The organism is Dyadobacter luteus (genome assembly GCF_003383615.1).
GTDB classification, from domain to species: Bacteria; Bacteroidota; Bacteroidia; order Cytophagales; family Spirosomataceae; genus Dyadobacter; species Dyadobacter luteus.
This window is the reverse complement of the sequence record NZ_QNUL01000005.1, coordinates 173014-288356: the sequence shown is the minus strand read 5'-3', so window position 1 is coordinate 288356 and position 115343 is coordinate 173014. Positions and strand designations below refer to the sequence as shown.

The following is a 115343-nucleotide window of genomic DNA, read 5'->3' as shown; positions in this document are numbered from 1 at the left end:
CGTCCGGTGGACCAGATATTCCTATCAGGCCAAAAACCCGAACTAACGGATTCAACAGTTTCGGAGAATAAACTGATGGTATCAAATTCCTTAAACAAAATACTATTAGTGCTGGATTGGCTGTTTCCAAACCAGTCATTAAGTATATCACCATAAACCCGCCTGAAATCTATCTGCATTTTTACATTCTGATTTTTATCCCAAGGTACAATTGGCGGTAACAGGTCGCTGACAAGATTCGGATTCGTACCTACAACCTGTCTTTTAACTCCGGATCCAAATACAAACATGGGAGCAGCAACACCGTGATCTGTACCTTTGGAAGCATTTGAGTTAGCTCTTCTTCCGAACTCAGAGAATGTCATACCAATTACCTTATTCTCATTTCCTTGTAAAATTAAATCATTTTGAAATGCTGCTATTGAGTCAGACAGATTTTTAAGCAGTGTTGCGTGTACACCTTCCAATGAAGTTGTTCCCACCTGAGTCGCATGAGTATCAAAACCTCCCATTTCAACATAATAAATCTTAGTCTGCAATCCCCCATGAATCAAACGAGCTACGATCTTCAATTGCTGTGCAAGGGAAGCAGCCGGGTAAGCTCCTAAATTGGTTCCCTTATCAGCAGCAGACTTGATTTCATTTGAGTACCCGACAGAAAGAACCTGCTGCTGCCGGATAAAGCTAATCATATCTCCAGCGTCACAGCATGGCAGATTGGTTTCGGAAACTTCTCCGATATTACCCAGGAGAGAATAAAACCTTTGCGGATCCTGGATTGCCACATTCATAGGCTGATCATTTCCAAACAATGTGGGTGTATCAATATATCCTATCTGAATCGCTAAAGGATCTCTCATCTGATCATTAGGATACCCATCCGGATAGGTTTTGAATCTATCTTGCAAATATCTTCCAGCCCAGCCTGATCGAGAATACTGATTTGAATCCACACCAGTCATCAAAATTTCAGTTGACCTGGGGTGAGACAAATCCGGGTTAGGGTATGATACAGAATGCACTATTGCTAACTTCCCATCGTTGTAAAGGTTCCTCATGCCATCCATAGAAGGATGTAAACCCGTTTCCAAATTGCCTTCGAGCGGAAGGACCCTATTTTCGGGAATTGCAATATTGCTTCTTAGATTAAAATATTCAGAGTAATACTCAATGGGAATAACTGTATTAAGCCCGTCATTACCTCCATTTAGATAGATTATCACTAAAATTTTGTCTTGCTCTAACGAGTTAGTAGCCAGAGCAGATTGAACCAACTTTGAGTTCTCATTGTATGCCTTTAGGCCAAGCCCATTAACGGTAAGTGGAAGCACCATGGAAGATGCTGCAGCAAGAAAATCCCTCCTTTTCATAATTAAAGACTTAAAATACATGAAACTCTGCCATACGCAACATATACCTCATAAGCAGGAGGCATCTCCATTTCACCACGTCTTGGCGACTTACATTGGCAGGCGATAATCTATAACGTGTCCACTCATTGATCCAATTATTCCTGGGAAGTCGTTGCATCATAATTGTGTCTATTAAAAAATCGGTCTGCGATTGATTGAGCTCTATCGCAAAAAGGTTCTTTGACATTTGGCTAAATACATACTCACATGATATAGAGTCTGTACCCTCCACGTCATTAAAATTAGGCTGCATAGATGTTATCCATACAAGCATATCTCTACCGAGAAGTGTACCCGGCTTAATCTCAACATATGGATATATGAAATATTCCATAGCATTATTGCGAAAACCAATGGCAGTTCCATTTATCCAATTTTTAGAATAACCGGATTGATAGTATGGAACGGATCCGAACACCAAGGGCTGGTTTAAAAAATTCAGCTGCAGAGAATCCATGTAACCTATCACAAACTGCGTGTATTTTCTAAATGCTACAAAGTCTGTTTTAAAGTCTGGTACGGGCTGATCGAAGAATCTAAGTAAACCGATCAGAACTTCCGCTGGTGATTTTATAATAGCACCACGATTTCTTACATCATAGAAAATGTCACTTGTGAGCAATTTTTTAAGAAGATTACCAATATTATAGTTATTTTCAGAGCTGACAAAAAAATTAGCCAATGGAACAATCACATTATCTTCAATTTCAGCAGTTACATTATTGTTCACATACCAACGATAAAGCTTTCTGACTATAAATTTACTCGACTCTCCATGACTCAAAAGTATGTCTATCAGGTCTTCAATATCTCTCTCTCCGGAAGTAGCTCCTATACGAGCAGGAATACTCCTATTCGCATATTTTGAAGAAAACTTTTTTTCATCCGTATCATGTCTACCTTCATTAAATGACACTCCAAATGAAGTAGAACCTGCTGATAAATAATTACTCACCTGCCATCCCGTTAACGCCCTTGCAGCAGCCCTTACATCATCTTCAGTATAGTTTAAATTCCCGTAAAAATCCTTCTGTCCTACAACAAAGAGCTCCTGTAATTCTCTCGCATAGTTTTCATTTGGCCTGATTTTTTGGTTTTCATTACCATTTTGAAAAAGAAGCATAGCAGCATCTTTGGTCATCTCAATACAAAAAGTCCGAAAATTACCAGTTGACATCGATCTTATTAACTGCAGATACGAATAAGTCATCCTGTAATCTAAAACTGTGAGTTGAGATACTACGAAGTGATTCTGCCAAAACGTTGCTAGTTTTTCCAGAACCGAGGGACGACCATTCTGAACTGCCATTAGACCTACCCACCAATGTTTGATACATATGCTTAAATTATATGATCTTAAGTTGTTATAAGGGGCATTAATGAAAGGCTGCCCACCGGTTGGTTTGGTCTCATCCAAATCTACAGGAGTATCAGCATTTAGCGTATAGGGAATGTTCTCAAACAAAAGATCTACAGCCTGTGATGCAGTTAAGCCAGTAAAGGATGTAATTTCGCTTTGGGTGGGACCATAAGTAGCTCTTCTCAGTAAATGCGCAGCAGTCTGAGCAGTAAGTAGCGGTGTGTATGTATCAAGATAAGCCATAGCTATGATTGTATATCAGTTCACTTCTGCAGTGGGCGTGGGTAGTCAGTTATCTTATTGAAACTTTATGGGTACTCGAAGCCTGATCCTTATAGAAAACAACGAAAATATATTGCCCACGCGGAATGGTTTCAACATCTAATCCATCTGAAGGAAGTAGCCCACTGTAGTATAGGGTACCAGTTAAACTGAGGAGTTTGACACCAGAGATATCAGAGCTCCTTGACTTTACATAAATTTTGCTGGTCGCAGGATTAGGAAACAAAACCGTCCTCTCGCCATTACTTTCATCAAATCTCACCTGGATAATATTACTATATGCATAAGATTGATCCTGATCGACCATCTTTAAACGATATAGATTTTGTCCGTATAGTGGTTTTGTGTCCAAATAATAGTAAGAATGAGTAATATTAGAATTTCGAGCAGCAATAACTTTATCGAGCGTTACCCACCCCCCCTTATCTCCACTTCGTTGAATTTCAAAATAATCACTCCCTTTCTCAGCTGACGTCTCCCAGTTAAGCTGTACTTTACTTTCTATGGCCAGACCTTTGAAGTTAATAAGGTTTACAGGTAACGCTCCTCTTGCTACACCAAAGGTGTATACATTGTAACTACTAGGAACTATGGGAATTACAGAAGTTAATGAGCCGGAAGAAACAGAACTGCTATTTCCCAGAATAGATACAGGATCAATCACAGATTGAACTTTTATCCATTTACCGCCGTCCCAACCAACAATTAGAAGTTTTGACAAATCCTCACCCGCTAAAAGACCGGCAATATCGCTTTCGCTGTCCCAACTTAACGTAATCTTTGAGTTTGAATCTCCGTTTATATCCCAGTATTCCTGAGCACTCACTCGGGCAACCTCCATTCCCATGCTATTTATGTTGAATGGGGCTCCTGAAGGTAAAGGGATATAATCTCCCCCATTTGTATCACTCGTGACAGCAATACTGGGATTTGCAGCAAAATAGCTCCCTATCACACCCAAACCGTCAGCTGCAAATGGTCTGAGTTTACCATTATCTCCAACAGGAAAAATGAGTCTCCCCTCTCCCCGGTTTTTGACATATCCATCAACATACTCTGTAATAGGCTCATTGACAGATCCTGAAATATAACTTATGAAACCCACAGGCTCAATCCTACTGGTACTGAGTGTTTGGCCAGTTACCTTATTGACTGATGAGAAACACAAAATCACGAACAAAATTGTCTTATCAATTTTCATAACAATTCGCATTTGTAATACACATTCGCGAATGTATGTAGAATTATTTATAATCGAACAAAATTATAGAAAAATTATACTACATAACAATGACAAAAAATCGTAGCACTAGTATTACTCAATCTTCCACCACCCTACGCATGAATTAACTATTTTACCCACAGAGGGATTTTCCCCCTCCTCCTAATATGTTGGCACCTATATGGCCAATAAGCAAATTTGCCTGGTGGTCGCCATTAGGTGACATAATCAGATATTATTATTATTGACTTTAACTTTGACAACAAATATTCTTTCATTTTTAAAAGTTTATGCCTAAACTTGCGATGCTTTCGCACACATTTATTAATTCTTAATGCACACCTATGAGCCAGACCTCTGTTTCTGACCGTAAATATGTACACCGCGTTCTTAGCAAGACTGCTGCTACAGATGAAGTTTTGATTATCACCAGTTACGACTACTTTCTTCAAAAGTATGATCTCCGGCTTCTGAAATCTGTGTATAAGGAGATTATCCTAATCCCTCACTCCACTGATGATGACTATTTATTGAAGCATACAGTTAGCCCATTGCTCGAAAAGTATGAGAAAATACATCTTATTACCAATCCACAGTATGATAGTCGCTATAGGGTTATTTATGAACTTGTTGTCAGAAAAAATAAGTCAATACGAATAACAACAGTATTCGATTTTTGCGAAAAGAATCTGAAAAAAATCTACATTCCGGAATCCATTGGGGATACAAATCCTAACTTGTCTGAAATATCCTCTTTTGGAAAGCGAATAAAGTATCCAAAAAAAATTATAGATGTAACCGTCTCTATTTTATTATTCCTGGCTAGTTTTCCATTTTGGGTTTTGAGTTATATTAAGATTAAGATGCAATCTCCAGGACCCATATTCTTTCGCCAAGAACGAGTGGGCTTAGCAAACAAACTCTTCTACTGCATTAAGTTTCGTTCTATGGGACTCGACGCGGAAGCTAATGGCGCTACATTTTCTAAAAAGAAAGATTCCAGAGTATTTTCATATGGTGGGTTCATGAGACAAACCCGTATAGATGAGCTTCCTCAAATCATAAATATCTTTAACCGGGACATCTCCCTGATTGGTCCAAGGCCGGAAAGACCAGTTTTTACTGAAAGTTTTGACGAAATCATTCCTTACTACAATATGCGTCACAATATTAAACCCGGAATTACAGGTTATGCCCAAGTGATGTACTCTTACGGAGCGGGCGTATATGATGCTAGGCACAAATTAATGTATGATCTTTATTATATTAAAAACTGGACTCTCCTCTTAGAGTTTAAAATAATACTGATGACCATCATGGTTATTTTCGGGAAAAGGGGTCGATAGTATCTTACAAAATTACTAAGATTGTCACCCATCCAATGAAAGGTATCCCCTTAGTTATATTTTTTTGCTGGTTGCATGCAACAGTAGCATTCGGCCAGGACTCTACTATAACATACAACGTAAATCTGCAGGGGGCTATACCTCACGGAAACCTCCCGTTTTGGCTCCATTCTAATACTAATGGTAATATACCTTTGCAAGGTTCCTTTGCGTTGGGACAATTCTCACTTCACAAAAATTACCATGTACATAACCCACGTTTCTTCCAATGGTCTGCAGGAGTAGAGGCAGTTACATCAGTTGGAAAGATTAATGAAGCCTTCTTTTCTGACTTCTATATTGCAGGAAAAGCGGGACCTATAGAACTTATAATTGGCCAGCGCAAAGAATTTACCGGACTAGCAGACAGTCTTCTAACCTCTGGTTCAGTAGGTATGGGAAGCGATTTCCGACCATATCCAAAAATACAACTTTCAACTCCCAAATTTTTCAATATCATTCCAGGAAGTGATTTCCTAGCCTTTAAGTTCTCCTACTCTGATGCAATTCTTGGAGGTGCAAATGTTCAATATGGCAATATTTCCTACATACCAGATGTTTATTTACATCAAAAAACACTGTATGCCCGAATCGGTGGAATATATTCCAAATTAAGCTTATATGCCGGCTTTAACCATCAAGCTATGTGGGGCGGTGAGGATCAAATATTTTCAGGGGGGTTAAAAAGGATGACAGCTTACAATTATGTAATTTTTGGAAAACCCTGGGCTCGAAGCAGAGTTGGAAATCATTTCGGCACAATAGACCTTGCGGTCGAAATGAGAATCAATACCGGATCATTTTTGTTATATCGGCAAAGTATTTATGAAGACGGCTCACTGGCGCAACTATCTAACGTGACTGACGGATTAAATGGAATCAGGTTCAAAAGAAATAATCGCATATCTGATAAATCCCTGAGAGTAAATACGGCTTTGCTAGAGTTCATCTATACAAAAAACCAGGGTGGAGAAATATTCGATTTCCACGGAGGTATATTCGGTAATGATAATTACTACAATCACTATGTATATAGACAAGGGTGGTCATACCGTGGGCGATCTTTAGGAAACCCCTTATTGTCTGCACAGTCACTACTCCGAGACAATCTCCCAAAAGATCCTTCTTCATTTACAACTAACAACAGGATAGTTGGACTACATACTGGCTTGGACATTCTATGGCGTGATTACAAAATTGCCTTTAAAGGAACATTTACCCAAAATTCCGGAACATATAATACTCCATTTGATCCGCCGCTAAATCAATTTTCATTTTTATTGCGCATGGAGAGACCAATAGAATTTTTTAATGGAAGTGTTATGTATCTGAATATAGCTGCCGATAAGGGCAAAATATACCCATCAAGTACAGCGGTTAGCGTGGGTTGGCTGAAGCATGGCTTTCTTAGCAAGCAATAATCTCATAGCTTTGCACAAAAAACAGTGAACTTCGTATTAGAGTGTTGGTTATTAGGCATATTTTTACTTTAATTTTAATCCTTTCTTTGCTTCAGGGAGTCGAAGCACAAGATTCAACTGTACTTTATAGTGCTGCTATTTATGGAGCTGGAAGCACTTCCCAAAGATCATCATTTTGGTTACATTCTAATCAATACGGTACTGTATCAACCTCGGGTAATTTCGCACTCGCTAAATTTGCGATCAATAAACGTTACCATCCTGGTAATCCTCGCATTATTCAATGGGCGGCTGGGATTGAAGCCGTTGCGTCTTATGGCAAACAGGGAGACATATTTCTGTCTGATGCCTACATGGCAGCGAAGTTAGGCCCCGTTGAAGTTTTGGCAGGACAAAAAAAATCCATCACGGGTATTGTGGATACAGTTCTTACATCCGGTTCTCTCAGTATATCGGGGAATGCGCGTCCGATCCCGGTAATCCAGATTGCCATTCCCGAATTCTATCCTCTGAATTTTACCGGAGGATTTCTTTCTGTAAAGGCCTCCTATTCCGATGGCCTGCTTAACAGCTCTGATATCAATTATGGAGCAGCTCGTCATATTCCTAATACCTATTTCCATCAAAAATCCGTTTATTTCAGACTGGGGAACGAACAAATGAAGCTGAACGGTTATGCTGGAATGAATCATCAGGCTGTATGGGGAGGAGAAAGTGAAATTTATCCCATACAGGAAATATCGAATTCAAAAGCCTATTGGCACACTGTAACCGGAACACAGTATAACCATATGAGACTCGGTAATCATTTTGGCACAATAGATCTGGCATTAAAATGGAAGCAAGAAAACTGGACATACTTCGTCTACAGACAGAACGTTTATGATACAGGCTCACTTTTCAAAGTAGTCAATTTTCAGGATGGCCTTAATGGATTGAGCATCAAACGAACCAAACGGATAACCGAGCCATATTTTGTATTCAATTCTTTTTTATTGGAAATGGTTTATACAAAAAACCAACGGAATAACAATCCAATGTCGGGACTAGGAATTTATGAAACAGCCAATTATTACAATCACTTTATCTATAGAAACGGTTGGTCTTACTACGGAAGAAATATGGGAACTCCTCTGATTGCTAACGCTACAGACGATAGGCAGGACGTACGATCGACCGAGTTCACTCATAACAATCGTATAATGGCATTTAATCTGGGGGCAACTGCGGCGTGGTTAAACTCAAATTTGTTGTTTCGATGTACTTATTCACGTAACTTTGGAACATATGTAAACCCCTTACCCTACGGTAAGAACCAATTTTCTTTTATCATAAATGGAGAACATAACCTCAACGGCAGGCGGGGACTAGCCATTCAGCTAACTGCCGCTTCAGATATCGGACAACTCTACAGGAATTCAAACAGTATCATGCTCGGCGTAAAAAAAACTGGGTTTTTAAATTAATTCCAGATGTCTGTTAGAATAACAAAAAAATCTCTGGATTACATTAATTTAATTTTTTATAGTAATTTTCGAGCCTGACCACACATTATATGATCCTTTACAGATTGAAATCTCTAAAATTCTTATTCGTTATCATTTACACCTTTCCTTTAATCAGCTATTCGCAATCAGAATTACTGAACGAAGTAAGAGATTCTACAACCAACTATATAGAAGTATCCGCTTACGGAGCTTCTGCCTCTAATACCCCATTCTGGCTTCAGGCAAACCAATATGGAATTGTACCGAAAACATCACCCACAGGATCCTTACGCGGGCAACTTGAAAAGATAGGCCGCATTAATAGCAGTGGAACACTACGAATTGGAGCGGGCGTCGAGTTAGTTTCAAATTTCAACAAAGACAATAATAAACTTCTTTTACCACAGGCCTACGGAACGCTTCGATTTAAAAATTGGGAGCTATTTGTTGGTAGAAAAAAGCAAGTAATAGGACTGGCAGATTCTACAATAAGCTCCGGATCCTATTCCTGGTCTCAGAATGCTCTGCCTATTCCCAAAATTTCCATTGGTACCATGGGCTTTGTCAATGTACCGTTTACAAAGGGATGGATTTCCTTCAATGGCTTCTACTCCGATGGTTTTTTTGAAAATTCCCGACCAGTAACCAGTGAGCTAAAACTGCATCAAAAGCAATTATATATTCGTCTTGGGAAAGTTTCATCGCGGGTTAAACTTTACGGAGGCTTTAACCATCAGGTTCAATGGGGAGGTAAATCAGAGCATAATACAGAAGAAGGTGTGATGCCACGGGGTTTTTCTAACTATATCAACGTTATTACCGGAAAAGCACACAGTAAAAATCCAGGTATTAATGACGCAACGGGTAGAGTTGGAAATCACTTGGGTTCTATCGATTTGGGGATGGAAATTGAAACCTATTCCACAAGTATACTTTTTTACCGCCAAAGCCTTTATGAGGATGGATCATTATTCTGGTTAGCTAACATAGAGGATGGGCTGAATGGCTTTCGTATGAAGTTTAAAAATTCATACGGAGGCAATTTTGAAATCACCTCCATGGTTTTGGAATTCTTGTATACAAAAGACCAGGGTGGAGATACAGCGGATTGGGGTCAACCTAGTTGGGCAAGAGGAAAGGACGATTACTTTAACAACGGTCAGGTTAGAGATGGGTGGTCCTATTACGGAAGAACCATAGGAACTCCTTTTATTCCTCCCACCTCAGATACCGTATGGAATTATCCCCAATACGCTGATTTTATGACAAGTAACAATCGTGTTGCTGTTTTTCACCTGGGACTTCAAGGAACTCTTTTTCAAAAAATTGGATGGATAAGCAAATTATCTTATTCCAGTAACTCGGGTACCTATGATGCGCCTATCTACCCACATGCCAACCAATTCTCCGGCCTCCTCGCATTTCAGTCACACCTGAATTTTCTTGGAGGAGCAACCCTGAAAGGATCCTTGGCTGCTGATATAGGTAAACTCTATCCTACCACATACGGATTTTCATTGGGACTCAGAAAAGATTTTTCCTTCTAATTGATTACATGTTACTCCGGATTTTTTCGGCAAGCTCCGCAAGTTCTTCCTGAGTAATTTCTATTTTTTTTGTAAAATCAGCATCTGCCATACTATTCAGAGGTAGCAGGTGAACATGTGCATGCGGTACTTCCAAACCGATTACACTCACTCCTACCCGCTTACAAGGAACTGTCTTTTCCAAAGCAGGAACAATACTTCTTGCAAAAAGTAAAAGCCTTATGTATAAACTCTCATCCAGATCGAATATATAATCGACCTCTACCTTAGGAATGACCAGCACATGCCCTTTGGTGATAGGAAATGCATCCAGAAAAGCGAGAAACTCTTCCGTTTCCGCTACTTTAAAACTTGGAATTTCGCCACTCACGATCTTTGAGAATATTGATGCCATTGCTAATCTAATCAGGTTTGAACTTTACAGTGATAACTCAGGATAAAACTTCACTTTTATCAAAAATAAGTAGTTTGATGCATAAAAGTAATTAATATTGTGCTCTAAACTTTTAACAAAAGACTTATGAATTTTACAAAATGGCAGACAATCGGTAAGGCTGCCCTTATTGCGTTGTTCGCAATTTCAGTAGGCAACACAGAAGTACAGGCTCAGAAAAAAGGGAAATGGGTGACCCTCTTTGATGGCAAAAGCTTTAACGGATGGCATAGCTGGCAGCAGGACAAGGTACTTCCTCAATGGAAAATTGAAGACGGTGCAATGGTTCTTGCTGAGAAAGGCGGAAAAGACCTTGTTACCGATAAGGAATACGGTGATTTCGAGCTTGAACTGGAATGGAAAATCTCTGAAAAAGGAAACAGCGGAATTATCTATCACGTAATTGAAGACAAGAAGTACTGCTGCCCTTATTCAACTGGCCCTGAAATTCAGGTTCTTGATGATGAAAAACATCCTGATGCAAAAGCCGGAAAAGCAGGAAACCACAAATCGGGATCTTTGTACGACATCCTTCCTCCAAACGACTTCTCGGTTGTAAAACCTGCAGGAGAGTGGAACAAAGCGAAGGTAATCATCAAAGGCGGCAAAGGCGAAAGCTGGCTGAATGGCAAAAAAGTAGTTGAATTTCCTACGCAGGGAGCTGCATGGGATGAGCTGGTTGCTAACAGCAAGTTCAAAACCTGGGATGGTTTCGGTGCTTTCCAAAAAGGTAAAATTGCATTACAAGATCACGGCGATAAGGTTTCTTACCGCAATATCAGAATTAAAGAACTATAAAATCTGGTCAGGATTTTTGGCCCAGTAATCGCGGCTGTAGACCCGTTTGAAAGGCCAGTGTTTTTTTCTTAACAGAAGAGGCAGATAAGCGTGAGGTTCCTTTGACGATTCAGAACGGTGATACAACTCATCGTCCGTCAGAACCAATCCCTTGTATGCCTCTTCTTCTTTTACCGTGATGTCGGCAAAAGGTAATTCTCTAACGAAAGAAGAATTCATTTTTAACAATTTACTCTTCAGCAGCCATTCTGACCGGATACCATCTGTAGCATACGGCGACGGTTTATAACTCCCTTCCGACACTTCCATAGCATATTGCATATAAGATTTCAGAAGCCCTGGTCCTGCATGTGCGGCAGCATCAGTATTGAGTTGAGATGGCAATACACTGGTAACGAAATAAACTTTTTCTCTGGCTCTGGTTACTGCTACATTCAATCGATTTTCTCCTCCCTGCATATTAAGAGAACCAAACTGCATACTCAGTTTTCCTTTCTCATCCGGCGCATATCCCATAGAAAAGATGATGATATCCCGTTCATCTCCCTGAACATTCTCAATATTTTTCACAAACAGACTATCAATTGTGACACCTGCCCTTTCCACCGCCTCCTGAATAGCTTGTTGCTGAAAAAAATTAAATGTAACCACGCCAATAGTTTTCTGTTTCCCGGCAAGTTCAAGCAGCAATTCTACCACCCTATCCGCTTCAACCAGATTTGCATTATTTTTCCAAACACCTTCCACTTTTTCATATCTGATACCAGGCTCCGCTTTTTTCAAATTCTCAAAGTCGGGAAGCAGACGCAGACTATTTTTATAGAAATGATGGTTTGAGAAATCAATCAGATCAAGTGAAAGGCTCCGATAATGTCCTGAAAGCTGATACTGCTCCAAGGACTGAGCGCCCAGATCGAGTAACGACTCCACTTCCGTAGCAGGCTCATACTCTTCCTCTTCACCTTTTTCTTCGTATCTGACTTTGTATAAATCACTTGGAGAAAGTTGTTTACTATCTCCGGCAATTACGATCTGTTTGCCCCTGAATGCAGCCGGCAATCCATATTCAGCATAACATTGAGAAGCTTCATCGAAAATGACCAGGTCAAATAATTTATTTTCTAACGGGAAGATGGCAGAAACGCTTTCAGGAGAAGCCATCCAGCAGGGAACCAAAGAAAAAATCTCATCCCTATGCTGTTCTATTAATCTCCGTATTGGCCAGATCTTTCTCTTTTTTGTAACCTGATGCGCCAGCTCGCGATAGGTTACCCTATTCCCCAACCTGTTTTTCTCAATTCCCTGATAAGTATATTCTCTTAACCTGATGGCGGTAATCTGACTACTTAATTCCTGTTTACCAATAATACTTTGTTGAATCTGCTCCTCCCACTCTGACATTCTGAGGGATGATACCGCCCTGAGCTGCGGATATTTGGTTTCTATATGGCCAATCCAGGATAAACCCAAACTGTTTTCAAAATAAGAAACAATTTCGTCCGTCATAACTATCCCCTTCTTCGCAGATTCTGATAGTAGCAACTGACTTACCTGCTGCTCCGCTAGGGTCATTTCAGCCCACAGCGTGTCCATATCTACCAGCAAATCAAAATCCGATGCTAATGATTCAGATAACCTGTTTCCATAACTTTCAGGCTCAGTATATAGGTTTTCGATTTGGGTATTCAGGAGATACACCTGCATCGCTGTTTCCATCTTATTCCAGGTTTTGAACCAGTGGATCAACCTATCTAACTTTTCAGCATAATTTCCCCAAACATCACAGGAGACTGTCATGGCAAAAAGTATTGGTGCCCAATTCTGATAACTGGCTCTTCCGGCAGCATCTGCAGCGGCTTCAGCTTGTTGAAAAAAGTTTAGAAAATCATTTTCTCTTCTATCAACAGGATTGAAATATTGATCATTCAACTGAACTTCATCTCTGACTAACCACCCCTCAACCTGGATTCGATTCTGTATTTTCACATCCAGCTTCACCAAATCTTCAACAGAAACAGACAGTCCATTTAAGGTTGTAACTTCCTGAATCCACTCTTTTTGTTTTCCGAAAAAACTCCACCACAAGCCGGTTACAGAAGATTTTTTTGCTTCAATTACCTTTCTGATTTCCATTCTGAACGTATCGAGTTGATCTTTCCGCAAAGACATCTCAATACCCTCATCCTGGATAAACCCTTCCAGAGAATCCGTTACCTGACGGATAAAAGAAAGGCGTGCAAATGCATTCAAATCTGACTGCAGATACGATTTAAAAAGGCCGTATGCTACTTCACTATCAATCAGATTTCTGATATCATGCAACCTTTCAACTATTTCATTTCGGTCAGCAATAAATCTTAAATTGAACGACTCGTGTGTAATTTGCTCAAAAGCAGTTGTCTGACGGTGGAAGGCTTCCGGCCAGTCGGAAAGCATTTTGGTAATTGTTTGTAATTCTATAGATCCAAACCCCGCGAAACTCTTCCGATCATACCATATATGATCTTTGCCGATTCGCTGATGATACCTGGTAAAAGATCTCAGTTTCCTTTTATAATCTTCGACAGAATCCTGACGGAAGAGTTTATAAAATTCCAGCAGATCAACATGCGGTTGAGAAGGGTCAGTTGTAAGATAAAGCTCCTTCACAGATACACCGCACTCCTTCTCGTCAAACAGTGCCTCCCGAAATGAATCCAGATCCGCGAGGATCTTATCTATCTGCCGACTCTCCCTGTCGAACTGTCTTTCTGGAAATACGGCATCAAGACTATAATTTTGTTGTCTATACGCATCGACCTGCGCTATCTGTTCAGAAATCTGTTGATACAACTGTGGACGATCATTCTTAAAGTCGTGGATCAGAGCAGTAAACTTGCCCATTCCAATATCAGAAAGCCGTTTGTAGACGACATCCAGTGCTGCCCGCTTCTGGCATACGAGTAAAACACGCTTACCCCTTGCTGCGAAATCAGCCATCAGATTACAAATGAGCTGAGATTTTCCACTTCCCGGAGGACCCTGTACGACAACAGAATTGCCAGCCTTAACGGATAAAATAATCTTTTCCTGAGATGAATCCAGATCGAACGGAGTGAAGATACCCTCTTCCCTTATTCTCTCGGGTTGGAAGTAATCAGCATTGTCAGCCGATAACAGAGGGATTTCTGCGTCAGCTCTCAACGCCAGCAACCGTTCATAGTCAGGAACCAGATAAGAACCCGACTGCGGAAAAATACCGAGTACTGCTTCAGCAAAAAGCTTAATTTCTCCATTCAACTCAGATTGCTGCAATTCAGCTCCCTTTTTTGCATCAAATGGTATTAACTTATCGGTAAAAAGATCCGGATTGAAATTAATCCTGAAAGGCGTTTGCTTTAGCCATTCATAAAGTTGAGTACGAAATTCAAGAAAATCCGATGAAAAATCTTCGAACGATTTCTCCAGTACTTCATCTGTGAGTACTACCTCGTTGAAATGTGCATAAGCAAGCGCAAAGCTGCGGTTAAGTATAACTTCTGCTTCCTCTCTTTTGAAAATACACCACTCCTCCCGATCTGTTTTGAGAGTTACAGGAAAGAATAGCAAAGGTGCATGAATAGGAGTTCCGTCGCTCAGCTTACCTTTTACAAACGGGTATCCAAGGTAAAGATCCTGAGAACCTCGTTCTTCAAGAATAAACGCATTGGTTCTCGAAATCTTCCGGAGCTTTTTACTTACTTCGTTCACACGCTCCATGCGAGGATCCTGAACGTCGCATAAAGGAATACGCTTTGCTCCCTGAATCATCTGTACCACAACATCCAAAGCTGGCTTTCCCAGGAGAAAATCCAGCTCAGAGATATCAAGGAACTGCTCCGAAGGCAATCGGGGCAATAAAAGAGATTTGTTTCGTGTACTGAGGTTTGTAAGACGTTTTAGATACGCTTTGAGAATCCTGTTCATGATCACTAAAACGAATCCTGTATACTAAGTATTTGAAGGCAATGCTTCGGTTTCTTTCTTTTCAGGGAAAATAACCGATGCCAGGATACTAACTGCCAAAATACCTAGAATCACGTACAGAGAATAAACTGTTTTGAAGCCCAGCTCATCCAAATACACGTGAGCCAGCATTTTACCTCCTATAAACACCAGCAGAACTCCAAGACCATATTTCAGGAATCGGAACAGACCCATGATATTGCTCAGGAAGAAGAACATAGAACGCAATCCCATGATCGCGAATATATTGGAAAAGAACACTACGTACGGATCCTTGGTAACTGAGAAAACTGCCGGAACCGAATCAACTGCAAAAATAAGATCGGTAAACTCAACAATCAGAACTACAACAAACAACGGGGTGATTAACCATTTTCCTGCTTTTTTTACAAAAAAATGCTCGCGTACGTACCTTGGAAACACAGGAAAATATTTCGAAGTGAATTTCACAACCGGATGTTTAGCCGGATCAATCTTTTCATCTTCGCCGCCCTCAAAGAAGATTTTTCCACCCTGATAAACCAGCAACAGACCGAAGATATAAATGATCCATTCAAAACGCTGCATCAGTGCTGATCCCAGGAAGATGAAAATAAAGCGCATTACAATCGCACCAAGTACGCCCCAGAAAAGTACCTTTTTATAATATTTAGCACGAACCCCGAAAGACGAGAAGATCAGTATGATTACGAAGATATTATCAACAGAAAGTGCATATTCGAGCAAATACCCGGTAATGAATTCCAATGACATATTCTTCCGGTAAATTTCAAGGCTTTCCGCGAAGTCACCAGGTATAAGCTTTACATGCGGAGCGTATTTATCTCTTATTGTCTCCAGCTGAGCATAATTATCTACTCCGTGCACGAGATCACCATGCGTGTTGATGATCAGATAAAACACTAGTGCCAGCGCTATCCATGCTACCGTCCATCCGGCAGCTTCTCCAAATTTAACGACATGATCCTTTTTGTTGAAAACTCCCAGATCTAATAGGAGCATCACACTGATTGCAAGAATAAAGCCTCCGAAAAATAAAACTTCGTTGGAAAACATGAAGAACTTATGGTTTAAATTGATAACATCCCGAACAAAAAATAAGGGTGATTCTTTCTGCAAGTCTCGCCCCTTTTTCTAATGCTGCAAAGGTAATCAAAATATAGCGCCGTAAACTGAAATGGTATCTGCGGCATAAACTATAATTTGGACGGTCGCAGGATGATTTAATGTTTTACTCGATTTGAGACCATAATTTCCTTTATGCTGCTCGCCTCCGGGAAAAGTGCTGCTGCATCAAAAAAAATATTCACCCAAAACTCTATGATTTACAATTTGTTAATGCTTTTGAATAAAATTTACGGAAAAATAATTGCGCCCAACACTTGCATAGAAAGAATCGACTCCCTACATTTGCACCACGTTAATCAGAAACGGTAACGCGAAAGTAGCTCAGCTGGTAGAGCGCGACCTTGCCAAGGTCGAGGTCGCGGGTTCGAACCCCGTCTTTCGCTCAGAGTCAAAAGCACCCGAAACGGTGCTTTTTCTCTTAATGCCCATCACATTGTTCATGGCGCAGGCCGGGGTGGTGGAACTGGTAGACACGCAGGACTTAAAATCCTGTGAGCCGAAACGCTCGTACGGGTTCGATTCCCGTCCCCGGTACCACATCCCGTAAAAAGGCTTCATCGAAAGATGGAGCTTTTTTCAATTCTATCCAAAGCACTTTTGAAAGCGGAGCTCTACCTTTCAAATCCCCCGATTCTTTTCTATATTTGATATTTTGCCAGCCTCAATGGAACAAACAATTTTTCTGATTCTGTCTTTAAGCTACGTGCAAACCGTATGTCAACGTATATAGAATGAAAGTATCTCCTCAACAGCCGTTTAAGATTATCTATTCGATTCTGAATCATGAGTACCTTGGGTACATATTTGAATCGTTTGTTGTACAACTTGACCAGCACGGAGATTTCACCTATCAGATACAAAATATCTCTTCCAAAAATATAAATGAGTTTAGCAATGGTATTGATCAGACGGACATAGCACTGGTAAAACTGATTGACGAAATTCAACAGGATGTTATCCTTAAGAAATTCAACTCCAAGAGACTTAACACTGTCGATTTCTTTCTCAAAATTTATGATTCTCAGAAGGGGGATAAAACAACTCAGGATGCAATAGCACATTTTCTGGAAAGAGCGAAGGCAAAAATTCTGAGTAAGCTGGAAGGCAAAAGCCTGTTCATAATGGGGAGTGATGGTAACCCATTATGGAAGGAATTAGTTTGGGAGCCCGAAAAAGCGACCATTCGCTTTCATTTTGTACGGAATGAAGACAATACGCATTATTTTCCAACGATGCGTTTTAAGTTTGAGAAGCTTGATTTCCAATATAAGAACGCCATACTAATCTGTGAAGAACCTGCCTGGTTGCTCATTGACAACCAGTTATATCATTTTGAGGGGGATGTTGATGGCAAAAAAATCAAGCCGTTTCTTGCAAAAAAATTCATTGCAATTCCCGGTAATGTAGAAGAGCAGTACTATACAAAATTCGTAGCACCTCTGATTGCCTCCTACGACGTAGTTGCAAAGGGCTTTGAAATCAGAAAAATTACTTCCCCCCCACGTGCCATACTTACCATTTCAGACAGCGCGGTCAATTTCAAAAAATCTGAAACGTTAATTTTTGCCGGTCCTGACAACTCAGATATTGCAATAGAAGACAATGACGACGAAGTAATTCTTGATCTTTCATTTCAATATGGTGTTGGCAATTTTGCCTTCAGAACGCATGCAGAAGCAGCTCCATCAAGCGTATCTATGGAGAAAAAAGGGAGCGAATATTTATTCCATAAGGTAAAAAGAGATCTTAAAACGGAAAGTACACAGGCTCAGCTTATTAAAAGTTGGGGGCTTAATTTGCGCCATGGCAGCACGAGTATTTCCAAATCCGAAGCTTTCGGATGGCTCCAGACCTATTCGGAGCAGCTCAAAGAAAACAATATTGAACTGAAACAAAACACTTCCGATTCTAAACGTTATTTCCTGGGATACTCTTCTCTTGATATTTCGATTCAGGAAGGCAGGGATTGGTTTGATATTCATGCGCGCGTCCAGTTTGGAGAATTCGAAATACCTTTCCTTCAACTAAAAAATTATATACTCAACCAAAAGAAAGAATTCGTTTTACCCAATGGTGAAATTGCGGTTATTCCGGAATGGTGGTTTACCAAGTATTCTGAACTATTCTCATTCACCGAAAATCATCAGGGCGAACTTCGGTTGAAAATGCACCATCTGGCGCTTGTTCAGGAGTTACGGGAAGATAATCTGGCCAGTGCAGTGATCAGTCGGAAACTGGAAAATTTGCGTGATTTCAATCATATAGAGCCCACCGAATCACCGATACATTTCAAAGGTGAACTACGGCCTTATCAAAAATCGGGTTACGACTGGCTGCATTTCCTTAACCAATACCGATTCGGAGGGTGCCTTGCGGATGACATGGGGCTTGGAAAAACCGTTCAGACCCTGGCTTTCCTTCAATCCCAAAAAGAACAGGGGATTTCGGAACCTTCTATGCTGATTATGCCCACATCTCTGTTGTACAACTGGATGCTGGAAGCAAAGAAATTCACCCCCGATCTCAAAATTTTAACCTATACTGGTACATACAGAGAGAAAAATACCGAACAGTTCAGTAATTACGATCTGATTCTGACATCTTATGGCATAATCAGACTGGATATTGATTTCATCCAGTCATTCAGGTTCAATTATGTAATTCTGGATGAATCACAGGCCATTAAAAATCCGACATCGATTATTTCAAAAGCGGTAAAAAAGCTTAATGCTGCCAACAGACTTATTCTCACAGGCACACCGGTGGAAAACAGTACATTGGATTTATGGTCTCAAATGTCATTTATCAATCCAGGCTTACTTGGAACTCAATCTTTTTTCCGGGATGAATTTCAGATTCCGATCGAGAAAAAAAATGACACAGAAAAGAATAAGCGGCTCTATAACCTGATTAAACCATTCATACTGCGCCGGCTCAAATCCCAGGTAGCCACCGATCTTCCTGAAAAAGTGGAGAGTATTCAATACTGCAATATGAGTGAGGAGCAGGAGAAAACTTATGAAGAAGCCAAGGCCTATTACCGTAACCTTATTCTGGAAAGTATTGATACAGCAGGACTATCAAAGTCGCAGATGGTGGTGTTGCAGGGCCTGACCAAACTTCGACAACTGGCCAATCATCCGAAGATGGTCGATACAGCCTACAATGATGGCTCTGGCAAATTTGAAGATGTAATTCACAAAATCGAAACTGTATTGAGCGAAAAACATAAAATACTGATTTTCAGCCAGTACATTAAACACCTGGATTTATTCAGAGATCATTTAGACAAAAAGAAAATCCCGTATTCTTACCTCGATGGGTCTACAAAAGACAGACAAAGCCAGGTAGAAAGCTTCCAGCAGGAAGAGAATATCACCGTTTTCCTGATATCACTGAAGGCGGGTGGACTAGGTTTAAATCTGACTGCAGCGGATTATGTTTTCATTCTGGATCCATGGTGGAATCCTGCTATTGAGGCACAGGCTGTAGACCGGGCACATCGTATCGGGCAAAAAAGAACGGTATTCACTTATAAGTTCATTACTAAAAATACGGTGGAGGAGAAAATTCTGGCGTTGCAACAAACCAAAAAGCAGCTTGCCGACGACCTTATCTCTAGTGAAGATGGCTTTGTAAAATCTCTTAGCAAAGAAGATGTATTAAGCTTACTCTCATAAACGAAAAAATCCTGCCCTTCAACAGAGCAGGATTTTTTTCAATATTCTGATATCTGAATTAATTCAGTTCCGCAGAAATTTCGCGGCTGATCAGCGCTTCACGATCAGGACCAGTTGAAATAAATGTAATCGGCAGGTTCAGTTCAGCTTCAAGGAACTTCACATACTCAACCAATTGTGATGGAATGGCATCAAAGTCATAGATACCATCCAATGACTGTTGCCATCCTTCAAAATCGCGGTAAACAGGTGTTACATCCGCATCGCACAAGTCGTAAGGAAGCTGGTCGGTCAAAGTACCATCAGCCAGGCGATAATGCGTACATACACGGATTGTATCAAAAATAGTCAACACATCCACTTTCATCATGATCAATTGCGTTACACCATTGATCATGGCAGTGTATTTCAGTGCTGGAAGATCCAACCATCCACAACGACGGGGACGTCCTGTAGTTGCTCCGAATTCGCGACCTTCTTTTCTCATTTTTTCTCCTGTCTCTTCGAGAAGTTCTGTTGGGAAGGGGCCGCTTCCAACACGGGTGCAATAGGCTTTAAAAATACCAAATACCTCTCCTACCTGGCTTGGTGCAATACCAAGACCTGTGCAGGCACCAGCAGCCATTGTTGTTGAGCTGGTAACAAAAGGATACGAACCAAAATCAATATCAAGTAAAGAACCTTGCGCTCCTTCAGCCAAAACAGACTGAGAATTTTTTAGCGCATCGTTCACCAGGTATTCGCTATCTACAAGCGTAAACTGCTTCATGAACTCAATTGCAGTAAAGAAGTTCTCTTCAGACTGAGGCAATACTGATGCATAGTCGAACTGATAAAAGTCAAGAATTACCTTGTGTGCATCCACCAGTTTTTTATACTTGTCTGCAAAATTAGGAGATAACACATCCCCCACGCGCAGACCAAGTCTTGCAATTTTATCCTGATAAGTTGGGCCGATTCCTCTCAGAGTCGATCCGATTTTAGACTCACCTTTTGAACGCTCGTAAGCTGCATCCAACAGTGCATGAGTTGGTAAAATCAGTGATGCTTTTTTGGATACGAACAAATTGCTGAACAAGTCCAGATTATATTGTGCCAGATTTTCGATTTCGCGTTTGAAAACGATAGGATCCAATACGACACCGTTTCCAATGACATTCTGAATATCATTGCGAAAAATCCCCGAAGGAATCTGGTGCAAAACGTGCTTAATACCATCAAATTCAAGAGTGTGTCCCGCATTAGGACCTCCCTGAAAACGGGCTACAACATTATAACGCGGCGCAAGAACGTCCACAATTTTACCCTTACCCTCATCTCCCCACTGGAGACCAAGCAATACATCAACTTTCATCCAATAATTGATTACTAAAAAATAACTTTTTGTGTAAGATTTTTGCCGGCTCATGTATATGAGCCGGGCGAAACAATTGTATTAATCTCTTTCGTGTACAACAGCAGCCTCCTGCGGAGCCTCACTTCTGTTCTGGCAGTTCTCTTTCGTGCAACTTCCGTAAAAAATCAGCGAATGGTGCATTACACTGAAATTCAACATCTCGCCCACCATATTCTGAATGGATTGAATGCGAGGATCGCAAAACTCCATCACCTTATGACAATCTGTACAGATCAGGTGATCATGTTGCTTGTTTCCATAAGATTTTTCGAACTGCGCAAGGTTCTTGCCAAACTGATGTTTAGTGACAAGATCACAGTCTACGAGTACATCAAGAGTATTATAAACCGTAGCACGGCTTACCCTGTAGCGTTTATTTTTCATACTGATGTAAAGCTCATCTACATCAAAATGATCTTCTCTCGTATATATCTCTTCCAGTATCGCAAAGCGCTCAGGCGTTTTACGAAGACCTTTATTTTCCAGATAAGCCGTCAGGATTTTCTTTGCGGCTTCAAAATTCGGTTTGCTTGCTTGTGGCATATCTTTTCAAATCTTGCGCAAATTACGCTTTTTTTACTAAACAAGGTGACTATGTGGCAGCTAACATCAAATTTACAACTGCCCAGACATTACCAACAAGGATAACAACTACGATCCGTATTGGTTCACCTTATATTACTTTCCATTTAAATTCGTGTCGAAGCGCTGTACGTTATAAACACCTTCAACCTGCTCCAGTTTATTCATAAGCATATCAAGATGGCTGGTATCTTGAACATACAGCCTGATATCGCCGTTAAACACACCATCTTTGGTATCAATTGTGAGCCCACGCATATTGATGTGAAGCTCGTTGGAAATGATCCTTGTAACATCATTGATGAGCCCCACTCTGTCGGTACCCGATAAATACAGACCGGCCAGGAATGCCTCTTCTTTACTCGATTCCCATTTTGCTTTGATAATCCGGTTGCCATGTTTGGCCATCAGTTCAGCTGCATTGGGACAAGTAGTACGGTGAATTTTTATTCCTTCATTGATCGTTACAAAACCAAATACGTCATCACCTGCAATAGGATTACAGCACGGCGCAAGTTTGTAATCAATCTTGTCCATATCATCGCCTATGAGCAGTGCATCCCCGTCTGCACGATCACCATGCAGATTTCTGAGCAGCTTGGTCAGCGACTTTCCATCCTTGGGTACTGTAGCTTCCGGCGCAGCAGCAGCTTCTCCGGCTTTTCTTTCTTTTGCTTCTTTGTCTTTTTTGAATCGTTTTAATTCATCAAGGTGAATATAAGCTTTGCCAATCCGGTAGAAAAAATCGGCAGTTGTTTTACACTCAAAAAATGCCCGTAACTGATTGGTAACTTCGGCGGTAAGTTCTATACCCAGTACTTTCAACTTTTTCTCAACCATCTGCCGGCCATCAGTTTCATAACGCCGGTTGTCTTCCTTCAGAAAGTCCTTGATCCTCGCCCGTGCTTTGGAAGTTACCACAATACGAAGCCAGTCTTCATTCGGCTTTTGTTTTGCAGATGTAATGATTTCGATCTGATCCCCATTGTTCAGCACATAACTGATCGGAACCAGAATTCCACCCACCTTGGCAGCCATACAGTGCGCACCTACTTCCGAGTGTATATCAAATGCAAAATCAAGCGCTGTTGCTCCGCTCTGCAATACTTTCAACTCGCCCTTGGGAGTAAAGACAAATACTTCTTCGTTGAAAAGATTACTTCTGAATTCGTCCAGGAACTCTATCGCAGCAGTTTTATCGCCAAAACCATTCTCCAGCGTTTCCCTTACCTGCGTAATCCACTGCTCAATATTGCCTCTTACTTTGGTATCATTCCCTTTATACTTCCAGTGTGCTGCGTATCCTTTTTCCGCGATTTCATCCATGCGGGAAGTTCGGATCTGAACCTCTACCCACTGTCCACTCTTACTCATTACAGTAGAGTGTAACGACTGATAGCCATTAGCTCTCGGAGTACTTAAAAAGTCCTTAAGGCGGTCGGGATTAGGCTTGTAATGATCCGTAACAATAGAATAGGCCTGCCAGCAAATCGCCTTTTCTCTCTCCCCGTCCACCGACGATTCCAGTACAATCCGTACAGCAAAAAGGTCATAGATCTCCTCAAACGGCTTATTTTGCTTGCGCATTTTATTCCAGATGGAATAAATGGACTTCGGTCTGCCCTTCAGGATGAAATTGAGACCTGCCGCCTCCAGATCCTGAGCAATCGGCTCCATAAATTTGGAAATAAACCGATCCCTGATCCCCTTGGTTTCTCTGAGTTTTCTGGCAATAGCGCGGTATTCCTGCGGCTCAGTATATTTCAGGTAAAGCTCTTCCAGCTCCGATTTGATACTATATAGACCTAAACGGTGCGCAAGAGGTGCATAAATAAAAATCGTTTCAGATGCGATTTTAAGCTGTTTGTCGCGCGGCATGCTGTCCAGCGTCCGCATATTATGCAATCTGTCCGCCAGCTTCACCAGGATTACACGCACATCATCAGACAGCGTAAGCAACATTTTCCGGAAATTTTCTGCCTGCTGAGAAGTTCCGTATTCGAAGCGTCCTGATATTTTAGTGAGTCCGTCTATAATTTTCGCAACCTTCTTTCCAAAAAGGCGCTCAATGTCCTCAATCCGCATATCGGTATCCTCAACAACATCATGAAGAAGTGCTGCAACAATACCTGTAGTTCCCAGCCCGATTTCCTCCACGACGATCTGCGCCACAGCTAGGGGATGATATATGTAAGGTTCTCCTGATCTCCGGCGCATATCTTTATGTGCGTCGACAGAGGTATAAAAAGCTTTTTTGATAAGCTTGGCGTCATTATCCTTCAAAAAAGGTTTTGCCGTCCTTAACAATCTTCGGTATTTTTTTAGAATGTCCTTACGCTCCTGCTCCAGATCAATATTAAGGGATTCAACGAGTTGCTCCACTGGTAAATAGTCAATTAGTATACTTTACCAAAATAACAAATTTTAGGCACATTATTCAATATCATTTTATCAAAAGAAAATATTTTTAAAAAAATTTGGAGGTATTAAAAAAATAAACATACCTTTGCACTCCCAATTCGACGGTAACGTTGTTGAACGGAACAAGAAAATAAGAAGCGGGCGTGGCGGAACTGGTAGACGTGCTAGACTTAGGATCTAGTGCCGCAAGGCGTGGGGGTTCGATTCCCTCCGCCCGTACGAACAACAAGGGAGTGACGGGGCGTCGTATTCCTAATTAAATTTAGAAATAAATTGCTCCGTATTAAACCCGTCAAATGCCCTCAGGACTATGTTTTGAGGGCATTTTTCATTTTATCTTAAAAAGAAATTTTACCAATATCGTAAGGAAGCATGGAAGTTTTATTAGAGAAGAATTCGCCTACACTAGCCTCACTTAAAGTAAAGCTGACCAAAGAAGACTATCAGCCTAAAGTTGACAAAACCATCAAGGATTATTCTAAGCGTGTTAACTTGAAAGGTTTCAGACCTGGTAAAGTTCCTGCTCATGTAATTCAGCGCATGTATGGCAAAAGTATTCTTGTCGACGAAGTGAACAATTTGCTTAGCAATGCAGTTAGCAACTATATACGTGAAAACAAATTGCAGGTAGTAGGTGATCCTGTGCCTGATCGTAAATCAGCTGATGAAGTAAACTGGGACAAACCAAATGAGTTTGAGTTTAGCTATGACCTTGGTATCGCAACAGATTTTGATGTGAACCTTGCTGAACTTCCGGCAGTAAAACGTCACTCTATCAATGTAGATGACAAAGAATTCAACAAAACGCTTGACAATCTTCGTGAAAGATTTGCAGACAGCACACACCCTGAAACCAGCGAAGCAGGTGACATGGTATTTGGTGAGCTGAAACAGGAATCATCTGAATTCTCAACGCGTACTGCCATCCCTACCAAGCAGGTTAACGAAGCAAGCCAGTCTAAATTTATCGGTGTTAAGAAAGACGATGTAATTACATTCGACATTCAAAACACTTTCAATGACGAAGCTGCTATCGCTCACGTAACTGGTAAGAAGAAAGAAGATGTAAGTGAACTGGCAGGAGAGTATACTTTGACAGTTGAAGACGTAACTCGCCAGGCTCCGGCTGAATTAAATAACGAGTTCTTCGATAAAGTATTAGGACCAGGTGTTGCTGATTCTGAAGAATCTTTCAAGGAGAAAGTTCTTGAGATCATCAAAAGCAACTACGAAAGAGAAACTGAAGCATTGCTTCGTCGCGATATCGAAACAGCTTTGATCGACAACATCGCGATTGAGCTTCCGGAAGAATTCCTGAAAGATTGGCTTGAAAAAACCAACGAAGGCAAATTTACCCGCGAACAAATTGATGAGCAATTCCCTGATTTCACAAAATCATTGAAATTGAGCCTTATCAAGAACAAAATCGCTGATACTGCTGAGGTGAAAGTAGAATATCCTGAGATTCTTGAATTCACACGTGAAATGGTAAAAGGTCAATTCGGCATCTACGGTGACGATGAGAACATGAAAGAAACCATCGACCGCGTGGCACAAGGATACCTTGCTGACAAAGAGCGCGATAACTACACAGGTATTTTCAATCAGGTTTTTGATAATAAAGTGCTTGATATCATTCGCAGCCAGGTTACAACTGACGAAAAAACAATTGAAGTGAGCGAATTTGAAGCTCTTGCAAAAGGCGAGACTGCTGAAGAAGTAGCTTAATCAATAGATTAATATCTTGCAAAAAATCACCATTTCGTTCGAAATGGTGATTTTTTATTTAAAACCCTATCCGTTCCCTTTGCTCTCCAATCTGGCGAATAATCCCATCGCCAAACCAAAGTTTAAATTTGGCTTTCCATTGTTCGACTTCATTTTGCAGGCGGCTGTTGGCAGCCATCAGTCTGGTATTTTCCTGACGAAGCCATTCAGTTTCTGAAAGTGCTACAGAGCCGAAGCCCAGTAAATCCGGCAGCTCTATATCCAGGATCTTGCTAATATTTTCAAGTCTGCCAAGTGATATATCTGTTCTACCCCGCTCCATATCACCATAGGCAGTGGTCGATAAACCCAGCATGTCAGCCATATTTTCCTGCGACAAACCTTTCTGCATTCTGATTTGCCTGATTCTCTCTGATAAATTGGATGCTAACTCCATGGCGTGTATATTTATTTTTCAGGTATATTGAAAACCGCTGATGCAAGATAGTGAGACTTCAAATTGAACATTATCACATTTTTCGATAAAATATCGCCTTAACAGACAAGGATTATTCAGTGAAATAGTCAAATTTGTGATCACTAAGTAAACAAAAGCTGGTATTCAGTATTAGAAACTAAGACAAGGTACTTTTTGTTCTTATGAGCATGTACCCTTTAAATTACATATCATTTTAAAATTTAAGTTTTTTCATGAATCACGGAAATGAATTTAGAAAATATGCGGTTCACCACCTTGGGATGAACGGCCTTACAGTAGACGGCTACGTAAACCATACAGTTGAAAACATGACGCGTTCAGTAATCGAAGAACGTCCAATGAACTTCCGTGAAGTGGATGTATTTTCAAGACTGATGGCCGACCGTATCATATTTATGGGTACCGGCGTAGACGATAACATCGCAAATATCATTGTTGCTCAGCTTTTATTCCTTGAATCTGCTGATCCTAAGAAAGACATTCTGATGTACATCAACAGCCCTGGTGGTTCGGTGTATGCCGGATTAGGAATTTATGACACCATGCAGTACGTACGTCCTGACGTAGCAACTGTATGCACGAGCCTTGCCGCTTCTATGGGAGCAGTATTATTGGCAGGTGGTGCAGCAGGGAAACGCTCAGCCCTTCCTCATGCACGTGTAATGATTCACCAGCCATCAGGTGGTGCTCAGGGTACTTCGGTAGATATCGAAATCACCACACGTGAGATTGTTAAATTGCGTCACGAATTATACGAAATTCTGGCAAGTCATACCGGTCAAACTCCGGAACAAATTGCGCTTGACTCTGACCGTGACAAATGGTTACGTGCTTCTGAAGCAAAAGAGTATGGATTAATTGATGAGGTACTGACAAGAGATAAATAGTCAACTCAAACGTTTGCAAAAGCCGCCGGAACATCGTTGTCCCGGCGGCTTTTATTATATGGCAGTTCTAAATTTGCTATCCCGCTCAAAAAAGCTGAAATTTGTGCATGAATTCCCTGACTGGAAAGCACATGGTCGCAGAATTTACCTTTTGATCTGATTCATGGTAAATTCATTGGTTACCGTCATTAAAACTAAGGAATCAGGTGTTTTGATAAAATGAAACAATCGCGATTCTCTCGTTGTTAATTTTTGAGTAACCAAAGACGAGTCAGAACTTTGGTTAACTAAATTGTTATTTCGTACCATCACCGAATATTGATAAATGGCACAGGTAAGTTGTTCGTTTTGCGGACGTAAGAAAAATGAAGTAGACTTGTTACTGTCGGGAATTGATGCCCACATTTGCAATCACTGTATTGCGCAAGGGTATCAGGTAATTACCGAAGAACTTGGCTCAAAAGAGGATAAGAAGGAGAAGAAATCAAAACTACCTAAGCTTAAATCTATCCCCCCTCTGGAAATCAAACGTTTTCTGGAGCAGTATGTAATCGGTCAGGACGAAGCTAAACGCTCTTTGGCCGTTGCAGTTTACAATCACTACAAACGTCTTAATCAGGCCCAGGGCGACGACGATGTAATGATTGAAAAATCAAATATCATCATGGTGGGTGAAACCGGAACTGGTAAAACCTATCTTGCCAAATCTATTGCGCGCATTTTACAGGTTCCTTTCTGCGTAGCAGATGCTACTGTTGTGACAGAAGCAGGTTACGTAGGTGAGGATGTTGAAACGATTCTTACACGTCTTTTGCAGGCGGCGGATTACAACGTTGAAGCAGCTGAAAGAGGCATCGTTTATATTGATGAGATTGATAAAATCGCAAGGAAGTCGGATAACCCTTCTATTACCCGCGATGTAAGTGGTGAAGGTGTTCAGCAGGCGTTATTGAAATTACTGGAAGGATCTATTGTGAACGTTCCGCCACAAGGTGGCCGCAAGCACCCTGATCAGAAAATGATCTCTCTGAATACAGAAAATATCCTGTTTATCTGTGGCGGTGCTTTTGATGGAATTGAAAGACATATTGCAAAACGCATCAATACCCGTCCTATCGGGTTTTCGGGAGATAACCGAATCATCGAAATATTCGACAAAGGTAATCTGATGAGATATGTAACTGCGATGGATCTTAAATCATTCGGATTGATTCCTGAATTGATAGGCCGTCTGCCGGTGCTTACGCATTTGAATCCTTTGGACAAAGAAACACTAAAACGTATTCTTACAGAGCCTAAAAATGCACTTGTGAAGCAGTACGCGAAGCTGTTTGCCATGGAAGGTATCAAACTTCATTTTGACGAAGATGTACTTGATTTCATCGTAGACCAGGCTATGCTTTACAAACTGGGAGCACGTGGACTTCGCTCTATATGCGAATCCATTATGACAGACGCGATGTTTGATCTGCCTTCACAGAAAGAGATCAAAGAATTTACATTGTCTCTGGATTACGCTCAGGAAAAATTCGAAAAATCTTCGATGGCTCAATTACGCTCTGTAGCATAAGTAGTTAGCAAACCGTATTAATCTGATAAAAATGCCCCGAAACATTAAACTGTCGCGGGGCATTTTCTATTTGGTACAATAAGCCATACTTTGCGTCTAAAATCGAGAAATCATGGAAAACTGGTTAACCAATAAATCCATAGTCGTAATAGGTGGAACTACCGGACTCGGCTTTTCAGCTTCAAGAGCATTCATCAGGAATGGAGCAAACGTGGTGATGGTAGGTCGCAACCCCGAAAATTGTCTTCTGGCAGAACTAAATCTGGGAGGAAATTCCAGGGCTAAACAAGGTGATGCTACCGATCCGCAAACCGCGCTGGACGCTATACAACTCTGTATCCGCGAATTCGGAAGTTTTGACGGATTGTACCATGTAGCGGGAGGTAGTGGTCAGAAACTGGGCGATGGCCCCCTGCATGAACTCAGTTTAAGTGGCTGGAACAAGACACTTGATCATAATCTGACCTCCATGATGCTCTCCAATCAGGCAGCCGTACGCGCATTTATGGGAATGAATAAGGCCGGCACAATTCTCAATATGAGTTCGGTGCTTGGATTTTCTCCCTCTTCCGATCACTTTGCCAATCATGCATACGCTACGGCTAAATCCGCCATTATTGGCTTTTCTAAATCCATTTCGTCTTCATATGCTTCCAAAAATATCAGAGTAAATGTAGTTGCTCCGGGTATTATTGAAGGATTCCAACAGGTTTCGGAAGCACATGATCAGTTCATCACATCTAAACAACCACTTGATCATGGTCGCTATGCAAATCCTGTCGATCTGGATGGAGCTGCCGTTTACTTTATGTCAGACTATTCAAAATTTGCCACCGGGCAGGTTCTTTCTGTAGATGGAGGGTGGAACGTTACGGATGGCCAGTTTTGAAATGCACTTGTCAGCCTTCTGTTACCAATATTTTAAAACTCGGTAAAATCGCATCATTTATAAACTACAAGATGTAATTTCGCATCTGTATTATTCACATTTTCAGACTGTATTTCTTCAACGACTATTATGGCTACCGGACCTATTGTCACGCTCACTATTAACCCTGCACTTGATGAAAGTTCAAGTGTGAACAGGATCGTTCCTGACAATAAACTTCGTTGCGATACGCCAACGTACGAAGCAGGAGGCGGGGGAATCAATGTAGCAAAAGCAATACACCGTCTTGGAGGTAATCCAGTCGCCGTTTTTACCATTGGTGGACCGACTGGCCAACGTCTTCATAAACTGGTGAAAAGTGAAGGAGTGGAAACTATTGTGATAGAAACCAAGCAATGGACTCGCGAGAACTTTCACATATTGGAAACCAGTACAGGATTTCAATATCGCTTTGGTATGCCAGGTACTGAAATGATGCCTACCGAAGTCCGGTCTGTTCTTGAAACACTGGAAGAATTTGATCCGAAGCCTTCCTATATCATTGCCAGCGGCAGTTTGCCTCCGGGAGTACCTGAAGATTTTTACGGACAAATTGCTGCTATAGCTCAAAAACAGGGAGCACGGTTTATAGCTGATACCTCAGGAGATGCGCTGAAGTATGCTACCGAAAAAGGTGTCTTCATGCTCAAACCAAACATTCTTGAACTCAGCCAGCTTGTAGGAGTTGATAAGCTTGAACTGGATGAGGTGGATGACGCTGCCAGGGCCCTCATCATTCGCGGACAATGCGAGGTCGTTGTCGTTTCTATGGGTGCTATGGGAGCGGTGTTGGTTACGGAAGATCAGGTAGAACATATACCGGCACCTCCTGTTCAGCCCAAAAGTACGGTAGGCGCGGGAGACAGCATGGTGGCTGGAATTGTATGGACACTCTCACAAGGAAAATCCCTTCGTGAAGCTGTAAGGATGGGTGTTGCCTGCGGATCGGCTGCTACCATGAATGCAGGAAGTGAGCTTTTCAAAATGCAGGACGTAAACCGTTTGATGGATTGGTTGAACAGGTATGGGAAACGATACTCGGCAACACTTTGATTCTGATTACAAAGCTGATTAGTAAAAAATAAATAAGTCTGTCTTTGCAATAGAAACCACCTGCAAATGACAGACAAACCTTCACGCCGGGAATTTACAAAAGCAACAGTTGCTTTGGTTGCTGCTGCCACATTTAAACCCTTTTATATTCTTCATGCCAAACCGCGCAACAATGGAGAAATCATAGGGCACGGAACACACAAATACCGTGTCCGGCAGGATTGGGGGAATCTGGATGCCTCCAAATTTCCTGTGAACAATTGCCATGAAATGGTACAGGACAGCAAGGGGCGACTCATCATGATTGGCGATGAAGTGAAGAATAACATCCTCATCTACGATCGCTCAGGAAAGTTACTCGATAGTTGGGGACACGATTTTCCCGGTGGTCACGGACTTACCCTTTGGAATGCCAACGGGGAAGAATTCCTTTTTATTTGTGATCCCAATACTGGTAAAGTTTTTAAAACAGATCTGAAAGGAAAGATCCTGCTTACAATAGAACATCCATCCAAGGTAGGTGCCTACAAGGAAAAGGATGCTTTCAAACCAACAGAAACTACTATCGGTCCGGATGGTACCATCTATATTGCTGATGGTTACGGTTCTCAATGGATTTTACGTTACACTGCCAAAGGAGAATATATAGACAAATTTGGCGGACCGGGTGACGGAGATTCTCAATTCTCCACAGCGCATGGTATCACTGTAGACTATCGCAATAAAACCAACCCTACCCTGCTGGTTACATCAAGAGCTCACAATGCATTCAAAAGGTTTACGCTTGACGGGAAATATCTCAGTACCATTTTTCTTCCCGGAGCATTCGTATGCCGACCGGTAATCAAAGAGGACACACTGTATTCCGGGGTTTGCTGGTCGCGGCTTCGCTATCTCAACCAAACCGATAATTCTGGTTTCGTAACTATTTTGGATAAAAATGACAAGGTGATCTCTAATCCGGGAGGAACACAACCTGAATATAGAAATGGCGTACTTCAGTTGATGATACAGGAAAAACCCATTTTCATGCACTGTCACGACGTGTGCGCAGACGATGACGAAAACATTTATGTATGCCAGTGGAATGCTAAGAAAACCTATCCCATCAAATTAGAACGGGTTTAGACTATCTGATCAGCTTGATCGTGACGCCATTTATCAGCATGGTCAGTACCATCAGTACAGCATAAGTCCACAGCCCGAACATGGGTACAAGCCAATATACGCCCAGCAGAAAAGTAACAAACCCATAACCTGCCAACAGCAATCCATACAGAATTCTTGCAGCCGCATCTGAGCCTTGCTGTGAATGTGTAAATACAGCCAGGGTAGATGTCATGATAGGAAACGGTGTAAGAATACCACTCCAGGTCGGGCCGAGATAGTCTGCAAGCTGAGTGAGCATAACGACAAAAAAAGTAGCAACAAGCATCCTTAACGGGATATCGTAAGATGGCTGCTTTTTTGCCTCCACCTTGCCTTTTGGTTTAGGAAAAATATACAATGTACCTGTGAGAATGACCAGATTCAGTAAGAGGCCGGTCAGGATGGATACTGTTTTACCTAAAGATGCTGTCGCTACAACAAAAAACGCAGCATAACTCAACAACACGGCAGGGAACCAGCGCATACGTGACGCCGCAACTGCATATACCAGCGCAAAAAACATTGTACCTACCGAGCCAAGCATAGCAGACGGAATGGTAGCCGCCGCAAAATCGGGGCCGTGTTCAAGCGCTATAAAAAATGAAATAGGCCCTGCAACCCAGGGAAAGCCTCCTATCCAGCCACCAAAGCCCTCGCCCCACTTTCGAACTGCAAGCGTCACACCTGCTATGAGTGGAGGCATGAGCAGGATTTTTACAATAATCAGGAATGTCAATTTACAATAGCTAAAAATTTCCGCTGCAAAGGTATTGTTAAGCAATGCAGAAAATAACAGTAAGTTAAAATACTTCAGAATATATATTGCAACACAGTTGCATATACCTTATTTTTGCAACAGTGTAACATATAAAGTATACTGCACTTAGTATAAATGATACCGATGAGCAAATTGTCAATTGTGAGAAAATCAATAATCAGCATATTTTCAGGAGTTTTTCTTCTCTTATTGACATCTACTTACTCTCTTGCTCAAACACCAGCCTGTGCATGTTTTATAAAAGGAGTAGTGCGGGATCAGCATACAGGTCTGCCGGTGATCGGGGCTACCGTTTTAATGGTCGGACAGAATAAAGCAGTTTTCACCGATGAACAGGGAAGATATATGCTGGATCACATTTGTCCCGGCAGTTATGAGATAGAATGCCGAATCGTTGGATATAATCCTTTTCGTGAAAAAATAGACCTTACTTCCGGACATGAAGAAGATTTTACATTGGAGGAAAGTGAAATTCATTTAAAGGATGTAGAAATTACCGCACACAGAACGGATGCACCTGCATCTCAGCCATTAACCACTTTATCAGGTACAGAACTTTTCAAAACGCGTGGAGATAATCTTGCGGAAAGCCTGAAAGGATTGACAGGTGTAACTTCATTACAAACAGGTGCTTCCATTTCCAAGCCTGTCATCCATGGTATGCATAGCAACCGCGTACTGATCATGAACAATGGTATACGGCAGGAAGGCCAGCAATGGGGATCTGAACATGCCCCGGAAATTGATCCGTTTGTTGCCACCCGTCTTTCCGTGGTGAAAGGTGCCGCCGGGGTTCGTTATGGATCGGATGCTATTGGCGGTGTTATTCTGGTTGAACCTGAAGAATTACCGATCAATAAACCCTTGTCAGGCGAAGTCAATATGGCAGGCTTTATGAATGGCAGGCAGGGAGTTATTTCTTCCACACTACAAGGAGGTATTCGTAATCTCAAAGGTTTTGGCTGGCGTGCACAGGGAACATTGAAAAGAGGCGGAAACATCCGAACTCCAAATTACTTCCTTGACAATACTGGTTCGAGCGAAAATAACTTTTCTCTTGCTGCCGGGTACCGCAACAAAGGTTTCGGTATTGATCTGTTTTATAGCCGGTTTGATACCAAAATAGGGATATTCTCAGGAGCCCATATCGGCAGCCTTACCGACTTATTGAATGTGATCAAAAACGGCGAACCATTAGTTAAGTCAGGATTTAGTTATGCGATTGAGCGACCGAATCAGAACGTATTACATAACCTGATCAAAGCCGAAACACATTATCATTTTAAGGACGGTAATAAATTGCAATGGACCATTGCCCAGCAGCTCAATGACCGGAATGAGTTCGATTTGCACAGGCCCCGTAATGATTCCATAGCTGCCCTGAACCGGCCTGAACTTAGCTTTAAGCTCAATACATTGACCAACGATATTGTATGGGATCATAAACCGATTGGTAAAAAAATAAGCGGACAAATCGGTCTCAGCTCTCTTTACCAGTACAATCTGATGAACGGACGTCCGTTGATTCCCAATTTTAACCAGTTCACTGTAGGCTTATTCTGGATAGAAAGGCTGGTTACACACGGATGGGAACTTGAAGCGGGAGCTCGTTTTGATTACAGGACTTTGTCCACTCATCGTATTGTACGCAGAGAAAAAGTATCTACTGATTTTACTTTTTCTAATTTTTCAGGAACAATAGGTGCAGCCAGAAATTTGACTCAGAACTTATCCATGACCCTGAACGTAGGTACCGCCTGGCGTGCTCCGAACGTAAGTGAACTTTTCAGTGACGGCGTCCATCACGGCGCAGCGGCTTACGAGAAAGGAGATTCAACTTTACAGCAGGAGAAGGCAGTAAATACAATCGCAAGTTTCAAATACACCTCTTCCCGGTTGACTATTGAACTAGGTGGATACTACAATTATATAGCCGATTATATTTATCTGCAACCTCAGCCTGAGCCGATCTTAACAATTCGTGGTGCGTTTCCTTACTTTAAATATACACAAACCAATGCAGTATTCAGAGGTGTGGATCTTGCAGTAGACTGGGAAGTGTTACACAAACTGATCTGGACAGGCAAGTTGAGTTATCTCAATGTATATGACAAAGGCAATAAGAATTATCTGGTTATGATTCCGCCTAACAGATTGGAAAACCAACTCAAATATCTGATTGGAGCGGGAACAAAGATCCAGAATACATATATCTCCGCGGGAAATCTTTTTGTCGCACAACAGAAACGCGTGCCCGAGAACAGCGATTTCGCCCCGCCTCCAAAGGCATACTCACTCTGGAATATTCAGGCGGGGACTACAATTCCTGTATCTGAGAAGAATGAGTTTGAAGTTAGTCTGGCGGTCAATAACCTGTTCAATGTTGCCTACCGCGATTACCTCAACCGGTTCAGGTATTATGCAGATGACATGGGACGCCAGGTTTCATTGCGCCTGAGATGGAAATTTGGTGCCTAGTTTTAAAATTCTTTTTGTTCACAATAACTGTTAACTATGAAAATAAATCGCAAACTAACCTGGGTTATGCTGCTCGGTATGACAGCACTTTTTACTCAATGTAAAGACTCCGGCGAAGATGTAGCTCCCGATGACGAAAACGAGCTTATCACAACTGTAATTCTGAAGTTTACAGAGCAGGGTACCACTAATGTTACAACTTTCAAATCAAGTGATCCTGACGGTGAAGGCGGTAATCCGCCCGTGATTGATAACATCACGCTGAAACCGGCAACTACTTATTCAGTAGAAACACAGATTTTGGATGAAAGTAAATCCCCGGCTGTAGATATTACCAAAGAAGTTGCAGAAGAAGCAGTTGACCACCTTTTTGTTTATACCACTTCACCAGCGGCTCTTCTGGCATACACTGCAAGTGACAAGGATGCAAACAACCTGCCCATAGGAATTAAAGGACAGGCCGTTACAGGGGCGGCCGGAACGGGAACATTAAAAGTACAATTGAGACATCAGGTGGGCACCAAAAACGGATCTGCCACTCCGGGAAGCGATGATGTGAATGTCGACTTCCCTTTGAAAGTACAATAAAAACTAACCCGGACCTGCGATGGCAAGTCCGGGTTAGTTTTTAATTATTGCAGCTGGGACAAGTTCCCTGAATCAGCAAATTGAAGTTTTCAGGCTTATATCCTTGGGGTAACGCAATTTCCGGAATAAGCTGATTTTCCAGACAGTTGGTTTTCCCACAAATATTGCATTTGAAGTGAATGTGATCATGCTGATGCTTTTCTTCAGAGCAGCTATGCGAACAAAGCGCATAACGTAATCCTTCATCATCAAGCACTTTATGGATAATTCCCTTTTCCAAAAAGGTTTTCAATGTCCGGTATATAGTGACCCTGTCGTAGTTCTCCCCAAGTGCTCCTTCAAGATCTCCGTGCGACAGTGCATTTTTTTTATTTATAAAAGTTGAGAGCACATCCTCGCGGCATGTAGTAGTACGCAGTTGGTGCACTTTCAGTGTTTCTCTCAATTGATCCATTATTTCTAACAATTTGGTAAGCGCGTAAAGGCCATAACAATCATAGAACCCTCAGAGTCAAAGTTAAGTTCTTATATGATAAAAATCCAGTTTTAACACAATCCCACTATATTCTATAAAAATAATCAAACAAAACACTGCAACCCTGTTGCAAGTAATTCAAATCAGTGTTATTTTTGCAACATCATTGTATTTAGTATGAAGGTAACACACTCACACGGGAAAGCGGATTATATAGGGATATTGGGGTCAGTACTTTGCATCATACATTGCCTGTTAGTTCCTGCATTAGCTTTTGGTACCACTACCATAGCGCATGATCATCATGTACATACAGGGCTTTTGTCTCTCGACTATTTCTTTATTATAATCAACGGCGCGGCTGTCTACTTCGCCACCAAAGAGCATAAATCTCTTCCGCTGAGAGTTTTACTCTGGGGAGCGCTGGGGATTTTCGCAGTATCCTTGCTATTTGAAAATACACATCCGGTATTTACAATCTTAGGCTATGTAGGTTCAGGTTTGCTGATTGCAGGTCATTTGATCAACCTATACATTTGCCAGATTGCACCGCGGTTAAGATTCCGCGCTTCCTGAGGCAATCCTATTTATCGTATTCCACTTCAAATCGGCCAAGATCGGGGCGAACTGTATGCTTACGGTTCAACTCATAATCGAAAATAGCTTTCCCCAGATTGGCCAAAAATGGTAAGCCTACACTTTCGTAATCATATTTATCATCATTGATAATGCCGTCTTCATTGGCATAGATTACGGCAGTTAGCATAAACTCAATTCCCTTTTCGAAATCCGCGATGTAGGCGTTATCCAACACATAACCATATGCCTCACCTGATTTGTTGAATAATCTGATATGCCTTGGTAATCGTGTATGCGTTGCTCCGAACATCAGGTATTTTACATAGCCATCGTAGTAGTCGTCTGTATAATTTTCCGGAAAGCTGGTTTCCACCGGAAATTGTGACATATACCGGTACAGGAATGTGTAATCATCACTTGTAAGATCGAACCGTTGCTGTACAGGTGCCTGCTCAGGAAAGAAGATGGCTTTTAGAAGCTTATGCTGCTCTTCCAGTGCAAAGAAGTTTTTCTCGGCAAAATCGAAAGGCTTTTCCACCAGCGTGCCATCCTGCATATATCCCGTACCCACCAAAATCGGAGTATCAGAAAAATACGTTTTCGAAGAATAAGCCTCAGGTTGTTCATAAACGGTCTTTCCCTCCCACTCAAAACGAACCGGATTGGTATACCTGTTTTCTTCGGAGTTCAAATTCGTTTCTAATCGATGGGCAATGCGGACATTCTGAAATCCTTTGCGATGCAGTGTCTCATTCAACTCCTCTTGTCCTATAAACTCATACAACCTGTTGAAAGCATCATTATCACTGGCTATTAAAATCTTCCGTATGTAATGAGCAACTGAAGGTAGCTTATCTTCCGCAGTGGTATCTGTCAACACTTCAGTCTGGCTTTGTCTGGCTGCGCCGGTAAACATATGTGCATGTTTATCAATACCTAGCTTTTTCAATTTCTCCAACGCCACTACTGCTGCAGCGAGTTTTACAGTGCTTGCCGGATAAAAATACTTTGATGCATCAACATGGTAGCCGTAGGATTGAAAACGAGGTTCATTATTCTTATTCCTGTCGATGCGGGTGTAAAGAATCTGAATCTGATATTTGTCGGGATTGTCCAGGAGTTGAGAAAATTTCTCCGGCTGCTTTTTAAGCAATTTTTCAAGGAAAGAATCTGGCTGAAATTGCCCCCACGATAAGTGAGAAAATGAAACAGAAAAAAAGAAAATCAGGAGCTTACAAATTCTATTTTTTACCATAGATCATTTCAGACGGGTACCGAACGAATATACATATTTTATTTTAAAGGCTTCTGTAAATTATATTTTACTGATTTACGCCTTTATTGATTAATTATAAAATATGGCGATAAAATGAAAGAAAATAAATTGCGTAGCACAGACTGGTTCGGAAAATCAGGTAAAGACGGTTTTATATACAGAGCCTGGATGAAGAACCAGGGTTATCCCGGAGACGAATTTGAGGGGCGCCCGGTAATAGGTATCTGCAACACCTTTTCTGAGCTCACACCGTGTAACGGGCACTTTAGAGAACTGGCCGAATCGGTCAAACGAGGCGTATGGGAGGCAGGTGGGTTTCCTCTGGAATTTCCAGTGATGTCTTTGGGAGAAACACTGATGAAGCCCACTGCTATGCTTTTCCGAAACCTGGCTAGTATGGATGTAGAAGAGTCCATCCGTGCCAACCCCATCGACGGGGTAGTTCTGCTTTGCGGTTGTGATAAAACCACGCCTTCTCTTGTAATGGGTGCAGCCAGTGTTGATATTCCCACGATTGTGGTTTCAGGAGGACCTATGCTTACAGGGCGTTACAGAGGAAAAACAATTGGAACCAGCGATATATGGAGGTTCAGTGAGATGTATCGCAATGGCGAAATGTCTCAGGAAGAGCTCACAACTTCGGAAGCCTGCATGTGCCGGAGCGATGGCCATTGCGCAGTAATGGGAACAGCTTCTACTATGGCTTGTATGGTGGAATCCCTTGGACTTACCCTACCGGAAAACGCTGCTATTCCTGCCGCCGATTCGCGCCGCAAACGAATTGCACACATGTCGGGCAGAAGGATTGTTGATATGGTGAAGGAAGATCTCCGTCTATCTCAAATACTCACTCGTGAGGCTTTTGAAAATGCAATTATGCTGAATGCTGCAATAGGCGGATCAACCAATTTTGTAATTCACCTGTTGGCTATAGCCGGACGAATTGGCGTTGACTTATCTCTCGACGACTTCAATCAGCTTTGTGAAAAAATACCTCTGCTTCTCAATTTGCAACCATCCGGAGGTTACTTCATGGAAGATTTCTATTACGCGGGTGGACTGCCGGTTGTTATGAAAGAAATGATTGGATTGTTACATCCTAATGTTATTACTGCCAACGGTAAAACGATGGCTGAAAACTCTGCAACTGCAGAATGCTTCGATCCGAATGTAATTGGCACTTTGGAAGAACCCGTTAAAAATCTGACTGGGTTGGCTGTGGTTCGGGGTAATCTGTGTATAAACGGGGCAGTAATTAAACCATCCGCATCCTTGAAGCCGGAGCTCATGCAGCACCGCGGGCCGGCAGTGGTCTTTGAAGACATTGACGATTACAAAGCCAGACTTGATGACCCTGATCTGGATGTGGATGAAAATAGTATTCTGGTACTGAAAAATGTAGGGCCCAAGGGATACCCGGGCATGCCGGAAGTTGGGAATATGTCATTACCTAAAAAGCTTCTGGCGAAAGGAGTCATTGATATGGTAAGGATATCAGACGGACGCATGAGTGGAACAGGTTTTGGAACAGTTGTTTTGCACGTATCACCGGAAGCTGCAGTTGGAGGTGTATTGGCACTGGTTCAGGATGGAGATATCATTGAACTGGATGTTGCCAACAGACGAATACATCTTGAAGTTTCTGATGAAGAACTGGAACAAAGGCGCGGCTCATGGAAACCACTGGAATTAGGTTACAACAGGGGTTATGTAAATCTTCATATCAAACATGTGATGCAAGCCCACGAAGGCGCGGATCTTGATTTTCTGAAAGGAGGATCCGGGGATCAGGTGCTGAGAGATTCACACTAATTCATAGCTATTTACAATCTCTGAGTGCTGCAACAGCAATTCAGAGATTGTATTTACCTTTATCATGAACAAACTTACAGATATCTAATGAGCGGCCAGTTGTTTAATAATCAGGTAGCGATAGTAACGGGGGCAGGACAAGGTATTGGCTTTGAAATCGCGCGACAATTAGCTTTGCAGGGAGCGGACGTAGTTCTGAATGATGCCGACGAAGCACTTGCTTCCGATGCTGCCAGACAAATACGGGAAGCGGGAGGAGATTGTTTCGCTTTTGCGGGAGATGCCTCTTCACCGGAGTTAATAGAAAGCCTTGTAGAAGAAGCTATCCGCTGCTTTGGAAAACTGACAATAACCGTAGCAAATGCAGGAATTACGCTGTTTGGTGATTTTTTTGAATATCCTGTTGACAATCTAAAAAAGGTACTTGATCTGAATCTGGCGGGTTCCTTTCTGCTTACGCAGGCATCCGCGCGACAGATGCGCACGCAAAAATCAGGAGGAAGGATTCTTTTGATGTCGTCCGTCGTAGGTCATCAGGCACATCAGTTTCTGGCTGCTTATGCAATGACCAAAGCCGGACTGGAAATGCTTGCCAAAAATTTGGTAATAGAACTTTCTCCGTATGGAATTACGATCAATACGGTAGCACCGGGTGCGACGCTAACGGAGAGAACGCTGGCAGAAGATCCGACTTATCCAAAAATATGGTCAGCGATTACGCCAATGGGCCGGCCGGCCATTTGTGAAGATATTGCCAATGCCGCACTGTTTCTTTTATCACCTCATTCCGGACATATTACCGGACAAAGCATTGTAGTAGATGGAGGCTGGACTGCAGTAAGCCCATTGCCGGACCTTAGCAACATGGGTGGTAAGTAAGCGTGGTCTACTCCAGATTTTCGTCTCCGAAAAGCTGAGCTTCCAGATCATCTATGTTTCCGTCTTTGGAAACAAACAACTCACGGGGCTTAGAAAATGCCTGTGGCTGAACAGCCATAAAATTGCGGTATTGCTGATCAGAAATAATTTCTAATTGTAAAGCTCTTTTCAAAACCACCTGGAAAGGCACTTTAAAGAAGTTGGAAATATCGTAAGCCAGGAACACAGGAATTGTAGAAATGTTAGTCCTGAAAAAGCTTTGTACATCTTTGTAAGGCAAAAGAGCATCAAAAACCAGCCTCTCCGAACGACTAGCCAGTGAGGTTCTTGCAGGATAAGCACTACTTAGCCCCAGGGATACCGTCAGTAAATGGATCTGATAATTGCGCTCATTGATATCAGCTTTGGCATTAACAAATACCCAGCCTTTTTGGTTAAAGATTGCAGAGAAACCTTTGAAATGATCATCTGCAAAATGTAACTGAGCAATTTTAATTCCCTCAGGGTAAGGAAGCCTGTGGCCGATCTGCTGTACAATATCCTGCGCATAGGAAATATCCGCAATATCTCCTGCAGGTTCAATAACCCATTCCCCGCTAACCAGACCTTCAAAAAGCAATTCTGCAGAACGCTGACTTTCAATTTGTCCCAGAGGCAGTACAATTCGGTTTCCTCGTACAGAAAAATCAAGTCGCAGTTGATTCTTAGGTTGCTTTCTCGCCATGGTCAGAAAAATTTATGGGTAATTCGTAAAGATACTGCCTTACAAAATGCATGACAATACACCGGGCCACTTTATCTCCATTGAAGTGTGTTCAGCAAATGAATCATATCCTTTTGAATATAATCTATTACAGGAGCAAGTGAGTCGTTTTTGGTAGCGACAGGAAAATAAATGGCTCCTCTTAAAAAGTGCCTTGAACTATCCGTTGTATAAAACTGATACGGGCTGGGAACATCACCTTCTATCTTAAAAAGCATGGCATTGTAGCCATTCGGGGTAGTCATGCGGCTTTCCTGAATTGAAGATGCCCTGATTTGATGTTTACCGGCCAGTTTATAAGCGTCGTTGATATACTCCTGTAGTTTTTTTTGATCCCCACCGATTGGTTTATAAGTAAGCTGAATGTTTGCACCAAACTGTGGATAATGAACAAAAAGCCAATCTTTCCCCGCAGTTGCGAATGTATCTGGCAAGACCCTGGCCCATTGAGAATAGGCAAATGTATAAGGATGATTTTCTTTCAGAGGTGTGTAGCGATGAGCCGGAAGTGTAATGCGATTGAACCCTTTCGGTTTGGGGACATAATTTTGCTCTTTTGTGCCACACGATTGAAACACCAATCCGATGAGAATAAATAAGGAAAATACTTTAAACAAGGAGCACTTTTTACACATACAAATTAACGAGGCTGTTCGACGTGCAAAACTAACGAAAGGCTTCTGATTTTATTCTCCAAATCATAGCAAATGAAAACGGAGCGGCCAATTGACCACTCCGCATTTTATTCTGATGAGATTAATCTTACTCTACAGTTACTGATTTCGCAAGATTTCTAGGCTGATCTACATTTCTGCCTCTCATTACAGCAATATAGTACGACAGAAGCTGCAATGGAATCACCGAAAGCAGCGGCGTGAGTACCTCATGAGTATCCGGTACTTCAATTACAAAATCAACCATAGTTGGGATCAGAGTATCGCCTTCCGTAACGATGGCAATTACTCTTCCTTTTCTGGCTTTTACTTCCTGGATATTGGAAACGATCTTTTCGTATGAACTATCTTTCGTTGCCAGGAAAACGACAGGCATATCCTCATCAATCAGAGCGATTGGTCCGTGTTTCATTTCTGCCGCAGGATATCCCTCCGCATGGATGTAGGATATTTCTTTAAGCTTCAACGCACCTTCCAAAGCAACCGGGAAGTTCAAACCTCTTCCCAGGTAAATGAAGTTTTTGGCATAGGTGAAGATAAAAGCGATCTCTTTGATTTTCGTAGCACTCTCGAAAACCTTATTCACCTTCGATGGTATATTATCCAGTTCAGCCAGCAAACGTTCAAATACCTCATCCGTAATCGTTCCTTTTTTCTTGGCAACTGCCAGAGCCATCAATGTAAGTACAGTTACCTGAGCTGTAAACGCTTTAGTACTTGCCACTCCTATCTCAGGTCCTGCATGGGTATACGCTCCGGCGTGTGATGCGCGTGCGATTGAAGAACCAACCACATTACAAATTCCGAATATCGTAGCGCCTTTGGATTTGGCAAGTTCGATAGCCGCCAATGTATCTGCAGTTTCTCCTGATTGAGAAATTGCAATCACAATATCATTCTCTTTAATAACCGGATTTCTGTACCGGAATTCTGAGGCGTACTCAACCTCCACATTCACACGGGCAAGTTCTTCAAACAAATACTCTGCTACAAGCCCTGCATGCCATGAAGTACCACATCCCACAATCACAATCCGGTCTGCTGCTACAAGTTTATCCATGTAGTTACTCAACCCACCGAGTTGAAGTTGAGCTTCCGCTGCATTCAGTCTTCCGCGCATACTGTCCGCAATAGAGCGTGGCTGCTCAAAAATTTCCTTGATCATGAAATGGTCGTATCCACCCTTTTCGATGGTTTCCAGCTCCATTTCAAGCTTTTGAATATAGGGGACAGTTTCCGTGTTGTCTAGATTCTGGATAGTGAGTTTTCCATCACGCACCAACGCAACTTCGTAATCATCCAGATATACCACGTTTTTCGTGTATTCAATAATCGGCGTAGCATCAGAAGCAAAGAAAAATTCATTTTCCCCCACTCCGATAACAAGCGGACTTCCTTTACGTGCTGCAATCAACTGTCCCGGATGATCAACCGACATGATTACTATTGCATAAGCTCCAACAACTTCTTTCAAAGCCAGTTTTACCGCGTCTTCCAGACAGTGCCCTGTCTCCTTTTGAATGTCTTCTATGAAATGAATCAAGACCTCCGTATCAGTATCACTAAAAAAGACGTGTCCTTTACTTATAAGATTTTGTTTGATTGAAGCATAGTTCTCGATAATCCCATTATGAATAATGGCCAGTTTCTTATCATTAGAATAATGAGGATGTGCATTTACGTCATTAGGCACACCGTGCGTCGCCCACCTTGTGTGGCCAATTCCAATTGTAGATTTAAGCTCCTTCCCTGCGTTCTGTAATTCCAGGTCTGCTACCTTACCCTTTTTCTTATAAATATTCAATTCTCCCTCTTCCAACAGAGCAATACCAGAGCTGTCATAACCTCTATATTCTAAACGTTTCAGCCCTTTCAGAATTAACGGGAACGCATCTCTTTCCCCTACATAAGCTACAATTCCACACATAATTATTATGTTAATTTAAAGTGTATGTTATTAACAACGTACAAATAAAAAGTAACAGAACCGGTATAGCAAGGGCTTTAACTCCAAATTATCCAATAACAAAAGAGTGTTCGAACACACTCGCTTTTTCTTATCAGTTTTTTTTAAATTTATTTTTAGGCGAACAATAAAAAAGGGGAAGGCTGCATAGCCTTCCCCTTTTTCCCGTATAACCCGTGTCAGGGTTAATTCATCAAATCTGTATACAGATTATAATAAGACTCTGAGAATTTTTCATCGTGCTCATCAAGTTCTACTCTTTTAGGAGCATCGTTGAAAATCTGATTCAAACTATCGCTGCAACGCTCATCCGCCTTGATAACAGCATCCGCATATGCACAGCCGATTTTAACAAAACCTTCAAAGTCAGCTGAGTGCAAATGTGCCAAAGCCTCGTCACTCACATCCATTGCCTTCGCTTTGCTTTGCAAATCAGCATCAAATTTGAAATCAAATGCATTGTTGTGTACAGTAAATACACTTTTCGTATCCTTAAACATCGGATCGTTACGATAAGTTGTTTTCAGATACAAAGGAATCAATGCAGTCATCCAGTCGTTACAGTGCACCACATCAGGAGCCCAACCCAGTTTTTTAACAGTTTCTAAAACACCCTTGCAGAAGAAAATTGCGCGCTCATCATTGTCATCGTAAAAGTTGTTCTCCTTATCGACGAACACTGATTTACGATGAAAATAATCATCATTATCTATAAAATAGACCTGTAGCTTGGCATTTGGAATGGAAGCAACTTTAATGATTAGTGGCTTTTCTTCATCTCCTACGGTTATATTTATTCCTGATAGTCGAACTACTTCATGAAGCCTGTTTTTACGCTCATTGATCAAACCAAAACGCGGTACCAGAATTCTGATTTCTGCTCCACGCTCCTGCATCGCCTGAGGAAGTTTTCTTACGTAATCGGCAACATCGGTGGTCTGAAGGAAAGGATTGATTTCACTGGCTACATACAAAATTCGTAGTTTCTCCATAGATATTTAGCAGTTTGTGAAAAAAAGTTTTGCAAAATTATACAAAAAAAATCGCAAAATCAAAAGATATTCCAAACAAATTGTAATATTGCGTTCAGTTTGGGGATTCCCATTCCTAATATTTCCGGGATTTGCTTAAAAACCCGTTTCTTTTGTTAAAATAGCCGGTTCACCCGATAATAACCGGTGATTTGAAATTCATCCTCTATTCATGGAAGTATTTACTTCAATTCCTGCCTTCCGGAATTTTTTGAAACAGCAGCGGGCATCAGGTAAGACCATCGGATTTGTACCCACTATGGGCGCGCTCCACAATGGACATATTTCATTACTCGAATCTGCAGGTGCCGAAAATGATTTAGCTGTTTGCAGCATTTTTGTAAATCCCACACAATTCAATAATCCTGCGGATCTGGAAAAGTACCCGCGTACGCTGGAAGCGGATACAGAATTGCTTCAGGCTGCTGGCTGCTCAGCTGTATTCGCACCCTCTGTTCAGGAAATGTATCCTGATACGGCAGTGATGACTTTTAATTTTGGGAATCTGGAAACAGTAATGGAAGGTGTCTCCCGGCCAGGTCATTTCAATGGTGTTGGACTGGTTGTTTCCAAATTATTTAACATTGTTCAGCCTGATAAAGCTTATTTCGGACAAAAAGACCTACAGCAAGTCGCTGTAATCAGCCGCCTCGTTTCGGATCTCTCGTTTCAGCTGGAGCTTGTGATTTGCCCTACTGTGAGAGAAGAAAGCGGCTTGGCAATGTCTTCCCGCAACCAGCGTCTCAGTGACAAAGAGAAAATACTGGCAGCGAATATTCACAGAATCTTATCTGTTGCAAAAGAAAGTCTGCTCAAAGGACAGACACCCGAAACAGTAAGAACAAACGCCGAAGCAGAATTCAAAAAATACGAAGCTTTTACACTCGATTATTTTGAAATTGCAGATCTGAAAACATTGGAAACCATTTCAGAAATTGGGTCTACCGGTAACAATGCCATCTGCGTAGCCGTGTTTCTCGGACCGGTCAGACTTATTGACAATATCGTATTCTAAACAAAAATGGTGCAGTTCCATAAGAAACTGCACCATTTTTGTTTTACTTCCCATTACAACTTACGAAAGCTTCCAGCCCTCACGGTATTTGCGGGAAACGAATTGATTCGCTTCGTCGAAGTTTGTAATCTTCATTGCATTGCCATCCCAAAGCAAACGTTTACGGCCAGGATAGCTGAATCCTTTTCCATCCGCGTTGGCAGTTCTCAGGTTATAACTTCTGATCGCCAGGTTACCCATGATTACTGTTTCAGTTAAAGGACCTGAGTAATCAAATGACGATGAAAGCGCCTTGTGCTCTTTGCTGTTAAATCCGGCTTTGCAGGCGTCAGTCCATGCAACCTGGTGACCATATTCAGGTAGCGACGTGTACTTGGTCTCGAAAGCACCTTTTGGCATCGTCAGTTTTTCACCGTTTTTCAGATAAACCTTAGGATCTTTTCCATAGGTAGCACACATCATCACACCTTTATCACCAATCAGCATGGCTCCGTTACTGCTATCTGGTTCTCCAAGCGGGTCATTAGCAGGTACCAAATCCGGGTGGAAAGGACGCATACCGCCATCATGCCACGTCATTGTCAAAGCAGATTTGTTTGTTTTGGTAGCAGGGAACTTGATCTGAACGCGTGAAGATGGAGGACATCCCTCAGGAATATATTCTGGTGTCCAGTCTTTCAGGAACACCGCTCCCACACTACATTCAACTTCAGTTGGATAGCCCAATCCCAATACACGGAAAGGAGAATCTATCAGGTGGCATCCCATGTCACCCAATGCGCCTGTTCCGAAATTCCACCAACCATGCCATTTGAACGGATGATATGCAGGCGTATAATCCACCCATTCAGCAGGACCTACATACAAATCCCAATCCAACGTACTTGGCACTGCCACTTTTTCTGTTGGCACCGGAATCCCCTGTGGCCAGATCGGACGGTTCGTCCATACATCAACCTCCTTCACGGTACCGATCACTCCCTTTTTAAACCATTCCACCATTTGCTGCTGGCCGGGGTTAGACGCCCCCTGGTTTCCCATTTGAGTAACCAATTTGTATTTGCGTGCAGCCTCGGTAAGTACGCGCGCTTCATGTATATTGTGGGTCAATGGCTTCTGTACATACACGTGTTTGCCTCTTGCCATAGCAGCCATTGCAATCACAGCATGTGTATGGTCAGGTGTTGAAACGGTAACGGCATCAATATCCTTATCCATTTCATCAAGCATCTTGCGGAAGTCTTTGAATTTCTTGGCGTCCGGAAATTTATCAAAGCATTTTTGTCCCAGATTCCAATCCACATCACAAAGTGCCACTACATTTTCAGCTCCTTTGTTATAAGCATTGGTAATATCCGAAAAACCTTTGCTGCCAATACCAACAGCTGCAATATTCAGTTTGTCACTTGGTGCACGAAAACCTTTTCCTAAAACATGGCGGGGAACTATAAAAAAACTTCCGATTGCTGCTGCCGTGGTCTTCTGAAGAAAATCCCGACGGGTTACATCTTTTATCTTACTGTCTGTACTCATTGGTTTTGGTAATATTAAGAAAGGTTAATAATAGAGTTTAAAGCATATTTCTGAAAATTAATACTGAATGGTACTAATTCAGGCATAAATATAACAATGCATGAACCGATTTTACTTATCAGGTACAAAATTTAAAACAACCTTTACCCAAACCTTCAGCATAACATACACAGGAACCTGTTCCCGACCGGCATTGTTTTGAAGGCTCAGTATTATTCCTGTAACTTTGCAGGAGAATACGTTACAATAAAATATCAACTCATACCACTGAGTAATGCAAATAACACTCATGAAATCGAAGATTCACCGGGTAAAGGTGACTCAGGCAGAATTGAACTATGTAGGAAGTATCACTATTGACGAAGATCTGATGGATGCGGCCGGTTTGATAGAAAATGAGCAGGTACACATTGTAAACAACAACAACGGGGAGCGTTTTGTAACCTATGTAATCAAAGGAGAAAGAGCTTCCGGAATGATTTGCCTGAATGGAGCCGCGGCTCGCAGAGTGCAGATCGGTGATATCATTATCATTATTGCTTACGGCAGTATGTCGCAGGAAGAAGCGAAAACCTTCAAACCTATGGTTGTTTTTCCCGACCATAACAATCAACTTGTATAAACAGAAGAAATACCGCTTCTAAAATTCCAACCTTCATAAAAGCTCAATGAAAAGTGCGCTGCGTTACATTATCTCTCTGGGATTAGCCGGCGGGCTGATCTGGTTTGCATTTAAAGATATCAATCTGGCTGAAATGCTGGATCGGTTTGCCCGCTCAGATTGGCGATGGATTGCTATCTCCTGTATATTTCTGCTGATGGCACATGTAGTGAGGGCATGGAGATGGGGAATGTTGATGGAGCCCCTTGGATACAAACCAGGTTTATTCAACAGTTCCATTGCTGTACTGACAGGTTATTTTGCCAATTACATCGTGCCCCGTATGGGTGAAGTTACACGTTGTGGCACACTCTACCGACTGGAAAGGGTGCCAGTAAACCTAAGCTTCGGAACGGTAGTTGCAGAACGAATATTTGATGTAATCATACTTTTAGTAATGATTGGCATCAATTTCATTCTCGAATTCGACCGGCTCAGTAAATTCTTCACCGATTTTTTCATGAGCAAGCTGTCTTCTGGTGAAAGCAACTCTTCAGGCTCAATACTTTTAATTATACTTCTTGCGGGGTTGGTAGCTGTTGCTGCTGCGGGTATTTATATATTCAAAAACAAAGCACTACAAAGCAAGCTTCAACAAAATGCCCTGATACAAAAAGTAGTATCATTTGCTCAGGGGATGCTGGAAGGTTTGCTAAGTGTTCGCAAACTGAGTAGTCCGGGATTATTCATTTTCAGTACTATTGCTATCTGGGTACTGTATTACCTGGTTTCTTATGTATTGTTTTTTTGCATTCCGGAAACATCTTCGTTGGGTCTTCTGGCTGGTTTGACATTGCTGGTAGTGGGATCTATCGGTATGGCCGCTCCCGTTCAGGGTGGACTCGGAGCTTATCACATGCTTGTGGGAAGTGTAATGGTTCTTTACGGACTTACCTATAACGACGGTATCACTCTGGCCACATTTATACATGGTGCTCAAATGGTTTTCATGCTTGTTATCGGAGCACTTGCGTTTTTATATGTGTTGGTCAAAAATAAAAAAACAGCAGAAGAGCCGGCAGAAATAGCGGCAACCCGGTAATCCGGATTAATCATTTTCCCTAAACTAACATTCCTCTTTATGAGCCTGACTGAAGATAAAATTCTTAGAGTTGATGAAGCAATCCAGCAAGTAGCAGATTGGCAGCGTGCCGACCAAAAGGTTGTTTTCACCAATGGTTGCTTTGATATTGTACACCTGGGCCATATCGATTATCTGGAAAAAGCCCGTGCTTTGGGAGACAGACTTGTGCTTGGACTGAATACTGATGCTTCCGTGAGCAGACTAAAAGGTCCGCTTCGTCCGGTCGTTAATGAATATGCCAGAGCAAGACTGATGTCAGCGCTTTCTTTCGTCGATGCTGTCATTTTGTTCGATGAACCTACCCCTTCTGAGCTGATAGAGGCCGTAAAACCTGACATTTTGGTAAAAGGTGACGATTATACAGTAGAAACTATTGCTGGTGCGGATTTTGTACTTGGCAATGGAGGTGAGGTAAAAACGATAGCACTTGTAAAGGGTTATTCAACTACAGCGTTGATTGAAAAAATCAAACAAGGCTATTCAAACGAAACAATGTAAGGTTAGTGCCGTTATATTTTTCGGATTCCTCATAAGTTTCTATTTTTAACTAAATCTAAAAAATACTCACTATGGGTGGCGCATATTTAATTGGTATTTTGGTCATGATCGTAAGCTTTTACGTTCAATGGCGTTTGAAAAGGAAGTTTGAAGAATATTCTCAGGTGGGTCTGAGTAATGGAATGAGTGGAAAGGAAATTGCTGAAACAATGCTTCGCGAAAGTGGCATTTATGATGTCAGAGTTCTTTCTGTTGAAGGAAAACTTACAGACCACTACAATCCTCAGGACAAAACTGTCAATTTAAGTCCAGATGTTTTTTACGGACGTAGCGTTGCTGCTGCGGCAGTTGCTTCTCACGAATGTGGGCACGCCGTGCAACATGCTACAGCCTATAAGTGGTTACAGTTCAGGTCGCAGATGGTGCCTTTTCTGAGCGTGGCTTCGCAATATATGCAATGGGTAATTCTGGGTGGTATTCTGTTAATTAACACTACTCCTATTCCGTTAGCAATTGGTGTGGCTTTGTTTGCGCTAACAACATTGTTCAGTTTTATTACGCTACCGGTAGAGTATGATGCGAGTAACCGTGCATTGGCATGGATCAAGAATAACCGGATAGTAAATGAGCGTGAATACGTAATGTCTGCAGATGCTCTTAAATGGGCAGCAAGAACTTACCTTGTAGCCGCCATCGGTTCATTGGCAACTTTGCTTTACTATGTAAGTATATTGATGGGCAGAAGAGACTGATCGTTATGATTAAAATTAACAGAAACGGGCTGGAAAGTGAATTTTCCAGCCCGTTTCTGTTTTTCTGCAAACTCATTTTGTTCTTTGATTCCAATACACTACCAGATTTTTAGTAGCCCTGCCCGAGGCAATCACGTCGGGAAAACCATCGCCGTCGAGATCAGCAGCAGCTACGTCTTCACAGGCAATTTTGATTCTTTCATCCAGGGTATATTCCTGCCATTTTTTCCCTTCTCCATCTGAGCCCACGTAAATACGAACCCCGGTTTCCCCTACTACATTCGGGTTTCTCCACCCCATCACGATCTGGTCCCTGCCCTGACCAAAAAAATCAGCACATACCAATGCGTGCCCTTCTTTAATTTTATCTGTCAATACGGTACGTGCATCTTTTGTATAAACTACCAGAGAGTTTCCGTGCATCGGCTCTATCGTAGCAGTAAAAAGCTGATTATTCCCAAGACTCCCCGTACGAATCTCACCCACACCATGAGACGGCACCATCCAGTTTCCTGAAGCCGCCCAACCATCAGCACCATTCAGAAAAACCTGAACTCCTTCTCTTCCTGCGATGGCCATTCCCAAAAAACGCTTTGAAACCTCCATGGGTTGAAAATTGTGCGTCATATGCATTTCTGTATCCAGCAACTGGTAACTCCACAGCCCTTTTTTGTTTTCAGGTATATCAAAAATGATTGCTTTCACCCCGGCTCCTTCTCCATTCACATTACCCTCGCCATGCAAAGGCAAAACAGCAAGCTGAAAATTGTCATCCGTAGTTTTCAGGAACTGCATCCTGTGAATTGTTACCTCATGGTGCAAGCGCACAGGTTCCCACATCTGCGTTCGATCCCCTGGAGCATCTAAATAAAAAACAGCCCCCGATTTCTTATTGTTCTTTGTTTCAGAAGGATTCCATTCAGCTCCTACCGCCACTTCCACCTTTCCGTCACCATCTATATCACGCGCTGCAATACAGACATTATCATTTTCAGTCAGATTCGTTGCCATTACAAACCGTTGCCACGATTTATCTCTTGCACCAGGATTTTTATACCAGACTATATCCTTTTTATCTGCCAAAAGGATGTCCGGCTTGCCGTCTCCATCCACATCGCCTGTCGTTACACCATAGCCAATACTGATTTTATCATCAATCGCCTGTCCTTTAAAAGTGGCCGTTTGGGCGTTTACAACCTGACTGTTCGCAATGAGTAGAATAGAAAATATCCAATACTTTTTTTTCATGGTTTTCAGAGTTAATGATCAAAAAGACAATAATTTATGTCTATTTTTTCCCAATATACTTCAAAATGATTTAGCCAAAAATGTGAAAACGTAGTTTTTTGTGTGGCTTTGATGTGGTTTGCCTACTTTTGCAAATAAATCTAAACCAATTAACCATTGATGAAAAACGTACCGCTTCACCACGTACATGTTCAGTTGGGCGCTAAGATTGTGCCTTTTGCCGGTTTTGAAATGCCTGTTCGTTACTCTTCCGACCTGGAAGAACACCATACAGTGCGTAACAACGTAGGTGTTTTTGACGTCTCTCATATGGGAGAATTCAGTGTGAAAGGACCAAAAGCACTTGACCTGATACAGCGTGTTTCCGCAAATGACGCATCGGTACTGTATGATGGAAAAGTACAATACAGCTATCTGCCAAACGAAACTGGCGGAGTTGTGGATGATCTTCTTGTTTATAAAATTGCCGACGGCGATTATATGCTGGTTGTAAATGCTTCCAATATTGAGAAAGACTGGAACTGGATTCAGCAATACAATACTGAAGGTGTGGAAATGCAGGATTTATCTGCAGACACTTGTCTTTTTGCAGTTCAGGGCCCCAACGCCACAGCAACACTTCAGAAGTTGACGGATCTGGATCTGGGATCAATGGAATACTATACTTTCAAAATCGGTACGCTTGCTGGCGTGGAAGATGTGGTGATATCTGCAACTGGTTATACAGGTGCAGGTGGTTTTGAAGTATATGTTAAGAATGAAAATGCTGAGCACGTTTGGAACGCCATCTTCGAAGCTGGTGCGGAGTTTGACATCAAACCCGTAGGACTTGGTGCACGTGATACACTCCGATTGGAAAAAGGATTCTGCCTGTATGGAAACGATATCGACGATACCACATCTCCTTTGGAAGCTGGCTTAGGATGGGTAACCAAATTCACCAAGGAATTTACCAATTCACCGGCCTTGAAACAGCAGAAAGAAGCTGGAGTCCAGAAAAAACTCATTGGCTTCGAAATGATTGACCGAGGTATTCCACGTGGCCATTACGAGCTTTGTGATGCTGAAGGTAATGTAATTGGTGAAGTAACTTCGGGAACTCAGTCGCCAACGTTACAGAAGGGAATCGGATTGGGCTATGTACCAACAGTACTGAGCAAGCCGGATACTGAAATTTTCGTCAAAGTACGTGATCGCCAATTAAAAGCACGTGTCATCAAATTGCCTTTTGTAAAGGGATAAATTACATCCGAATACTCTTTTATAATAATTGCTTCTGCACCATTTTCTATATGAAACAACTTGACGTCTGCCTGACTCCTGATTTATTACATTTACATAAGCTTGACAACTCAATCGTAGTGGTAGCTGACATTTTCAGAGCTACATCGTGCATGGTAACCGGATTGGCCTATGGTATTAAAAGTATTACTCCTGTAGCTACGATTGAGGAGTGTAAATACCTTCAGGACAAAGGATTTATTGCCGCAGCTGAACGTGATGCAAAAAAAGAAGAAGGTTTTGACCTCGACAATTCTCCATTCAGTTATATGAATGAGAGGCTTATTGGTGCAGAGATCGCAATGACAACGACCAATGGAACGTTATCCATTACCAAAGCAAGGGCATCGGCAGTAAAAGTGATGATTGGCTCATTTCTGAATCTGGGAGCTTTGGCCAATCATCTGCGTTCAGAGCCTTATGATGTACTCGTACTTTGTGCCGGCTGGAAAGGCAGGCCAAATCTGGAAGATACTTTGTTCGCAGGAGCACTTGCAGAAGCGCTTAAAGACCAGTATATGCTCAGAGAAGATGGAACATTGATGGCCCAAAGACTTTATAACCAATCAAAAGACAATCTTTTGGCAGCTGTTTCCAATTCGTCACATGTACGACGACTGCAGAGACTGGGCATTCAAAAAGATATTGCTTATTGCCTCCAGTCAGATCTTTACGATGTTGTACCGGTATTGCGCGGGAGTACATTGGTGAACATGTAATAACACACTCGATTTTCAAATATTCTATTTTCATGTTGAGATTAGTCCTTCTGGTTTTCCTTATTTCTTACGCCTGTGTGTACAGTGCTTTTGGTCAGCGTGGACCTATTAAAAAGCCTGCTGTTACTCCGGCCATAAGCGCTCCCAAAACACCGGTTGTCGTACCTGACACGCTCGGAAATACTATTGACCTGGATACAATGACAGGCGACAGCATTGTTACCGAAAGAGAAGCAGATGAAATGGCCGCAAAAGCGGAACAGATAGCCAAAGACACGATCAACGCATACAAAATTGCCATTGATGACATTTCTTATTTGTCGGTGTGCCCCGGAACAACCATCAATATTCCTTTTTCATTATCGGGACCTTTTGATGATGAAAACACTTATGTAGCGCATATTATTGACGCTTCCGGGAAGTCAATCGCGATATCATTACCCGTAAAGAAAAGCCCTGCTAAAGCGGTTATTCCCTCTTATAAGAAAGGAGGAGAAATTTACTATTTGCAAATTGTCAGCAATATGTCGGTAGTAAAAAGCCCACCAGTATCCATCCGCTTGCTACAAACCCCTACCGCAAGACTTGAAGTAGTGGATGGTACACAAGCAGCTCGAATCATGCCGGGTCAGGAGGCGCATTTACGTGTTCAGCTCGGGGGAACAGCACCCTGGTCTTTCCGATTGTCTGATAGTACAACAGTGTTGAGTACATTAACAAACCCTCACTATCTCATCGTTAAGCCATCCGAAATCAAAAATTACCAGATTTCAGGTGTTTCAAATGCCTGTGGTAGCGGTACTACAAGCGGTGAAGTTATCGTCAACGTTGACAATAACCCTGAACCGAAACTGGAATTGAAGGAGGCAGATAAAATTGCCAGGCTATGTAATAACATACCTTTTCAGGTACCTTTCAGTGCTACCGGTAAATTTAAGGCTGGCAATAAATTTACAGTTCAGATTGCTGACCGTACAGGAACATTTAAAAATCTTTCTTCTCCTGACTCTTCCGGTTATATCACCACGCAAATTCCCGAAACTTATAAACCAGGAGAATACAGACTACGCGTGACTTCTTCAGCGCCCTATCTGACAACACAGGTTGCTAAAATCACAATTGTATCTCCGACAACCACTGTTCTACAAAAAGACTCTCTGTTTCTTGATGAAAATGAGACCGGTGAACTGACCGTAGCATTTAATGGTGGCGGTCCTCCATGGTTTGTACTGCTATCTGATGGTACTTATGAGAATAATATTCAGGAGTCTCCTTACAAGGTAAAGGTAAAACCTTACTATGATACCAATTATCAGATTACATCAGCCGGTGGACTCTGTGGAGTAGGTAAATTTTCAGGTCGTGCTAAAGTGGCTGTAAAAGCGCCTCCAGTCGCCATTACACTCGAAAAGTTATCACAGAATGTGGTGTGTTCCGGATCCATTCTGGAAATTCCATATAAGACAGCAGGACGCTATAATCCGGGGAATAAGTTTGTGGTGCAGATGACTGATAAAAACGGTCGCTTTGTGGATCTTCCAACCACGATTACACCTACCACCATGAATGTAAAACTAACTTCTGTTTCATCATCTGATACAATCAGGGCACATAAGATCCGAATCATTTCTTCTTCACCAGCTGTATCAAGCGCTATTGAAGAGATTGATATTATTTCACCTAACAAAGCAATCGGTGAGGTTTCCGGAAAAGGAATCATTACCGCAGGGCGCTCCACCAGAATTCAGTTGAAATTTAAAAATGGTCTTCCTCCATGGTCATTCACGCTTTCTGACGGAACGTCGATCAATGGCACGTTCCTGAATCCATACCTGATTTCGGTTTCTCCCACGGCTACAACTGAATATACATTAACCTCCGTGAAAAGCGGATGTGGTACGGGCACAAGCAAGGGAGCGGCAGTTATTACTGTTGAAAAGTAGTTTAACAATCTGATAACAGGCAAACATGGTCGACATCCGGGCGCATAAGCCTGCACAAGCAGCACCTATCTCAAAGCGTAAAATGCTCAGATATGTGCTGCTTTTTATTTCGATCTGGTTATCGGGTTATCAATTAACATTTTCCCAAACTTTACCAATAGGAAATTGGAAGTCTCATTTTAATTACCGGTCAGCCCACCAGATTACAGAAACTCCTCACAGAATATACGGAGCTTCTTACAACGGATTTTTCAGTATAAAGAAAACTGGCGAAGACTTTCTCACACTGGGAAAGGAAGACGGATTTTCAGAGTCCGGCATTTCAGCGTTGGGCTGGGATGAAACAAGTGAGCTTTTGGTCATCGCATACCGTAGTGGAAATCTGGATATCGTCACACTGAATGCAGAAGGTCAGCCAGAAAGTATTTCTCTCTGGCCAATTTTCAATGTTTCGTCCGATCTACCAGTAAACAAAAACATTAGAAAAATTGAATTTAAAAATGGAAAAACTTACCTGGCAACCAACTTTGGGGCTGTAGTGCTGGATGTTCAAAACCGTGAGGTACTGGAGACATATCGTTACATCGGGCCAAACGGCTCGCAAGCTGATGTAAAAGATATCACCCTGTCCACCGATTCCATTTATGTACTCACGCCTCAAGGCTTACAATGTAGCTCCACGAGTGGATCTGTAAACCGCCAATATTTTGCCAATTGGAAATTACTTAATACGCCCGGAACTGCTTCAGCTATCTTAGCTAACTCAGATAAGCTATATACCGGCATTCAGGGCAAAGGCATTTACGAGCGCTCCGGAAATTCCTGGAAACTAATTCATGCCTCGGAAAGCAACTACTATGCATTCACAAAATCAGGCACAGAAATCTCGGTTACAACCCATAACGCCGTAGTCACAATTTCCGAAAACGGTTCTGTCGATGTATTAAGTAATAGTTTGATCGTGTCTCCAAAACTAGCCATCACGAACAGCCGGAAGCAATATTGGATAGCTGATGGTAAAAACGGATTGATTGGGAATCCTGCGGGACTTTTTCAGATATACAGCCCTGCAGACACAGACACTACAATTAGTCCCAGACCTGATTCTGCCATTATTGATCAGGCAGGCATAAGCTGGACCCGGCTTCCCGCCTATCTTGGAGGAGGTATTTTGGTTAAAAATCCTGTCAACAACCGTGAAAAACTGATTACCACCTCAGCCGGAAGCGGAGGCTTGCCTTCTTCTGTAATTAACAGTATTACGCTTGACAATGAAGGCTATATCTGGTTTGCCAGCGACAGAGGTGTAGGTTATTTACCTTCAGAAGAAATTTTTAATGTAAATAGTATTAATGCCATTCTACCGGTTTATGGGCAGCGACGTTTATTTGTTAATGAAAAATGTACAGCCATTGCTGTAGAAGCTGGTAATAGAAAATGGATAGGTACAAGAAATGGTTTATACCTTTTTAACGCGGACGGAACAGAGCAAATCGGCTACTTTAACGCCGAAAACAGTCCATTACCATCCAATGAAATCAGAGCGCTTCGATTCCTGACAGAAACGGGCTCGTTGTTTGTCGATACTCCTGCAGGAATGGTTGCTTACCAGACAGAATCAGCGGCACCAGCGAATAGTTTAACGGACGTCTCCATTTTTCCAAATCCGGTAAGACCCGGCTTTTCAGGAACAGTCGGAATCAAAGGACTTCCTTCAGCATCCAGAGTTAAGATTACACAACTTTCAGGCAGGCTTGTGTATGAATCGGTATCGGAAGGCGGACTTGCTACATGGTCATTACATGATTACACAGGTAAAAGAGCTGGTAGCGGAATTTATCTCATTTTCATTGTATCTCCCAATGGAGATCAGCAACTTGCAGGAAAATTAGCAGTTTTAGATTAGCACAAAGTATTACATCAACAAATTTTAGTATCCCCATATATGACAGAGTCTGAAAAATCACCGTACATAGTTGGTATTACCGGCGGAAGTGCTTCCGGCAAAACCTATTTCATGAAAAGCCTCCTGGAATCCTTTGGCAAGGACCAGATTACCCGCATATCGCAGGATAACTACTACAGGCCAATTCATGAAATTCCACGCGACGAAAACGGTGTAGAAAACTTCGATCTTCCTGAAACCATTGATCATCATCTTTTTGCTGAACACATTGCGGTACTTCGAGCTGGCAGAGAAGTACACCAGAAGGAATATACGTTCAACAATCCACTGATTAAACCGGAAATTTTAGTTTTTGAACCAAGACCTATCATCATCGTAGAGGGAATATTTGTATTCTATTTCCCCGACATTGCCAGACTGATAGATTTGAAAGTATTTGTGGATGCCAAGGAACATGTAAAGATTAAAAGAAGGATCATACGTGACAACAACGAAAGAGGATATGATTTGGACGACGTTCTTTATCGCTGGGAGCACCACGTAGCACCCACCTACGATAAATTCATACAACCCCTTCGCTCCGAGGCCGATATCATCATCAATAATAACAACCGATTCGACACAGGTCTGGAAGTACTTGTAGGGTTTCTTCATAAGAAGTTAGAGGAGTGGCATGGGTGATGAGATATTAACTACCTATTCCTTCTGGGAATATCACTCCGAAAACCATAAGAAACAACACCTATATATTTTTCAATGAATGAGTTACTAATATTTGCAATTCAAAAATATATACTTAAATTTACAGTCGATACTATATTTAACACGTAAAAGTTCCAACATGAAAACAATCAATATGCACTCTACACAGACAAAAAGATCGTACAAAAAGCCTGTTTTGAACAAGCTTGGTAAGGTTAGTAAGTTGACGAAAGGAATCAAAGGAAGTGACGTTGACGACCAAGGCGATTTTCAAGATTCGTAAAAGGCTTTTATTTTAACAAATTCCTCTTATCACCTAACTGTTAGTTCAAAGTTTTGTTTATTGAAGGATTTATTAGCTTTGATGACATTAAGGTCGAGTTAAAAAATAAGAATCATCACCTTATTAATTTTGAAAGGAGTTCAGTTAATTTCTCCGTTGATGATTTAAAAAATACCAAAAGAGGGATAAAACTATTTGTTCGCAAAACGAACGGTAGATTCTTGGAAATACTCTCTGATTCATTGCAACAGAGAGATACTTCCAAGGATTTTTTATGTCTAGATAATGATGAATTACAGAATATTGGTATAGCTATTTGGGTAGATGAAAGTACCAATAGTATACATATTTACAGGGAAATTTTTGGTCAAGTCCCACTATATTATCTATTTATACCCCACAAATTTTTTATATTTTCTACGAGTCTGCCAGCACTTCTAAGAAATGAGTTAGCTCAGTCTTATCATTCATTCGATTATTATCGGATCTATAGATACTCCATATATGCAGCAGACTCACGTGATTATTACTCTGGCGATACCTTTTATGAAAATATCAAGTCCGTACTTCCAGGACATATTTTAAAAGCTGAGGCACATTCTTTATCCTCCCAACCTGGCTTTACCTATAAACTTGCGAAAACAGATAATCTAAACAGTCTGTCCTACGCCGGAAATCAATTCCGTGAAGTATTCTTGAAATCAATTCAGAGTCTGGCAAATGATGAAAGTAAAATCATCTCATCACAGCTAAGTGGCGGACTAGATTCTTCCTCTGTCAGTTGTACTTTAAGGTACCTATACCCTAACCGTAAAATTATAACTCTCTTTGGTTTAACCGATAGTTCTTTGGAAGAACGGAACTACTCAAGTTCTACTGCCGAGTGGATCAAATCCATACATTGTGAAGTGGAACCGAGGACAGATCAAAGGGAGCTCCTTTATTCACATACACTACTTTATGGCCACCCACAACGCTATTTGTCAGGAAGTTTTTTCCAGACAAGCATAATGGAACAAGCAAAATCGGCTGGTGCAAATATAATGCTTACAGGACATCTGGGAGATCAAATAGTTCATAACGGATTCGATCTTTTATCCCAGGTACTTGCGAAAAAAAATTGGACACTTCTGAACCAGCTACTAGATCAACGCGCCTTTTTTGCTTCACAAACTGCCAATTTCAAACATTGGGATTTACTTACTGCAGAAAACAAAAAGAATTTGTTTAAACAGCATTTCTTCTTTAAAAAATTTCTTTCAGTTCTAAAAAAAGGGAATGTAGGTGAATCCTTAATACTATTACATAATTGGCATTTAAATATAGGCTTATCAACAAATTATTTTATTCAAAGCCTGTGGAATGTTGTCTATAATAAGTTTAACAGTAGCAATCAAGACTATTTGTCTATGTTAAATAAAGATTTTGTTGAACATGCCGCAGAAATGTCAATTACAAAAAACACGCATCCTTATTCAGGAGAATACGAAAACTGGGCAGCTGGTATTTATACTACCCAAGGTATTGGAATTAATGAAGAATTTTTTAGCCTAGGAAATGAGTACAAGATAACTCCTCTTTTTCCCTTTTGTGATAAGGATTTATATGAATTATCCTTGTCCATTCCTTTATCTGTAAAATTCAACAATGGATTAGGTAGGGGCCATTTTCGTGAGTCAATGAAGGGAATACTACCCGAAATTGTACGCACCAGGCCAAATAAAACACAATTCGGCTTATATGGCAGAGAGGTTGCATTAAGGTCATTTGATCAACTAAGAGATACATTGTCAGTTAACCATCAAGTTTGGCAGTACATTGATAAAAAGAAGCTTCAAAGAGCTATCGCAAATATGAGTCTGGAAAAAGACAAGAATACTACTAATGCTTCTCTTGTTAACCGCATGGTTGCCTTAGCTGTATGGCTGGATATTAACCAATCCGGAAGCTATTATTCTCATGAATAATGGTCATATCTGTCCATCAATAAAAGAGCAGGGTATATCAAACTAAAATTGAAAAAACCTGCTCTTTTATTACTTACTTTATCTATTTAACTACAATAATTTTGTTGTTCGTTTCTGTCTTGACTTCTCCATTACTTAATATTAATGTCGCTTTACAATAAAATAATCCTGACAAAGATTTAGGATACCAATACCAATCACCAGGCTTAGTTATTTTTTTATTCTCTATCATTCTACCTAATGTATCATATATTTTAAAATCAATATATGACACCCCCTCCTTCAAGAGATAATCAGTCTTAAAAAGAACATAATCTGTTGCCGGATTAGGAAAAGCTATTACCTTGAATAACGCTATATCAAAAATATTAAAGCGTATTCTATATGCATTTACAATAGAGTTATTTCTTGAATCCTTGGCATTAACCAACAACTCATAATCACCTGTTAACATTGTTTTAGGAGAATATAAGACTTCAATTGAATTATTTGAAAGCACATTCAGTTCAAATTCTTCATTACTCAAATCTAATTTAACAAAATCACAAGACTCGTCAGAGCAATTTTTTAAGAATATATCTAGTAAATTTGCATCTTTCGAGAGAAACCTATCATCAGATACAGCCATCTTTATTTTAGGATTTGGGGATACAGTCTGATTATTAACTATACTACTCCCATTAAAGGAAACTGATAAAGTCGGCGGCACGATATCTATCACTCTCTCCATTGGATAAAAAGGCATATCCTTTGCTAAATCCCAATCAATAATTAATTCAGAAATATTATTATTTTCATTCAATTCTTCAATAATATTTCCCGGATCGATTTCAACTTCAATTCTTCTCAGGTCTCGAACTGCCCCTATTTCCACCCGAATAGTGTCAAGTCGACCGATAAGGCTATTTTTCTCAATAATCATATCTACACCTTTGGATACATACTTGATCCTAATAGGTACGACTTCATCGACAACTACTCTACCTTTATTTTCGACCACAACCAGTATTTCAGCATTATTTGAATTTTCAAGGCTTTTCCCAGTTTCTGCCTTTATAAATATACCTTCGTCTTGGCTTATGGAATAGTCAGGTTTTGAAACATTAATAAAACGTATTGCTGGATCTCCCTGCAACACCGTTTGGTGAAGATTTGCAACGTCATAAATGTTAGCTCCCTTAGCGACTACATGCTTGGCTGTTTCACGCTGAATCTGCCCAATGGATAAAGTAGATATGCTGTAGTCTGTGAATAGAGTATTGTAAAGTTCTTGTAAATATTTCAAAGAAGGGTTAACGTAACTTTCATATGAATTTGCCATGATAGCTATTGCACCCCTATCCTTCGACAAAGTCCAGTCCATAGACAAAGGCCTACGATCAGAGGCTGTAGGGCTAGGGTTGAATAAGCCTCTAAATACATTTCCAACACCACATCCATTAAAGTACATAATTGGATACTTCAAATAGTTGTTGTACCCTTTACTGGCATCACTAATGTAACCAAAATTCAAATCCGTTGTCGTTCTGGAACCATGCCCAAAATAGGTTAACATACCTACACCTTCATTTATTTCCGAAGCAATATTAACGTTCTCAACTTCAATTGTACTATTCTTAAAGAAACCTTTCACATTACCTCCCAACGAGCCTTGTTCCACAGTTGGGACCAGTGCAGATAATGCATCCTTAAACTGTCTTATTTCCGATTCTGTCTTCCCTCCACTCAGATGCAAGATATTTTTTCTCCAGGCAAACTCTCCCTCTTCTTTCTCATAGTCCCTTACCTTATTGAGATAATCATCGACGTTTTGATCCTCTACAGCCATCAATCTCCCTATAGGTATTGCAGGAACATCCATCTGTTCACCTGCTAATCCGGTGACTAGGAGTAAGTCAGAAGCTGGATACCCTACAGCAGGTATACAATCTTCAAGTTCCTTTGGCATCTTTTCAAGTGGATTTATTGATTTTCCCAACAAAAATAAATATTTCTCCTTGTTACCATCAGAAAGCATAAACTGAACAAAATTCCGAATTGCAACAGGACTTACCTCTCCATAATTAAATTGGTCATAAATATCCTTTATGTAGAACACTGATGCTTTAAATGAACCTCCCTGAGTAGACTTTCTGTAATTAGCATATCTCCCGGCGCTCTGTGTAAGAATGCCATTAGTAATAATTATATAATTAGACAATTTGGGATCTATCGTATTAAACTTAACTTCAATACATTTATCCCTACCAACAGCTATGCTATTTTTAAATAGTACTACATTTGCAGACTTTCCATTTACTCTTGATAGTACCGAATTAACTCTATCAACACTCTTAATATTATAAATATCACTGATATCTAACAAGCGAAATTCGTTTGACAGTCCTTTAAATTCCAATCTTGATAAAAGATCTGCATTTGGGGGCAAATTATACCATTTGTTCTCTTGTACATTCGCATCAATCCTTTGAGGGAAATCGATTGAATAAAATGACACAGAAAATCGTTCTCTTTCCAAATTATTATTTGATTTAAAAAATATAGATCCCTTTCCATCTACCGAAAAATCATCCGCATCTAAATCAAATTCAAAAAGTTTTCCTTCAAAACCATTCAAAAAAAGATCTCCAACTTTTCTTAAACTTGAACCATCTTTTTTCTTTACATAGATCTCCAAAGTCCTGGAAGTATTAAACATCCCGTGAAGTAATATTTTAACGTGCGGTTTCAGCAAATTAATTTGTAAATAGTTATCCATCTCATAAGAGAACTCTATCAATTTATTACCCTCCAACCTCTCTCCAGTACGCGCAGCACCCAGTTCAAAAAAACTATTTATAAAGCTTGGCACTGCATGCTTTTCTGTACTAAAAGAGTACTCCGTGAGAAACGTTTTCAGATATGTTTCCATATGATAACTCAGGGGGGCGGAATCAGACACAAATGCTTTATTCTCCACCCTTTTACCCTTCTTCTTTCCTGAAGTTAGAAAATAGGAGCTAACATCCGAATATAAACTGGAATGCACATTATACCTCGAACTCATAGGACGATAGAGTAAAGAGTCAGAACTGCCGTCGTTTGGCACTCCATAAAACAATATCTCATTATTATCAGTACTAATTAAAGGCACCTCTTTCCCCCTAAAAAACAACTGAAGCTTATCTACATCATTTACATTGAATGATGTGGGTAATGAAGAAAAGGGTACTTTAAATATCCCCTTTTCTTCTATCCTAATTTTCACATACTGCTGATCAGGAACAATCCAATCGTTAGTATACAGACTTTGAGACTGAGCAAAAATTACAACATTAACAAAAACCAATATCAGCGAAAATAAAAAAAACCTCATGCTCTATTCTTTTATATTTATCACAAAACTTAATATTTATCACAAAACTTCGTAATAAAAACAACCAATTATCTAATTCTTAACTACCTTCTTTCGAATGACAATATTATTATCTGATTTAATTTCCAATATATACATTCCTGGACTCATCTTTTTCATATCAACAGTCTTTCCGCTCCCTTCAGTTCTTTCGCCTTTTACATCAATTATTGACCAACCACGAACCTTAATACGAGAGTCTGGCCTAATGTCAACCGAAGACGTAGTAGGATTAGGTGCGATATTAATTAGCTCATCCACCTCCACATCAACAGAAACAACTCGTAAATATTCCCTGTTAACTTTTCCATTTAAATCCTTGGAATCATATTGAACAAGGCGATAGTAATTTATCCCTGCCATTGGAGAGTCATCCCAAGTCTCATAAGTTGACTCCATTTCAGTTGTTCCGCTACCATCTAAATAAGCTATCTGTGAAAAGTCTTTACCATCCCTACTCCTCTCTATCACAAAATGGCTATTATCTTTCTCCATTGCAGTTGCCCATTGCAAATGAACACGATTATTGCTAATAAGCTTTGCACTAAATGACTTTAATTGTACAGGCAGAGGGCTGTCAACAGGCATTGAGTAAAGTAATTTTATCGCTGGGTCTCCAAGCAACAACCCTTGATGAATATTTGCTATGTGGAAATCATAATCTGCTGCAATTCTGCTATTCGCACTTGGAGATATGATTGAGGCTGAAATCTCTTTAATAATATCACCGATTGGTTTTTTATCAGAATCTGCCACAAGTAGCTTAGCATAGAGTTTCTTCATATAAGGTTCAAACGCTGTAGAGTAGCCATCCCAAGTGTTTGCAAAAACAGTTATTGAACCCTTTTTAGGAGCAAAAAGCCATTCAATTCCCATAGGTTGAGAACTACTGCTATATGGTGTGCCTTCTCTAAATCTATTACGGAAAATATTATTTACATCACAACCGAAAAAAAACAGTGCGTTGTATTTTTGAGAGTCCACATAACCCTTGGCAACATCCGGATCTGATACATAGCTTATATTTTTATCTGTTCTAAAAGTTGTCCCATGTCCATAAAATGTTATCATCCCAGCTCCATCACTTTTTCCAGACCCTTTCAATTCATTGATCACCAATTTTTGGCCAGTGTCTGTAAAAGGTGCAGTTTTCGTGTAAGGGACAATAGTATTAGATCCTGTATACTCTGATGCAAGCCCGGTAAGGAAGTTTTTGAAACTATTTACCTGCCCCTCAGAATCCCCTCCATTAGCATGAACAATATTTTTACGCCATGAAAAATCGTTATTGATTTTTCCAAATTCATATTCGAGTACCTTTTCTCTATAAATTTTCACTTGATCGGAATTTAGCGCTGGTATTCTTCCTACTGGTATTGCAGGGATATCTCTTGGAACTCCGGCCAGACCATCCACTAATAAAATATCAGATCCTGGATAACCTACAGTAGGGACGTTATCAACTAATTCACGAGGAGTACTCGCTTCATCTGAGATCGACTTACCTATTAAGAGCAAATACTTCTGTTTATCAGTACCAGATAGCATGTAATCAACATAGCGACGAATTGCCACAGGACTTGGCTCTCCGTAGTTGAACTCATTATAGAGATCTATTATTTTCACTACGGAAGGCATATACGCCTTTCCCTTTGAGGATTTGGTTGTAGCTCTGTATTTACCGTATTCTAAAGCTTCGTTGTAAAGATTATCTGTTGTTATTATTAAATAATCATGCGACAAATTGCGCTTAGTTAAACTGACAGACTGATATGCCGGATTTTGAATCTCTGAAGTTGCCAATAATTCAAGACCAAGTCCAGAGACCCTGCCTATCTTAAAATCTGAAGCAGCCCCCTCGACAATTACAGGCAAATTTCTATTTGTTACGTCATAAAGCTTCACGACACCTCCAGGTAAACCGGTAATTTGTACTCTGCTTGATGTATTAGATGTTGAATTTAGCTTAAACCTATAGGATAATTTATTACTCATATTATAACTCTGTGGATAAGTTATAGTATAGTAGGAAACAGAAAACATATCAAAAGTTTGACTTGAGATCCCTTCAAATGCTAAGAAACCCTCCCCTGATCCATTGTAATCTCCAGGTAAAAGATCAAATTCAACTTCTCTATAATCATAATTATTGAACGAAGTTGTGGTTCCAGCAGTACGAATACTAACTCCGTCGCTATTGACTACGTGAACCTTAACTGTTCTGCTTTTGATATCCCTACCCTGAATCAATACTCGCATTTTTGCTGGGATACCTGCACTTTCATTAAAGTTCTCAACAGAAAAACGAAATTTAGTAAGCCCTGTAGGGTCATTAGCACCCATATCGTTTTTCGTTTGTAATACTCCATTAGCAGATAAACGAAGACCAGTCAAACTCCTGCCTTCTTCATAGAAACTATTTATAAACTGCGGTTTTCTACCAGCATCATTGGGGTCATGCGTCGATAGGTTCTTATAAACCTTGTTCTGAGTATATAAATGAAAATTTTCTACAGACTGTGGTTCTCCTATCGATGATTGGATTATTGTATTAGATCTTAATCCGTTTGCTGTGCCAACCGTCAAAAAATAAGCGCTATTATCCGAAAATAAACTAACCAAAGTATTAGTTCTAGCGCTGGGACCTGGTCTGTACAACAGCTCATCAGATTTCCCATCATTCAGAACTCCATAAAACAGAATTTCTGCAGAACTTTCATTAACATCTGCTCCATCAACCTTGATGAGAGCGACCATTTGACCACGATGCCATAGTTGAATTTTATCACGAGTATTCGCCGCTTTGAAGGCAGCAGGTAGTGAGGCTATGGGAACTCTTTGAATACCCTCTGTTGAAACAGTCACCTTTACATACTCCTGTCCGGCAACTATCCATTCATTACCATACACTCCACTCCATGGAGATGTCTGAGCGTAGGATAGCCCGCTGATTAACCCAAAAATCATCAGTAATACTAAATGAGTAAAAGTTATTTTCTTCATAGACCTAGTTATGAAAATGTTATGTAATTTATAATTCTTAACTATTTAAAAATGAATACTTGTCACTCATTATCACCTTCCGGAGCCACACGTCTCATTAAAGCCCAAATTTAAAACAAAACGAGTGCTTAAACAAAATAGCGACTCTCACGGCTGTAACAACAACTCACCTTCCCTTTATACGTTTGATACGTACAAACAGATGCATCAGTTACACCTTTTTTTCAATAAATTTACTTTTTACCTGTTCAGAGCTAAGTCTGCTACTTTGAGGGACTTCTATACGAGTAGGCATAAAACTTATTAACTACCGTTAGATAATTTATTCACTTCTCCTTTTTTCTCCTAAATTTGTAACCACGTTATGATACATTCATTTCGTCTCGTAATACCCTAAATTGATTTATTAACGAATTATCCTCCTCATGAAGAAAATACTACCTTCCCTGGTATGGCTTTGCTATGCCCTATCTATTACTGTATCTTTTGCCCAACTTCACATCACTTACCCATCTGACAGAATAGTTCTTCAGCGCAACCAATCTAATACAGCTACTGTCACTATTGCCGGATATTTTGAATCTTGTCAGGATAGAGTTGAAGCACGCTTCGTACCTATTCAGTCACATCCCGACAGACCCGCAATGGGGCAGCCTACTCCTCTGGACGGAAGCTGGCAAGTAATTCAAAATACAAATACATGCAGTAATTTCCGTGGAAGTATTGTGGTTCCGGGTGGATGGTATCGCCTGGAAGTACGGGGAATAAGAGCGGGGCAGAGTCCTGTTACAGCGCAGATAGACCACGTGGGCGTCGGCGAGGTATTTCTCGTTTCCGGCCAGTCGAATGCTACCGGCGGAGATAATAACCCTACTGGCCCCGGCGCCACTGAAGACGCTGTAAGCAGTGTGCATTTCAGAACCAATATGGAACCCTATAACAACCTTCAGGTTGATTGTCCTGTGTATACGCATCTTGACCAGAGCACAACCACCGCGCCATTTGGAAACTATGCCTGGTGCTGGGGTTATTTTGGAGACAAAATGGTGAAACAATTAAACGTTCCGGTTATGATTTTCAACTCGGGATGGTCGGGAAGCAGTATTGCAAACTGGAAACAGACGATATCACCTACCGGCCAAACCAGTGCGTGGTTCGGTTATGTGTATCCTCAGGGGCTCCCTTTTGGCAATATGCGTACAGCACTCAATCATTATATTGCCCAGCTTGGGGTACGCGCTATTCTCTGGCATCAGGGAGAAAGCGATACTAAAACTGAAACAAGTCGTGAAGACTATAGAAATGACCTTCGCGACGTAATTGCCGCCACCCGGAACCTGTCTAACAAACCTAACTTGCCATTTGTTGTATCTCGTGCATCCCGCTATTCCTTCAAAAAAGCCGGCGACGTCAACGATGTAAGTTACACATCTGCTGATGTAATAGCAGCCCAAAATGACGTAATAGGAATTGCCACTGACGGTTATCTGCCCGAATATAAAGTTCCTCATGTATTCGAAGGACCCGCTACCGACGATTATTGGGATAGTCAGTACCGCCACGATCAGGTTCATTTTGCAGGGGCCGGACTAGATTTTCTTGCCAACCTCTGGTCAGATCACCTTGATGCTAATTTCTTTGCCAATTCTACACCTTATTCCGCAATTCCTCCTATCGAAGTATCTGTAACCGGATCAACTCTGGCTGCACCCAATGGATGGGACGCGTACCACTGGCTGGGAGATGTAAACAACTGTAATGCTGTGCTGTCTACAAATCAGCAAATCACTCCAACGGAAGGTATATACAAGCTTAAGGTGACCGATTCCTTTATGAATACCGTATTTTCACCAGCCATGAAGGCATCCAGCAGTTCTTTGCCTGTAACCTGGAAATACTTTAAAGGCACTACCGGAGAAAATCTTACAGCTGAATTGCAATGGGCTACCACCGAAGAAAGCAACAGCTCGGTATTTGAACTGGAAAGAATGAGCAAAAATCAGTTTGAAAAAGTAGCTTCCATAGCTGCCGCAGGAAACTCTTCTTCGACCAATACCTATTCCTTCACAGATAAGCTTCTCGTTCCCGGAACATTCTATTACCGTATCAAGCAAATTGACATGGATGGAACGAGCTCTTACAGCAATATCATCAGTCTGCAATTGCGTGGAAAAAGCCTTGTTAAGCTGTTCCCTAATCCGGTTGTAAATGTTTTATCAATCGAATCACCACAACTTATCCACAGCCTGGAAGTTTTCAATGAAGCAGGTATACGAATCTTCCGGAACCAGAATCCTGCAGGTATTCAGGAGCTGGATATGTCCCGATATCAGCACGGAGTCTATATTATCAAGCTAAATGGCGAGAGTTTCAGAGTAGCCAGGTAAATTATACTTTTTATAGATCGAAGAGAGGTTATTGAGCAATTCAATGACCTCTCTTTTTTTATTGATTCTAAACATCGTGCAATTTCATAAAACAAAATAGAAACAAATAATGTTTTTATTGATCATAAAAAAGAACTTTCATCATAGTACTTTACTTTATCTATTAAATTATACTATTTTGGAAACATTTCATGCCTATACAATTGTTATAGGTATACTTTTGGATTTTTCCGGGTTGATTGATTACCTTAAATAAACTTTCATTCCTAATGCGCATAAAAAAGTCTTCTATAATTACTACCCCTGATATTGTTCTGATAGGTGCGGGGATTATGAGTGCAACGCTGGGGGTTTTACTAAAAAAACTGAATCCCGCTTTCACTATTGCTATTTTTGAACGTCTCGACAGAGTTACTGCTGAGAGTTCTGATGCATGGAACAATGCCGGAACTGGTCATTCTGCTTTCTGCGAACTTAACTATACGCCGGAAAAGCAAGACGGTTCTATTGACATTTCAAAAGCAATCAAGATTGCCGAGTCATTTGAAGTCTCCAAAGAGTTCTGGTCGTATCTTGTTGAAGATGGTATCATCGAATCTCCTGATGAATTCATCCGTCACATTCCTCACATGAGTTTCGTTTGGGGTGATACGAATGTTCAGTACCTGAAAAATCGTTATGAATCGCTTACTGCTCATCACTTGTTTGAAGGAATGGAATATTCTGAGAATAATGAGGAGCTGAAAAACTGGATTCCATTGGTAATGAACGGCAGGGATGCATCACAACAAGTAGCAGCAACCAAAATGGAGCTGGGTACTGATGTGAACTTCGGCTCGCTGACCCGTGCGATGTTCAAGTATCTTGAAAGTCAGGAAGGCGTGACATTGCATTTGAACCATGAAGTTGATGATTTTCAGAGAGGTAAAGGCAACTGGACTTTGTCTGTAAAAGACAGAGAGACAAAAAATGTCAGCTACGTTCGTTCGAAATTCATATTCATCGGAGCTGGCGGCGGTTCACTACCATTGCTTGAAAAATCAAATATTCCTGAAGGAAAAGGATTCGGAGGTTTCCCGGTAAGTGGTCAGTGGCTTGTTTGTACCAATCCTGATATCATCGAAAAACATCAGGCAAAAGTATACGGTAAAGCAGCTGTAGGTTCACCTCCTATGTCGGTTCCTCACCTTGATACCAGAATGATTGACGGCAAGAAAGCACTTCTTTTTGGTCCTTACGCAGGATTTTCTACCAAATTCCTGAAAAACGGATCCTATCTCGATCTTCCGCTTTCTATCAAGTTGAATAATATAAAACCAATGCTTGCTGCGGGTATTCACAATATTCCGTTAACCAAGTATCTGATTGATCAGGTGAGACAATCTCCACAAGACAGACTGGCTGCATTGGACGATTACGTTCCAGGTGCTAAGCTGGAAGACTGGGTGCTGGAAACTGCGGGTCAAAGAGTACAGGTGATTAAAAAAGACAAGGATGCGGGTGGAGTGCTCGAATTCGGCACCGAAATGGTAACCGCAGCAGATGGTTCGTTGGCAGCGCTCTTGGGAGCGTCTCCTGGTGCATCCACTTCTGTATCCATTATGGTGGAGCTTATACACAAGTGTTTTCCAAAGGAAGCAACATCTCCTGAATGGCAGGCAAAATTCCGCACACTGATTCCTTCTTTCGGAAAATCTCTTTCCAAGGATGCCGAATTAGCATCTAAAACTCGCAACCGAACTTCTGTAGTACTTAAACTGACAGAATCCTATCTGGAAGAAGACGTTACAGCCTGATCAGGTTATAAGATATAAAACAAAAAAGTTTCCGGTGTCCGCCGGAAACTTTTTTGTTTTAGTCCATTTGATTCTTTCTTTCACATATTTAACGACCGAAGAAAAGCCAGTCCATCTGTTACAATCGCTTCTTTGGAAGGTTCAATCTCCCGCCATATTGAAGCCGCTTTGGCAATTACTTTCACCTCGGGAGTAAATGATTCAATCACAATATCCCCCTGGTAATTGATCTTATCCAAGGCAACAAAAATCCTGTCCCAGTTTATCTGATCTCCACCGGGAGTGCCTCTGTCGCTTCCCGAAGCATGCAATAATGCAAGGCGGCCGGCTGCCCTGGTGATCGCTAAAGCCGGATCTTTTTCTTCCAGATTCATGTGAAACGCATCCAGATGTACGTATAACGCATCACTGCCAACCTCTTCAATCATTTTCAACGCTTGCGCACAGGTATTGATAAAATCCGTTTCATACCTATTAAGAGGCTCGATCGCCAGTCTGACATTTCTATCAGAAGCATATTTGCAAAGATTCTTCAGATTCTCCACAACCAGACTCCATTGTTTTCTTCGCTCATCAGCAGGTACCATTTCAGCTCTGCCTACAGAGGAATAAATAGGTCCTGCTACCAGGTCGCTGCCTAACATCGGTGCTATGTCTATCAGCGCTTGCACATATTCTATCGAAGTAACCTGCTCCTTTCTGTTTCCTCTTAGGTCTCTGCCCGGTCCTGTAGCAGCACAAACGGATCGGCACGTCAACTCATGTTTATCAAGCTCCGCTCTTACAAATACAGGATCTATGTGTGATGGATCTTCTACCGCGATCTCCACAAAATCAAAACCCCAGGATTTAAAAAGCGGAAAGAATGAAACGCTTTCGTTGGTAAAAGGCGAAGAAAACAGATAAGTGTTAATCCCGAATTGCATATAATTTGCGATGCTTTTATTTATTTTTTTGTTGGGTAAATATTCTGACGCCTTTCTTATTACCCGTCACTATATCAGGCAACCCGTCTTTGTTGAGATCTTCCACGGTGACATGTAACCCCACCCCGGAATCATTATCAATTTCGTGTTTGATCCACGTTGGTGTTTTCCCTGGTTTATATTCAAACCAATACAAAACAGCCGGCTCCCTTTCTCCCGGATCCTTCCCATGATGCGCCCAGTAACGTTTGCCTGTTACTAAATCCGGATTCCCGTCTCCATTCACATCCACCAGAGCCAGTCCATGCGATTGGGAAAAAGATTTGTCAATATCGTGGTGAGTCCAGGTTGGATTTCCATTTGCATCCTTACCCTGCTCGTGCCACCACATTCCATAGTCATGTGCCGATGCACTGATCACATCGTTCAATCCGTCTCCATTCAAATCCAGTACATACATCTGCGAGCAGTCCTTGCCCAGGTCAGCAGGATGAAACTTCCAATCTTTGTTTTTTCCATTCTTCACCGGTCCCTCAGCCGGGCCTTCCCACCAGCCATCTTTTACAAGCACATCTTTACGACCATCGCCGTTGATATCACCATAGCCGATACCATGTGTATACATGTGCGTAGCGCGCGCAGGATCACTACTGATGACATATTCAGTCCAGGTCGTGTCTCCCTTTTTCTCAGGAGATTTCAACCATATTACCTTCTTCTGTGTGGGATCATTACAAAGCAGATCAGGACGACCGTCGCCATCTATATCCACAAGTATTGGCGACTCATTTCCGACTGAGCCATGAATCACATGCGTCGCCCAATGTCCGGGTTTATTTTTCGGGTTTTCATGCCAAACAGCAGCTTTGCCCGGCCAGTCAATACGAATCAGATCAATCCAACCATCCTGATTTACATCCATGGCGAAATCCAGAAATGAATCGCTATAGCTGCCATCGTAATTGAAAGTCTGGGGTTTGGCAAGCTCGTGCGCTGTCCAGTTCGGCGCTTCGAACCAATAGGCTCCGGAGAGAATGTCTTTCTTGCCGTCGTTATTTACATCGCCCATCGCAGCTCCTTCTGCAATGAATGTTTTTGTCAATTCTGTTTTAACAAATGATACGTTTCTTGCTGGTTTTTTCTTCTGGGCATAACCTTCAACTCCTGAAAATAACATCCAGGCCAAACACCCCAGACCAGCAACATACTTTTTACTACAGCTCATCTTGAAACAGGTTTAATATCCGAATAAAGTTATACCCCGAAAAAGCATTTTCGGATTATACGAAACTACTGTTACTCAAAAGTATCCTGCCAGTTAGTTATACCCTCATTCTTTCCCTTCCCGGATCGCTTTATCCACAATTGACTGTTTCATGCATGAGACAACAGGTCCATTTTCTACCCAAAACAGGTGCCTAACTCGTCCAACCTTATATTTAAAACCTTGTATGCAATTTCATTCAGCACATTATTATCCCCTTCAAAATGATATGTTTTCTGGCAATGCACGATTTTCTCTCCTGCTTTTACAGCACTTGTAAAAGAACTGGATTCTAACTCATAGAATGGACCCATTTGAGAGCCGTCAGCGAGTTTTCCATCATTGTATGCATTCAGTACGTCACCTGTATAAGGTTCTGCATGCATTTCCCATGTAGACTTCAGATAACGTTCGTTGCGGTTTATATCAAACTGGATGATAGTCAGTACACCGCTTTCAGCATCATAGCTGCCCGCCACATTTTTTGCAGAGAGCGGTGCCAGACCAATCTTACTTCTACATTTACCGTCAGCTTTCAGAAGAACAGCCGAGTCAGTTACAGTAAGCCGGTCTGATAGAATTTCCCCAAAATAATTATCAGTTAATAAAAGCTGCTCAGCATACTCCCTTGTATAAGGGACCACAATAGTTGTTTTGTCGCCGGGCCTAAACATTCCTAAAAGCCATATCCCTAACATACCAGTTTCCGGCTTCCATTCAATACCTCTGTTGACAATTTCATTCTCTGATTGGTAAGCCACCGATTTACACTTTCCCAATGAAGAAATACCCAGCGAGGACAAAATTGTTTGTTTATCAAGCATGGAAACGGTACGGTTTACTCCTATACTAAACTTCGTACCGATATGATTTTCCAATTCGGCCTCCATACTGAAACTTATGGACGAACTACTCAATTCTGTTACCGTAAATGGCAGGGAGTCTATACACGCAGGCGTTTGCCAGTTCTCAAACTCAAATTTGTACCCTTTTTTGAAATACACAGAAAATTGCCCTCCTTCCGGCGAAAGCCAGAAACGCTCCTCACCTCCAAAGGCATTCATATGCGGTTGATATACACCGCTTTCTATCAAGTTGTAATTGATCCAGCCATAGCTGTTTCCTTCATTTCCGGCAGCGGTACTTGTCATAACCCGACCCTGATAACCGGCAACAACTAATGCTTTGGCGTTTGCATCATCGGAAGCGACGAGTGTAATAACCGATTGATGTTTGCCAAGAAAGTCGAGGTCGTCCCCGAAGCTTCCTTTATTTTGATTAATTTCTCTCATGTATTTGTATACTGCTAAAAAGAGAAAATGGCTACCTGAAACAGATAACCATTTAAATCATTTGAAATAGTTTGCCGTACTATTCTCTCAGATAATTTCCATACCCCACGATGAGTACCGAGAAAATAATGATGAGTATACCGGAAAGAATAGTGGTCAGGGTCTTCTTCGAAATACCTTTCCATTCTTTCAGTATAAGTCCCCAGGAATTGGCTACGAGAATGATAAACGCCATGTGCAGAATCCATGAACTGGGTCCGTTGCCCAATTTACTCTCTCCCATTCCGTAGAAAAAGAACTGAAGAAACCAGGTTGTACCGGCAATCGCAGAAAATATATAATTACTCAGTAACGGCGTTTTTGTATTGGTATAATCACCGAAGGTTTTATTACGCGCATTCAAGAGCATACACCAAAGGAAGTTGGTAGTGAGCCCACCCAGCAAGATCACCACGTATGTCACATTGTTTTGAAACAGGAATTCGCCTTGTCCCGGATTTTCTATTTTCCAAAGCGCATTCGCCTCTTCTGCCATTACTTTTCCTGCGTCAATACCGAAAGCGAAACATGCGCTTAGTACACCGGAAATGATTGCCACGGTAAGCCCCAATCCGATCTTGAATTCTGTTTTATCGTCAGAGATAAACCCGCTTTTTTTGAGGTCATTGTCTTTCATGCCACCTGCTTTACCGCAAACAATAATCCCGATTACGCACACAAGCAAGCCAAGAAGAACCATTTGCCCCCAGGTATTGGTAAAAAGATCAGAGATAGAATCCTTGCCAGCCTGTGGATTGAATTGATAATAGATAGATGGAATAAGCGATCCGAAGACGGAAGATATCCCGAGAATAATGGAGCTACCCAGAGATACTCCCAGATACCTTACGCCGAGACCATACGTTAAACCTCCGATCCCCCAGAGCACACCAAAGAAATAAGTCAGCGTCAGAATTCCTCCGTTGGTATTAGCAATAATGCTTGTAAAATCAGGGATAGTAAGATAAGCAGCCAGCGGCGGAACAATAAACCAGGAAAACAGACCACCTACAATCCAATAGGATTCCCATGCCCAGCCCTGAACTTTTTTATAAGGAATATAAAAACTACCGGAGGCAAATCCTCCTACGAAATGAAACAGAACACCTAATAAAGCTTGCATGAGGTTTAGTGGTTGTTTATGGTACGCTACAGCACGTTCCGTTGAAAAGGAACATGTAATTTCCGATAGTAAAAAATCAACCGCGTCCTGTACCGTACTGCTTAAATGAATAAATTTCCGGTTCTAATCCAGTTTTACTTCTTCTGTCAGATAATTACATGGCGTAAGCGTTAGAGCATAGATATCTACTGAAAGGCCTCATGTTATTTCAAAAGCTGAAACTGCTACTTCGCAAACATTCCCCGCCACTATTCGTGTACTACGATCTTTTTGGTTTCCCGGTACCGTTCACCCACAATTTCAAACAAGTACAAACCCGGCACCCATCCCGATGTATTAATCTCTTGTTCTGTATTGGGTTGAACAGGTATATTTTGTTTTAACACGATACCCGCTACGGTCGATATCCGTAACGAAGCTTTATAAGAGGATAATACTTTCACATTTCCTTTGACCGGATTGGGATACACCCTCGCTGTACCTTGCATCGGCGGCTCAACACCGGTAATCACAAGCGATAGAATATTCTCAAAAACAGAAAGCCCTCCCCCATTATTCCCGACGGCAATATCAGGCTTACCGTCTCCATTGTAGTCTCCCACGGCAAGGTAGAGATACCGTCCGAGCAGTGCTGTGGCTGGTTTTCCATTCAATTCTATAAGCTGGCTTTCCCTTGAAGTCCATTGCCCCCACATCGCCTTGTGAAATATCCTCACATTGCCGGTATGATCTACTGTCAGCAGGTCAGGCTTTCCGTCCAGATCTATATCTGCTACCACCGCATGAGAAAACCGTCCGTCGTAGTTAATACCAACTCCGGCAAGCGCGTCTGTTTCTAACCTCCACACATATTGGCTGTTGCTACCGGTGTTGGTGTAATGATATATATTACCCAAAGGTTTTCCGACGATCATATCCAAATCGCCATCACCATCGGTATCATAGAAAAAGGGTGAGTCTCCAATCTGCGCTTCTGCAGGAAGTGGCAATGATACGGCATCAGACAAACTAAGTTGCACAGCTCCTGTTTTTGTCCCTTTATTAGGAATATACCGAAACTCCGGCCTCAGTCCCGTCGAAGAAGTTCCGAAAAAACCAAGGTCTGCAACGCCATCACCGTTGAAATCCGCCCATTGGGGTTTGATATTATATAGACCAAGTACCGTTTTCAGATCCAGGTAATTCTCCGATGTAACTTCATAAACAGGGTCAGTAGCCGTGCCTGTATTTGTAAGAAGCCATAAACTCCCACGAAATCCGGTAGTGCCAGGCATACCACCTGTGCCAATAATCATATCCAGATCACCATCACCGTCGATATCGAAAAATGAGGGAGCTGCATTTTCTCCAACATCAATCATTTCATCCTGGAGAAAATTGTTTTTTACCAACCTGAAATCAGGATTATTGTTCTGTCCGGCATTATGATATAACAACCCCGATGCTTTAAAATCTACCATATTACCATCATTGGAGGATACGCCCGGAGCAACAATCAGATCATCTACACCATCAAAATCCACATCCTCCATAAATGCAGTCGGGAAAATGTGAAATGAAACGGGAGCGTTCGCAGGATAGGTGTTTGTAAAACTTACAAAGTTCGCTGCCAATCCGGTGGTTGAATTCGTTATAAATGAAATGTGCTCGTTACTGATATGCCCTATCAGCAGATCAGGTTTTCCGTCTCCGTTCAGGTCTCGTAACAAAATGGAATTTCCTGCATGTAGCACACTTCCCCCCGACGCACCGTCAGAAACGCCGCAAGGATAGTTAAACACGAAATCCTCACCTGTACCTTTATGAAAATTACCCCAACAGTCACCATTTCTGGCATATACAGGATTTACAGACGTGCCAAGGCTGTCCGGAACACCGAAACGTTCCATACTCATGTTCTGGTGCAACTCTATAGATTCACCCGCAAAATCAAAAGTGATTATATCCAGATCTCCGTCTCCGTCAATATCTACAATCCCTGGTATATCAGGACCCGAAACCTGCAGATTAATTACTGAGCTATATCCCCTGGTACTAATTACTTCCCTTTGCAATTGCCACGACCAGACGTTTCCTGTTTTAACCTGCCGGTACACTCTTATTCCCAAAGAAGTACTGGTAAAAAGATCCTTCAAGCCATCACCATCGTAATCAGCCAGGATCATCCAGTTCTCCATTCTCGGAAAAATAGCTTCATAAGCGGGTGCATGTACGTAGACTTTCTGTCCCGGATCCCGCGGATGCGCAGAAGCTAAAAAAGTAGTAACTCTGTTATTCGTACGATCAAAAACAACAAGATCTTCTTCGTCATCTCCATTCAGATGCATTTTATGAAATTGAGAGGCATTCAGACCACCCGCCCAGGGATTGACAAGCGTTTTTCCATTTACCCGAACAGCTGTAATGGTATCACGTTTAAACCAGGCCTGTTGTGCAACGCCAACGTCAGGCAGGCAAATCAGGAACAACAAGAATAGAATGAAGGTATATTTAGTGAGCATCGTTGAATAATAATCCGTTAATTTTGCCAATCAAAAAATGGGTTCTTAATTGAAACGAACAATAACCGTTTTGATTGAGCTATAAACAAAGTTATACTAATCTATACGCAGACCATCTGACTGATCGTACCTGCAGCTAAAACTTTTTACTTCTGTAATCCGAAAATCTTCCATGTATACTCCTGTTGAAACAATTTATGATATTTACCTGAATGGCGCTAAAATCTGTACAGATACCCGTCAGATACAACCAGGCTGCATTTTCTTTGCTTTAAAAGGTGATAAATTCGACGGTAACCAATATGCGCTTGAAGCACTTAAAACCGGCGCCGGATATGCCGTGGTTGACGACGCGACGCTGGATCCGAACCCTAAACTTCTTCTGGTGGAAGACGTTCTTACCGCTCTGCAGGATCTTGCAAGGCACCACCGCAAAACTTTCACATTTCCGGTAATTGGTCTGACGGGCTCAAATGGCAAGACAACCACCAAAGAGCTCATTGCAAAAGTGCTGGGAATGCGATTCAATACTTACGCCACAAAAGGAAATCTGAACAATCATATAGGTGTACCACTTACGCTGCTGTCTGTTGACAAAGACAAACACGAAATAGCGATTGTCGAAATGGGGGCCAATCACCAGGAGGAAATAGCGCTCTTATCCAGCATTGCCCAACCTACACACGGACTTATCACGAACATTGGCAAAGCCCATCTCGAAGGCTTTGGCGGTGTACAGGGAATCGTCAAAGGCAAAGGTGAGCTGTACGACTATCTATCCAAAAAGAAAGGTATCGTTTTTGTAAACACGCAGAATGAAGTACTTATGGAGATGGTGAGTAAAAGAAGAGCTTTCGGAGAGATTGTTTTCTATTGTACCGAATCCAGCCCAGTAAATCCGGAGCTTTTACAGGAAAGTCCGGTTGTTGTTTATAAGGCAAACAACAACAGAAAAGTTACCACGCACCTTCCGGGTAATTATAACTTCGATAACATCTGCGCCGCTCTGGCCATTGGTAAATATTTGGGAGTATCCGACGAAGATGCGCACGAGGCAATTGCTTCGTATCAACCAGACAATAATCGTTCGCAGGTGGTAACAAAAGGAACCAACACTGTAATTATGGATGCCTATAACGCCAATCCCTCCTCGATGGAAGCAGCAATAGCGAACTTTGATCGAATGGAAGCGGCGAAAAAGATGCTGATACTTGGTGATATGTTTGAACTGGGAGAGGCAGCCGCAGAAGAACACCTGGCTTTGGGTAAGCAAATCGCAGCAGGCAATTTCGATATTGTGATTCTTGCCGGAAATCTGATGCAACATGCATTACCTGCTCTGCCCAAAGCCTATTACTTTCCTGATAAATTCTCTCTGCACAATTGGATCATGGATAACCCGCAGGATCATACACATATCCTAATTAAAGGTTCACGTGGAATGGCACTGGAAACGATACTCCCTCTTATGCAGGACTAATCGTTATAATTACCTTTATTATAAATATAATTATATAGGACAAATCTATTCAAATATAAACAATATCTATAACTATAAGTTTTTAATAGAAAAAACTAAATTCATTCGTATATATCAACTATTCCTTGCTATAGTACCATACCAAAAATTGCCTGCAATGCCGGTGGATTGTAAATTTGTAACATTAAAAAAATACAATTTATAAATTAACGAGCAATCATGGCAAATAGACTATTATCTGTGGGATCTACATTCCCTGAATTCAAAAAGACATCAGTAGTATCTCTTGAAAAAGGAAATGAATTCTACGATATTACCTCAGAAGATCACAAAAATGCTGAGAAATGGATGGTAATGTTCTGGTGGCCAAAAGATTTCACTTTTGTATGCCCTACAGAAATCGCTGAATTCGGAAAACACGTTGATGATTTCGCAGATCGCGATACAGTTTTGATCGGTGCTTCTACTGACAGTGAATTCGTTCACCTTGCTTGGAGAAAAAACCACGACGATCTTCGTGATCTTCGTTTCCCAATGCTTGCTGATACTTCTAAATCACTTGCTGAGGAGCTTGGAATTCTTGAAGCTAACGAAAAAATCGCTTACCGTGTAACTTACATCGTTGATCCACAAGGAGTAATTCGTTGGGTATCAGTAAACGATCTTTCGGTTGGACGTAACGTTAACGAAGTAATCCGCGTTTTGGATGCTTTGCAAACTGACGAACTTTGCCCGTGCAACTGGGTTAAAGGAGAAGCTACTCTGGCTTAGGTTTTAATTAAAACCGGGCCGCCGATACGCCGGTGCGATTAAGAGTTAAGAATGATCGGATATATAAGGCGATCAAATCTTAACTCTTAATTTTTACTTCCTGATTTCTTCCACACTTCCAATCCTACTAAAAATGTATCCATTTGCAGCAACAGGCAATACGAAAGATTCCCTGTATAAAGAAATTAATCTGCCCGCTGACTTTGAAAGCGTGCTGATAAACAAGTTGGCGGCGCTTGATCACCGTTATCTTAAAGATTTAAAAATTAACCTGAGCAACGTACTTAAATCTCAGAACATCAACCGCAAGGAAGCAATATTGATCGCGCTTTCAGTGGCTGTTAATGAGAAAAATGCTACGCTTATTTCGGCGCTTGAAGAGCTTGCTACGAATGAAGGCGCAGACGAAAAAGAGATTGCAGAAATAAGTGCATGTGTATCCCTGATGAATGCTAACAACGTGTTCTACCGTTTCAGACATTTCATGGATAAGGAATACTATAATACAGCACCGGCAGGTATTAAAATGAGTATCATGGCTAATCCTGTGTTGGGCAAAGAACTTTTTGAACTGGTAAGCCTTGTGGTTTCAGCATTGAATGGTTGCGAAATGTGTGTTACATCACACGAACAATCTGTACTGAACCATGGCGGTACGCAGGCTCGTATCTTCGATGCAGTTCGTATCGGAGCCATTGTTAAGAGCTTCACCGTATTGGCATAAATAATTCATCGACGACGATTAAAGGCGTGACTCTAAATGGGTTGCGCCTTTTTATTTTTTAAGAAACTGGGAACGAAACAATCTTGTTAAGACAAAATATCTGATTTCCCTACCGATATCACCGTTCTCTAATTCATTTATCTATACAAATAGACAATGATGGATAAAAAATCTAAATTAACCCAATAAATGCCAAATTTAATCTACCCAATTTCACTCAGATAGTTTTTCTGGTTAATTTTGTACTTCTAATTCAGAAGTTAAACTAAACAATCATATAATGGCAACGTCAACTGAAACGTACATTCCATACAAGGTTAAAGACATCTCTCTTGCAGAATGGGGGCGTAAAGAAATTACATTAGCAGAAGCAGAAATGCCTGGTTTGATGGCGATCCGTGCTGAGTACGGACCATCTCAGCCTTTGGCTGGCGCTCGCGTAGCAGGTTGCCTTCACATGACAATCCAGACTGCTGTACTTATCGAAACATTGACAGCGCTTGGTGCAGAAGTTACCTGGTCATCTTGTAATATATTCTCTACTCAGGATCACGCAGCAGCAGCCATCGCAGCAGCAGGTATCCCTGTATATGCCTGGAAAGGTATGAACGAGGAAGAGTTCAACTGGTGTATCGAACAAACTCTTTTCTTCGGTGAAGATCGTAAGCCTCTGAACATGATTCTTGACGACGGTGGTGACCTTACCAACATGGTTTTTGACGAGTATCCTGAATTGATCGAAGGTATCAAAGGACTTTCAGAAGAAACTACAACTGGTGTTCACCGTCTGTATGAGCGTTTCAAAAACGGTACGCTTCATTTGCCTGCAATCAATGTAAATGACTCTGTTACCAAATCTAAATTTGATAACAAATATGGTTGCCGTGAATCTCTTGTAGATTCAATCCGTCGTGCAACTGACCTTATGCTTGCGGGTAAAGTAGCTGTTGTGGCTGGCTACGGTGATGTAGGTAAAGGTTCTGCAGAGTCACTTCGTGGTGCAGGTTGCCGTGTATTGGTTACGGAAATCGATCCGATCTGTGCGCTTCAGGCTGCTATGGATGGATTTGAAGTTGTAACTATGGACGACGCAGCTCCACGTGCAAACATTTTCGTTACTGCAACAGGCAACTATAAGATCATTACAGATCGTCATTTCCTTGCAATGCGCGACAAAGCTGTTGTTTGTAACATTGGTCACTTCGATAATGAAATCGACATGGCTTGGTTGAACGGTACATACGGCACTTCTAAATCTCAGATCAAACCACAGGTTGATATCTATTCAGTAGAAGGAAAAGACATCATCGTTCTTGCAGAAGGACGTTTGGTAAACCTTGGCTGTGCAATGGGCCACCCATCATTTGTAATGTCATGCTCGTTCTCGAACCAGACTTTGGCACAAATTGAGCTTTGGACTAATACAGCTGCTTACGAGAAGAAAGTATACGTTCTTCCAAAGGCATTGGATGAAAAAGTAGCTGCTTTCCACCTTGCACACGTAGGTGCTCAGTTGGATGTTCTTTCTGAAGAACAGGCTGCTTACATCGGTGTTACACCACAAGGACCATTCAAGGCTGAAACTTACAGATATTAATCTGATCAGCTGAAATATAATGAAAGAGCGACTTCCACACCGGGAGACGCTCTTTTGCTATATAACACGTACATTTTTTTATTTATTCCTTTTCAGGTTTTGGTATCTGCACAGTCAGTTCCTGATTTTTTACCGGAAAGGGAATTGTAACTCCGTTTTCATCAAAGGCCTTTTTAATAGCCATCATGGCCACACTCTTTGCCGGCCCTGGCCCCACTTTCACCTGGTCAATCCAGAACAGAATTTGAAACTCTATACTGTTTTCTCCGAATCTTATGAAGTTAAATTCTACAGGGCGGATGACACTCAGGAAATCCAGGCTCTTAATCATGGCGATCGTCAGACCCTCCACTTTCTTCAAGTCTTCCTGATACGATACACCGCATTCTATTGAAACACGACGTTCCCCTGAATGGGTAAAATTTGTAATCGGCTTTTGGAAAATATCCTTACTGGGTAGCTCCACAACCTGTCCGGCAAAATTATCCAGCTTCACAGATCTTAAACCAATGGATTTGACCCGACCTGTAAACCCATTGGTCTCTATAATATCACCTACTGCTATCGGTTTCTGAATTGCGATAAATGCCCCGGAAATGAAATTGGTAGTTAGATCCTGAAATGCAAAACCAACCGCCAACGCCAGCACACCGGCACCGGCAAGTAATGAGGTTACTGTTTTGTCAAGCCCCAGAATACCTAGTGCAAAAAACAATCCTGTCGCAATCACTGCTATCCTTGTCAGCGCTGATATAAGGCTTACCATTGCCACATTGTGCGATGCTTTGCCCAATAATCTCGATACAAGATTTCCAACATAAGAAGCCAGATATCTGAAAAAGACCAGAACCAGAATCGCAATAATAACATTGGGGATAAAGTCAATTCCGGAATCTATCCATCTTTCTACTTTATAACCAAGGGGATCAAGGATTTTAAAAATTTGCAACAATGTCATCGGTAAACACATTAGATTTCTTTGTACGAGTCGCAAATATACCAAAGCGGACAATATTGCGAGAATATCATTTTAAACATCTAAAACTCACAAATGTTGCTCTGAAGCACAAAAAAAGCCGGAACTAGACAGTCCCGGCCTTACATGATCTTCATTACGTCCCAAGCATTACACCTTCCCCATCACATACATCTCCTCCATAGTAGGAGTAGGATTCCCACCTTTCTTTTCGAGCGTGATGGCAAAAGCTACAGATCCGCTTTTCGTATTTTTCATTTTCAGAAGTTTCTGCTCAAAATGATCATCCAGCATACCCAGGTCTAAAGGCAGATTATCAACAATGCTCCAGAGCTGATATTGCATTCCTTCCGGAGCAGGCGGCAATTTTTGAACATCAAGCATCACTTCATTTGTCTGTTTATCCCAGAAAGCAGCAACTGCACTTTCGGGCGACTTTTCAAGTCCGGCTAAACGTACTAATGTGAAGCGACTATCTCTATACATACCAGCCAGTTGTTGATTCTGGTCAGCACTTTCTTTGATAAGCTGAACCTGCGCCGTTAATTCTTCATTCGATTTTTTCAGAGAAGATGATTGTATCACCGACCAGCCGGCAAACAAAGCCAATAGTACTGATGCAGCAACCGCTAACTTTGCCCAAAACGGAGTTACCTCTACCGTTTCAGTTTTGGTAAAAACGTCTGCAATTACCGGTGCTTCTGAAGAGCTTACGACATCTTCTGTTGATGGTAACTCAACAAATTCACCATTTCTCACATCTTCACTGATTGTACTTTTCGCTACTTCCGGATCCGCTTCCTTTTCGTCTGGCGCTGCTTCAAAATCCAACTGTGCAAAAATGGAGTCCTTAAGTGAAACAGGAGGAGCAGTCTGATATTTCAACGCATACTCTTCAAGCGCACTTTCAGTTTTAAGCAGCTCTTCTTTAATTTCCGGATAAATATGAGACATACATTCCACCTCCTGCTTCTCCTGAGGGGAAACAGTGCCCAATACATATTCCTCTAATATGCCGGATTCTATATAGGCTTGGATATTCATACTGTAAAGTATTGTTTTAACTCTTGTAATGCTGTACGCATTCTCGATTTTACTGTTCCTAACGGAATTCCTAACTCATTCGCAATTTCTTCGTGTGTATAGCCCTGAAAATAAGCCATATCAATCAGTATCTTTCGTTCTGGCCGGAGCATGTCCACTATTGCCTTCATTTCAGAACTTGTCTGTTGTTCACTTTCCGAAACATCCGGTTCTATTTTTGCCAGCCGATCGTCAATCTCGTCCATTGCCGGCTTCCTGCCTTCCACGCGAGCTGCATCGATTGCACCATTCCGCGCAATGTTGAGTATCCACGTAAATAGTCGGCCTTTAACTGGATTATAGGAAGCAATATTTTTCCATATCTTCAGAAATGTCTCCTGTAATACATCTGCCGCACGCTCTTCATCTCTCAGCGTTTTCAGAATAATATTATAGAGGGCACCTGAATAATGGTCATAGAGAAACTCAAAAGCAACCCGCTCATTTCTTTGCAGCGCTGCCACCAATTCCTCTTCCGAAAATTTTAACTTACTGGTCGCCAAGAGCTGCTTAACGTTTAATTGTAAACTTCGTAATGGCAAGCTAACAAAATTTTGCAAGATCATTTGATCTGTTATACAAAATATTAGGTTGCTACCACTCTGATCCGGAAATGCGACCAGAAACTGTTTTGATAACTTCACGCCCGCATTACCAGTAAACCTCCCCATGTTAGTGCGCTTTAAGTCATATACGATGATAACGCACGAATAGATTTTTTACTGCGAGGTAAACTTTATAGCCTTAAAGAGTAAACACGGGATAACAAATAAGAAATACCTGAATATTATTTTCTCAACGTTTCAACACGCCAATAAATCAGATAAAGAAAAAATGAGAGCAGACTCACCATAAAAACAACATTGCGAGAATCAATGAGCCCTTTACCTAAAGCGCTGTATTGTGTATCCAGGGATATCCAGGAGAAGACATCTGCAATGGCTCCACTTCCAAGTAATTGCGAAAGCGAACTGAAACCTATATACCAGAAAAACCCAAGGAATACTGCAAGTACAAATGCTACAATCTGATTTTCATTCAGAGAGGAGCACCAAAGTCCCATGGAAACCAGAACACCGCAGAAGAGAAGAAGACCCATATAAGAGCCAAATACAGCTGCAGAATCAATGTTCCCTTCGGGGTTACCCAATTTGTAAACGCTGAAGTAATAAAGAAGTGTGGGTAAAATTGTGATGACCACCAGTACCCAATTGGCAAAGAACTTACCTAAGATCAGATCACGGTTACGGATCGGTTTTGTAAGCAATAGTTCGAGCGTCCCGTTTTTACTTTCTTCCGCCAGCGAACGCATGGTAATGGCCGGTATAAGAAAAATAAGCACATAGGGAGTCAGACTAAAAAAAGACTGCATGTCGGCAAATCCGTAATCAAGAATATTGGAGTCAGGAAACACCCAGACAATCAACCCGATGGCAGTCAGAAAAACTGCCATTACAATATAGGCGATCAGGGAATTGAAAAAACTACCAATTTCTTTTTGAAAAATTGCTAACACAACAAAATGAGTTTAAAACGTAAAAAGCTTAAACCGGTTTACTCGAATACCGGCTTTTCGCGACGAATCACAGCGGATACTACCAATGAAACTATAAAGCCTGTCAAAATTGACATTAATACTCCCATAATAAACATAATACCCGGAGACATAAATTTCTGAGCATATTCAAGGCTCTGGTCTATCTGTGCATCGTCCATTCCGCGTTGTTCCATATCCATCCTAACCTTATCGAGTGCCTGCGTCATGATGGTACTGTCGATAAACTTATTATAGAAGGTATTAAACATGGATACCAAAAATCCCATCACGGCAGAGAGCAAAGTACCAAGTCCCAGTCCCTCTCCATAAGACATGAATCCTTTGTTTTTTTCCTTGAATTCTTTCATGGCAACAACCAATGCCACGATCATAAATATAAATTGCAGGGAAGAAAGGATCTTATTCTGAGATAGACCAGCGACGTTAATGATTGTTGTATAAACCATAATAACAACTGATACTAAAGCTCCGTATTTAAGAGCAACTCTGGCAGTAGACACTGTTTCTTCCATATTTATATTTGTTAGAATTTGGCGATAAAATTCAGATTATGCGGGGTAGTAAATTTAAGATTTATTGTGATAAATCCCGTAATTCTGCTTTCTAAGGATCAGTGATATAATTAGAATAGGAATAATACCCATCACCATTTTTTTGCTGATCTCATCTTTAATTACAACTGATGGCTGCATGGATTTGATCTCATTATACATTTTCAGGTACTCAGGCTCCTTGATGTTTTTAATGAGTTCTACTTTCCCCTGATCCAGTAAATGAAGCATTTCAGAAGTATACCTGATAAAAAGTTCAGGATCTACAAATGTGATGAAAGCATAAATCAGCCAACCGTTTACAAGAGCTGCCACGCAATTGACTACGTACCCGATTGTCAGCGCTTCCCATAAGTGCAACATGCCTTTTCCTACAGTTTTCCGATAATACCAGCATGCTCCTGCGATCATGATCAGATAAATACCGAAATCAAGTATTTTACCCAATGGCATAATGTCGAGGGCATATAATCCTAAAAAAAACAAAAAAGCAAGCACTCCGGTAGCAAGACCGAATAACAGCGGAAGTTTTAAGATCGGTTTATTAAAGTAATTAATTATTGATTGCATTATTATGTATTAAAGCATTGCAAATAGTACTCTCGCTGAGACTATTCAAACCATTCAAATTTGCCATTATTAGCTACACCACGAACTTTCCCGCGAAGCGTTTTTCCAAGGAAAGGGGTGTTTTTCGACTTGGAGTAACTTCTCTCGAAAGTCCAGTCTTTATCGGTTTCAAATAAAGTAAGATTCGCCGGATTCCCTTCGGCAATTCCCGTTACAGGAAGTCTCAGAATCTTTCTTGCCTGCGTTGTCAATTTATCCACCACATCTTCTACCGGCAAACCACTATGCATCACAGCCAGAGAGAAGGCAGTTTCTAAACCTGTGATACCGAAATCAGCATGGTCGAATTCCAGGTTTTTACTTTCCTCATCATGCGGACAGTGGTCAGAAACGATCGCGTCAATCGTGCCATCTGCCAGTCCTTCTCTGATCGCAGCAGAATCATCGGCGGGACGGAACGGAGGATTTATTTTCAGGTTTGTATCAAAACCGATCAGATCTTCATCCGAAAACGCGAGCTGGTGCGCAGCGACATCACATGACACAGGGAGTCCCTTTGCTTTTGCATCCCTGATCAGTTCAACTGCACGCCTCGTAGAGATCAATGATATATGTAAAGCCGGATTCTCCGAAGTATGTTCGTTCTTTTCCAGGGCATATTCAAGCAATTTCAAGTCTCTGATCAGCATCATTTCCTCTGCCAGTGCCGGCATACCTTTCATACCGATCAGCGTACTTGTTACACCTTCGTGCATCTGCCCATACAATGTAAGCTGTCTGTCTTCCGGACGGTTCATCAGCAAAGCGTCCAGAGGTCTCAGATACTGTATCGTTTTAAGCAGCAAGTCTGCATTCTGAACAGGGTGCTCGCCGTCAGTAAAAGCAATGGCACCTGCTGTATGCAGATCAATCATTTCCGTAAAGTCTACTCCTTGCGCTTTGCGGGTAACCGAACCTGCAACATGAAGCTTGACAAGTCCGCCCTGTCCCGAGTTCCTGATATAGTTAAGCGTATCTTTGCTATGCACTACCGGCTCCGAATTGGGCATGAGCACAATCTCAGTAAATCCGCCTCTTGCTGCTGCAACTCTTACCGAAGTAAGATCTTCTTTATGTTCAAATCCCGGATCGCGGGAAGCCACACGCATATCCACCCAGCCGGCAGAAACGCTAAGTCCTTCACCATTTATTACCTCTGCTCCCGTAGCTTCAATAGCACTCCCAACTTGTCTGATAATTCCGTCTTCGATGAGGATATCTGCAGACTGGCCGTTGAGTGAAGCGCTTTTGTCAATGATCCGGATGGAACGAATTAGTACTTTCATAAATGTTTTTCAAATTCCCGTCAGTTCGTAACGGGGCAATAATCGGTATGTATAAAAAAAGCTCCCTCAGGAGCTTTATGCTTTTTATCAGGCACCTATAAACTGCTTGTATTCTTCAGCAGAAAGGAGGCCATCTGTATCATCAGGATTCGACAGGCTTACTTTCACCATCCAACCTTTTCCATAAGGATCCGAATTTACAAGTTCAGGCTCACCATCCAGTGCATCATTTACCTCCAACACGGTACCCGCTACAGGAAGAAACAGATCTGAAACAGTTTTAACCGCTTCCACCGAACCAAAAACCTCACCTTTTCCAAGCGCATCTCCAACGGTGTTGATATCAACATAAACGATATCACCTAATTCCTGTTGAGCATGCTCGGTAATACCGATAAAAGCTGTATCACCCTCAATGCGGATCCATTCGTGATCTTCAGTGTATTTCAGTTCTGATGGGAAATTCATAATGTATTTGTATAAGTTTTGGAACGTCTTTATACCCACAAATTACAGGATGTAGACTGTATTTTCCAAATGGAAATTTTATTCTGCCAAATTGAATCTAACCTGAATTCCGCCCGACGTACTTGCCCGATAGAACGAATTAGAAACAAGCGGATCATTAAATGTGCGATCAAAATAGAACATCAGACTCAACCTATTGTTAACCATATAGTTAACTGTAGGCCTTAGCTGGAAATTGATATTACCCGCAATTGGTGTATTTTCACTAACATTGGTTGTAACTCCATTCACAACAACTTCCTTGCCAAACTTTCTTTGGATAGATCTTGTGTCTCTGAACGTCATCCCCAGCTGCATGGTAAGATCATTCTTCAGCTTCTTCTTAACTCCGTTGATCTTAAACGGCAATGGAACGTTATTTTTTGTCAGACCGATGTTCACCGTCAAATCCTGATTGAACAATTCGGCCACCTGTGAGTTGGAAAGATTTAACGCCACACTCCTATCGCGGTTGTATTCAAAACGGGCAGTTATTTTTCCGATTGTTCTGAACTCTACACCCAGTAAAGGTTGAAACCTCTCAGCCATGGTAATAGTGCTCATCGAAAACACAGGTGTAAACTGACCTAACAGCGCCTCTACCCCTACGTTCTGCCTTGCTGAAAGCGGATAACCATTCACAGCAAGATTGACATAAGTCTCATCAAAGCCCTGGTTAGATGTAAAATTACCAACGCTGTAATTGGAATAGTATTTATGGCGAAGTGTAAACGAGCTGAACAGTTTTTTGAATCCTGCCAGGTTCGACAAACCACTATAAGTTACCTCCCAGTTTGGCATTGGAAACTTCAGAAACGGATTCACCCGTACTTTGCTTGGATCCGCTATTCCCTTGCCCGAATAAGCAGAGAAGAAGGAGGCCATCAATACATCCTGTGATGTGCTGTTATATAAACTTTCGTCTCCTTTTACTTCCGGATTCTTATCATTCAAAATCTTGATAATCTCGTGCCGGTAGTTATTGAATTTATCAAATACTTCTGAAGAATTATCGCGTGGCATTTTCGCAAATGCAGTTCTGAACGACCAGAAAGACATGCTGAATTGTCCGTTTCTTAATGGATTCTGTGTTTCGAACTCGGCGATACCTGTCGGGCGATAAAACTCCTGATAAGCATCCTGCCGGGTAAGACGAACATCAATGATCATCCTGAAATCCTTTGTTGGTTCCAGCGTCGTGTTAGCCGTGAAATTTTTGGCAACAGTCATCTGGAAAGGCTGATTCTGTTCCTTACTTCTGGTAATCCACCCTTTGGAGGCAGCCATCTTATGAAAATCACGATCTTGTTCACCCATCACAAAGCGCATCCCGGGGGCAAAAGTATTGTCTAACCCAAAGTATTCCGGAGCCCGTAAATAGCCTGGTAACGAAGTCGTTTCCAGCAATGAGTAATTGAAATTAATACCCCGAACTGTCATCAGCATCCTTGTGACACTTTTCAAAAAGTCAGTACTATTCAGATTAATATCTTCAACATCCCCCGGGCTTCTTGCAAAGTTCTTACGCGCTACAGAAGGCGTGTTAGCGAATTTGAGGTATCTCAGCTTGTTATAAAGCATTACAAAGTCCACCTTACCACTCACTCCGCGCTCACGACTGTTTCTGATAATATCTCCGAAAAGATTACCCGTGGAATCTACCAACCCATAAGCGTTTGCCTGATACTGATACCCAACAGAATGTTTATAGTCAGCACTCATCCAATCTGTAAGTGGTATTTTATTCAGCGGCAAACGGTAGGTCAGACTGATACGCTGATCGAAATTTTTGATACGTCCAAGCTTTCTAAAATTGGCCCATAAAGAGTCCTTTTTCTCAGCCGTATTAATATCACCCATCGGCTCATCAATCACTGAATTAGCAGATGAGTTATATGCCAATGTCATATTTCTGGTCAGGTTCCAGTTGAAATCGTAGTAACGGTTAAACCAGAAATACTTCTCATAAAGTGGTTGTACACCGTCAGTGGTCAGATCGGCATTCCTGAGTTGTGTTTTCAGGAACCTTCTGTCAACATCTGCCCGTACCGAAACCATATTCGGAAGTAATGTCAGATTGAAATCTTTTAACAATTCTCCCCAGCGGTTTTTTACTTCATAATTCTTGAAAGGTTCAAACGCCTTCGGCTGACTGCTATACACGTAGGCGATTCCACCTTTATACATACGTTGCGCATACTCCTGTGTCAGGATATTCCGACGGTTATCATCACTGTAGGCATAGGTAAATGCAAAGTTTTCAAAGTCATAGAAGTGGTTTTTCGCTCCCGGTCTGGTTTTTACCTTTCTTACATTGGAGAAGTTGATACCTCTCTTCACGGCATTTTCTTCCACCATTCGCCGGTAGCCATCCCGCTCCTCGTCACTCCGCAAATTGGATAATGAAGTCGTAAGCTCAGTATCGGGATCTAACGGATCAAAATGCGGCTTCACATTGCGGCGATCATAACTCAGGAATACAGGTATTACAAATCCCCATTTCTGAGGTAACAATTTATCCAACGCAACATTGGAAGAGAAACCATATTCGGTCGTCAGGTTTCGTGAACGCTCTCCGATTCTTTGTTGTACACTTCCGAATCCAAACGTTTCTATTCTCCCCGAAGCAGTAACTGTGGCAAAGTCTGCAAGTTTGGCATTAAGCTGAGCTATTGCCGCCATACCTCCGGTTTCATCAAACCCTTCTACGTGCATTTCATCTACCCAGATACAGAAAGACTTCGAACGCTCATCATCTGATTTGGGGTTTCTCATACCAATCATCATAACCCTTACCGAGCTAAGGTCAGGATTACCAACAACAGTAATTGTATATCTTCCATCCGATGATTGTGTCGGGTATGCATTTCCCGATGTTCTGCCGAAATCACGGTTTCGCGCAGCTTTTGCATTGATCAAATCAGCAATGGCTATATTCAGCTCGTTTTCTTCCGGCCAAATTTCACCACGGGCACTCTGCCCTGCTCTGGTTGAGTTCAATTCCGAAATATCAATCTCATAATAATTCTGGGTAAGGTCAGTTCCGATACGCATAAATGCACCAACCTTTTTATCTTCATTTTGTTCGTTGTGCATGTGTACGTACATGCGCAGGCGTTTTCTGAATTGAAGATCCAGGTTTACGTTTTTGAAAACTCCGCGTGAATCGCCATCTCGAAGGTCTGTCACACAAAGACTCATAGACTGCTCGTTCAACAACAAAGGAGGGCGTTGTGTAGCATCCTGATCACGGATCCAGCCCGGAGGAATGTCATACACATATTTGTTGTTGGCATTAGCACTCAAACCGTTTTCTTCAATACTCACAGTTCCTACCGTAAACTTGGCATCATAAGGCTCGGGCTTGGGCAGCACACCTCCTTCAGCAAGATTGCTTGTGTACTTCCTGTACTGCTGACCCACCATCTGAAGCTGAGCAAAACGCAAAACCACAGGTTGTTGAAAATCGGTCAAATACATACGCATGAAACGAATGGATTTAAAACCATTCATCCCACCTACCTGTCCGGAAAATTCTTTGATCGGAACACGGAAGAGATACCAATTCTTACCATCTTTTGTATTCACTGATTTATCCACAATAAAACCTTTTCCAACTTCCAGTTGTCCTGGTTTCAGGTCAATCTCATATTCATAGTAGGACTCATTGTCATTGATCGTATTATCTACGTTCATATCCTCACCATCCGGCACGTTGGTAGAAGCAGGAGTTACAGTTGTAGCTCGTCCCTGACTTTCGGGAGAGTTATTTTCCATACCCATGTAGTTCTTATAGCGCTCTACAACCTTGGCGTTGTTATCATCCAGTTCTTGTCCGAGGAAAAAAGAAAAGTCGTCACCTGAAGGATCCTGGGCGAAACGTTCCCGCACACCTTGCGGAAGCGCATCCAGATAACTTTTGAAGAAGATACGTTCCTCTTCATTACTCATACCGTCCAATCCGACATCCTGACGCTGGCGTGCTCCAGGCTCATTACTGAATGCGTTTATCAGATACTGCGATCTCGTCACATATCCCCATGCTGTGGAGTCAACATTATCTCCAACGATTTTGGGCCCAACAGGAAGACCGTTTTCAAAGTTGTAACGTTCATCAGGAATTACATCTTCTGATATATCTCCCAGGTTAAACACCAGCTTACCGCCCGTGGTATTAGGCTGATTTTCGAATCCGTCTCTTACTTTCGAATTTTCCGTACCATCATTAATAAACGGGTCCAGTATCCAGAATTCGATACTTTCGATATTGGCATTATCAAAATCGTTATCAGATGTAATCGCCCTGCTTATACCACCGAAGTTTTGTCTCGGCATTCTCAAACGACCTTCATTGGTCAGGTCCGTGTTGTAATTATACATTCCCCGCTCTGACGGAAAATAGGAGATATCAAGAATATTCTGTGGATAAGTTACAAGTCCAGCGATGGCTCTGTTCGGGAATATCTGATTGGGCAGATATAGTTTTTCGTAATAATTACTATCTGAAACGGTAATATTGCTTGGGATTTGATAACCTCCACCAAGGCCGCCCTGTCCTCCAAATATATTGTCTACAGTATAGGCCGATATCTTGGCACGTTTATAACCGTACGAGCGATCATTTCCTGCCTTCCCGTCTGTAAACTTCGGAGGCACCGCCGCCAGGCGCCATTTTTGTGGTTGACGCGCCAGGTCATATACAGTTCTTGCTGCTTCAAAGTCATCCACCAAAGAGCGGTTATTAACATCTTTCGAAACGCCCGGGAATAATTTAGCGAATTCGGCCTTGAACTGAATGCTCGACATTTCCTTGGTTTGAAGGAAAGGAAGTTTGTCAAGCATTTTAGTCAGGAAGGGAACATCTTTACGGATATTTATATCGAAGCCGAGCATGGTATTATTCACAGGCTCATTACCAATAGCAACCCTTGTAAGGAAGCCGGCAGGTCTTTCACGGTATTTCATCGCCGTTAAACCGATACTCATATCCCGGTTCACAGCATAATCCAAACGCGTTCCTATCAGAGATCTGATTTGATTCTGGAACATGTCGGGTCTTTCGTATTCTATCACAATCTCACGTCCAGAGTTCATCACACTCTGGTTCAGAATACGTACTCGGCCCAACTGCGATTCTACGATATAATCAGAGCCCGGTGACAAAGGTACGCCTCCTGAGGTCACTGTTACGGATGTTTCAACCACACCGAATGGCAGCGTCACCTCCGCTCCCTGGCTCGACTGATAAGAACCTTTCAGGAAGAATTTATTCCGCTCAGTTACCTGTTGAGCATCTATCATGGTAGTCCTGTAGAGCTCATCAAAAACATATTTGCTAGCTATCTGCTCATTGCCGGCACCAAACTTTGCCGAAAGGTTTGATCCGAAAGGTTCTAGTACCGGGAATATGATCCGTCCGGTTTTACTGTCAATCGTAATACCTTCAACGTAATCGAAGTTTCCATCCGACTGCAAATCGTTCACGGGGTTGAGCCTGTCGAGCCCCATTAAGCGAATGAGAGGAATGTTGGCGATATCGCTATCCTGCAGCTGTGGATTATCCATCCCCGTAAGGTCATCCTTGTATATTACACGCAGCTGGAAACCCTGACGATCAATCTGGCTTGTTCCCAACGCATAGACGTTCTTCATCATCAGGTTCCACATAGGAAGTTTTGTATTATTCCTGATTGTGGATGATTTCAAAAGCTTCAAAACAATTACTTCATTATCCTGAGTAGCCTGGTAATCTTCTGTAAGTTCCCCTACTTTAAATGAGCGACCATTTACCGTATATTCATATGCCACTGCCAGCACCTCGTCATTGCGGAGTGCCGTCGTCAGCGATACATAACCCAATTGTGGATGGAATGTATAATCACGTTCTGCAACCAGTTTTTTGGCACCCCTGAGCAACTCATAATCATTCGCTTTTTCAAGTCCGAAGCTGGTAGTAAGAGATGTGTTGGTATTATCAACCTGACGGAAAGCCGGATTATTCTGAAGACTACTAAAAAGGCCATTCGCTCCGTTCGCAGCTGGTGATGAACTCACTATTGGCTGAAGGCTCGCATTTGCACTCTTATAAGGAGCAGGCTCTCCAAGATCAGCAAAACCGACCACATTACGTAGTGACTCAGTGGTAGTAGTACGGTTGGTGACGTACACTTCCATTCTTGTTACGGTCACACCAGAAGTAATGGTTGGAGTTGTCCGCAACGAATTCTCATAAATATTTCTGAAATACTGAGAAAGAAAGAAGTTTCTGTTCTCATCATACGTATCCGCTCTGATCTCGAACTCACGCCCCTGCGCCCCTCCTCTCAATACAACCCGCTCTTTACTGGACTTCTGTTGAGAAGCCACAAATGTTGCCTTTAAACGGCCGAACTGAAAGTCTGTCTTTAAACCAAAAAGATTTTGTACACCAGGAATTAACTGGCTATTAATGGCCCAGTTGATATTACCCGCCTCAATTTTACGGATAAAGCTCTCTTCCGGATTTTTATAATTCAGTTTAATCGCATTCTCAAAATTGAAGTTTGCCTTGGTATCAAAGTTGGTCTGAAAACCGAGCATATCTCCCAGCCTTGCATCAAAATTGATATTGATTTGTTCGTTGAAAATAAACTGGGTATTCCTTCTCTGGCGGATGGGAATCGTAGGGTTATCCAAAAACTGATGCATCAGCCCCAGATCCAAAGAGACAAAACCGGTTGGTTTGAAGTTTAGAAAGTCATCACCTAACAATTTGGACAATGCGGGTGGCACATCCAGCTTAGGAAGTAAGCCTCTTGTGCCCATAGCTCCCTGTCCGTCCTGCCTGCTTGAATACTCTTTCAGCAAACTTTTGAAAGCTCTTCCTTCCTGCACCTTATCATACTGCTCCAAATCCATTCCTTCGGGAGCACGGTAATCAAGTGTTCCTCCGGTTGTATGAATCTGTTCGGTGACTGCAATTTTACCGGTGCTATCCAGCAATATATCTGTCTTGATATTGGCAGGATCTTTGAGGTAAAAAGGAGAGCGCGGACGGGGTTGAACAAGACGGTTGGAATAATAATCTTTCCAACGCAGCACAAACTGATTTCCCGATTTGCCTAAACTATTCTTTGAGGTATCCTCAGGTAAAGTATCGGCAACGGCAATAATTTCAGGTTGTAGTGTGGTATAAACATCCTTATCTACCGAAACGGATGCAAGAATTGCAGCGCAGGTAGAAATAGTTAATGTCTTAAAAAGTAGAGAGTAAACTGTTGATGACAAGGCTAGTATCTAAATTTAGAGAAGGTTATTGCTGAGCTCCGTTTCATCATTTCCGTTGAGTAGTATTGCGTTTTCTCACTTTCGTTTGGTATCCAATTTTCTCATTCGGCATTAGCGTAAGGCAAGTTTTATCAACTGTTCTACAGACAATCCTTCACCTTCACGTTTCAGAATTGTATCAAGGCTTTTTTCTGCAGTTGCTTTTGGGATACCAAGGGTAATCAATGCAGCCAATGCCTCATCTTTCACAGTATTGGAACGACTGGCGACAGGTCGCTGCTCTGCAGTCCCACCCCACTCTTCCTTCCTGATTTTATCTTTCAATTCCAGAATGACGCGCTGGGCCGTTTTTGATCCGATACCCTTAATAGATTGGATCAATCGTAAATCTTCATCCACAATCCCCTGTCTGATTTCGTTGGAAGACAGCGAAGACAACATCACAAGAGCTGTCGAAGGTCCGATACCCGAAATACCTACCAGATCAAGGAACAGTTTCTTTTCGTCTGCGGTCCAGAAGCCGTAGAGTACATGTGCATCTTCTCTTATACTGAGATAGGTGAACAGTTTGCTCTGTTCACCCTGGTCAGGCATTGATGTGTAAGTTTGTAGCGAAATACGGACTTCATATCCGATTCCGTTTACGTCTATAATAGTATGGGCCGGGTCCTTGTAACTAACTTTTCCGTTAACGTAGGCAATCATAAAGTATGTGTGTAAAACCTAAACTGCTAGCTTGAGATGATAAGTTTTTGTCCAGGCTTGATATCGTTTCCTCTGATCTTATTTGCTTTTTTAAGATGGTCAAGCGGTAAACCGTATCGCTGAGAAATAGTCCATAACGTATCTCCCTGCTGAACAGTATGGTATTTCATTTTGAGTTTTTTCGCACTTTTTACATACTCTTTTTCCACAGCAGGTGCGACAGCTACTTGTACAGCAGCAGCAGATGGCACTACTTCTTTTACTTGCTTCATGATAACCAAACGCTGGCCTTTCATGATGTTGCTTCTCCTGAGGCGGTTCCATTTTTTCAGTTCCGCAACAGTAACTCTGTGTTTTTTGGAAATCGACAGTAACGTCTCTCCGCGTCTTACGGTATGAGAAAGTTTTTTAGTTCTGCGAACCGTTGTGACCTCAGCTTCTTCTTCGTCATCCGCGTACTCGCCATCTGTTGTATTTGCAGCCAGTGTATAAGGGAATGTTCTGTTACGACCAAGCGAATCGGTTCTGGTACTATCCCCCACTGCCAGCATCGTTCCGGCAGGCAAAAGTTTTCTGGTACAAGAGTCCATAATTACAGACCGGTTACTGACCAGATACGTATACTTCACACTTGGCACACGCATTACAAAATCACGTGTTCTGTCCGGTAATATTTTTTTTGTAATAGATGGATTCAGTTTCGACAACTCGTCAAATTCAATTCCGCTATTGTTACAGAATGCTACCAGATCTATATATCCATTGATATGAATTGTATCATTCGGGATCTGATATTCAGGATTTTCTGCAAAGATTCCGTGATCATTACCGTAATTCATCATGTAGTTCATCGCCACGTATTGCGGAACATATGATCTGGTTTCTCTTGGCAACGCTCCGTATATTGTCCAGAAAGTAGTACCGCGCGATCTGCGCATAGCACGTTTAATGTTTCCCGGACCTGTGTTATAAGAAGCTAACGCCAGTTCCCAATCTCCGAAAATATTATGTAGCTGTTTCAGGTACCGACATGCCGCCTCTGTAGCCTTTACTGGTTCAAAGCGCTCATCAATATAAGCATCCTGATAAAGACCAAATTCACGACCGGTTGCCGGCATAAACTGCCACAATCCCCCAGCCCGTGCATGTGAAATAACTTTGGGATTCAATCCCGATTCAATCATTGAAAGGTACTTCAGTTCAGCTGGCAGACCATGTTTCTGAAGTGTCTTTTCAAAAAGCGGGAAATACAAAGGCATTTTTTCCATCATGGAGCGGGTGAAACTTGCCTTTTTGTAGATAAAATATTCTACAAATTCATGAGAAGCCTTATGGTAGGTCAGAGGAATAGATCTTTCCAGTTTTGCAAACCTTTCCCTGAGTAATTTTTCAGGTACAGCAGGGTTCACACCAATTTCTTCAAGTTCCGGTAATTCTGAGAACAAAGCCTCATTCTGTTCGCCACCTATCAAAGTATCTGACTGCATCCCCTTTTGTTGAGGAATTTGTACCGCAAAAGCACGATCAGATACATTACACAATCCTGTACACATGGCTCCCAGCCATAAAACTTTCTTCCAAATCTTCATCAATAAATCTTTTGAAGGTTAATCAATTTCCGGTTTTCAATGGCTTTGTCTGTTAATGTACAATCTAAACCCTTTTCATTATGCCAATCGGGATACTTCTCCGATTAATCGGCACCTTTATCTATTATAACTTTTTTACTCTTAATTCTTAGAAACTCATGTGGCACAGTTTTTTACTATTACCTGTGAGGAACTACGACCGCGTTTGACTAATTGCGAATAAAAAAAATTAGCTCACAGCTGAATAACTTTCCTTTGTCACACCAGACAGATAGCTCGTGAAAGCCAGCATTTTTTCTTCTTCAAATGGTCTGGCCATTACCTGAATTCCAACTGGCAACCCACTTTCATCACTTCCGTTTGGAATAGAAATAGCGGGATATCCGATTACGTTGGCATGAACAGTGAAAATATCCGCCAGATACACCTGTATCGGATCTTCAGATTTCTCACCGATTTTGAAAGCCGTTGTCGGCGTTACGGGAGAAATAAAGAAGTCAAACTGCTCAAAAAAACGTTGTGTTTCTTCCTGTACCAATCTTCTAACGCGTTGTGCCTTGGTATAGTATGCGTCATAGTAATTTGCACTCAAAACAAAAGTTCCGAGCAAAATCCTTTTTCTCACTTCATCTCCGAAACCTTCCGTTCTGGAAAGCTTATACATAGATTCCAGATCACGTGAATCTTCTGAGCGGTGACCATACCTCACACCATCAAATCTGGAAAGATTAGAACTGGCCTCAGCTGTAGTCAGAATATAGTAAGTAGGAAGCAAATATTGAAGCAGAGACATTTCTACCGGTTGCACATCGTGTCCCTCTCTCTTCAATTTATCCAGTAACTCCTGTGTATTTCTGCGAATTGAAGGAGCTATGGATTCACTTTCGAGTGACTCTTTAATGTAACCGATTCGTGCCTTCCCATTCCAGGAAAGTGCACTGCTGTAGGATGGAACAGATTTCTGCGAAACTGTACTATCGAACTGATCAGCACCTGCTATAACTTCCAGCAAAAGTGCTGCATCCTCGACACTCTTCGTGATGGGCCCCACGCAGTCAAAAGAGGATGCATAGGCAACCAAGCCCCAGCGTGAAACACGACCATAAGAAGGTTTAAGCCCTACCACGCCGCAAAAGGCCGCAGGCTGACGAACAGAACCACCAGTATCACTGCCCAAAGATGCATGACATAAACCCGCCTGCACTGCAACCGCAGAGCCTCCGGAAGATCCACCCGGCACGCGGCTATTATCTGCAGCATTTAACACAGGACCTAATGATGAATTTTCATTGGATGAACCCATTGCAAACTCATCACAATTCTGGCGCCCAATGATGATAGCATCTTCATCCAGCAAACGTTGTACTGCAGTAGCTGTGTAAGGAGCTTTATAAGATTTCAGGATCTGACTCGCAGACTGAAGTTCGTGGCCTTTGTGGGACAAAACATCTTTGATACCAACAACCAGCCCTGCAAGACGACCAGCATTGCCGGTTGACAATTTCTGATCAATAAGTTTGGCCGACTCTCTTGCTTCTTCTGAATATACATCGACAAACGCATTCAGATGAGACTGAGACGAAATCCTCTCCAAATAATGATCCACCAATTGCAAGCAAGTCACAACTCCTTCACGCAGATCACCCTGAATTTCCGCCAGCGTCTGATACTCTTTCAATGTATTTATTTTTGTGGGGTTATCAATAAAGAATCAGAGCCAATAAGTTTACACTTAGCGGCTCTGCCAGTACTATAAGAATAAAACAGAAGATTACTTAGGATCTTCCATGCTTTTTTCAATGTTCTCTTTAACGTCTTTCGTAGCGTTCTTGAACTCGTTGATGCCCTGGCCCAATCCACGCATAAGCTCAGGAATCTTCTTAGCGCCAAAGAATAATAATACGAACAACGCAACTAAAAATATTTCCTGTCCACCCAATCCCAGCATAGTCAACACAGTTAATGATTCCATATCTATTTTCTATTTATATGATTACAAAAATACTTATTCTTTTTTTAAGACCTAAATCTTAAGGGGAGATTATCCTATTTTAATTATTTTTTCATGTTTCTCCCATTCACTGAATTTACTGATGTCCGATGCAATGGTTCTGAACAACCAGAATACCAAAGCCACGTCGTCGGCAATACCCACTACCGGTAAAAAATCTGGGATAATATCTATAGGTGATACGAAGTAAATCAACACTGCTATCACAGATACAAGACTTTTCCATGGCAATCCTTTGTAGCTGCCGTTAGCTGTGGCTCTGATCATACGTATCAAGAGCTGAACATTTTTACTAAATTCAGCCATACCATCTTTAAAACCCACAACCTGCAGTTTCTGCACCACATCCGTTGCCAAACCCATCATTCTCGATGAGTTCCTTGCGTATTTTCCAGCTTTACCCTGCGCATTTTTAAAGAATACCGACTTCAGAATTTTTGTTAACAATGACTCATTATTCATTTTCAAGAAGAAAAAGTGGTTAGTTTCGGCAATATAACTATCTAAATACGGAAAAAATTGCATGTTGGATTATCCCCTATTACTTTTCCGATGAAAAATAAAATTCTTTGGGGTATAACAGAAATGTATCCTATTTTTAGGAGATTGTTACAACCATTGACTTCTTAACCATAAACAGATTATTTATGAAGATTACCGTCGTAGGAGCCGGAGCCGTAGGTGCCACAACTGCTGATAATATCATTCGTCGCGAATTGGCGGAAGAAGTTGTACTACTTGATATCAAGGAAGGTGTGAGTGAAGGCAAATCTCTGGACATGTACCAGACTGCCGCTCTGCTGGGTTTCAATACAAAACCAATTGGTTCTACCAATGATTATGAAAAAACAAAAGGCTCTGATGTAGTTGTAATTACATCAGGACTTCCCCGTAAGCCTGGCATGACCCGCGAGGAACTTATCGGAATCAATGCCGGTATAGTGAAAGGTGTAACGGAAAATATATTAAAGTACTCTCCAAAAGCAATCATTATTGTAGTATCCAATCCAATGGATACCATGACCTACCTGGCACTGAAAGAATCGGGAATACCTAAAAAACGCCTTATAGGAATGGGAGGTGCTCTGGATAGTGCCCGTTTCAAAACCTATCTGGCTATGGCCATGGATGTGTCTCCACTGGATATTCACGGAATGGTAATTGGCGGTCATGGCGATACAACGATGATACCTCTGACTCGCCTGGCGACGTACAATGGTATCCCGGTAAGTCGTTTCCTTTCAACAGAAAAACTTGAAAAGGTGGCTGCCGACACGATGGTAGGTGGAGCAACGCTCACAAAACTAATCGGAACTTCTGCCTGGTATGCACCGGGAGCAGCTACATTATTACTGGTTGAGAGCATTGTGCGTAACCAAAAAAGGATCGTTCCGTGCAGTGTATATCTCAATGGGGAATATGGCCAGAAAGATATTTGTATGGGTGTGCCTGTCGTACTGGGAAGCAACGGTTGGGAAAAAATTATCAATCTCAGACTAAGTGATCAGGAAAAAGCCGCCTTTGAAAAATCAGCAGAAGCGGTAAGATCAATGAATGCTGCTTTGAATTTGTAAAAGAGAGAAATACCCCCGGCAATATATTATAGTGTTGCCGGGGGTTTCATTTTTAAATCGAAATCTGATACTGCAGTATCCAGGCACCTTTTCTTCCATCCTTCGCAAGTTCATTGGGAACAGTGCTTGCTTTATAAATGGGTCTGTTTTCGTAATTGAGTGTCAACTTGCCATTCTGACCTTTAATGAGCCAGTTTACTCCTACATTGTACAGGTTCATCACATCTGTTAATCTGTCGTAATCCGCACTTTGCAGAGATGCAAACGGCATCAGCGTCCCCTGGCTTCCCAATAAGCCATCCTTAAATTTATACCCGGCCTGTGCATAGATTACACTTCCTGTACCAAACATAGGATAGGCATTTCCATGCGTACCGCTCACTCCTGCAATAGGTTGAGTTGTTCCCGTAGCGGGATTCATACTGTTATTGTAACGTAAATAACCTTTTCCATAATCGGTTGAAAAGTAACCCAGATAACCCGAAACAGCAGTTCCCTTGGCTTTATTCAAAGGCATATCCGCATAAGCTGCAACCGACCAGAGATTCATACTGGAATACAATGTATCTGCTCCTTCTCTTCTCCATGTAGCGTTTTTCTGGGTAATAAATCCGGCTTCCAGATTAAGTACTTTCCGTTTCCCAAGGTAAGTACCTGTCATGTATCCGGGAGTGGTGTTATCTTCTGTATCAAAGAAGTTGTATATCAAAAGTCCGTCTATTTGCTTTTTATGCTTCTTTTGGGCGAAAACAGAATTTACACCCAAAGCAGCAGGCACACCGCCACTGGTTTCGACAGGGAAAGGATCTGCAAGACCCAATCTATAATTAAATTTACCGATCTGACCACGGCTGTAAACAGCGAGTTTTCTGGAAAATATGTCAGTCTGATCTACAGTAGCCTGCGCAAATACAGGGACATCCATGGTCATGATCGTCCCTATACTGGGTTGAGAAAAACGGGAAAGACCATTTACAATAGTCAACCCACCACCAAAGCGGACAAAAGAAGTTCCTTTTCGGTATACCTCATATTCACCCAAAGCATCGTGAAAAAATGCTGCGACTTTCCTGTTACTGGCGTTTCCGGCTTTGTTATAAGCAGGAAATGCACTGATTTTATTAAAGTTGTTCATCCCAAACTGGGTGTAGAAAAAGATCCTGTCGGTAATTTGTCCGAACAACTGCATGCGTGTTCTTCTGAGCCCTATATCAAAAGTCTGATTCTCAGGATTACTGAGTACAGTAGTTCCGGGGTTGTTGTCATTCAGTCTTAGCCAGGTTTGATTTGTGAAAGTGACCTTCACATAATGTGAACCGGAATTATTAAGATTGTAACGGATATCGTTTTTTGTGTTGTCATCGGACGCTCTGGTCTGCGCCAAAACTGTGGAAGAGGTAAGTACCAGTAATGCAATTACTTTAAGCATAATCTAACTAAATTAAAAAATTCAAACGGATGGAGAGCAAATTGTTGCTTTGATAACCAATGAAACAAAATTAAATATCGGTAAGATGAACTCCTTGGATTGCGGCTATCAAAAATCACAACATACCTGTCACTTCCAAACGAAGCCCGGATATGGGCTGACCTTACTGCTTTTATTCACATTTTTTTCAATTGTACGCGCCCAGGAAACACCACCGTTGGTAAATTTCCTTCCATCTGCCTACAAAGCACATCAGCAAAACTGGGATATTGATCAGGGTAAAAATAATATCATGTATGTGGCAAATTCAGACGGTCTCTTACAATACGATGGAGCTTCGTGGAAATTGTTTCCTCTCCCCGACCGACAGATTGTACGTACCACACTTTGCGACGAAGTGGAAGAACACATTGCTACAGGCAAAACAGGATTAGCTTCTACCCAAAAAAAGACGCGAATTTACGTAGGTGGTTATTCTGAATTTGGGTATTGGCAAGAGGATCATACCGGTTCACTTATTTACCATTCCCTGAGTAAGGCTGCAAAATTTGCCAGCCTGAAAACCGAAGAGATCTGGCATATTCTGAAAACACCAAAATATATCTACTTCCAATCCTTTTCCAAAATCTACCGTTACGATGGCAAAGCGCTGAACGAAATTAAGTCTCCGGGCAATTTTATGTTCATGCGATACGTAAATCAAAGACTGCTGGTACAGGTTATCGGAAAGGGTTTATATGAATTGAAAGAAAACCGGTGGGCACCGGTACCTGGCACCGAATCGCTGGCAGGAGCAGTAGTATCATCCATTCTGCCATTTAGTGGCAACAAGATATTAATCACTACAACCAAGCATGGCCTCTATACATACGAAAATCAGGTTATGCAACCATGGACTATTCCTCTTTCTGCTGACCTGAAAAAAAACATTGTCAACAAAGCCATTCTTATAGGTCAGGACAGCAGCTATGCACTGGGTACAATCCAAAAGGGAATTTATATCATCTCCAAAACCGGTGAGTTGAAATACCATTTCAGCAAAGAAAACGGGCTTCAAAATAATACGATTCTTGCGCTCACAACCGACAACAGAAATCATCTCTGGGCGGCTATGGATCAGGGTATTGACCTCATCAGCATATCGTCTCCTGTGATTTCCTTTCAAACCAACGATAACCCCCTGGGTTCAACCTATGCGGCAGCAATTTGGAATGGAAATCTTTATGTTGGATCGAATAATGGTGTGTTTGTAAAGAAATGGCGGTCTGCCGAACCTTTCCATTCCATCCCCGGGCTGGGCGGACAGACATGGTTCCTGCGGGTCATAGACAATCAGTTGATATGCGGACACAACGACGCTACCTACCGCATAGAAACAAACGGAATACATAAAATTTCAAATGTGACTGGTGGCTGGACCCTTATACCCGTAAAATCCGGTCAGGATACCCTGCTACTTCAAGGTTCTTACGCTGGTCTTTATGTCTATAAAAAAGATAAAAAGAGAATCTGGACCTATGCACATCAGGTAAAAGGCATACCTCCATTGCCAATCCGCCATATTGTTCAGGATCGAGACGGTTCCTTTTGGCTCGCTAATGCTTACAAGGGACTGTATCATGCAAAGCTCAATAATACACTTGACTCAGCGATCAGCTGGAAAGAATTTCAGTCTCCGTCAGAAATACCCAGTGAATTTTCAGTTGAACTTCACAAAAAGGATGGACTTGTACAGATAAGATCCGGAGGTAAATATTTTCAACCTGACAGAAATGCGAAATTGTTGCCACTAAAAACCCATGAAAGTAATCCGGATGAACCCTTCAAAGTCCGGGAAGGGATAGACGGGGAATGGTTTAAAGTTTTTCCGAATCGGGTCGAGTATTATACTAAAAGCGGAGGTAAGCAAGACCTTGAATTGACATTGGTTAGAAACAGTGAGACCATTATTCCTCTCTCCTATTCCACTTATTTTTTCTGTCTTGAAAATGGTTACGCCATACTCGACCGACTAATTCCTACCAGCCAGACTACCGAAACATCCATCCCGGCGGTAAGAAGAGTCTCTAATCTTCGAAATCCGGAAGAGGTATTCGGTATCAATAACAACATTATTCTTCCATCAGAAGTCCGGTCTATCAGAATTGCCTATGCGTTACCCGTGTTTGGTCAGAATCTTCAATTCAAGTACCGCTTGAAAGGGTTGTCGGAGCAATGGTCAGAATGGACCGACCTGACCAGCGTGGATTTCACCAACCTGGAATCCGGCAGCTATGTTTTTGAAGTCCGCAGCAATCTCAACGACACAATCGGTCAGTATGAGTTTACCGTCGCTCCCTACTGGAGAGAAACACTATTTGCCAAAATACTCTTCTGGACTACCCTGGTAATTATTCTGATTGCACTACTACTCTATCAGGAGCGCAGGTTGGAAAAGCACCGCCAGAAACTATTACTTGAACAGGAAGAGAAATTACGTCAGCAAAGATTGAGCAGCGAACGGAAAATCATGGAAATCCAGAATGAAAATTTGCAGAGTGAGATAAAAAACAAAAGTCAGCAAATCAGTAACGTGGCTATAAACGTGGTTCGTAAAAATGAGATACTGGAAGAAATACGCGATGAACTGAAGCAGGTTAAACTGGATATGGGCGTGCAATTCCCGAACATTCACTATCAGAAACTACTCAATAGTATTGAAAGAAATGTTGCCGGCAAGGAAGACTGGCAACTATTTGAAGACAATTTTGAAGAAATACACGAACAGTTTTTCAAAAGACTACGTACTATTTGCCCGGCTATATCACCGTCGGAGCTCCGGCTTGCGGCTTGTCTGCGCATGAATTTATCTACCAAAGAAATGGCTCCTGCACTTGGGATTTCGATTCGCGGAGTTGAAATAAAGCGCTACAGGTTACGTAAAAAGCTTGGATTGGACCTTGATTCCAACCTTTCTCAATACATGATGGATATTTGATCCTATTGCACTTTTCTTATTAAAAAACACCTATAATACAACTTATCCTTGCATTATTCTTATTGATGTAGTGATGATGTAGTGTTTTTTTTGACCGTCTGATCTCAGGTGAACTACATTTGGAGGCAATTCAATTAATTCTTTTAATAATTATATCACCAGAATTATCAACAATGAGAACTATTGTACAACTACTATGCGTGCTTGTTTTCTTGTCCTTAGGAGTTCCAACCTATGCGCAGGAAATTGGCATCACGGGTAAAGTGACGGCTGCGGACGGTTCCGCACTACCCGGAGCAAGCGTATTAATAAAAGGCACAACAAACGGTGTTCCTACTGATGCAGACGGAGGATTTAGAATTAACGTACCTTCCCAATCAACCATTCTTGTGTTTTCAATGATTGGGATGACTGCGCAGGAAATAACAGTAGGCACGCGAACTAATATTGATGTGATCCTTCAAGAGGACGCACGGGCGTTGAATGAGGTGGTTGTTGTAGGATATGGCACACAGCGTAAATTGGATGTAACTGGCTCTGTGGTTCAGATTAAGGGCGAAGAAATATCGAAACAGCCTTCAATGAATGCTGTCAGTGGTTTGCAAGGTAAAGTTGCCGGTGTGCAAATCAACAACTCAGGAAAGCCTGGCGATGCGCCTCAAATTAGGATTCGTGGTGTAGGTACAGCCTACGGAAGCAGGAATCCGCTGTATGTTGTAGATGGTGTTTGGTTTGACGATATCAGCTTTCTGAATTCATCGGATATTGAAAACATGAACATCCTCAAAGATGCATCGAGTCAGTCAATTTATGGTGTGAGAGCAGCAAATGGTGTAGTTTTAATTACCACCAAAAAAGGGAAGTCTGGTAAAGCTGTGGTTGACTACAATGGGTTTGTGGGCGTGCAAAAAGTGACCAACAAACTAAAGATGGCAAATGCTGAAGAATATGCTACGATGGTAAACGAGTTAAGCGCCATCAATGGAAAAGGTCAGGTACTTAATCCTGCCGGGCTTGGTGAGGGAACCGACTGGTACAATCAGATTCTAAGAGATGCCTTTATTACCAACCATCAGATATCTGTTAGTGGTGGAGGAGAAAAATCGACATACAACCTATCGCTTGGATATTTGAAACAAGATGGTATTGTTGACAGAAACGGTTTTAAACGTTACACTGCAAGATTCCAGAACGACTTTCAGGTAAATAAAAACTTAAAAGTTGGTTATACAGCAACTGGTGCGTTTAGCAAATCCGCTGACGAAGCAGGAGGTATTTTCAGACAACTGTACGCTGCTTCTCCTGCACTTTCGGTGTACAATGCTGATGGAACTTATGGCGATCCTGCAAAGCTTAACCTGGGAGACGGAGCTAATTTTAATCCACAAGTTACAGTTGATGTTTTCAACCAAAATACTAAAAAGACCCTGCTTACAGCAAACGCATACGCAGAACTTAGCTTCCTGAAAGATTTCACATTCAGATCCAGCCTTGGCGGTCGTTACGGGCAAGATGAAACAAGGGCTTATGTTCCCGTATATGAAGCAACTTTGGCACAGCGTAATACCAATAGCCTTCTAACTTTTACACGTCCTCAGGCCAGATACTGGATCTTTGAAAATACAGTTAGTTACACTAAGAGTTTTGGCAAACATAATGTAACCGCGCTTCTTGGGCAGTCAGCGCAGCGTGATCAGTCTTATAAGCTGACAGCCTCTGCCCGCGATGTGCCTTTTACAAGCGAAGGAGATTTGTATCTTGATCTTGGAAATGCTACGGGCAGAAGCATCAAAGATGAAGGCGATCTTGCAACTTACTCATCGTACTTCGGTCGTGTAAATTACTCTTTCTCTGACAGGTATCTTTTCAATGCTTCATTAAGAGCTGACGGGTCGTCAAAATTTTACGAAGGTGGTAATGCATGGGGATATTTTCCTTCTGTTGGTGCCGGCTGGGTTATCAGTAACGAGGCTTTCATGAGCAATCAGCGTGTGTTCGACAACCTTAAAGTGCGTGCAAGTTGGGGTAAAATTGGTAATGCATCTGTTCCTTCCAATCTTTCGACACTCACTGTAGCTTCAGGAGGTGGACTTGCAGCGATTTTCGGAGGACAAGTTAACACAGGTGCCAGCATCAATTCTATCATTCCTCCGGTAACAGTTTGGGAACGTGGTGTAGGTACTGATATTGGTTTAGAGGCCGGATTACTTAAAAACAGACTTACCGTAGAACTGGATTACTATAACAAGAAAACGGAGAGAGCTATTTTCGACCTTCCTGTACTAGCCTCGATAGGTACAGCATCTGGTAGAATTATTGGTAACCAGGCTGATTTCCAAAACAGAGGTTTTGAAGGAGCTTTGACGTGGCGAGATGAGATTGGCAAAGATCTTAGCTTCAGTATTGGTGTGAATGCTGCTGTAAACAATAATAAAGTTCTGGCTGTATCTACAGGTGCTAACCCTATCTACGATGGTGGTGTAGGTCTTACAGGTGGAGCCCTGGCTACAAGAACCAGAGTAGGTGATCCTATTGGTTCGTTCTACGGATACATCGTAGATGGTATATTCCAAAACCAGGCTGAGATCAACGAATCTGCTCAAAAATCTGCTAAACCTGGCGATTTCAGATACCGTGATATCAGCGGTAGCAGTGGAACACCTGACGGAAACATTACAGGTCTTGACAGACAAATTATTGGCAATCCGAATCCAAAACTTACTTACGGTATCAACACAAGCTGGAACTACAAGTGGTTTGACTTAATGCTTGACTTTCAGGGTGTAGCTAAAGTTGACATCTACAATGCGAATCTGGGTTGGAGATATGGTAATGAAAACTTCACAAAAGATTACTTTGACAATCGCTGGCATGGCGAAGGAACGTCAAATACGTATCCGTCAGCTAATATCGGTGGAGGCACAAACTATCAGCCCAACTCTTTCTTTGTCCAAAGTGGCAGCTATTTCAGAGTTAGAAATGCACAGCTCGGATATACATTCCCGGCATCAGTAAATGAGCGTTTGAAAATCAGAAAGTTGAGGCTATACGCAAATGCTCAGAATGCATTGAACTTCTTTAAGTATAAAGGTTTGTCTCCGGAAGTACTTGCAAATGAGAACAAGCCGACACAAGCTGGAATCGACGCCAATGTCTATCCACTATCGGCTACTTACAATATCGGTATCAATGTTACCTTCTAAGACAAAAATCATCATGAAAAAAAATATAGAACTAAAGAAAGATTTAAGACAGCTTGCTCTATATGCAGGTCTGGCTGCTACTTTACTTATCCCCTCTGCTTGCCAGGAAAGTTTTCTGGATACTGATCCGCAGGGAAAACAAGCTGGTGAAGTATTCTGGCAAAATGAAGAAGACGCGACGAAGGCTGTTAATGCCATGTATGCAAATCTTCGTAGTTGGAATAATACTGCCTTTGCCCCAATTGCAGTGGAAAGCATGGGGTCTGATGAAGTTGAGAAAGGAAGTACAGCAGCTGATGCTACATTTTTCAATACTTACAGTGACTTTTCTGTGGGGTCTACGGATGGACAACTGGGAGGATTTTGGCAAGGTCAATATCAAAATATCAACTATGCCAACCAGGTATTGGATAATATTCCTTCCATTACAATGGATGCCGCGCTTAAAGAAAGATATCTGGCTGAAGCGAAATTTGTAAGAGCATATTCCTACTTCCGGTTGGTTCGGGCATTCGGGGATGTTCCTCTTAGACTGAAAGTGCCCGCAGGGACAGATGAATACAATCTACCAAGAACTGCAAAAGCGGAAGTATATGCAGCCATTGAAAAAGATCTTACAGAAGCAGCAGCAGTATTGCCAACCACTTATAACGCGGCCAACGTTGGACGTATTACGAAAGGAGCAGCTTTATCGCTGCACGCAAAAGTATCGATGTATCAACAAAAGTGGCAACAGGTGTATGACCTGACAAATCAGGTTACCGCACTGGGTATTTACTCCCTTTTTGCTGATTACGAACAGCTGTTCAGAGTTAAGAATGAGAATTCAACTGAATCGATTTTTGAAATTCAGAATGAACTTGTTCTCGAAAATAAAGATGCATCTAACTCTCAATATTCTGAAGTCCAAGGTGTAAGAGGTATCAATGGTGGAGGATGGGGATTCAACGTTCCTACAGAAGCTCTTTCCAAAAGTTATGAAACAGGCGATCCAAGGAGAGATGCTACGATTATATATCGTGGTGAGACTACACCGGATGGCGACGTGATTCCTGTACAAGGCGATAACCCTATGTATAACCAGAAATCTTACGTTCCCTTTAAACTTTTTGTTTCAGGATTCGCATCTGGTGCCCAGCAAAATGTGCGGGTAATACGTTATGCTGATGTATTACTGATGAATGCTGAGGCTGCCAACGAATTAGGCAAGACTCCTGAAGCACTGGCATCTCTGGAAAAAGTACGTGCTCGCGCAAGAGGTAATAGCACAACTATTCTTCCAAAAGTTACAGCCACTGCAAAAGCTGCCCTCCAAGAAGCTATCTGGCATGAACGACATGTTGAGCTCGCAATGGAATTTGACCGTTACTTTGATGTAATACGTCAGGGGCGTGGAACTACGGTATTCGGACCGAGAGGATGGAAGGCTAATAAAAATGAAGTTTGGCCTGTCCCACAAAGTGAGATTGATCTGAGTGGCGGTACACTGGCGCAAAACCCAGGCTACTAATTCGTAGTTATTTGTTTATACAAGTGCCGCAGCGGCTTCATATTGGGTTCCAATATAGACAAAGTCATGCTGCGGCATTTTAGTTTTGATGTTTTAAAGTTGAACAAAAATCAAACAATCGTGAAGTACAACTTTGTAACACTCCTATTACTGATTACAACCGGATTGGGCTGTAAAACCAATGAAGTGAAACCGCCGGAGCTGATCAAACCGCCCATCTCTGCTATTGACTCCACCGATAAATTCCCTGTTATTCCTGACGAAGAACTCTTAACCTTAGTTCAAAAACAAACATTCCGCTACTTCTGGGATTTTGGCCATCCTGTAAGCGGAATGGCTCGGGAACGAAATACCTCTGGTGATGTCGTGACATCTGGTGGAAGTGGTTTCGGCATTATGACTATTCCTGTGGCCATTGAAAGAAAATTTATAACCCGGACGCAGGGACTGGAAAGAATGCAAAAGATCGTTGCATTCCTGAATGAAAAAGCACAAACATTTCACGGTGCATTTCCACACTGGCTCAATGGAGCGACCGGCGCAGTGGTGCCTTTCAGTACAAAAGACAACGGTGCCGATCTTGTTGAAACCTCACTTCTTGTACAGGGATTACTTACAGCCCGACAATATTTCAATGGAAATGGTAATGAGGAAACTGCGTTACGCAACGATATTAACAAAATCTGGCATGCGGTAGAGTGGGACTGGTTTACAAAAAACAATGAAGAGGTGCTTTACTGGCACTGGAGCCCCAGCTATGGTTGGGATATGAATTTACCTATCAGAGGATGGAACGAATGTCTGATCACGTATGCTTTGGCTGCGAGTTCTCCCACCCATCCAATAGGCAAATCAGTGTATGAAAAAGGCTGGACGAGAAATGGAAGTTTTGTCAATAGCCGGGAATACTATGGTATAAAACTGCCCTTGGGAGCAGATTACGGAGGTCCACTCTTCTTATCACACTATTCTTTTCTTGGAATAAACCCTATAGAACTAACTGATAGTTTTACAAACTATTTTACACAAAATCGAAACCACTCCCTGATTAATTATAACTATTGCAAAACCAATCCTGCAAAACACGCAGGATACAGCGATTCTTGCTGGGGACTTACAGCAAGTGATATCCCAGACGGATACAATGCCAACTCTCCAACCAGCGACAAAGGTGTGATATCGCCTACAGCAGCATTGTCATCATTGCCCTATACGCCGGAAGAGTCAATGAGAGCGCTTCGTTTTTTCTATTACAAATTGGGAGATAAGCTATGGGGGGAATACGGTTTTCGCGACGCATTTTCGATAGACGAGCGCTGGTTCGCAGATTCTTACCTGGCTATAGACCAGGGACCCATCATCATCATGATAGAAAACCATAGAAGTGCCTTACCCTGGAATCTTTTTATGAGTTGTCCGGAAGTGAAAACAGGCTTGAAGAAAATCGGATTTTAAAGTCCGTCCATATAATTAGCACCATTACATAATGGTAAAACCTATGAATAAAATTGACAATCATCCACAAGTACGACTTATGAAGAATTCCTTATATCTGATCTTATGCATCGTCCTGTCGGTTTGTTCTCCGACATGGGCACAAAAGAAAAAAACTAACCTGGCTAAATCGACCGCATTTAATCCTGCTAACAGGCCCAAGAACTTATCTGATACCGCCCTTCTTGAACTCGTTCAGAAGCAGACTTTCCGGTATTTTTGGGATTTTGGACATCCTGTTAGCGGTTTGGCGCGGGAAAGGAGCAACAAAGCATTTGATTATGGCGACGAAGTGATTACTACGGGTGGTTCTGGCTTTGGAATTATGGCAATGATTGTTGCGGCAGAAAGAAAATGGTATCCCCGTGATTCCATAGCAAACCGGCTCGCAAAAATCACGAAATTTTTAACCAAAGCAGATAACTATCACGGTGTATTTCCTCATTGGTTGAATGGGGAAACCGGCAAAACTATTCCCTTCGGGAGAAAAGACGATGGTGGTGATTTAGTAGAAACTACTTTTCTGATGCAGGGACTACTGTGCGCAAGACAGTATTTTGATCAGGATACGGAAGCTGAAAGAGCGATCAGGGGGCGCGTTGAACAAATCTGGAATGAAATGGAGTTTGATTGGTATACAAGAGGAAACCCGAATCAGCTCTACTGGCACTGGAGTCCGAACCAAGGCTGGGCAATGAACTTTGAGCTCAGAGGCTACAATGAAACGCTGATTACCTATATCCTGGCAGCTGCCTCACCACGTTATCCAATCACAACGCAGGTTTACAACAAATGCTGGGCACAAAGCGAACATTTCTATAACGGAAAACAATTTTACGGAGTGAAATTACCGTTAGGTTTTGATTATGGCGGACCACTCTTTTTTACACATTATTCTTTTCTAGGACTTGATCCTCGTAATCTCAAGGATCGCTACGCCGACTATTGGGAACAGAATGTTAATCACACTTTGATCAACTACAAACATTGCGTTGCCAATCCCGGCAAGTTTAAAGGTTACGGAGAAAATTCATGGGGACTTACAGCAAGCGACACCTACAATGGTTACAATGCTCACTCTCCTACCAATGATTTCGGGACGATTACACCTACAGCAGCTTTGTCGTCTTTCCCATACACTCCTGAACAATCCATGAAAGCACTTCGTCATTTTTATGATGATATGGGAGATAAACTATGGAGTGAATATGGCTTTATTGATGCCTTTAACGAATCACAAAACTGGTATGCTAATTCGCACCTGGCGATTGATCAGGGGCCGATTATTGTGATGATTGAAAATTATCGTACTGGCTTGCTGTGGAAGCTTTTTATGAAGGACAAGGATGTTCAGAATGGGCTAAAAAAGCTTGGATTCCAAAGTCCGGCTATAAAGTAGCGACGCGATTTTAGCAACTATTTTACCAAAATTAACGTAAAGGCCGGCAGCATGTCGGCCTTTACGTTTTATAAAATAAATTGTACCTTGATGCTGT

The 115343-nt window shown here is 41.7% G+C and carries 82 protein-coding genes and 3 tRNA genes (1 of these 85 running past the window's edge); 44 read left to right on the top strand and 41 right to left on the bottom strand.

Annotated features, from left to right (window positions below):
- The 3 genes in view from DSL64_RS09600 to DSL64_RS09590 are tightly spaced (at most 49 nt apart) and all read right to left on the bottom strand, a layout consistent with a single transcriptional unit that may run on beyond the window.
- Positions 1 to 1370 carry the 5' portion of a DUF1501 domain-containing protein gene (locus tag DSL64_RS09600; protein WP_115830525.1) on the bottom strand. Its footprint begins 145 nt before the window's first position, so 1370 of the gene's 1515 nt are visible here — the first part of the coding sequence; it begins with the start codon at positions 1368 to 1370; the stop codon falls past the left edge of the window.
- 10 nt (positions 1371 to 1380) lie between these two features.
- The gene (locus DSL64_RS09595) at positions 1381 to 3015 is read right to left on the bottom strand and encodes a DUF1800 domain-containing protein (protein WP_115830524.1); all 1635 of its coding nucleotides are present in this window, start codon (positions 3013 to 3015) and stop codon (positions 1381 to 1383) included.
- Between the two features lie 49 nt (positions 3016 to 3064).
- Entirely contained in the window at positions 3065 to 4255 is a 1191-nt protein-coding gene (locus DSL64_RS09590) for a T9SS type A sorting domain-containing protein (RefSeq protein ID WP_115830523.1), read from the bottom strand.
- A gap of 365 nt (positions 4256 to 4620) precedes the next feature.
- Here DSL64_RS09590 and DSL64_RS09585 point away from each other — a divergent pair, with 365 nt between their 5' ends.
- From DSL64_RS09585 to DSL64_RS09570, 4 genes are all read left to right on the top strand, one after another.
- Complete coding sequence (locus DSL64_RS09585; RefSeq protein WP_115830522.1) at positions 4621 to 5622, top strand: sugar transferase; 1002 nt, start codon at positions 4621 to 4623, stop codon at positions 5620 to 5622.
- Between the two features lie 35 nt (positions 5623 to 5657).
- The gene (locus DSL64_RS09580; protein WP_115830521.1) at positions 5658 to 7082 is read left to right on the top strand and encodes a capsule assembly Wzi family protein; all 1425 of its coding nucleotides are present in this window, start codon (positions 5658 to 5660) and stop codon (positions 7080 to 7082) included.
- Between the two features lie 86 nt (positions 7083 to 7168).
- Positions 7169 to 8548 (top strand): capsule assembly Wzi family protein, encoded by a 1380-nt coding sequence (locus DSL64_RS09575; RefSeq protein WP_158547904.1) that lies wholly within the window; start codon positions 7169 to 7171, stop codon positions 8546 to 8548.
- A gap of 89 nt (positions 8549 to 8637) precedes the next feature.
- Positions 8638 to 10116, top strand: coding sequence for a capsule assembly Wzi family protein (locus DSL64_RS09570; RefSeq protein ID WP_115830519.1), 1479 nt, complete (start codon positions 8638 to 8640; stop codon positions 10114 to 10116).
- Between the two features lie 4 nt (positions 10117 to 10120).
- Here the strand turns inward: DSL64_RS09570 and DSL64_RS09565 are convergent, their stop codons facing one another.
- Positions 10121 to 10510: an HIT family protein gene (locus tag DSL64_RS09565; protein ID WP_115830518.1), complete on the bottom strand. Its 390-nt coding sequence runs from the start codon at positions 10508 to 10510 to the stop codon at positions 10121 to 10123.
- 126 nt (positions 10511 to 10636) lie between these two features.
- On the opposite strand from DSL64_RS09565, the gene DSL64_RS09560 reads away from it, so the two are divergent.
- Positions 10637 to 11347, top strand: a complete 711-nt coding sequence (locus DSL64_RS09560) for a 3-keto-disaccharide hydrolase (RefSeq protein WP_115830517.1) — start codon at positions 10637 to 10639, stop codon at positions 11345 to 11347.
- Here the strand turns inward: DSL64_RS09560 and DSL64_RS09555 are convergent.
- Positions 11342 to 15292: an AAA domain-containing protein gene (locus tag DSL64_RS09555; RefSeq protein WP_115830516.1), complete on the bottom strand. Its 3951-nt coding sequence runs from the start codon at positions 15290 to 15292 to the stop codon at positions 11342 to 11344. The two genes, DSL64_RS09560 and DSL64_RS09555, sit on opposite strands and share 6 nt — an antisense overlap.
- Positions 15293 to 15316: 24 nt before the next feature.
- A complete protein-coding gene (locus DSL64_RS09550; RefSeq protein ID WP_115830515.1) occupies positions 15317 to 16387 on the bottom strand; it encodes a TerC/Alx family metal homeostasis membrane protein in 1071 nt (356 codons plus the stop codon).
- A 382-nt stretch (positions 16388 to 16769) separates the two neighbouring features.
- Between DSL64_RS09550 and DSL64_RS09545 the strand changes: the two genes are divergently transcribed.
- The 3 genes from DSL64_RS09545 (at position 16770) to DSL64_RS09535 (ending at position 20139) form a co-directional block, all read left to right on the top strand.
- Positions 16770 to 16842 (top strand) — tRNA-Gly (locus DSL64_RS09545).
- Between the two features lie 65 nt (positions 16843 to 16907).
- Positions 16908 to 16996: transfer RNA gene (locus DSL64_RS09540), tRNA-Leu, on the top strand.
- A gap of 194 nt (positions 16997 to 17190) precedes the next feature.
- Positions 17191 to 20139 carry a DEAD/DEAH box helicase gene (locus tag DSL64_RS09535; RefSeq protein ID WP_115830514.1) on the top strand — a complete coding sequence of 983 codons (2949 nt, stop codon included), beginning with the start codon at positions 17191 to 17193 and terminating at the stop codon, positions 20137 to 20139.
- Between the two features lie 58 nt (positions 20140 to 20197).
- Here DSL64_RS09535 and DSL64_RS09530 read toward each other — a convergent pair whose 3' ends face one another.
- The 3 genes from DSL64_RS09530 to DSL64_RS09520 form a co-directional block, all read right to left on the bottom strand.
- Positions 20198 to 21493, bottom strand: a complete 1296-nt coding sequence (locus tag DSL64_RS09530) for an adenylosuccinate synthase (protein ID WP_115830595.1) — start codon at positions 21491 to 21493, stop codon at positions 20198 to 20200.
- Between the two features lie 81 nt (positions 21494 to 21574).
- On the bottom strand, positions 21575 to 22078 hold the full coding sequence (locus tag DSL64_RS09525; RefSeq protein ID WP_115830513.1) for a Fur family transcriptional regulator: 504 nt from the start codon (positions 22076 to 22078) through the stop codon (positions 21575 to 21577).
- A 135-nt stretch (positions 22079 to 22213) separates the two neighbouring features.
- A complete protein-coding gene (locus tag DSL64_RS09520) occupies positions 22214 to 24499 on the bottom strand; it encodes a RelA/SpoT family protein (RefSeq protein ID WP_115830512.1) in 2286 nt (761 codons plus the stop codon).
- 176 nt (positions 24500 to 24675) lie between these two features.
- On the opposite strand from DSL64_RS09520, the gene DSL64_RS09515 reads away from it, so the two are divergent.
- Together DSL64_RS09515 and tig are read left to right on the top strand one after the other, a co-directional pair.
- Positions 24676 to 24757 (top strand) — tRNA-Leu (locus DSL64_RS09515).
- Positions 24758 to 24910: 153 nt separating this feature from the next.
- Complete coding sequence (gene tig / locus DSL64_RS09510; protein ID WP_115830511.1) at positions 24911 to 26266, top strand: trigger factor; 1356 nt, start codon at positions 24911 to 24913, stop codon at positions 26264 to 26266.
- 58 nt (positions 26267 to 26324) lie between these two features.
- Here tig and DSL64_RS09505 read toward each other — a convergent pair whose 3' ends face one another.
- On the bottom strand, positions 26325 to 26702 hold the full coding sequence (locus DSL64_RS09505; protein WP_115830510.1) for a helix-turn-helix domain-containing protein: 378 nt from the start codon (positions 26700 to 26702) through the stop codon (positions 26325 to 26327).
- 254 nt (positions 26703 to 26956) lie between these two features.
- Between DSL64_RS09505 and DSL64_RS09500 the strand changes: the two genes are divergently transcribed.
- The 5 genes from DSL64_RS09500 to DSL64_RS09480 all read left to right on the top strand — a co-directional run bounded on the left by DSL64_RS09500 (position 26957) and on the right by DSL64_RS09480 (position 32310).
- Positions 26957 to 27631: a ClpP family protease gene (locus DSL64_RS09500; RefSeq protein ID WP_115830509.1), complete on the top strand. Its 675-nt coding sequence runs from the start codon at positions 26957 to 26959 to the stop codon at positions 27629 to 27631.
- Between the two features lie 325 nt (positions 27632 to 27956).
- Complete coding sequence (clpX, locus tag DSL64_RS09495) at positions 27957 to 29201, top strand: ATP-dependent Clp protease ATP-binding subunit ClpX (protein ID WP_115830508.1); 1245 nt, start codon at positions 27957 to 27959, stop codon at positions 29199 to 29201.
- Positions 29202 to 29313: 112 nt separating this feature from the next.
- Complete coding sequence (locus DSL64_RS09490) at positions 29314 to 30090, top strand: SDR family NAD(P)-dependent oxidoreductase (protein ID WP_115830507.1); 777 nt, start codon at positions 29314 to 29316, stop codon at positions 30088 to 30090.
- Positions 30091 to 30219: 129 nt separating this feature from the next.
- Positions 30220 to 31182: a 1-phosphofructokinase family hexose kinase gene (locus DSL64_RS09485; RefSeq protein ID WP_115830506.1), complete on the top strand. Its 963-nt coding sequence runs from the start codon at positions 30220 to 30222 to the stop codon at positions 31180 to 31182.
- Positions 31183 to 31248: 66 nt separating this feature from the next.
- Positions 31249 to 32310 (top strand): 6-bladed beta-propeller, encoded by a 1062-nt coding sequence (locus tag DSL64_RS09480; RefSeq protein WP_115830505.1) that lies wholly within the window; start codon positions 31249 to 31251, stop codon positions 32308 to 32310.
- Position 32311: 1 nt separating this feature from the next.
- On the opposite strand, the gene DSL64_RS09475 is transcribed toward DSL64_RS09480, so the two are convergent.
- On the bottom strand, positions 32312 to 33034 hold the full coding sequence (locus tag DSL64_RS09475; protein ID WP_115830594.1) for a hypothetical protein: 723 nt from the start codon (positions 33032 to 33034) through the stop codon (positions 32312 to 32314).
- A gap of 216 nt (positions 33035 to 33250) precedes the next feature.
- Between DSL64_RS09475 and DSL64_RS09470 the strand changes: the two genes are divergently transcribed.
- Positions 33251 to 35587, top strand: coding sequence for a TonB-dependent receptor (locus DSL64_RS09470; RefSeq protein ID WP_229217016.1), 2337 nt, complete (start codon positions 33251 to 33253; stop codon positions 35585 to 35587).
- A 36-nt stretch (positions 35588 to 35623) separates the two neighbouring features.
- The gene (locus tag DSL64_RS09465; RefSeq protein ID WP_115830503.1) at positions 35624 to 36175 is read left to right on the top strand and encodes a hypothetical protein; all 552 of its coding nucleotides are present in this window, start codon (positions 35624 to 35626) and stop codon (positions 36173 to 36175) included.
- Positions 36176 to 36215: 40 nt separating this feature from the next.
- Here DSL64_RS09465 and DSL64_RS09460 read toward each other — a convergent pair whose 3' ends face one another.
- Positions 36216 to 36629 carry a Fur family transcriptional regulator gene (locus DSL64_RS09460; RefSeq protein WP_115830502.1) on the bottom strand — a complete coding sequence of 138 codons (414 nt, stop codon included), beginning with the start codon at positions 36627 to 36629 and terminating at the stop codon, positions 36216 to 36218.
- A gap of 198 nt (positions 36630 to 36827) precedes the next feature.
- Between DSL64_RS09460 and DSL64_RS09455 the strand changes: the two genes are divergently transcribed.
- Complete coding sequence (locus DSL64_RS09455) at positions 36828 to 37226, top strand: MerC domain-containing protein (RefSeq protein ID WP_115830501.1); 399 nt, start codon at positions 36828 to 36830, stop codon at positions 37224 to 37226.
- Positions 37227 to 37233: 7 nt separating this feature from the next.
- Here the strand turns inward: DSL64_RS09455 and DSL64_RS09450 are convergent, their stop codons facing one another.
- A complete protein-coding gene (locus tag DSL64_RS09450) occupies positions 37234 to 38484 on the bottom strand; it encodes a serine hydrolase (protein WP_115830500.1) in 1251 nt (416 codons plus the stop codon).
- A 114-nt stretch (positions 38485 to 38598) separates the two neighbouring features.
- On the opposite strand from DSL64_RS09450, the gene DSL64_RS09445 reads away from it, so the two are divergent.
- Together DSL64_RS09445 and DSL64_RS09440 are read left to right on the top strand one after the other, a co-directional pair.
- A complete protein-coding gene (locus tag DSL64_RS09445; RefSeq protein WP_115830499.1) occupies positions 38599 to 40317 on the top strand; it encodes an IlvD/Edd family dehydratase in 1719 nt (572 codons plus the stop codon).
- A gap of 87 nt (positions 40318 to 40404) precedes the next feature.
- Positions 40405 to 41196 (top strand): SDR family NAD(P)-dependent oxidoreductase, encoded by a 792-nt coding sequence (locus DSL64_RS09440; RefSeq protein WP_115830498.1) that lies wholly within the window; start codon positions 40405 to 40407, stop codon positions 41194 to 41196.
- A 7-nt stretch (positions 41197 to 41203) separates the two neighbouring features.
- Here DSL64_RS09440 and DSL64_RS09435 read toward each other — a convergent pair whose 3' ends face one another.
- The 4 genes from DSL64_RS09435 to DSL64_RS09420 all read right to left on the bottom strand — a co-directional run bounded on the left by DSL64_RS09435 (position 41204) and on the right by DSL64_RS09420 (position 45591).
- Entirely contained in the window at positions 41204 to 41920 is a 717-nt protein-coding gene (locus tag DSL64_RS09435; RefSeq protein WP_115830497.1) for a hypothetical protein, read from the bottom strand.
- A 71-nt stretch (positions 41921 to 41991) separates the two neighbouring features.
- Positions 41992 to 42576: a gliding motility lipoprotein GldD gene (gldD, locus tag DSL64_RS09430; protein WP_229217015.1), complete on the bottom strand. Its 585-nt coding sequence runs from the start codon at positions 42574 to 42576 to the stop codon at positions 41992 to 41994.
- A 145-nt stretch (positions 42577 to 42721) separates the two neighbouring features.
- Complete coding sequence (glmS, locus tag DSL64_RS09425; protein WP_115830495.1) at positions 42722 to 44560, bottom strand: glutamine--fructose-6-phosphate transaminase (isomerizing); 1839 nt, start codon at positions 44558 to 44560, stop codon at positions 42722 to 42724.
- A gap of 224 nt (positions 44561 to 44784) precedes the next feature.
- Positions 44785 to 45591, bottom strand: a complete 807-nt coding sequence (locus DSL64_RS09420) for a glycogen/starch synthase (protein WP_115830494.1) — start codon at positions 45589 to 45591, stop codon at positions 44785 to 44787.
- Between the two features lie 211 nt (positions 45592 to 45802).
- On the opposite strand from DSL64_RS09420, the gene panC reads away from it, so the two are divergent.
- The gene (panC, locus tag DSL64_RS09415) at positions 45803 to 46645 is read left to right on the top strand and encodes a pantoate--beta-alanine ligase (RefSeq protein WP_115830493.1); all 843 of its coding nucleotides are present in this window, start codon (positions 45803 to 45805) and stop codon (positions 46643 to 46645) included.
- Between the two features lie 60 nt (positions 46646 to 46705).
- On the opposite strand, the gene DSL64_RS09410 is transcribed toward panC, so the two are convergent.
- Complete coding sequence (locus DSL64_RS09410) at positions 46706 to 48178, bottom strand: Gfo/Idh/MocA family protein (RefSeq protein WP_115830492.1); 1473 nt, start codon at positions 48176 to 48178, stop codon at positions 46706 to 46708.
- A gap of 274 nt (positions 48179 to 48452) precedes the next feature.
- On the opposite strand from DSL64_RS09410, the gene panD reads away from it, so the two are divergent.
- From panD to DSL64_RS09390, 4 genes are all read left to right on the top strand, one after another.
- A complete protein-coding gene (panD, locus tag DSL64_RS09405; RefSeq protein WP_115830491.1) occupies positions 48453 to 48800 on the top strand; it encodes an aspartate 1-decarboxylase in 348 nt (115 codons plus the stop codon).
- Between the two features lie 46 nt (positions 48801 to 48846).
- A complete protein-coding gene (locus tag DSL64_RS09400) occupies positions 48847 to 49881 on the top strand; it encodes a lysylphosphatidylglycerol synthase transmembrane domain-containing protein (protein WP_115830490.1) in 1035 nt (344 codons plus the stop codon).
- A gap of 39 nt (positions 49882 to 49920) precedes the next feature.
- A complete protein-coding gene (gene rfaE2 / locus DSL64_RS09395; protein WP_115830489.1) occupies positions 49921 to 50421 on the top strand; it encodes a D-glycero-beta-D-manno-heptose 1-phosphate adenylyltransferase in 501 nt (166 codons plus the stop codon).
- 71 nt (positions 50422 to 50492) lie between these two features.
- Entirely contained in the window at positions 50493 to 51173 is a 681-nt protein-coding gene (locus DSL64_RS09390) for a zinc metallopeptidase (RefSeq protein WP_115830488.1), read from the top strand.
- Positions 51174 to 51245: 72 nt separating this feature from the next.
- Here DSL64_RS09390 and DSL64_RS09385 read toward each other — a convergent pair whose 3' ends face one another.
- Entirely contained in the window at positions 51246 to 52421 is a 1176-nt protein-coding gene (locus tag DSL64_RS09385) for an FG-GAP repeat domain-containing protein (protein WP_115830487.1), read from the bottom strand.
- A 159-nt stretch (positions 52422 to 52580) separates the two neighbouring features.
- Here DSL64_RS09385 and gcvT point away from each other — a divergent pair, with 159 nt between their 5' ends.
- The 7 genes from gcvT (at position 52581) to DSL64_RS09355 (ending at position 61222) form a co-directional block, all read left to right on the top strand.
- Complete coding sequence (gene gcvT / locus DSL64_RS09380) at positions 52581 to 53663, top strand: glycine cleavage system aminomethyltransferase GcvT (RefSeq protein WP_115830486.1); 1083 nt, start codon at positions 52581 to 52583, stop codon at positions 53661 to 53663.
- 50 nt (positions 53664 to 53713) lie between these two features.
- Positions 53714 to 54421 (top strand): 2-phosphosulfolactate phosphatase, encoded by a 708-nt coding sequence (locus tag DSL64_RS09375; protein WP_115830485.1) that lies wholly within the window; start codon positions 53714 to 53716, stop codon positions 54419 to 54421.
- Positions 54422 to 54453: 32 nt separating this feature from the next.
- A complete protein-coding gene (locus DSL64_RS09370; protein ID WP_115830484.1) occupies positions 54454 to 56364 on the top strand; it encodes a hypothetical protein in 1911 nt (636 codons plus the stop codon).
- 25 nt (positions 56365 to 56389) lie between these two features.
- Complete coding sequence (locus DSL64_RS09365) at positions 56390 to 58270, top strand: PorZ beta-propeller-like domain-containing protein (protein ID WP_229217014.1); 1881 nt, start codon at positions 56390 to 56392, stop codon at positions 58268 to 58270.
- Between the two features lie 39 nt (positions 58271 to 58309).
- Positions 58310 to 58951, top strand: a complete 642-nt coding sequence (gene udk, locus DSL64_RS09360; RefSeq protein ID WP_115830483.1) for a uridine kinase — start codon at positions 58310 to 58312, stop codon at positions 58949 to 58951.
- Positions 58952 to 59111: 160 nt separating this feature from the next.
- Positions 59112 to 59255, top strand: coding sequence for a hypothetical protein (locus DSL64_RS28945; RefSeq protein WP_158547903.1), 144 nt, complete (start codon positions 59112 to 59114; stop codon positions 59253 to 59255).
- 53 nt (positions 59256 to 59308) lie between these two features.
- The gene (locus DSL64_RS09355; RefSeq protein ID WP_115830482.1) at positions 59309 to 61222 is read left to right on the top strand and encodes an asparagine synthase-related protein; all 1914 of its coding nucleotides are present in this window, start codon (positions 59309 to 59311) and stop codon (positions 61220 to 61222) included.
- Between the two features lie 82 nt (positions 61223 to 61304).
- Here DSL64_RS09355 and porU2 (DSL64_RS09350) read toward each other — a convergent pair whose 3' ends face one another.
- Together porU2 (DSL64_RS09350) and porU2 (DSL64_RS09345) are read right to left on the bottom strand one after the other, a co-directional pair.
- Complete coding sequence (porU2, locus tag DSL64_RS09350) at positions 61305 to 64577, bottom strand: putative type IX secretion system sortase PorU2 (RefSeq protein WP_115830481.1); 3273 nt, start codon at positions 64575 to 64577, stop codon at positions 61305 to 61307.
- Between the two features lie 72 nt (positions 64578 to 64649).
- Positions 64650 to 67619 (bottom strand): putative type IX secretion system sortase PorU2, encoded by a 2970-nt coding sequence (gene porU2, locus DSL64_RS09345; RefSeq protein WP_115830480.1) that lies wholly within the window; start codon positions 67617 to 67619, stop codon positions 64650 to 64652.
- Between the two features lie 425 nt (positions 67620 to 68044).
- Between porU2 (DSL64_RS09345) and DSL64_RS09340 the strand changes: the two genes are divergently transcribed.
- Entirely contained in the window at positions 68045 to 70006 is a 1962-nt protein-coding gene (locus tag DSL64_RS09340; RefSeq protein WP_115830479.1) for a sialate O-acetylesterase, read from the top strand.
- A 242-nt stretch (positions 70007 to 70248) separates the two neighbouring features.
- On the top strand, positions 70249 to 71802 hold the full coding sequence (locus tag DSL64_RS09335; RefSeq protein ID WP_262512412.1) for a malate:quinone oxidoreductase: 1554 nt from the start codon (positions 70249 to 70251) through the stop codon (positions 71800 to 71802).
- A gap of 80 nt (positions 71803 to 71882) precedes the next feature.
- Here DSL64_RS09335 and DSL64_RS09330 read toward each other — a convergent pair whose 3' ends face one another.
- The 5 genes from DSL64_RS09330 to DSL64_RS09310 all read right to left on the bottom strand — a co-directional run bounded on the left by DSL64_RS09330 (position 71883) and on the right by DSL64_RS09310 (position 78947).
- A complete protein-coding gene (locus DSL64_RS09330; RefSeq protein WP_115830477.1) occupies positions 71883 to 72728 on the bottom strand; it encodes a sugar phosphate isomerase/epimerase family protein in 846 nt (281 codons plus the stop codon).
- A 16-nt stretch (positions 72729 to 72744) separates the two neighbouring features.
- Positions 72745 to 73953: an FG-GAP repeat domain-containing protein gene (locus tag DSL64_RS09325; protein ID WP_115830476.1), complete on the bottom strand. Its 1209-nt coding sequence runs from the start codon at positions 73951 to 73953 to the stop codon at positions 72745 to 72747.
- A gap of 176 nt (positions 73954 to 74129) precedes the next feature.
- Complete coding sequence (locus DSL64_RS09320) at positions 74130 to 75284, bottom strand: DUF6786 family protein (RefSeq protein WP_115830475.1); 1155 nt, start codon at positions 75282 to 75284, stop codon at positions 74130 to 74132.
- A gap of 79 nt (positions 75285 to 75363) precedes the next feature.
- Positions 75364 to 76446, bottom strand: coding sequence for an L-rhamnose/proton symporter RhaT (rhaT, locus tag DSL64_RS09315; protein WP_115830474.1), 1083 nt, complete (start codon positions 76444 to 76446; stop codon positions 75364 to 75366).
- Between the two features lie 248 nt (positions 76447 to 76694).
- Positions 76695 to 78947, bottom strand: a complete 2253-nt coding sequence (locus DSL64_RS09310) for an FG-GAP-like repeat-containing protein (protein ID WP_115830473.1) — start codon at positions 78945 to 78947, stop codon at positions 76695 to 76697.
- A gap of 172 nt (positions 78948 to 79119) precedes the next feature.
- Here DSL64_RS09310 and DSL64_RS09305 point away from each other — a divergent pair, with 172 nt between their 5' ends.
- The 4 genes from DSL64_RS09305 to ahcY all read left to right on the top strand — a co-directional run bounded on the left by DSL64_RS09305 (position 79120) and on the right by ahcY (position 83519).
- Positions 79120 to 80427, top strand: coding sequence for a UDP-N-acetylmuramoyl-tripeptide--D-alanyl-D-alanine ligase (locus DSL64_RS09305; RefSeq protein WP_115830472.1), 1308 nt, complete (start codon positions 79120 to 79122; stop codon positions 80425 to 80427).
- Between the two features lie 219 nt (positions 80428 to 80646).
- Positions 80647 to 81198, top strand: a complete 552-nt coding sequence (locus tag DSL64_RS09300; RefSeq protein ID WP_115830471.1) for a peroxiredoxin — start codon at positions 80647 to 80649, stop codon at positions 81196 to 81198.
- 133 nt (positions 81199 to 81331) lie between these two features.
- Positions 81332 to 81922: a carboxymuconolactone decarboxylase family protein gene (locus DSL64_RS09295; RefSeq protein ID WP_115830470.1), complete on the top strand. Its 591-nt coding sequence runs from the start codon at positions 81332 to 81334 to the stop codon at positions 81920 to 81922.
- Positions 81923 to 82202: 280 nt separating this feature from the next.
- Positions 82203 to 83519 carry an adenosylhomocysteinase gene (ahcY, locus tag DSL64_RS09290; protein WP_115830469.1) on the top strand — a complete coding sequence of 439 codons (1317 nt, stop codon included), beginning with the start codon at positions 82203 to 82205 and terminating at the stop codon, positions 83517 to 83519.
- Positions 83520 to 83601: 82 nt separating this feature from the next.
- On the opposite strand, the gene DSL64_RS09285 is transcribed toward ahcY, so the two are convergent.
- The 14 genes from DSL64_RS09285 to DSL64_RS09220 form a co-directional block, all read right to left on the bottom strand.
- Positions 83602 to 84477 carry a mechanosensitive ion channel family protein gene (locus DSL64_RS09285; RefSeq protein WP_115830468.1) on the bottom strand — a complete coding sequence of 292 codons (876 nt, stop codon included), beginning with the start codon at positions 84475 to 84477 and terminating at the stop codon, positions 83602 to 83604.
- Positions 84478 to 84645: 168 nt separating this feature from the next.
- A complete protein-coding gene (locus DSL64_RS09280; RefSeq protein ID WP_115830467.1) occupies positions 84646 to 85539 on the bottom strand; it encodes an anti-sigma factor in 894 nt (297 codons plus the stop codon).
- Positions 85536 to 86081: an RNA polymerase sigma factor gene (locus DSL64_RS09275; RefSeq protein WP_229217013.1), complete on the bottom strand. Its 546-nt coding sequence runs from the start codon at positions 86079 to 86081 to the stop codon at positions 85536 to 85538. Before DSL64_RS09275 ends, DSL64_RS09280 begins: the two co-directional genes overlap by 4 nt.
- 284 nt (positions 86082 to 86365) lie before the next feature.
- Positions 86366 to 87094, bottom strand: coding sequence for a gliding motility-associated ABC transporter permease subunit GldF (gene gldF, locus DSL64_RS09270; protein ID WP_115830466.1), 729 nt, complete (start codon positions 87092 to 87094; stop codon positions 86366 to 86368).
- Between the two features lie 38 nt (positions 87095 to 87132).
- Positions 87133 to 87648 (bottom strand): DUF4199 domain-containing protein, encoded by a 516-nt coding sequence (locus tag DSL64_RS09265; protein ID WP_115830465.1) that lies wholly within the window; start codon positions 87646 to 87648, stop codon positions 87133 to 87135.
- Between the two features lie 54 nt (positions 87649 to 87702).
- Positions 87703 to 88257, bottom strand: coding sequence for a DUF4199 domain-containing protein (locus tag DSL64_RS09260; RefSeq protein WP_115830464.1), 555 nt, complete (start codon positions 88255 to 88257; stop codon positions 87703 to 87705).
- A 41-nt stretch (positions 88258 to 88298) separates the two neighbouring features.
- A complete protein-coding gene (locus DSL64_RS09255) occupies positions 88299 to 89582 on the bottom strand; it encodes a dihydroorotase (protein ID WP_115830463.1) in 1284 nt (427 codons plus the stop codon).
- An 87-nt stretch (positions 89583 to 89669) separates the two neighbouring features.
- A complete protein-coding gene (gene gcvH / locus DSL64_RS09250; RefSeq protein WP_115830462.1) occupies positions 89670 to 90050 on the bottom strand; it encodes a glycine cleavage system protein GcvH in 381 nt (126 codons plus the stop codon).
- Between the two features lie 78 nt (positions 90051 to 90128).
- Positions 90129 to 97355 carry a T9SS outer membrane translocon Sov/SprA gene (gene sov, locus DSL64_RS09245; RefSeq protein WP_115830461.1) on the bottom strand — a complete coding sequence of 2409 codons (7227 nt, stop codon included), beginning with the start codon at positions 97353 to 97355 and terminating at the stop codon, positions 90129 to 90131.
- Between the two features lie 111 nt (positions 97356 to 97466).
- On the bottom strand, positions 97467 to 98060 hold the full coding sequence (gene ruvA, locus DSL64_RS09240; protein ID WP_115830460.1) for a Holliday junction branch migration protein RuvA: 594 nt from the start codon (positions 98058 to 98060) through the stop codon (positions 97467 to 97469).
- 26 nt (positions 98061 to 98086) lie between these two features.
- On the bottom strand, positions 98087 to 99649 hold the full coding sequence (locus DSL64_RS09235; RefSeq protein WP_229217012.1) for a lytic transglycosylase domain-containing protein: 1563 nt from the start codon (positions 99647 to 99649) through the stop codon (positions 98087 to 98089).
- Between the two features lie 229 nt (positions 99650 to 99878).
- On the bottom strand, positions 99879 to 101327 hold the full coding sequence (gene gatA / locus DSL64_RS09230) for an Asp-tRNA(Asn)/Glu-tRNA(Gln) amidotransferase subunit GatA (RefSeq protein WP_115830459.1): 1449 nt from the start codon (positions 101325 to 101327) through the stop codon (positions 99879 to 99881).
- A gap of 93 nt (positions 101328 to 101420) precedes the next feature.
- Positions 101421 to 101621, bottom strand: coding sequence for a Sec-independent protein translocase subunit TatA/TatB (locus DSL64_RS09225; RefSeq protein ID WP_115830458.1), 201 nt, complete (start codon positions 101619 to 101621; stop codon positions 101421 to 101423).
- Between the two features lie 69 nt (positions 101622 to 101690).
- Complete coding sequence (locus tag DSL64_RS09220) at positions 101691 to 102122, bottom strand: YkvA family protein (RefSeq protein ID WP_229217020.1); 432 nt, start codon at positions 102120 to 102122, stop codon at positions 101691 to 101693.
- A 185-nt stretch (positions 102123 to 102307) separates the two neighbouring features.
- Between DSL64_RS09220 and mdh the strand changes: the two genes are divergently transcribed.
- Positions 102308 to 103234 (top strand): malate dehydrogenase, encoded by a 927-nt coding sequence (gene mdh / locus DSL64_RS09215; RefSeq protein ID WP_115830457.1) that lies wholly within the window; start codon positions 102308 to 102310, stop codon positions 103232 to 103234.
- 52 nt (positions 103235 to 103286) lie between these two features.
- Here mdh and DSL64_RS09210 read toward each other — a convergent pair whose 3' ends face one another.
- A complete protein-coding gene (locus DSL64_RS09210; protein ID WP_115830456.1) occupies positions 103287 to 104663 on the bottom strand; it encodes a hypothetical protein in 1377 nt (458 codons plus the stop codon).
- 85 nt (positions 104664 to 104748) lie between these two features.
- Here DSL64_RS09210 and DSL64_RS09205 point away from each other — a divergent pair, with 85 nt between their 5' ends.
- The 5 genes from DSL64_RS09205 to DSL64_RS09185 all read left to right on the top strand — a co-directional run bounded on the left by DSL64_RS09205 (position 104749) and on the right by DSL64_RS09185 (position 115246).
- Positions 104749 to 107640 carry a triple tyrosine motif-containing protein gene (locus tag DSL64_RS09205; RefSeq protein ID WP_115830455.1) on the top strand — a complete coding sequence of 964 codons (2892 nt, stop codon included), beginning with the start codon at positions 104749 to 104751 and terminating at the stop codon, positions 107638 to 107640.
- A gap of 173 nt (positions 107641 to 107813) precedes the next feature.
- On the top strand, positions 107814 to 110843 hold the full coding sequence (locus DSL64_RS09200; protein ID WP_115830454.1) for a SusC/RagA family TonB-linked outer membrane protein: 3030 nt from the start codon (positions 107814 to 107816) through the stop codon (positions 110841 to 110843).
- A 13-nt stretch (positions 110844 to 110856) separates the two neighbouring features.
- The gene (locus DSL64_RS09195) at positions 110857 to 112353 is read left to right on the top strand and encodes a RagB/SusD family nutrient uptake outer membrane protein (protein ID WP_115830589.1); all 1497 of its coding nucleotides are present in this window, start codon (positions 110857 to 110859) and stop codon (positions 112351 to 112353) included.
- Between the two features lie 120 nt (positions 112354 to 112473).
- Positions 112474 to 113808, top strand: a complete 1335-nt coding sequence (locus DSL64_RS09190; RefSeq protein ID WP_310587831.1) for a glucoamylase family protein — start codon at positions 112474 to 112476, stop codon at positions 113806 to 113808.
- Positions 113809 to 113887: 79 nt separating this feature from the next.
- Positions 113888 to 115246, top strand: a complete 1359-nt coding sequence (locus tag DSL64_RS09185) for a glucoamylase family protein (RefSeq protein ID WP_115830587.1) — start codon at positions 113888 to 113890, stop codon at positions 115244 to 115246.
- Positions 115247 to 115343: the final 97 nt, after the last annotated feature.

Bases quoted from the DNA above. Each gene is read 5' to 3' on its own strand.
- DSL64_RS09595 (WP_115830524.1), bottom strand. From the start codon at position 3,015: ATGGCTTATCTTGATACATACACACCGCTACTTACTGCTCAGACTGCT.
- DSL64_RS09590 (WP_115830523.1), bottom strand. From the start codon at position 4,255: ATGAAAATTGATAAGACAATTTTGTTCGTGATTTTGTGTTTCTCATCA.
- DSL64_RS09585 (WP_115830522.1), top strand. From the start codon at position 4,621: ATGAGCCAGACCTCTGTTTCTGACCGTAAATATGTACACCGCGTTCTT.
- DSL64_RS09580 (WP_115830521.1), top strand. From the start codon at position 5,658: ATGAAAGGTATCCCCTTAGTTATATTTTTTTGCTGGTTGCATGCAACA.
- DSL64_RS09570 (WP_115830519.1), top strand. From the start codon at position 8,638: ATGATCCTTTACAGATTGAAATCTCTAAAATTCTTATTCGTTATCATT.
- DSL64_RS09565 (WP_115830518.1), bottom strand. From the start codon at position 10,510: ATGGCATCAATATTCTCAAAGATCGTGAGTGGCGAAATTCCAAGTTTT.
- DSL64_RS09560 (WP_115830517.1), top strand. From the start codon at position 10,637: ATGAATTTTACAAAATGGCAGACAATCGGTAAGGCTGCCCTTATTGCG.
- DSL64_RS09555 (WP_115830516.1), bottom strand. From the start codon at position 15,292: ATGAACAGGATTCTCAAAGCGTATCTAAAACGTCTTACAAACCTCAGT.
- DSL64_RS09550 (WP_115830515.1), bottom strand. From the start codon at position 16,387: ATGTTTTCCAACGAAGTTTTATTTTTCGGAGGCTTTATTCTTGCAATC.
- DSL64_RS09535 (WP_115830514.1), top strand. From the start codon at position 17,191: ATGAAAGTATCTCCTCAACAGCCGTTTAAGATTATCTATTCGATTCTG.
- DSL64_RS09530 (WP_115830595.1), bottom strand. From the start codon at position 21,493: ATGAAAGTTGATGTATTGCTTGGTCTCCAGTGGGGAGATGAGGGTAAG.
- DSL64_RS09525 (WP_115830513.1), bottom strand. From the start codon at position 22,078: ATGCCACAAGCAAGCAAACCGAATTTTGAAGCCGCAAAGAAAATCCTG.
- tig (WP_115830511.1), top strand. From the start codon at position 24,911: ATGGAAGTTTTATTAGAGAAGAATTCGCCTACACTAGCCTCACTTAAA.
- DSL64_RS09505 (WP_115830510.1), bottom strand. From the start codon at position 26,702: ATGGAGTTAGCATCCAATTTATCAGAGAGAATCAGGCAAATCAGAATG.
- DSL64_RS09500 (WP_115830509.1), top strand. From the start codon at position 26,957: ATGAATCACGGAAATGAATTTAGAAAATATGCGGTTCACCACCTTGGG.
- clpX (WP_115830508.1), top strand. From the start codon at position 27,957: ATGGCACAGGTAAGTTGTTCGTTTTGCGGACGTAAGAAAAATGAAGTA.
- DSL64_RS09490 (WP_115830507.1), top strand. From the start codon at position 29,314: ATGGAAAACTGGTTAACCAATAAATCCATAGTCGTAATAGGTGGAACT.
- DSL64_RS09485 (WP_115830506.1), top strand. From the start codon at position 30,220: ATGGCTACCGGACCTATTGTCACGCTCACTATTAACCCTGCACTTGAT.
- DSL64_RS09480 (WP_115830505.1), top strand. From the start codon at position 31,249: ATGACAGACAAACCTTCACGCCGGGAATTTACAAAAGCAACAGTTGCT.
- DSL64_RS09475 (WP_115830594.1), bottom strand. From the start codon at position 33,034: ATGCCTCCACTCATAGCAGGTGTGACGCTTGCAGTTCGAAAGTGGGGC.
- DSL64_RS09465 (WP_115830503.1), top strand. From the start codon at position 35,624: ATGAAAATAAATCGCAAACTAACCTGGGTTATGCTGCTCGGTATGACA.
- DSL64_RS09460 (WP_115830502.1), bottom strand. From the start codon at position 36,629: ATGGATCAATTGAGAGAAACACTGAAAGTGCACCAACTGCGTACTACT.
- DSL64_RS09455 (WP_115830501.1), top strand. From the start codon at position 36,828: ATGAAGGTAACACACTCACACGGGAAAGCGGATTATATAGGGATATTG.
- DSL64_RS09450 (WP_115830500.1), bottom strand. From the start codon at position 38,484: ATGGTAAAAAATAGAATTTGTAAGCTCCTGATTTTCTTTTTTTCTGTT.
- DSL64_RS09445 (WP_115830499.1), top strand. From the start codon at position 38,599: ATGAAAGAAAATAAATTGCGTAGCACAGACTGGTTCGGAAAATCAGGT.
- DSL64_RS09440 (WP_115830498.1), top strand. From the start codon at position 40,405: ATGAGCGGCCAGTTGTTTAATAATCAGGTAGCGATAGTAACGGGGGCA.
- DSL64_RS09435 (WP_115830497.1), bottom strand. From the start codon at position 41,920: ATGGCGAGAAAGCAACCTAAGAATCAACTGCGACTTGATTTTTCTGTA.
- glmS (WP_115830495.1), bottom strand. From the start codon at position 44,560: ATGTGTGGAATTGTAGCTTATGTAGGGGAAAGAGATGCGTTCCCGTTA.
- DSL64_RS09420 (WP_115830494.1), bottom strand. From the start codon at position 45,591: ATGGAGAAACTACGAATTTTGTATGTAGCCAGTGAAATCAATCCTTTC.
- panC (WP_115830493.1), top strand. From the start codon at position 45,803: ATGGAAGTATTTACTTCAATTCCTGCCTTCCGGAATTTTTTGAAACAG.
- DSL64_RS09410 (WP_115830492.1), bottom strand. From the start codon at position 48,178: ATGAGTACAGACAGTAAGATAAAAGATGTAACCCGTCGGGATTTTCTT.
- panD (WP_115830491.1), top strand. From the start codon at position 48,453: ATGCAAATAACACTCATGAAATCGAAGATTCACCGGGTAAAGGTGACT.
- DSL64_RS09400 (WP_115830490.1), top strand. From the start codon at position 48,847: ATGAAAAGTGCGCTGCGTTACATTATCTCTCTGGGATTAGCCGGCGGG.
- rfaE2 (WP_115830489.1), top strand. From the start codon at position 49,921: ATGAGCCTGACTGAAGATAAAATTCTTAGAGTTGATGAAGCAATCCAG.
- DSL64_RS09390 (WP_115830488.1), top strand. From the start codon at position 50,493: ATGGGTGGCGCATATTTAATTGGTATTTTGGTCATGATCGTAAGCTTT.
- DSL64_RS09385 (WP_115830487.1), bottom strand. From the start codon at position 52,421: ATGAAAAAAAAGTATTGGATATTTTCTATTCTACTCATTGCGAACAGT.
- gcvT (WP_115830486.1), top strand. From the start codon at position 52,581: ATGAAAAACGTACCGCTTCACCACGTACATGTTCAGTTGGGCGCTAAG.
- DSL64_RS09375 (WP_115830485.1), top strand. From the start codon at position 53,714: ATGAAACAACTTGACGTCTGCCTGACTCCTGATTTATTACATTTACAT.
- DSL64_RS09370 (WP_115830484.1), top strand. From the start codon at position 54,454: ATGTTGAGATTAGTCCTTCTGGTTTTCCTTATTTCTTACGCCTGTGTG.
- DSL64_RS09365 (WP_229217014.1), top strand. From the start codon at position 56,390: ATGGTCGACATCCGGGCGCATAAGCCTGCACAAGCAGCACCTATCTCA.
- udk (WP_115830483.1), top strand. From the start codon at position 58,310: ATGACAGAGTCTGAAAAATCACCGTACATAGTTGGTATTACCGGCGGA.
- DSL64_RS28945 (WP_158547903.1), top strand. From the start codon at position 59,112: ATGAAAACAATCAATATGCACTCTACACAGACAAAAAGATCGTACAAA.
- porU2 (WP_115830481.1), bottom strand. From the start codon at position 64,577: ATGAGGTTTTTTTTATTTTCGCTGATATTGGTTTTTGTTAATGTTGTA.
- porU2 (WP_115830480.1), bottom strand. From the start codon at position 67,619: ATGAAGAAAATAACTTTTACTCATTTAGTATTACTGATGATTTTTGGG.
- DSL64_RS09340 (WP_115830479.1), top strand. From the start codon at position 68,045: ATGAAGAAAATACTACCTTCCCTGGTATGGCTTTGCTATGCCCTATCT.
- DSL64_RS09330 (WP_115830477.1), bottom strand. From the start codon at position 72,728: ATGCAATTCGGGATTAACACTTATCTGTTTTCTTCGCCTTTTACCAAC.
- DSL64_RS09325 (WP_115830476.1), bottom strand. From the start codon at position 73,953: ATGAGCTGTAGTAAAAAGTATGTTGCTGGTCTGGGGTGTTTGGCCTGG.
- DSL64_RS09320 (WP_115830475.1), bottom strand. From the start codon at position 75,284: ATGAGAGAAATTAATCAAAATAAAGGAAGCTTCGGGGACGACCTCGAC.
- rhaT (WP_115830474.1), bottom strand. From the start codon at position 76,446: ATGCAAGCTTTATTAGGTGTTCTGTTTCATTTCGTAGGAGGATTTGCC.
- DSL64_RS09310 (WP_115830473.1), bottom strand. From the start codon at position 78,947: ATGCTCACTAAATATACCTTCATTCTATTCTTGTTGTTCCTGATTTGC.
- DSL64_RS09305 (WP_115830472.1), top strand. From the start codon at position 79,120: ATGTATACTCCTGTTGAAACAATTTATGATATTTACCTGAATGGCGCT.
- DSL64_RS09300 (WP_115830471.1), top strand. From the start codon at position 80,647: ATGGCAAATAGACTATTATCTGTGGGATCTACATTCCCTGAATTCAAA.
- DSL64_RS09295 (WP_115830470.1), top strand. From the start codon at position 81,332: ATGTATCCATTTGCAGCAACAGGCAATACGAAAGATTCCCTGTATAAA.
- ahcY (WP_115830469.1), top strand. From the start codon at position 82,203: ATGGCAACGTCAACTGAAACGTACATTCCATACAAGGTTAAAGACATC.
- DSL64_RS09285 (WP_115830468.1), bottom strand. From the start codon at position 84,477: ATGACATTGTTGCAAATTTTTAAAATCCTTGATCCCCTTGGTTATAAA.
- DSL64_RS09280 (WP_115830467.1), bottom strand. From the start codon at position 85,539: ATGAATATCCAAGCCTATATAGAATCCGGCATATTAGAGGAATATGTA.
- DSL64_RS09265 (WP_115830465.1), bottom strand. From the start codon at position 87,648: ATGGAAGAAACAGTGTCTACTGCCAGAGTTGCTCTTAAATACGGAGCT.
- DSL64_RS09260 (WP_115830464.1), bottom strand. From the start codon at position 88,257: ATGCAATCAATAATTAATTACTTTAATAAACCGATCTTAAAACTTCCG.
- DSL64_RS09255 (WP_115830463.1), bottom strand. From the start codon at position 89,582: ATGAAAGTACTAATTCGTTCCATCCGGATCATTGACAAAAGCGCTTCA.
- gcvH (WP_115830462.1), bottom strand. From the start codon at position 90,050: ATGAATTTCCCATCAGAACTGAAATACACTGAAGATCACGAATGGATC.
- ruvA (WP_115830460.1), bottom strand. From the start codon at position 98,060: ATGATTGCCTACGTTAACGGAAAAGTTAGTTACAAGGACCCGGCCCAT.
- DSL64_RS09235 (WP_229217012.1), bottom strand. From the start codon at position 99,649: ATGAAGATTTGGAAGAAAGTTTTATGGCTGGGAGCCATGTGTACAGGA.
- DSL64_RS09225 (WP_115830458.1), bottom strand. From the start codon at position 101,621: ATGGAATCATTAACTGTGTTGACTATGCTGGGATTGGGTGGACAGGAA.
- DSL64_RS09220 (WP_229217020.1), bottom strand. From the start codon at position 102,122: ATGAATAATGAGTCATTGTTAACAAAAATTCTGAAGTCGGTATTCTTT.
- mdh (WP_115830457.1), top strand. From the start codon at position 102,308: ATGAAGATTACCGTCGTAGGAGCCGGAGCCGTAGGTGCCACAACTGCT.
- DSL64_RS09210 (WP_115830456.1), bottom strand. From the start codon at position 104,663: ATGCTTAAAGTAATTGCATTACTGGTACTTACCTCTTCCACAGTTTTG.
- DSL64_RS09205 (WP_115830455.1), top strand. From the start codon at position 104,749: ATGAACTCCTTGGATTGCGGCTATCAAAAATCACAACATACCTGTCAC.
- DSL64_RS09200 (WP_115830454.1), top strand. From the start codon at position 107,814: ATGAGAACTATTGTACAACTACTATGCGTGCTTGTTTTCTTGTCCTTA.
- DSL64_RS09195 (WP_115830589.1), top strand. From the start codon at position 110,857: ATGAAAAAAAATATAGAACTAAAGAAAGATTTAAGACAGCTTGCTCTA.
- DSL64_RS09185 (WP_115830587.1), top strand. From the start codon at position 113,888: ATGAAGAATTCCTTATATCTGATCTTATGCATCGTCCTGTCGGTTTGT.